The following is a 115,343-nucleotide window of genomic DNA, read 5'->3' on the forward strand; positions in this document are numbered from 1 at the left end:
CAAGTTCGGCGACCGGGTGCGCATCGAGATGTTCGACGGCGCCGGGGCGAGCATCTTCGGTGCCATCGACCAGGTGGTGGAGCGCTATGACACCCACTGACCCGTAGGAGCGGCTTTAGCCGCGAGCTGTCGGCGCCTCAAGCCCGATCGCGGCTGAAGCCGTTCCCACCAGGTCATATATAGGAGTCCGCCATGTTGAAACTCTATGGCTACTGGCGCTCCAGCGCCGCCTACCGGGTGCGCATCGCCCTCAACCTCAAGGGCCTGGCTTACCAGCAGGTGCCGGTGCACCTGGTGCGAGATGGCGGCGAGCAGCATGGCGAAGCCTATCAGGCCCTGAATCCCCAGGGCCTGGTACCGCTGCTGGTGGACGAGGAGAACGGCGATGCGCGTATCGCCCAGTCCCTGGCGATCATCGAGTACCTGGAGGAAATCTTCCCGGTGCCGGCCATCCTGCCGGCCGACCCCGTCGAGCGTGCCCAGGCTCGCGCCCTGGCGCTGCACCTTGCCTGCGATGTGCATCCGCTGAACAACCTGCGGGTGCTGCAGTACCTCAGCCATGAACTGGGCGTGGACGATGCCGCCAAGAACGCCTGGTACCGCCACTGGGTGGCCGCAGGCCTGGCGGCGGTGGAGCAGGGGCTGGCGGCGTATGACGATACTTTTTCCCTGGGCACGCGGCCCGGCTATCTGGAAGCCTGTTTGATCCCACAGGTGTACAATGCGCGCCGTTTCGACTGTGACCTCGATGCGTATCCACGCATCCTCGCGCTGACCGCCCGTTGTCAGGCCCTCGAAGCATTCCGGCACGCCGCGCCGGATGCCCAGCCCGACGCGCAGTGAGCGGCAAGCACTCAAGCCATTCCGCAAGGCCACGAGCCAGGCGGGTTCGATCCCGTCACGGTCGATCACCCACAGGTGACAGATGCCAAGCGAAATGCTCCAGACCGGCCCGCTCAAGCGCGGCCTGAAGAACCGCCACATTCAGTTGATCGCCCTGGGCGGTGCCATCGGTACCGGCCTGTTCCTGGGTTCTGCCGGGGTGATGGCCTCGGCCGGGCCGTCGATGATCCTGGGTTACGCAATCGGCGGTTTCATCGCCTTTCTGATCATGCGCCAGCTTGGCGAAATGATCGTCGAGGAGCCGGTGGCCGGCTCGTTCAGCCATTTCGCCCATAGCTACTGGGGGCCGTTCGCCGGCTTTCTGTCCGGCTGGAACTACTGGGTGCTCTACGTGCTGGTGGGCATGGCCGAGCTGACGGCGGTGGGCAAGTACGTGCAGTACTGGTGGCCGGAGATCCCCACCTGGGCGACCGCGGCGGCGTTCTTCGTGCTGATCAATGCCATCAACCTGACCAACGTGCGGGTATTCGGCGAGGCCGAGTTCTGGTTCTCGATCATCAAGGTGGTGGCGATCATGGGCATGATCCTGCTCGGCTGCTACCTGCTGTTCAGCGGCGCGGGCGGTGAGCAGGCGTCGGTCAGCAACCTGTGGAGCCACGGCGGCTTCTTCCCCAATGGGGTGTCCGGGCTGGTGATGATGATGGCCATCATCATGTTCTCCTTTGGCGGCCTGGAACTGGTGGGCATCACCGCCGCCGAAGCCGATCAGCCGAAAACCGTGATTCCCAAGGCCATCAATCAGGTGGTCTACCGCATCCTGATCTTCTATATCGGTGCGCTGACCGTGCTGCTCTCGCTGCACCCCTGGGACGACCTGGTGGCGACCCTGACCGCCGGCGGCGACTCCTACGGCAGCAGCCCCTTCGTGCAGATCTTCTCGCTGATCGGCAGCGACACCGCCGCGCACCTGCTCAACTTCGTGGTGCTCACCGCTGCATTGTCGGTCTACAACAGCGGCGTGTACTGCAACAGCCGTATGCTCTACGGCCTGGCCGAGCAGGGCAACGCACCCAAGGCGCTGCTCAAGGTCGACAAGCGCGGCGTGCCGGTGCTGGCGATCTTCTTCTCGGCGCTGTTCACCCTGATCTGCGTGGTGATCAATTACCTGGTGCCCAAGAGCGCACTGGAGCTGTTGATGTCCCTGGTGGTCGCCGCCCTGGTGATCAACTGGGCGATGATCAGCCTGTCCCACATCAAGTTCCGCAAGGCCATGCAGGCCAAGGGCGTCGAGCCTTCGTTCAAGGCCTTCTGGTTCCCCTTCGCCAACTACCTGTGCCTGGCCTTCGTGCTGTTCATCCTGGGCGTGATGCTGTTCATCCCCGGTATCCGCATCTCGGTGTTCGCCATTCCGTTCTGGCTGCTGTTCATCTGGGGTTGCTACCAGATCCGCCAGCGCCGCCTGGCTCGCTAACCGCCTGCTGAGCTTCATCCCCCCGCAGCGCAATGCTGCGGGTGGCATTTGTGCCTACTCGTCGACGCCCGTGTACCCGTTGTAACCTTTTGTCGCAGGCGCGGGCATATGCACGGCCATGTGCCGGTATAGTGGCGACTTGCTGGCGCCAGCGAATGGTGTTTTTTCGCTCAGGCTTTGCCCCACGCGGCCGATTAACTTCCTGAAGCCATGGTCGCGCGGTCACGAAGTACCCGCGCAGCGCAATCTATAAAAACAAATGGAGCCGCTTGGATGTTGCATTCTGCCACTCGACTGTTCGTTGACCTTTCCGTCGGCAAGAAACTTCTGGTCGGTTTTGGCCTGGTACTGCTGTTGACCGTTACCGTGACGGCCAGCGGCTTCGTCGCCGTGCAGGCGGTGATGAGAGGCCACGCCCAGTCCGTATCGCTGTCGACCATCGACGCGCAGATTCTCGGCGCTCGGCGCATGGAGCGCGACTACGCGATCAGCCACAGCGAAGCCGATGCCCAGCGCATGCGCGAGCAGCTGGCCAAGGTGCGCGCCGGGCTGGCCGAGCAGATCGCCGCGGCCACCTCTGCCGAGCGCGAGCGTCTGCAGGCCATGGACCTGGCCACCGCCGACTACCTGCAGCAGTTCGATGCCAGCGTGCAGCAACAGGCGCGTGCCAACGAGGCGCGCAAGCAGATGGACGATGCCGCCCAGGAGGCACGCAGCCAGTTCGAGATGATCGAACTGGGCATGTACGACGCCGTGCGGGAGCTGCGCCTGGCCGGCGACCAGTTGCGCGGCAGCGACCCGCTGACACTGGCGGAAACCGCTTCCAACCTCAGCAAGCGCATGCTCGAACTGCGCGGCCACGAAGGCCAGTTCATCATCGATGGTTCGCCCTCCGCGCTGGAAGACTGGAATTTCGTCGGCTACGACCTGCAGTCCTCGGCCAACGGCCTGATGGTGTGGCTCGACGACGACCAGAAGCGCGCCATCGAAGCCGCCCTGGTGGCGCTGACCAACTACCAGCAGGCGTTCACCAACTTCCAGCAGGTGCACGAGCAGAGCCTGGCCAGCGATGCCGCCATGCTCGAGCAGGCCGACCAGGTATTGGCGCTGTCCGAGCAGGCCAAGAACATCGAAGAGCAGGCCATGAGCGGAGACAGCCGCAACGCCATCCTGCTGCTCGGCAGCATGGGCCTCGCGGCGGTACTGATCGGTCTTTTCGCCGCTTACACCATCAGCCGCTCCATCGTCGCGCCGCTGCGCCAGACCGTGGAGTTCGCACGGCGTATCGCTGGCGGCGACCTGAGCCAGGATCTGCCGCCGAACCGCCGTGACGAACTGGGCCAGTTGCTTGAGGCCATGCAGGGCATGACCCGCAGTCTGCGCGATCTGGTCGGGCGCATTGGCAACGGTGTCGGGCAGATCGCCGCGGCCGCCGAGCAGCTGTCGGCGATCACCGCCCAGACCAGCGCCGGCGTGCAGACCCAGAAGGTTGAAACCGAACAGACCGCCACCGCCATGCACCAGATGGCCGCTACCGTGCAGGAAGTGGCGCAGAACGCCGAACAGGCCTCCCTGGCCGCCGCTGACGCCGACCGCGAAGCGCAGCAGGGCAACCAGGTGGTGCAGCAAGCCATCAGCCAGGTCGGCAAGCTGGCCCAGGAAGTCGAGCAATCGGCCGAGGCCATGCAGGCCCTGAATCAGGAAAGTGGGCGGATCGGCAGCGTACTGGAAGTGATTCGCGCGGTGGCCGAACAGACCAACCTGCTGGCGCTCAACGCCGCCATCGAGGCCGCCCGCGCCGGTGACCAGGGCCGCGGCTTCGCGGTGGTCGCCGACGAGGTGCGCGCCCTGGCCCGGCGCACCCATGACTCGACCCAGGAAATCGAGAACCTGATCGCCAACCTGCAGCGCCTCGCCAATGGTGCCGCCACGCAGATGGAGGGCAGCCGTGAGCTGACCCAGCGCACCGTGGCCCTGGCGGGGGAGGCCGGTGATGCCCTGGGCCGCATCACCCAGGCGGTAAGCACCATCGAGCAGATGAACCAGCAGATCGCCGCCGCCGCTGAAGAGCAGAGCGCCGTGGCCGAGACCATCAGCGAGAGCGTGACCCGGGTGCGCGATATCGGCGAGCAGAGCGCCAGCGCCAGCCAGCAGACCGCCACCTCGAGCGCCGAGCTGGCGCGCCTCGGGGTCGAGTTGCAGGGCCTGGTGCGGCAGTTCAGAACCTGATGTCGTAGGTGTCCGGGAAGAGGCTTCCCGGTTATCGCTTCGCTCCACCCGGGCTACGGTCTGGGCTCATGTTGCGGGCTGCATGGGTAGCCCGGCTTGAGCCAGCGATACCCGGACGCCTTCCCGCCTATCGCAACCCGGCGCCGTTACAGCGCCGGGTCGCCTTTGTCGCTCGCGGAGCTGGCGGCTTTGCGCCCCGGTGCCAGGTCGCTGGCGGACGAACCATCAGCGTGCGGATCATGGTTCAGCTCGCTGGCCCACAAGGCCAGGGGCACGGGCGTCGCCGGCTGCCAGAGGCGTTGCCAGAGCAGGGCCAGGCGCTGCATGTCGCCGCGCTCCGATGGCCAGCGTTCGATATAGGGCTGCACCTGCCAGGCACCGTTCTGCCAGTGGGCGAAGTCGAAGCGAAACGGATGGAAGCCGGTCATGCCCAGGCGAATGTCGGTCACCACCAGGTGATCGCCGATCCGGTCATAGCGCAGCACGTCATTGGTGAACCACTTCAGCCGCTGATGGGCAGGCGAGTCGTCCAGGGCCTGGCCCAGCGCAGCCCCGCGCGGCATGCGTTCCAGCACCGGCGGTGCGCTGTCGAACCAGCCGACCAGTGCTTCGTGATAATCCTCGCCCTCGATCGCCACCACGCGCCACAGCAGCGTGTTGAAGGGGGTCGGTGAGCTGAAGATGGCCTCGACCTCGATACCCTGGCGCGCCAGTTCCTGCTCCACGCGGTGTTCGGCCATGTACTTGCCGCCCAGCGTCGAGGCGAGATACAGGGTGGAAAATGCCAGGGCCCAGTTGACCACCGGGTTGGCCTTTTCCTTCAGGCCGGCGATCAGCCCGTAGATCACCGCGCCCAGCAGTGGCAGGCTGTAGATCGGGTCGATGATGAAGATGCTCGACCAGGCCGCCGGCGTCGGTGCGAAGGGCCAGAGCAATTGCGTGCCGTAACTGGTGAAGGCATCGAGAATGGGGTGGGTGGTCAACACCAGCCAGATCGCCAGGAACAGCCTTCGTGTCGAGTAACCCGGATTGGGTCGCCATTGCCTTGTCAGCCAGGTCAGCAGCAGGGCGAAGCCGGTCAGCACGAACAGCGAATGGCTGAAGCCACGGTGGTAGGTCATGGCCGCCACCGAGTCGCCGTAGTCGATGACCACGTCGAGATCCGGCAGGGTACCCAGCACGGCGCCATACAGCAGGGCCTTGCGCCCTTGCCAACGCCCCAGCAGTGCGCCCTGGATGCTGGCGCCAAGTACGGCCTGGGTAATCGAATCCATGGGTATTCTCGTGAGCTGTGGGAGGCGGTCGCTTAACTTACTTGAGCGCCTCACGGGGCGTAGAGGGAAATTTCAAGCAAAGGTTTCAGCCATGCTGGCGTCTACCCTGGGCTATCCTGCACGCCCACCGCAAACAAGGCGCCCCATGCTGGTCATCTCCCACAGTGTTCATCTGCCCGAGGATGAAGTCGAACTCACCGCCATTCGCGCCCAGGGCGCTGGCGGGCAGAACGTCAACAAGGTGTCCAGCGCCATGCACCTGCGCTTCGACAGTCAGGCGTCCTCATTGCCGCCGTTCTACAAGGAACGGCTGCTGGCCCTGCGCGACAGCCGCATCACCGCCGATGGCGTGGTGATCATCAAGGCCCAGCAATACCGCACCCAGGAACAGAACCGCGCCGATGCCCTGGAGCGCCTGGCCGAGCTGATTCGTTCGGCCGGCAAGACCGAGAAGGCCCGCCGCCCGACCAAGCCGACCCTGGGCTCGAAAAAGCGTCGGCTGGAGGGCAAGACCAAGCGCGGGGCGATCAAGGCGGGTCGGGGTAAGATCGACTTCTAATAGCCTGTTCATGATCGCTCAGCCCAGATTCGCCGATTTTGGCAGTTAAGTGGCGGAAGCAGCCGCAAGCTCCAAGCTCCAAGCTACAGGTTAAAAGCAGTCCGCAGTGCTCTCTCTTGTTCTTGCAGCTTGAGGCTTGCGGCTTGAAGCTCAATGTCCGCTTCTGCCTTGTAGTTGCTGCTTCAGGCGCATAACGATCGTGAACAGGCTCTGAGCCGGGCGCTCAATCCCACTGCGGCGCGAAGTCCGGATTGGCCAGGCGCTCGCCGCGCTCCAGCCCCGCGATTGCGGCCATGTCCTGTTCGCTGAGCGTGAGCTTCAAGGCGCCCAGGTTGCTTTCCAGGTTGGCGCGCTTGGTCGACGAGGGGATCACCGCGAAGCCCTGCTGCAGCGACCAGGCCAGCGCCACCTGGGCCGGATTGGCGGCATGCCGGCTGGCGATTTCCTGGATCACCGGATCGGTCATCACCTTGCCATAGGCCAGCGGCATATAGGCGGTCAGGTGAATGCCGTGCTCCTGGGCGAACGCGACTACTTTGCGGTTCTGCAGGAAGGGATGGATTTCCACCTGGTGGGTGGCGATCTGCTCTGGACCCGCCACTTCCATGGCCTGCTGCAGATGGGCGTTGGTGAAGTTCGACACGCCCAGTTGCGCGGTCAGGCCAGCAGCCTTGGCTTCCAGCAGGGCGGCCATGTATTCGGCCACCTGGATTTCATCCTTGGGCGAAGGCCAGTGGATCAGCGTCAGGTCGACCTGCTCCATGCGCAGCTTGTGCAAGCTCTCTTTCAGGCTGGGGATCAGCTTGTCGGCACCCAGGTTGTCGACCCAGATCTTGGTGGTGACGAACAGTTCGCTGCGCGGCACGCCGCCGTCGGCGATGGCCTGGCCGACCTCGGCCTCGTTGCCGTAGATCTGCGCGGTGTCGATATGCCGGTAGCCGAGCTGCAGACCGTTGCGTACCGAGTCGATGACCTGCTGGCCCTTGAGGCGGTAGGTGCCGAGGCCGAGGGCGGGAATCTGCTTCATGTGTCGCTCCTGTCTAGCGGGTGGCTGTCTGTAGCTGACCGCACTGCCCGTGGGTGGTTTCGGGTTTCTTGGGCCAGTGTGTGCCATGGACTTGTGCGGAAAAAGCGGGTTTCATGGCAAACATATTTGCTCCATGGTCACGAATGCCCCATGAAAACCTCCCTCGATGAACTTCTCGCCTTCAGCACCGTGGTCGCCGCCGGCTCGATCAGCGCGGCGGCGCAGCAGTTGGGCCAGACGGCCTCGGGCATCAGCCGCGCCCTCAGCCGGCTGGAAGAGAAGCTCGACGTCACGCTGCTGCAGCGCACCACCCGGCGTCTGGAACTTACCGAAGAAGGGCAGGCCTTTCTGCTGCAGGCGCGGCGCATCATCGCCAGCGTCGAGGAGGCCGAGGAGCAGATGCGCGTGCGCCGGCAGACGCCGGCCGGTCGCTTGCGGGTCAACGCCGCGGCGCCCTTCGTGCTGCATGCGGTGGTGCCATTGATAAAAGGCTTTCGCGAGCGCTACCCGAATATCGAGCTGGAGCTGCACAGCAGCGACCAGATCATCGACCTGATCGAGCAGCGCACCGACGTGGCCATCCGTATCGGCCAATTGCGCGACTCGACCCTGCATGCGCGGCCGCTGGGCAGCAGTCGTCTGCGGGTGCTGGCCAGCCCTGCTTACCTCGCTGCCCACGGCGCACCCGATAACCTCGAAGCGCTGCAAGGCCACAGCCTGCTTGGCTTCACCCAGCCCGATAGCCTCAACCGGTGGCCGCTGCGCCACGCCGGGGGCGAAAGCCTGGACATCGTGCCGACCCTGCAGGCCTCCAGCGGCGAAACCTTGCGCCAACTGGCCCTGGAAGGGGTGGGCATCGTCTGCCTGGCGGACTTCATGACCCACCTGGACCGCGGCCGTGGCGACCTGGTGCAGGTACTGGCCGAGCACACCGTGGAGGCTCGCCAGCCGATCCACGCCGTGTACTACCGCAACACCGCGCTCACCTCGCGCATCACCTGTTTTCTCGATTACCTGAGCAGCGAATTGGGCACCCTGTCCTGAGTCTTTTCGCGCTGGAGAGTGGCCTTGTCACGGGCTCGTCCCGGACGGCTTGAGGCCCCGTGTCCACTGGCCTGCAGGGTAGGGCCAACAACCTGCAGATAAAGGCGGAACTGGCTGTGTGCCACATGGGTCTAGGATGATGGTTGATAAGGAGATACCAAAATGACCAAATCCCCGTTCTTTCGTCGTCTGGCTGCCATGCTGGCAGTGTTCCATGTCCTGATGATCGCCCAGGTTCCGCTCGCCAATGCCGCGATGATCGGCACGGGTGAAGTGCTGACCGAACAGCAACAGCAGGTCGACCGTCAGCAACTGCTGTCGATGCTCGACGATCAGCAGGTCAAGGACAAGCTGCTCGCCATGGGTGTGGAGCGTGATCAGGTAGAGAACCGCATCAACAACCTGACCAGCGCCGAACTCGCGCAATTCAACCAGCAACTGTCCGAAGCCCCGGCAGGTGCCGGTGTGGTCGGCATCATCGTGTTGTTCTTGGTGATCTTCATCATCACCGATATGCTCTGCGCCACCGACATCTTCAGTTTCGTGAAATGCGTAAATCGTTAAGACTGCTCTGCGCTTCACTTCTGATCGTCCTGCTCAGCGCATGCGCCAGGTCTCCGGTGTTGTCACCGGAGACCCAGCGCCTGCCTGAGCGGGTCGAACTCAGTAGCGTTCCCTTCTATCCGCAGACCGCCTACCAGTGTGGGCCGGCCGCCCTGGCGACCATGCTCAACCAGCGCGGCGTGCTGACCACGCCGGGCTTTTTGCAGGACCAGGTCTACATTCCCGGTCGTGAAGGCAGCCTGCAGGTCGAGATGGTCGCTGCGGCGCGTGCCCACGACCTGCTCGTCTACCCGCTAAAGCCCAGGCTCGACTCGCTGCTCGCCGAAGTGGCTGCCGGCAACCCCGTGCTGGTGCTGCAGAACCTGGGTTTCGACTGGTACCCGCAGTGGCATTTCGCAGTGCTGGTGGGCTACGACCGTCGTGAAGAGAAACTCATCCTGCGTTCCGGTACCACGCGGCGCTGGGTGACCGAGTTCGCCGCTTTCGACAAGACCTGGGCCCGTGGCAATCGCTGGGCGGTGGTGACCCTGCCGCCGGATACCTTGCCGGCCACGGCAGAGCCGACCGTATGGCTCAAGGCCGCGGCGGATCTGGAAGAGGTCGGCCGCAAGGATGTCGCCCAGCACGCCTACCGCACCGCGACCCAGCGCTGGCCCGAACAGGCCGTGGCCTGGTTCGCCCTGGCCAACAGTCGTTATGCGGGCGGCGACTTGCGCGGCGCCGAAGCGGCATTTCGCGAGAGCGTCAGCCGCCAGGCGGATTTCGCGCCCGGCTGGTTCAACCTCTCCCAGGTGCTCGACGAACGCGGCTGCAAGACCGAAGCCACCAGCGCCCGCCAGTGCGCCCAGCGCCTGGCGCCGGACGATAAGCGCTTCAACGCTATCGGCAAGCAGGGCACTGCCAGCGAGCAGTGCGCAGCGCCCGTGGCCTGTCCGGTTCAGTAGCAGAGTGATGCGGGAAAGCAAACGGCGCCCATGGGCGCCGTTTTTGTTTGTGTCGCAAAAGAAGAGGGCGCAGGCCCCCACCTAATCTGGAAATCACCACATATCGTAGGAGCGCGCCATGCGCGCGAATTTCGCGGCATGAACTAGGCGTCCCCGCCCGCTCCCACAGGTTGGTCCGTAGGGCGGTGAAACGCCGGCCGCTCGTAGTCCGTAGGGCGGACCGGAACGCCGGCCGCTCGTAGCGTCAGCGAACAGTCCGCCGGTTCATGCCCGGTTCGACGCTCCAACCCGCGCCGGGCCCTTTGAAGGCGTACTGCTTCGCGAACGGAACGCCGCCCGGGACGCCCTACATAGCTGATCTGGAAAACACACCATCTCTGGGAGCGCGCCAACCTTACGAATTTCGCGGGCATGGCCCGCTCCCACGTATCGCAACGCTGACTCGTAGGATGGGCGGATACCTTAATCGAGATACAAATCGGCTCGAAGTGCTTTCCGCTCTCGACACAATACAACCCCTCGTAGCCTGGGTTGAGCGAAGCGATACTCAGGGAGCGCAGATCGGTCTGCGCCGGCGGGTAGCAAGGCAACTCCGCCCACCAAATCAAAAAAACTCAGTTTTTTTAGTCAGTTAGCGGAAAAAGGTGTTGACTCTTTTTCGCGGCTCCGTAGAATGCGCACCCACAGCAGGCACATAGCTCAGTTGGTTAGAGCACCACCTTGACATGGTGGGGGTCGTTGGTTCGAATCCAATTGTGCCTACCAAATTCTTTAAATGGTCGCTTCGGCGGCCATTTTTTTTGCGCGTTATTTTTGCGTTCTCGGTCGTGAGCCGCGCTCGCCGTTTCGGAAATTTTCGTAAATGGCCGGTTTGCCTTGTCAGGCCCGCTCGATTCTGAAAGCATCCACCGTTTCACACCTTCCAGTGACTGCGGTTCGTTCTCGGTTGGCCTCACGGCCCCTGCCTCTGTATGGCAGATACGCCACCGGATCGCTTACTGGCTCATCCCAACCCATGTGGCCTTTGGTAGAGGTCACCACTAGGAGAGGAGGCGCCATGCCCACCATTACTCTTCCCGATGGCAGTCAGCGTTCGTTCGATCACCCGGTTTCCGTACTCGAGGTGGCGCAATCCATTGGCGCCGGCCTGGCCAAGGCCACCGTTGCCGGCAAGGTCGACGGTCGTCTGGTCGACGCCTGCGACCTGATCGAGAACGACGCGACCCTGCAGATCATCACGCCGAAGGATGCGGAGGGTGTCGAGATCATCCGCCACTCCTGCGCCCACCTGGTCGGCCACGCGGTCAAGCAGCTGTACCCGACTGCGCGCATGGTCATCGGCCCGGTCATCGACGATGGCTTCTACTACGACATCGCCTACGAGCGCCCCTTCACGCCTGAAGACGTGACCGCCATCGAAGCGCGCATGAAGGAGCTGATCGACAAGGACTACGACGTCATCAAGAAGGTGACGCCGCGTGCCGACGTCATCGAGGTGTTCAAGTCCCGTGGCGAAGACTACAAGCTGCGCCTGGTCGACGACATGCCGGACGAGCAGGCCATGGGCCTGTACTACCACGAAGAGTACGTGGACATGTGCCGTGGCCCGCACGTGCCCAACACCCGCTTTCTCAAGGCATTCAAGCTGACCAAGCTGTCCGGCGCCTACTGGCGTGGCGATGCCAAGAACGAGCAGTTGCAGCGCGTCTACGGCACGGCCTGGGCGGACAAGAAGCAACTGGCGGCCTACATCCAGCGCATCGAGGAAGCCGAGAAGCGCGACCACCGCAAGATCGGCAAGCAGCTCGACCTCTTCCACCTGCAGGAAGAAGCCCCGGGTATGGTGTTCTGGCACGCCAACGGCTGGACCGTCTACCAGGTGCTCGAGCAGTACATGCGTCAGGTGCAGCGCGAGAACGGCTACCTGGAAATCAAGACCCCGCAGGTCGTCGACCGCATCCTCTGGGAGCGTTCCGGCCACTGGTCCAACTATGCCGAGAACATGTTCACCACCTCCTCGGAAAGCCGTGACTACGCGGTGAAGCCGATGAACTGCCCATGCCACGTGCAGGTGTTCAACCAGGGCCTGAAGTCCTACCGCGATCTGCCGCTGCGCCTCGCCGAGTTCGGCGCCTGCCACCGCAACGAGCCGTCCGGCGCGCTGCACGGCATCATGCGCGTGCGTGGCTTCGTGCAGGACGATGCGCATATCTTCTGCACCGAGGAACAGGTGAAGACGGAAGCGGCCGATTTCATCAAGCTGACCCTGGACGTCTACAAGGACTTCGGTTTCACCGACATCGCCATGAAGCTGTCGACCCGCCCGGCCAAGCGCGTGGGCTCCGAAGAGCTGTGGGATCGCGCCGAAGGCGCCCTGGCCGACGCCCTGAACGAATCCGGCCTGGAGTGGGAATACCAGCCGGGCGAGGGCGCGTTCTACGGCCCGAAGATCGAGTTCACCCTGCGCGACTGCCTCGGCCGTAACTGGCAGTGCGGCACCCTGCAGTACGACCCGAACCTGCCGGAGCGCCTGGACGCCAGCTATATCGCCGAAGACAACAGCCGCGTGCGCCCGGTCATGCTGCACCGCGCCATCCTCGGTTCCTTCGAACGCTTCATCGGCATGCTGATCGAGCACTACGCCGGTGTGTTCCCGGCGTGGCTGGCGCCGACCCAGGCGGTGATCATGAACATCACCGACAAACAGGCCGATTTCGCCCTCGAGGTGGAAAAAACGTTGAATCAAAACGGATTTCGTGCCAAGTCAGACTTGAGGAACGAGAAGATTGGCTTTAAAATCCGCGAGCATACTTTGCTCAAGGTTCCCTATCTGCTGGTAATCGGCGATCGGGAAGTCGAGACAAGAACTGTCGCTGTGCGCACTCGTGAGGGTGCCGATCTGGGCTCCATGCCCGTCGCTCAATTCACTGAATTGCTCGCGCAAGCGGTTTCCCGGCGTGGTCGCCAAGAATTGGAGTAATCATTATTAAGCGTGATATGAGACAAGATAAACGAGGCGCCCCGAAGGCTCCGATCAACGAGAATATCTCGGCACGCGAGGTTCGGTTAATTGGCGCTGACGGTGAGCAAATTGGCATCGTCTCTATTGATGAAGCGCTTAGGATCGCTGAAGAGGCCAAGCTGGACCTGGTAGAAATCTCTGCCGACGCCCAGCCGCCTGTGTGCAGGATCATGGACTACGGCAAGCACCTCTTCGAGAAGAAGAAGCAAGCTGCCATTGCCAAGAAGAACCAGCACCAGCAGCAGATCAAGGAAATCAAGTTTCGTCCAGGGACGGAAGAAGGGGATTACCAGGTAAAACTACGCAACCTGGTACGTTTCCTGATGGAAGGGGACAAGGCCAAGATCTCTCTGAGATTTCGTGGTCGTGAGATGGCCCACCAGGAGCTGGGTATGGAACTGTTGAAGCGGGTCGAAGCCGACCTCGCCGAACACGGTACCGTCGAACAGCATCCTAAGATGGAAGGACGCCAGCTAATGATGGTCATCGCTCCCAAACGCAAGAAATAACCTCCAGGGCACGGCAGGCCTTATGGTTATCTATATCAACTGAATGCGGAGTTACGAACATGCCAAAGATGAAAACCAAGAGCGGCGCTGCCAAGCGCTTTCTCAAAACGGCTGCGGGCTTCAAGCACAAGCATGCTTTCAAGAGCCACATCCTGACCAAGATGTCCACCAAGCGTAAGCGTCAACTTCGCGGTAGCGAACTGATGCATCCGTCGGACAAGGCAAAAGTCGAGCGCATGCTGCGCGTTCGTTAATCTCGGTCAAGATAGAGGAAATTACTCATGGCTCGTGTTAAGCGTGGCGTTATCGCTCGTGCTCGTCACAAAAAAATCCTGAAACTGGCTAAAGGCTACTACGGCGCACGTTCGCGTGTATTCCGTGTTGCCAAGCAGGCTGTCATCAAGGCGGGTCAATACGCCTACCGTGACCGTCGCCAGAAGAAGCGTCAGTTCCGCGCTCTGTGGATCGCTCGTATCAACGCTGGTGCGCGCATCAACGGTCTGTCCTACAGCCGTCTGATCGCTGGCCTGAAAAAAGCGTCGATCGAAATCGACCGCAAGGTTCTGGCTGATCTGGCAGTGAACGAAAAAGCGGCGTTTGCTGCGATTGTCGAGAAAGCGAAAGCCGTACTGGCTTAAGTCCCCGACAATCACCGGGTTTCCCGGTGCAGTAGAGGCGACAGGCGTAACCCGCAGGTCGACTCTAAACGTCATCGACAGGGGAAGAGCCTTCAAGCTCTTCCCCTGTTTCGTATCTGGAGTCTGTAAATGGAAAATCTGGATGTGCTGGTCTCGCAAGCGCTCGAGGCTGTCAGTCACACCGACGATGTGAACGCCCTGGAACAACTGCGGGTTCACTATCTGGGCAAGAAAGGCGAGCTGACCCAGGTCATGAAGACTCTGGGCAACCTGTCTGCCGAAGAACGCCCCAAGGCGGGCGCGCTGATCAACTCGGCCAAGGAGCGCGTCCAGGACGCCCTCAACAGCCGTAAAGAGATTCTCGAGTCGGCGGCGCTGAGTGCCAAGCTCGCCGCCGAACGTATCGATGTCACCCTGCCGGGCCGTGGCCAGGCATCGGGCGGCCTGCATCCGGTAACCCGTACCCTGGAGCGCGTAGAGCAGTTCTTTACCCGCATTGGTTACGGCATCGCCGAAGGCCCCGAAGTGGAGAACGACTACCACAACTTCGAGGCGCTCAACATTCCGGGCCACCACCCGGCGCGTGCCATGCACGACACCTTCTATTTCAACGCCAACATGCTGCTGCGCACCCATACCTCGCCGGTACAGGTTCGCACCATGGAGTCCCAGCAGCCGCCGATCCGGATCGTCTGCCCGGGGCGCGTGTACCGTTGCGATTCCGATATCACCCACTCGCCGATGTTCCACCAGGTCGAAGGCCTGCTGGTCGACGAGGGCGTAAGCTTCGCCGACCTCAAGGGCACCATCGAGGAATTCCTCCGGGTGTTCTTCGAGAAGCCCCTGGGCGTGCGTTTCCGCCCTTCGTTCTTCCCGTTCACCGAGCCGTCGGCCGAAGTCGACATGCAGTGCGTGATGTGCAGCGGCAAGGGCTGTCGCGTATGCAAGCAGACCGGCTGGCTGGAAGTCATGGGCTGCGGCATGGTGCACCCGAACGTGCTGCGCATGAGCGGCATCGACCCGGAAAGATACTCCGGCTTCGCCTTTGGCATGGGCGTCGAGCGCCTGGCCATGCTGCGCTACGGCGTCAACGATTTACGGCTGTTCTTCGATAACGACCTGCGGTTCCTGGCGCAATTTCGCTAGTAACGCGCACTTTGTAATCGAATTCGATCAGGAGAACAGACAACATGAAATTCAGTGAACAGTGGCTGCGCAGCTGGGTGAGCCCCCAGGCGACCCGTGACGAACTGGTCGCGCGCCTGTCCATGGCCGGCCTGGAAGTCGACAGCGTCAGCCCGGTGGCCGGTGCCTTCAGCGGCGTGGTCGTCGGTGAGGTGCTGAGCACCGAACAGCACCCCGATGCCGACAAGCTGCGCGTGTGCCAGGTCAGCAACGGCAGCGAAACCTTCCAGGTGGTGTGCGGCGCGCCGAACGTGCGGCCCGGCCTGAAGATCCCCTTCGCCATGATCAGCGCCGAACTGCCCGGCGACTTCAAGATCAAGAAGGCCAAGCTGCGCGGCGTCGAGTCCAACGGCATGCTCTGCTCGGCTTCCGAACTGCAGATCAGCGAAGACAACGACGGCCTGCTGGAGCTGCCGGCCGACGCGCCGGTGGGCCAGGACATCCGCGAGTACTTCGAACTCAACGACGTCAGCATCGAGGTCGACCTGACCCCCAACCGCGGCGACTGCCTGTCGCTGGCCGGTCTGGCCCGTGAAGTCGGTGCTCTGTACGACGCGCCGGTCACTCGCCCGCAGGTCGCTGCAGTCGCCCCGGCCCACGATGAAGTGCGCCCGGTCGAAGTGCTGGCCCCGCAGGCCTGTCCGCGTTACCTGGGCCGCGTGGTGCGCAATGTCGACCTGTCCAAGCCGACCCCGCGCTGGATGGTCGAGCGCCTGCGCCGCGCCGACGTGCGCAGCATCGATGCCGCCGTCGACGTCACCAACTACGTGATGCTCGAACTTGGCCAGCCGATGCACGCCTTCGACCTGGACGTGATCCAGGGCGGCATTCGCGTGCGCATGGCCGAAGAGGGCGAGAAGCTGGTGCTGCTCGACGGCCAGGAAGTCACCCTGCGTGCCGACACCCTGGTGATCGCCGACCACCAGCGCGCCCTGGCCATCGCCGGCGTGATGGGCGGCGAGCACAGCGGCGTCAGCGCCACCACTCGCGATCTGTTCCTGGAAAGCGCCTTTTTCGACACCATCGCCGTGGCTGGCAAGGCCCGTTCCTACGGCCTGCACACCGATTCCTCGCACCGCTTCGAGCGTGGCGTTGACTCGCAACTGGCCCGCGAAGCCATGGAGCGCGCCACCGCCCTGTTGCTGGAGATCGTCGGCGGCGAAGCTGGCCCGATCATCGAGGCGGTGGACGAGGCGCAACTGCCAGACATCGCACCGATCAGCCTGCGTGGCGAACGTGTCGAGCAGATGCTCGGCCTCAAGCTCGACGACGAGGTGATCGTCAAACTGCTGGGCGCCCTGGGCCTGGGTATCGAAGGCGGAGCAGGGCAGTGGCAGGTCAAGGTGCCGAGCCATCGCTTCGATATCAGCCTGGAAGTCGACCTGATCGAAGAGCTGGCCCGCCTGTATGGCTACAACCGCCTGCCGGTGCGTTACCCGCAAGCGCGCCTGGCGCCGCAGACCAAGGCCGAGGCCGTGGCCGACCTGCCGGTGCTGCGCCGCCTGCTGGTGGCCCGCGGTTACCAGGAAGCGATCACCTACAGCTTTATCGATCCCAAGCTGTTCGAGCTGTTCAGCCCGGGCGTCAAGCCGCTGACCCTGGCCAACCCGATCTCCGCCGACATGGCCGCCATGCGCGCCTCGCTGTGGCCGGGCCTGGTCAAGGCCGTGGAGCACAACCTCAACCGTCAGCAGTCCCGCGTGCGCCTGTTCGAAAGCGGCCTGCGCTTCGTCGGTCAGCTGGACGAGCTCAAGCAGGAGCCGATGCTCGCCGGCGTGGTCACCGGCAGCCGCCTGCCGGAAAGCTGGGCCCATGGCCGTGACAGCGTCGACTTCTTCGACGCCAAGGCCGACGTGGAAGCCCTGCTGGCCGCTGCAGGCGATGCCGCCAGCTTCGCTTTCGTGCCGGGCGAGCACAGCGCCCTGCACCCGGGCCAGACTGCACGCATCGAGCGTGACGGTCGTCTGGTCGGCTATCTGGGTGCCATTCACCCGGAACTGGCCAAGACCCTCGGCCTGGATCAGCCGCTGTTCCTGTTCGAGCTGCTGCTGAGCGAAATCACCGGGGGTCGCATGCCGGCGTTCAAGGAGCTGTCGCGCTTCCCGGAAGTGCGTCGTGACCTGGCGCTGCTGGTCGACCGAGACGTGCCTGCCCAGAACCTGTTGGCCGACATTCGCGAGCAGGCCGGCGAGTGGCTCACCGACCTCAGGTTGTTTGATGTTTATCAGGGTAAAGGTATTGATCCGCTTAGAAAAAGCCTGGCGGTCGGCTTGACCTGGCAGCATCCATCGCGCACTCTAAATGACGATGAGGTGAGCACCGCCACGCAAAACATCCTCACCTCCCTGGAACAAAGGTTCAACGCCACGTTAAGGAACTAGCGTATGGGGGCACTGACGAAAGCTGAGATGGCCGAACGTCTGTACGATGAGCTGGGCCTGAACAAACGAGAAGCCAAGGAACTGGTGGAGCTCTTCTTCGAAGAAATCCGCCAGGCACTGGAACTCAATGAGCAGGTGAAGCTCTCAGGCTTCGGTAACTTCGATCTGCGCGATAAGCGTCAGCGCCCCGGTCGTAATCCAAAAACAGGGGAGGAGATCCCGATCACGGCCCGCCGTGTCGTGACCTTCCGCCCCGGCCAGAAGCTCAAAGCCAGGGTTGAAGCCTATGCTGGAACCAAGTCATAACGACGAACTGCCTGTCATACCCGGCAAGCGGTACTTCACCATCGGCGAGGTCAGTGAACTCTGTGCGGTCAAACCGCACGTGCTTCGTTACTGGGAGCAGGAGTTTCCACAGCTCAACCCGGTCAAACGCCGCGGCAACCGTCGGTATTACCAGCGCCAGGACGTGCTGATGATCCGTCAGATCCGCGCCTTGCTGTACGACCAGGGTTTTACCATCGGTGGCGCACGCCTGCGCCTGACCGGCGAAGAAGCCAAGGACGACACCACCCAGTACAAGCAACTCATCAAGCAGATGATCGCCGAGCTGGAAGATGTACTCCACGTCCTGCGCAAATGAATTCGAAGAAAAACCTTCCACAATTCAGATGCTTAGTTTATAGTCTCTCCCGCTTTCGGCTAACGCCGAAGGCACCAGCAACACCCGTCGGGGCGTAGCGCAGCCCGGTAGCGCACTTGCATGGGGTGCAAGGGGTCGAGTGTTCGAATCACTCCGTCCCGACCAAAATACCCTAGAAAATCCAGCCACTTAACGGTGGCTGGATTTTTTTATGCCTGAAGGTTTTTGAGGGCTTTCGATTTTTCCCTCCCCACTGGTGATTGTGGCCCTACAGATGCTGTTCCGGTCGGGCTGCCGAGCTAACGGTCATGCGGCCCGGTCTCAGTAAGGTATGATTCCGAAGGAAGGGTTTGCAGGCTAATATGAGACCGTTCAGGCGACCCTGGAAACGGGTGAGGAGGAGTTATGGTGAAGGCAGTCAAGAAAGCCTTATCTGAGAAAGCTACCCAGGAGCTTGAGGCCCAAATTCCGGAAAAGGCGTCACTGGCAACCAAGCAGGCTTATGAGAAAGCCAAAGCTTCTGGCCTGACCGTCCTGCTGTCGAGAGACGGATTCATAATTGCCGAGTGTGCAGATGGCACTGAGCAGATAGTTCGTGCTTCCAAACCTCGCCGGAAGGTGAAAGCTGGCGTTGCCCTCGAGCTCGGCTCTGGAGTCCTGGTGAATGCCGGGGCCTAGACTCCGTGTCTTCGCGGGTCCCAATGGCTCTGGCAAGAGCACCATCAAACGTATCCTCGATCCTGAGCTGATCTACATTTACGTCAATGCCGATGATCTGGAGCGCGAAGCCAAGGATGGCGGAGCTATCGATATGGCTCCTTTTGCGATAAATCCCACTCAGCAAGTGTTCCGCGACTTCTTCGTTTCTCATCCTTTGATCGCTAGAGAGCAGTTGGCATCTCAAGCCGAGCATTTCACCATTGCCGGTCAGGCGTTAGTAACCAGTGGTATCGAGGTGCAGTCCTATCATGCCTCGGTCATCGCCGACTTCATCAGACACCAGTTGCTCGATCGTGGTGCGAGTTTCACCTTCGAGACAGTCATGTCAGACCGTTCCAAGGTTGAGTTCATCAAAAAGGCCAAGGGCCTCGGGTATCGCACCTACCTGTACTTCGTGGCGACTGAAGATCCAGAGATCAACATCAACAGGGTCGCTATCCGTGTAAGAGAGGGCGGCCATGATGTTACGCCAGATAAAGTGCGTTCCCGCTATGGCAGATGCCTGGAGCTGCTACCGGAAGCTATTCAGGTGACCAGTAGGGCTTATCTCTTCGACAACTCAGGGGCGGAAGCCGTGCTTGAGGTGGAAATTACTGCCGCTTCGACCGTCGAGTTCAAATTCGACGAAGTGCCGGAGTGGTGCAGTGCTGCGGTTGACGCGCTCGAGCAATTGGCTGGAAAAAAATAGACCATTTGTGGGAAAGATGAACTGTAGGTTGCTGCAGCAAGAGCCGGCGCTGGTCCCGGCGCCTCTTGCTCAACTAATCGACGGCCCGCGCTGGCGACCCAGGTTGTCATGACGCGCTGTTGTCCTGAATCACTGTCGATACGCTCTGCCCAAGCGTCTGCTCGATCACGGCTTCCACGGCACCAGGCTGGAGCCGGTGCCGTTGTCGAGCAGGGCATAACGGCAGCTGGCCAGTTGCATACTGCGCCCGTTTCTTCAGCTCTGGCCCTGGCTTACTTCCAGGCCGTCTTGTTGACTCGACGAACCGCAGCGGCTTCGCTTTGCTTGGCAGTGCCTGGTCAAAGCTCTGTGCGCAAACTCTCGAAAGCATCCTGCAGGAATTCGGCTGCCGGCTTGCGCTCGCCGGTCTGCTCTCTCCAGGACGCAAGCGCGACCCTCATCGCACCGACGGACACCATGGCCACTATTCGCAGCGCTGGACGGCGCTCCGGCTGCCGCCAAACCTCGCACAGTGCGTTGAAGAGCGACCGTTCCTGCTCCGCATAGTGCGCTTGCTTGCGCGCGAGCAGCGATTCGCTCGACAGCATGAGATTGTCGATGGCGATCATTTCCTCGCTCGTATAACGCGCGATGCGCTTCACCATTACATCTCGAACAGCATCCAACGGCGCTACGTCGGGTGAGGTCGTCAGCAGATCGGCAATCAGCTGGGCCGAATCGGCGTCCAGCCCGAACAGGATGATGTCGTCTTTCGACTTGAAATATGAAAAGAAGGTACGGCGCGAGATGCCAGCTCCTGCCGCGATAGCGTCCAGCGTCGTGCCGTCGTAACCGTCTTTAAGAAATAAATGCAATGCGACCTCGGCGATACGCTGACGTGTTTCGCGGCGCTTGCGTTCGCGCAAGCCTTCAGTGGGTTGCATGGCTGAGCGGGAATGGATTTCCGACATTTTAAATGGCCTATTGCATTTCTGCACTTGGTGCACTAAATTCTGCACTCAGTGCTTAAATATATGCACCCAGCTTATCTTCCTTCCCGCAGCAAGGCAAAGATCATGGCGAACTGGACAGCCCCCAATACCCCCACCTGGCGCTCGCGCACCGTGATCGCCACTGCGGTTGCAACCTCAGATTCCAAGGCACGGCTCATGCCTTCTCGGTGGCGAAACTATCTCGCCGCTCTCGGCCTACTGGTGATCTCTGCGAGTGCCGCAGGCGATTCGATGGCTCAGAACCTGCCGAAGCCGGATTGGAGTTTCACCGACATACCTTCTCAGAAGGGGCGAATCTTCCTCGTCACGGGCGGTACCAGTGGCATCGGGTACGAAAGTGCCAAGGCCCTGGCGGGCGCGGGTGCGCAGGTCGTGATCGCAGCACGCGATTCGAAGCAGGGTGAGGAGGCGATCAGGAACATCCGCCTGCAAACGCCCGACGCACTGGTGCGCTTCGAGGCGCTCGACCTGGCCGACCTAGGGTCGGTACGCGCACTTGGTAAGTACCTCAACACGACCCTGCCTCGTCTCGATGGCTTGATCAACAATGCGGGGCTTATGGAGCCGCCCGAGCGCATCACTTCGGCGGACGGCTTCGAGATGCAATTTGCCGTCAACTATCTGGGGCACTTTGCCCTGACTGCAGAGCTGCTGCCATTGCTGCAGAAGTCTGACTCCCCCCGCGTCGTCACCCTTTCCAGCATCGCTGCTGCCCGCGGTGGTGCCGTTCACTTCGAGGATATGCAGTTCGAGCGAGCCTACGATTCAATGGCTGCCTATAGCCAATCGAAGCTGGCCTGCCTGATGTTCGCTCGTGAACTGCAACGCCGCAGTGATGTACGAGGGTGGGGCATAAAGAGCATCGCATCGCATCCCGGCGTCTCGCGTACCAACCTGTTGGTAAATCGCGGCGGTGTATCGGGTTTCCTCCGCCGCAACCTGGCGTTTCTGTTCCAGCCGGCCTCGCAGGGCGCGTTGCCGACGCTCTATGCCGCCACCGCTGAGGATGCGCAAGGCGGAGCCTACTACGGCCCCACCGGCCTGATGGAAACGCGTGGCACACTTGGCTTCGCCACAGTGCCGCCCGCGGCCAAGGATGCCGGTACAGCCGCGCGCCTTTGGGCCATCAGCGAAGAGCTCAGCGGCACGCAGTTTCCGTAGCGGCTTCGCTTATCGGCTTGCTCCACAGGCAGCACGGCTGCTGCTGCGGCCTGCGAATGCCCTCTGAGTGCCAAGGCAAGAAAACCACCCCACGGCTATTGGAAGCACAGAATGAACCTGTCATTACGACCACTTGCCAGGCCCTCTCGTCCTGCCGGCGCGAAGATGAAATTACCAGCCCGCTTGCCAGCCTGGTTGGTATTGCCCGTGCTCTTGGGGGCGTGCGCTCAGGCGCCCAAAAGCACGGTAGCCGAGGCGCAGTTCGGGGGGCTGTCTTGTGCTGAGCTGGCCGTGCAAGCCGAGGATGGGCGTGTGTGGAAGGCAGCTGCCGATCAGGCCAAGAGTGATTCCTGGCACGCTGTTGTGCCCTTCATCGTGGCAGCCCGTTACGGTCGGGCTGCCTTTTCCTCCAATGCGGCGCAAAAGCATCTGGCTTCGCTTGGAGAACAATCAACCCGACTGGGTTGTGCTCATTAATGTTCGATGCCGCCCCAGCAGGTCGTATGCAGCTGGCGCAGCGCATCCACGAATCTTCGTTACGGCCAAGTTTCTCGTAGCTCAAGCCGCGCAGGCTTGAAACCAGGAGTCTTATGAGCGATATCCCGGAACGCAGCCCTGTCGATGATGGCAGCACGACTGAGGTGTACGGCATCGCGCCGAACACATTACCGCCAGAAACGCGCGTGAACAGGGGACGGCGGCGAGTGAACGCCATGCTGCTGATGGGGCTCCTGGCCTTGCATCCGTCGGTAAGGGCTCAGAGATCAGCGCCACCTTATCAGGTGACTGATTTCGATTGGGTCGATCATGCTCGATCACGGCCGGTGCCAGCGCGTCTTTACTGGCCAACCGGTAGCGCGCCTGACACCTCGGTGCCATTGGTGGTGTTTTCCCACGGCATCGGCGGTTCTCGGCAAGGCTACAGCTACCTCGGTAAGCACTGGTCTGCCCGTGGTATCGCCAGTCTGCATGTGCAGCATGTCGGCAGTGATGTGCAACTTTGGAAGGGCAACCCGTTCGGTGTGGTTGGTCGTTTGCAGGCGGCGGCTCGCGAGGAGGAGGCCATCGCCCGTGCCGGCGATGTGCGTTTCGCGCTCGACCGGATGCTCTCCGACGAGCCTGGCGGCCGTGGTGCTGCGATAGACCGTCGGTGCCTCGTCGCGGCGGGCCATTCGTACGGCGCCAATACCACGCTGCTTACGGTCGGTGCGCAGGTCATCAGAAACGGTCGGACCATCAGCTGCCTGGATCCGCGCTTCTGTGCGGCGGTGATTATCTCGGCACCCCCATTCTATGGTGAGACCGATCTGAAAGCGGTGCTCAGCAAGGTGTCGGTTCCGACCATTCACGTGACCTCGACCGACGACACGATCGAGATTCCGGGCTATCACTCGGGGGTGGAGGATCGACTGGCCATCTTCGATGCGATCGCCCATCCGCACAAGTTACTTGCCGTCTTTCAGGGTGGCTCCCACAGCATGTTCACCGACCGGTCACTCACCGGCGGCCCGTCGCTCAATCCCAAGGTTAAGGTTGCCACTGCAGATCTCGCTTTGGCGTTCCTCGACCTGATCTTCAAGCGTGACGGAGCGGCGCTCGCGCGCTGGCAAATCAACTGGCGAAGCATCCTGGTACGGGTACCAAGCCCCAGCTTCACGCCATGAAGTAGGCCGCCATGTGCCGGCATGAGGCAGGTCTGCTCTGCTTGGTGAAAACCAAGGCAACTTCTCGTCACGCTGATTCGACGTTGCGCACATCCAGCTGCAGCCTCCGCCCGGCAAGACCCGAAGTTTGCTGGCGTTCCAGCGTCGGCGAAGGTCTACCATCGCAAAAGTAATGCCTGCTCCATGCTGGCTAGCTTGATTTCGGTTTCCCGATATTCGCTGGCGGGCACGGAGCCCGCTACGATTCCGCAGCCTGCGAACAGATGACAATGCCGGGGGGCGAGCAGTGCTGATCTCAGTGCGACGAGGAAATCTCCATTGCCCTCCGAGTCCAGCCAGCCCACTGGAGCGGCATACCAACCGCGGTCGAAATCTTCGTGATGGCGGATAAAGCTCATGGCTGTTGCGCTCGGCAAGCCACCGACCGCTGGAGTAGGGTGGAGCGCCTGGACGCCCTCCAGGAGGCTGTACCCCTCCTTGAGCCGGGCTCTGATCGGAGTGCTCAGGTGCTGTACGGTGGCCAGTTTCAAGAGGCTTGGGCGGGCGGCAGCCTGGACTTCGCTGGCCATATCACCCAGCCTTTGGGCAATGGTTTCTACCACCAGGCGGTGTTCGTGCTGTTCCTTGCGATCTGCCAGCAAGCGATCGCCCAATGCCTGATCTTCATCGGGTGTGAGCCCACGCGGGGCGCTGCCTGCCAGGGCGTGGGTGGTGAGGTAACCGTCCTGACAACTGAGTAGCCGCTCCGGCGTGGCGCCCAGAAAGCAGTTATCGCCGCGATGCATGGCGAAAAGGTGCGACTGGCTGCGTTGGTCATGCAACCTGCACATCACTGCGCCGCTATCGAGGGAAGCTTGCAACTGATAGCGCACCTGGCGCGCCAGAACCACTTTGCTCAGGTCGCCGCGTCCAATGGCCTGCAGGGCGCGCTCGACGTTGGCTTGCCATTGCACTGCCGGCAAGGCGCTCCGCTCGATCACATGGGCCGCTGGAGCGGCCGCCGGAGGCGGGTTATCGAGCATCCGCTCATAGGCTGCGAGACTGTCACGGGCGAGTGCGGCAGGATCATCGCTGGCCTCGATCGTCCGCTGGCAGCTTAACCAGCGACCGCTGTGGTTTTCGCTGACCAGCCAATGGGCAAGATGGAAACTGGCGTCGGAAAACGCAGTCCAGTGCGCTGCCATGGTTCGCTGTTGATCGAAGCGAATACCGCCAAGCAGGATCGGCGGGTTCGGCCCATCGATCAAGGCATCGCTACAGAGTTCGCTCCATTGCCGATTGATTTCGGTCAACCGCTGATTGCCAGTGGCCTGGGCCTGCCACTGGGAGCCAAGGCCGAACAGCGTCAGGTCCGGATGTCGCGAACACCAGAAGAAACCCTGCCGGTTGGCGGCGTAGAGTTGCAGCGGGTTGAGGTCCGGCGCGGGGCTGGAACTCACCGTCACGATGGGTCGTCCATGCCTTGCGGCCTGACGTCGTGCCTCCTCGAACAGCGTCCGAAGTGCCGAAAACTCAGGGCCCTTCATTGTGCCAGGCCCTTCTTTTGCAGCCAGTAAGCCGTCTGCTCAGCGATGTACCAGTGGATGATCTGCTTGAACAAACCTTCGATGAATTCGCCGTCCAGCCCGACCTCCTGCGCCCATTGCCGGCGCTGGGGCAACATCGCCGCCACGCGATCCGGGGCGGCGATGCTGGACTGGTCGGGTTTGAATGCCGAGGCCGCCCTGACGTATTGCATACGCAGGCCCAAGGCATCGACGATCTGTTGGTCAAGGGTGTCGATGGCATGGCGAATGTCCGCCAGATCGCTGCAGTTTTCCGGGTTTTTCATACCTGAGCTCCATGATGGCGTGCGAAACGCCGTAACAGGTGATCGATGACCAGTCGAGGTTGTTGTTTGAGATAGAAGTGATTGCCCTCGAACAGGCTGATGTCGGGGGGATGTCGGGTCAGTTCGGCCCAGGCCTGGGCCTGGTCATGGCTGACTTCCTGGTCCTCACGGGCCAGTAACACGTCGATAGGTGCTGTCAGGGGCTGGAGCCGCTCGGGGCGCCAGGTCTCTATGGCTTTGTAATCACTGCGCAGGGTGGGCAGAAACAGCGCCCGTAGCTCGGGGTCGTCCCATAAACCGGCAGCCCCGGCATCCTGGCGCAGGATGTCGTCGATCAGAGCCGCGTCGCCCTGGCGATGCAGATCGCTGGGGGGCTGTCGCTGGGGCGGCGCGTGGGCCGAAACGAACACATGGGCTGCGCCCCGCCCCGCCATTTCCAGACGCAAGCCCACCTCATAGGCGAGGGCTGCGCCCATGCTGTGACCGAATAGCAGAAGCGTCTTGGCGGGCAGTGCCAGTAGTGCCTGGGCAATATGTGCGGCCAAGGTGGTCAGGCAAGCGATATGGGGCTCGTTGAAACGTTCTTCACGTCCCGGGTACTGCACGGCCAGCAGGTCGATGTCACCCGGCAGGTGGGCCAACCAGGAACGAAAGAAACTCGCACTGCCACCGGCATGCGGCAGACAGACCAGGCATGTGCCGGCCTGGCCGCCATCTCGAAGGACACGCAGCCAAGCGCTCGATGCGTCGCTCATGGTGCCGACACCAGCTCGGCCAGTGCCTTGCGATTGACTTTGCCCAGGCGGGTGAGGGGGAACTGGCTCAGCACCTGCAAACGATCCGGCAACTTGTAGGCGGCCAGTCCTCGCTCCCGCAGCCAGGCGTTGACCGAGGCGAGCTCGATGGTCTCGTCCTGTGCCAGCACGCAAGCGCAGCTGCGTTCGCCCAGCAAGTCGTCAGCCAGAGCCACCAGGGCCACATCGCGGATCTGAGGGTGGCCCAGTAGCAGATTCTCGATCTCCTCCACGGGAATCTTTTCACCGCCACGGTTGATCACATCCTTGGCCCGCCCCTCGACGATCAGGTGGCCTTCGGGCACGCGTCGCACCAAGTCGCCGCTGCGGTAGAAACCATCGGCGGTGAAGGCCCGGGCGTTATGCTCGGTGGCGTTGTAATAGCCACGAATGGTGTAGGGACCGCGCACCAGCAACTCGCCCACCTCGCCGGGAGCCACCGGCATGTCGCTTGCGTCGACAATGCGAATTTCATCGTCCTCGGCAAGCGGCAGGCCCTGGGTATCGAAGATCCGTTCTTGCTGATCGTCCAGTGGCGTGAAGCACAGCAACCCTTCGGCCATGCCGTATACCTGTTGCAAGCGGCAGCCCAGGGTGGGGCTGATACGTGCAGCGATCTCTGCCTTGAGCCGGGCTCCGCCGACCTGCAGCCATTGCAGGCTGCTCAGGTCGCTGTCGGTCCACTGCGCGACCTCCAGCCATAGCAGAACCAGCGGTGGAATCAGTGCGGTATGGCTGATGCGCTCGCGTTCGATCAATTCAAACGCGGTGTCCGGACTGGGCTCGGGGCACAGCACCAGGGTTCCGCCGGTGCTGAACACTCCCAGGGCGCCGGGAGAGGCAAGGGGGAAATTGTGTGCCACCGGCAGCGCTGCCAGATAACGGGTCTGGCTGTCGAAACCGCAGGCGCGGGCGGCCAGGCGGGCGTTGCAGGCATAGTCGTCATGAGTGCGTGGGATCAGCTTGGGCAGGCCGGTAGTGCCTCCGGATAACAGCAGCACCGCGACGTCGCGGGAGTCGGGTGGCGGCAATGGACGTGGAGCGGCAAGGCAATCATCGAGAGCGGCGAATTCCTCTGCTGCTCCGACTATCCAGACATGCAGCAGGCTGGGAACCTGTTGGCGAAGGATTCGCGCCAGGGGCCGGTAATCGAAGCCCAGGTGCCGATCGACCGTCACATAGGCCACCGCCTGGCTCAACTGCGCCAGGTGCAGCAACTCGTATTCGCGGTGCGCCGGCAAGGCGAACACCGGGATCGCACCCAAGCGCAGCAGGGCGAAAGTGAGGCTGAAGAATTCGGCGACGTTCGGCAGTTGCACCAGCACCCGCTGGCCAGCGCTGATGCCCTGATCGGCCAGGCCTGCCGCCAGTTGGTCGGCGCGCTGATCCAGCTCGGCGTAGGTCCAGCGCCTCTGGCCATCCACCAGCGCTTCTCGGGCCGGATTCAGTTGGGCCTGCTGGTGCAGCAATTGCCCCAGCGACAACCCCTGCCAGTAACCGCGTTGTTGATAGCGGCGGATGAAGTCTTCGGGCCAGTCAATGCATCCTTCAAGCATTGGATTCTCCTTGGGTGAGGTGTTGCAGCAGGCGTGCACCATGCAGATTCAGCGGCTGCGTGAGGCCATTGACCTCCACGGCCAGTACGCCGGTGCGTTCGGCGGGGCTCATGCACAGCAGCGGATCGCCGCCGGCCAGCAGGTCGACGGCCGTTTGGTCGTCGGGATGCACGCCCAGGTGGATCGAGGCCAATGCCGTGGCACCGTTGGGGTGGGTCATGTGGGCCGGATGCTGGCTTGGCTGATAGGGGGTAACCAGAAATGGCAAGCGGTCGTGACGCGGGTAGACGAACCGGAAGCATGTCTGCCTGCCGTCTTCGCAGGTACGCCGCCAACTCACCGTGCGCCCCATGGCCACGCCGTGCGCCGCAAGATTCTTGAGCCGCGAGGGCAGAGACTGGTCGTCGCACAGCAGCGCCAGGTCGCAGAAGCCTTCGCCCCGCGCCGCCCAGCGCAGCATGCGGCGGCCCGCGCCACGACCCGCCAGGCAGTCGATGAGCCACTTGAACAGCCAGGCGTGGCGCGGTGTCGTGAGCAGCTCGATGATCGGCCCCTGGCTGAACCAGATATGCGCGTGCTGAGCCCGAGCCCTGGGGGTGGCGTAGGTGACCTGGAAACCGGCGGCACGAAAGTTCTCCACGGCCTTATGCAGGTCACGAACCCACAGCAACACATGGCTGCAGGTCGATAAGGATTGAGCGCTGTTCAAAACGGCTGGGCTCCCAATAGTTGAGCGGTGTCATCAGCCCTGGGCGGCTGCACGGCGTCCGCGCAGGCCTGGAGCTCGGACAACGGCAGGGGGCTAGGCACGGGTGGCTCGATCAGTGCGGGCATGCCGATCTGGTTGTTCATTTCGCGCCAGGCCATGGATACCTCGGTGGCCCACAGGCCGCTGCGCAGGCGCCGGGCCGGCTCATCGATGTCGCGACACAGCTCTCCCAGGGCGACGATCACCGCATCGGGCCAGAGCTGGTTGAACACCTGGTGATAAGAACCGGGTATCTGCGCATCGAGGGTGACCATGGTCGGGCCTGCCAGTCGCTCGCTGCCGGGGCCTGCCATGACCAGGCGATCAGTGCTGTCCCTTGAGGCATGCAGGCGTGGATTCCACAGCACCGGACCGTGGGTGTCGCACAGGCTGAGCACCCCGGACTCACAGCCGACTTCGAGCCGATGCAGCAGGAAGGAATGGTTATCCGGGTCGTGTGGATGCACCTGGTTCTGAATGCGCAGGCCTATGGGGACGCCGTTGAAGCTGGCGTTGAGCCGGGTGAAGGGCTGCGTGGCCACGTTTGCCGCTGGTGCCGCGAACGTCCAGGGACGCACGCCGCCGGCCAGACGTCCGAGGACATCCAGCAAGGGGTAGGCCACCTGGCTGTTGCAGGCCGCATCGATGTAGGCCAGCCCCTGCTGCTCGCGCAGGTATTGGGCTATGGCGAGGAAACGACGGATTGCCAGAATGTTCGGGTACAGGGTGTTGATCGCATAGGCCGCCTGGCCCTGACGGGCGGCCTGCAGGCATGCGGCGATTTCCCGGTGGTGCACCGGGTGTTCCTGCAATACGTGGATGCCCCGGCGCAGCAGGCTCTGCGCCAGTTCGCTGCCGGTTCCGCCAGTGGCCCCGGAGCGCACCACCACACAGGCGATGTCGATATCCTCGGGCACCTGCTCGACGTCCTGGTACAGCGCTACCGAATAATGTTCGGCGCAGGCCCGCGAGTAGGCATTGCCCCGCGAAAGGATGCCCACCAGTTCATAGTCCTGATGAGCCCGGGCCAGGGCCTGCAGGTAGATCCGTCCGAAGGCGGTGCCCGCCACCACCACCCGCTTGCGTGCGCTGCCCCGGCTCATGACCAGGCCACCGGCAGGCTTTGGCTGCCACGGATGAAGGTGCGGTGTGCCTTCCCGCGACGTTGCAGATTGGGCAGCCGCACCGCCAGGTCCTGCAGGGGCTCCTGCAGCTCGGCGCGGACGAGGGATGAGCCGCTGCTGCGATAGGGTTCGGCCAAGCCCAGGTAGATGAAGGGATAGGCAGCGGAACAGGTGGTCTGGGTCATCTCAGGTCCTGGGCTGGGTTGAATTGCGCCCACTGCATCAGCGTGTCGCTGTCGGGCAGACGGTCGGGCAGTTCTATGTGCAGATCGGGGTATTCCAGGTGGGCCGCCAGGGTGGCGCGGCTCAAGCGCTGGCTCGGTACTTGCGCAACGAACACCCGGTGGCCCAGCGAAGCCAGTGGATGTTCAGTGCCCGGCAGGCTGCGATTGCCTTGAAAGCCGCTGCGAGCCAGAGCGGCTTGCCACTGAGCCAGGTCGAGGAAGGTGGCACTGCTGAGCTGGCGTTCATCGCTGGCCTGATCGAGCATGAAGGCCTGGGAGGCCATGACCCAGAATTCCTCGCGCGTCGGTTCGCTGAACACCAGCCAACCACCGGGTTTGAGCAGGGAATGCAAGGTACTCAGGGAGCGCGCGGTGTCGCGCGAGGCATTGAGCACGCCGCCGGCCACGATCAGGTCCCAGGCCTGAGTGCAGTAACCCTGCTCCAGGGCCGAGCGATCGATGTCGAACACCCCATGGCGTACCCAGGGCCATTGCTGCAAACGCGCAGCAGCCTGTTCGCTGAAGTAGCGCGAGACGTCGGTGCACAGAAAGTCCACCGAGGCGTGTTGCAGCGCCGGCAGCAGCGCCTGGGTGGTGGAGCCGGTGCCAGCACCGACTTCCAGGATGCGCAGCGGCGTATGTGTCGATTGGCGCGCGGCCCAGGCACCGATCCAGTGGGCCACCGCTCGGTGCTGGTACTGCGCGGCGAGACTTTCGCGGTACAGTGCCGCCGCGCGCTCGGTACGGCCTTCGGGAAACAGCAGGTGCACCGCCGCGCATTCGCCCCGCATCAGCGCTTGCAACTGGCGGGCATTGTCCCGGGCATAGGCGATGGTGCCGCTACCGCCGGTATTGGCTTGCCAGTCTCGGGCCAGTTGCGCCCAGATAGCCTCCAGGGCCTCGTGGCTCCATGCGCTGGCGTCGAGAGTGGGAGTCAAGTGCGTCGCTTCACGACGGAGCAGGCCTTGAGTTTGCAGTACATCGAGCCAGCGGCTGATCAACGCTCGATGGCTCGCCGCGATGCCGGCTTCGGTCAGGCGTTGGGTTATGTCGTCCAGTGGCACCGGGAGCAGGCCGCAGCTATCCAGGCCGTTAAGCATCGACAGCAGGGCGGCACGCCCCAGCCGTTCGGCGAGGCTCACGGCCTCGGTCAGTTGATGCGCTTCGAAATGCCGATCAAGGGCGGCACCGGTCGCCTCGAGATGATCCTCCACTGACAGTGTTTCGCTGGGGTGAGGCAGAGCGAACAGGGCTTGACCGTAGAGCGCTACAGCGCTGACTTGCGGGTGGTCGAGGGCCCGCTGGCGACATTGCTGCAACGCCTGCTCCACGCTAGGCAGATCCTGCCATCGACCTTGCTGCCAGATGTACCCTTGCACCACGCAGCCCAACTGCTCGGCGGCCTGGCGAGCGAGCCGCGGATGATCGGGCGCGAAGGTCGGTGCGATGAACAGGAGCTGTTGCAACAGGCTCAGGTCGCTCAGGGGCAGGGCAGGAGAGGCCAGCAACCGTTCGAGCTGTTCGGCGCTCATCAGCACGACCCTGGATCGTTGCCGCTCCAGCACGGCCAGCAGTCGCGCCGGGGCGAGCTGACCATTGCCCAGATCGGTCAAGGCCGGCAGCTTCCAACGCGGTTCAGCGCACGGCAGCTCGACCAACAAAGTGTCCACTTTCACCCTCATCGCGATACCCCTACAGCGTGGAACAGGCGCTGCCCGGCAGCGGCCAGATCCTGATCATCGGCGGGCCAGGTTTCTCGTAGCTCGAAGCCGCTGGCGTGCAAGACATGCCGCCATTGCTCGGGGCCCATGAACACCTCATCGGTTTCGCGCAGCGGCGCCCCCTCGGCTGGCGACAACAGCAGATGCATGAAGGTCAGCATCGCCGGGTTGTCGGCAATCGACTCGCTGAACAGCAAGGTTGCGCCGTCGCGCAGGCAGGTGCGGATGCATTCCAGGCTGCGAGGGAGATGCCGGGCGTTGTGCAGCGTGTTGCCGGCGATCACCAGGTCCAGGCTATGCGCCTCTATGCCTTGCTCGATGAAGTCCCGATCGAGGTCGAGCTGGGCGAATGTCATGCCTGGCTCCAGGCGGAACTGGCGTTGGGCGGCAACGGTGAACAGCGGGCTGACGTCGGTGAAGCGATAGTCCTTCGCTCGGTCGGCCAGGGCCGCCAGCACGGCAGCAGTCGTGCAGCCGGCACCGCCACCGAGCTCCAGCACGCGCAATACTCCGTCGGCCGCGCTGACCTCGCGCGCACGCGCACCCAAGGCCTGGTTGATCGCGTTGGTGAAGGCGTTGCGTTGGTAGGCCCCGAGTATCTTGACCGGCTCTCCCGCCTGAAACAGCAAAGGCGCCAGCGCAAGCCTGTCGCGCAGCAGGTCGGGCAGACGGCCTATGACCTGGGTATGCAGGTGCGCCATGGCGGGCGGAAACCCGAGTGCGCCGTACAGCAGCGGCAGTTGATCAATGGCTGCATCGGGCGGCGTTGTGCGCCAGGCCAGCAGCCCGCCGTCATCGTGCAGCATGTCGGCGCGGCCTAACGCAGCCAGCCAGCGGCGCACGATCCAAGCATGGCGGGGCGCCGTGCCCAGGGCCTGGTTGATCTGTTCAGGTGTGCGCCAGGCCTGTAACGGCAGGGCACGTGAGTCCAACAGAACCTGGGCCATGGCGCCCAGGCTCAGGTGCTCCAATTGCCTGAGGGCGGTATTCATAAGCAGCCTTCCTCGGTGCGATGCAATTGATCGATCGGAGCGTCCATCAGGTTCAGCACGCTGATGGCCGAGGTGGATTGCAGGCGCTCCATGCTGGCGAGGGCTGGCAGTGCACGATCAGCCTGATGGCAACCAGGGTGAATCTCGCCGCTCAGCACACTCATCACCGTGACGGCCGCCATGGCGCCGGTCAGTGCCGCGTTGCCCGAGCCACCGAGCAGCACGCTGCGGGTTACGGCTTGCTCGTCGCGCAGACCATCGAGTTGCAGCAACAGGGTGACGAAGGGAGCCTGGCCGCTGAGATCCAGCAGGCTGGCCTGACGCAGGCGCTGAGCAGCTTCGGCGCGCGGCAGAGCGTGGGCCAGGTCGAGCGCCTTGAGCACATAACCGTCCGCGATGACGTTGAACCACTGGCCGACTTCCAGTTGCAGATCCTGCGCCAGGCTTTCGCCCTCGCGATTCAGGTAGGGCAATAGCTGCACCGGCCCGGGGAAACACGGCATGGCAACATCCCGGCGGCGGGTCAGGGCGCGGCTGCACCGGCCGTTGCGCCAGGCCGCCAAGGGCTCGCTGGAGCCATCCACGGCGCCTTGCAGAAAGTCGTCGGCAGCCACCAGGGTGAACTGGTCGCGCAGGCCGAAATAGCTGGTCAATGCCTTCACCTGGGTGAAGTCCCGTGTGGCCAGCCAGCGCGGCAGCAGGCCGGTCAGGCCCGGTTGCAGCCCGGCACCGAGCACTGCGCAGCGACGCTGCCAGGGGGATGCGGCGAAGCTGATTTCGCCGGCCGCATCGACATAATGAGTGTCGGCTGCAAGGGCCGCTTGCGCGCAGCGGTCTCCCAGGCGCCAGGACGGTCCGGCGCAATTGAGCAGAAGTTCGCAACCGCGGGCGAACGCGGCCAGGGTGTTGCTATCGTTGACGTCCACTGTCGCCCAATGCAGGCGCGCCGAGGGCCACTGCCGCTGGAGCTGCGCGATGCAGTGGGCACCCTTGGTGGCGTCACGTCCGCCCAGGCGCAGCTCATCCAGGCCCTGGCCCAACAGGGCGCGGACACTGGCCAGACCGACATCGCCGCTGGCGCCGAGTATGCCGATCAGCATGGCTGCACCTGCGCTTTCAGACGCCAGCCACCGGCACGTTGGCGGTCGTGCCAGAACCCGGCATAACGGCCATTGCGGGCCAGCAACTGGGCGTGAGTGCCCGCTTCGATCAGGCGACCCTCCTCGAGTACCAGTATCTGGTCGGCGGTCATGATGGTCGGCAAGCGATGAGCGATCACCAGCACCGTCGAGCTCCGCATCAAGGTGCGGATGGCCGTCTGGACATAGGCCTCGTTGTGCGGATCGAGGGCGGCGGTGGCCTCGTCGAGCAATACGATGGGTGCGCGTTTGAGCAGGGCCCTGGCCAGGGATACCCGTTGACGTTCGCCGCCGGATAGCGCGGTGCCGCCTTCGCCTACCGGCGTGTTCCAGCCGTGCGGCAGGCGCGCGACGATTTCATCGACCCCGGCCAGCCGTGCCGCATCCGCCACCTGCTCCATGCTGGCGTGCGGGTTGCCGGCGCGGATATTGGCCTCCAGGCTATCGTCGAACAGGTAGACGTCCTGCATCACCAGGGATAGCTGTGCCATCAAGGCTTCGCTGGTCAGTTCGCGCACATCCACGCCGCCAACCTTGACACTGCCTTCGCTGGCATCGAAGAAGCGCATCAGCAACCGGGTAACGGTGGTCTTGCCCGAGCCCGAGGCGCCGACGATGGCCGTCATCGAATGGGCCGGAACCCGGAAGCTCAGGTCGCGTAGCACCATTGGGCCACCTGGATAAGCGAAACTGACATGCTCGAAGGACAGGCTACCGGGGGCGCTCAGCGGGCGGCTGGCAGCGGGCTGCGGCAGCGGCGGCTCGCGCAGGATGCCTGCCAGGTGTTCCAGGTCGTTGCCGGCCATGCGCAACAAGCCGCTGCGTGCAGCCGCTTCGGCCAGTGGACCGACGAAACGCGCCGACAAGGCCAGCAAGGCGATCAGTTCGATGGCATCGATCTGGTCATGGACGACCAAGGCAATCCCTACCGCCACCAGCAGGGCGAACGCCAGCTGCACGCTCAGGCCGCCAGCCAGCAGTTTGGGGAAGGTGTGCGCCAGCATGGAGCCGCCGGCCTGATGCTGCGCCTGATTGGCCTCCTGCAGTGGTCGATAGCCTTCCTGGGGCCTGCCAAAGGCACGCAGTACCTGCTGATAGCGGGCGAACTCCACCACCCGGTTGCCGGCCAGGGTGGCGGCGGCCTCGACGCGCGCATCGGTACTGCCAATGGCCGCGGCCGACCAGCGATGAGTCCAGTAGATCAGCGGAGCACAGAGCATCGCGGTCAGGCCCAGTCGCCAGTCGAAGACGAACAGGCCCATGGCCACCGTGGCGGGCACCACCACCCCGGACACTACCGGGCCCAGATAATGGGCGAACAGGCCGGTGACCATCAGCGTCCCGCTGGTGGCGCTGCGGGACAGGCGGCCGACCTTTTCCGAATCGAACCAGCCCAGCGGCAAGCTGACCAGGTGCTGGCCGAGGCGCTCATGCAAGGTGGTCAACACCACCAGGGCCAGGGCAAAACCTTTCATGGCCTGTTGGTAATGGGCGATGCACGTCAGTGTTACCAACGCCGCCAGGCCGGCCAGCCAGGTCATGGCGGTGCTCAGGTCATCGCTCAGCAGCGCGCGCAGGATCGGCACCAGCAAGGTCACGGCCACACCTTGCAGCACGGCGCTGGCCACCAGCCAGGCGAGATAGCGATAAAGGCAGGGGGTATGGGTCGGGCCCAGCAATGTGCGAAGACTACTGATCACAGGGGCATTTCCAGGCAGGGGGCGGTGCTTTCGGCGCTGGCGCGCCATAGCCGGGCATAGGCACCGTTCGCTTCGAGCAGTTGCTCGTGGCGGCCACGCTCGACCACCCGCCCCCGATCGAGAACGACGATCTGGTCCACGTCGCGGATGCTCGCCAGACGATGGGCGATCACCAGAACCGTGCGTCCCTGGGCGAGGATCGACAGGGCGTCCTGGATTTGTGCCTCGGATTCGGGGTCGGCATGGGAGGTGGCTTCATCGAGGATCAGCACCGGCGTATCGGCCAGCAGAGTGCGGGCTATGGTCAGCCGCTGCGCCTCCCCGCCGGAAAAGATGGCATCTTCACCGATCACCGATTGATAGCCACGGGGCAGGGCCTGGATGCGCTGATGAATCCGCGCCGATTCGGCGGCAGCCTGCATCTCCGGCTCGCTGGCCTGAGGGCGTCCCAGGCGCAGGTTGTCAGCGACGCTGCCGTGCACCAGTTGCGCGTCCTGCAACACGAATCCCACATGTCGATACAACTGGCGTGGGTGTATTTCCCGCACGTCGGCCCCGCCGATCAGAACACGCCCGGCGCTGACGTCATGAAAGCGCGGCACCAGCTTGGCCAGGGTCGACTTGCCGGCGCCGGAGGCTCCCACCAGCGCGGTTATGCTGCCCGCCGGGCAATGCAGGTCGACGCCGTCGAGAATCGGATGCCCGGGGTCATAGCCGAATCCCACGCGCTCGAAGGTGATGTCGTTGCCTTGCGGCTGCACGCAGGCCTCCGCTACGGGCAGTTCTTCGACCGAGAGCAATGCCTCGATCCGGCCGGCTGCGGCCAGGGCCGTGCGTTGGGCGGTCAGGCTCTGGTTGATCACCAGCAGCGATTGCGGGATGAGCACAGCCACCAGGGTTTCGGCGAACAACTGCAGTGGCGTGATCCAACCTTTGGCCAGTAGCAAGCTGCCCACTCCCAGGCTCGCCAGCAGGATCACCGGCACGCTCAGGGCCATGGAGGAAAACGCCTCCAGGCGCAGCAACGGTCGGACCCACCCGGCGTATTGCTCGCCGAACTGGTTGACCGCCTGCTGATAACTGCGGTGGGCCTGGCCGGTCTGGCCAAAGGCCTTGACCACGGCGATGCCATGGACGAACTCGACGATGGCGGCGCTGACCCGGGTCATGCTCTTGTCCAACTGCGTCATCTTGCTGCCAAAGCCTCGCATCATCAGGGCGTAGGCCACGGCATAGATGGGCAAGGTCAGTACCGCCAGCAGCGCCAGGGGCCAGTTCAGCCAGGCCAGCCACGCCAACCCGGCCAAAGGTGTGACGAGCGCAGCGGTGAACTCCACCGCGTGGTGGGCGACGAGGTGATGCAGGTCTTCGAGGTCGTCCTGCACCACCTTGCGCACGGCACCGGAGGTGGTGTCGCTGTACCAGCCCAGGGGCACTCGTCCCAGTTTGCTGACCATGGCCTCGCGCAGGCTGGCTTGCAGGCGGTGGTCGGCCAGGTGGGTCAGCCACAGGGCCAAACCATTGGCCATCCAGGCCAGACTCAGGCCGAGTACCGCCAGCGCCGCCCACCGCCACAGCGAATGGAGGGTGTTGTCGCCCGCCAGCAGCAAGCGGCCCAGTTCGGTCAGTGCGATGAAGGGCAACAGGTTAACCAGTGCTCCGACGGCGGCGAATGACACGCCGATTCGAATCAGACCATCGACCGGGCGTTTGAGGGTTTTCAAGGCGGTCATGGGTTTTTCCGCAGGGCCTCGAGCAGGTGGGCGGTCACGATGTCCACGTGGGGCGGTTCGATCACGCTGAAGTGGTTGCCGGGAACGTCGATCAGCTCGAAGCGTCCCAGGCAGGCGTCCTCCCAGAACGGCGCGGCGAGATGGCCGACGCCACCCGTAATGCCGAAGGACTGCTGCTCCAGGCAGCGCAGATAGGTCATGTTGCCGAGGAAGGGGGGAGGGTCGAAGCGCGCCGCGCGCATGCTGTGGCGGCATACGCGAAAGAGCGTGGGCACCAGTTCGGGCCCGATCGGTACCCCGGCCTGGCCTGCTGCCAGTCGTGCATATTCGGCCAGACGCTCGTCCTGGCTGCGAGCCGACTGCCTGCGCACTGCAGCCGCGAGGGCTTCCAGCCCCGGATCGCCGCCCAGCGAGGCCATGGCGCCTGCCGGAACCCGGCAATTGTCGCGTGCCATCAACATATCGATGGCGCGATACACGTCGTGATCCTCGACATCCTTGCCGAATACGGTTTTCACCGGGTCGAGGTTGAGGTTGGGCACGAAGATCGCCTCGTAGGCCAGTTCCTCGTCGGTGTCGATGAACATCGGAATGCTGTCGATCAGGCTCAGATCCACCACCTCCATGCCGCGCTCCAGCAGACGCCGTGCGACCTCGGTAGCGAGTAGCCCGCCCAGGCAGTAGCCGATCAGTTGAAAGCGTTGATGGCCGTCGGCGATCAGGCGCTCGGCGTAATCCTCGGCCACGCTTTCGATCAGGCGCTTGGGCTCCAGCTCCAGGTATTGCGCGGTGTCAGCCACCGCAAAACCGATCACCGGCCCGGCCTGTTGCGCAGCCAGGGCCCGGCCCAGGTGCTGGAAGTAATCCAGGGTGCCGAGGGCGGCATGGAACATCACCCGTACCGGGCCGACCTCGCCGCCGCCGAAGGGCACCACCAGCGCATTGCCGCGGCTGGCGCGCTGGGCTTCGCCGGGCATAGCGGCGGCACTGGGCGCCGTATCGCCATGCTCGAGCAAGCGTGCGAGGGCGGCGATGTTGGGCTCGTTGAGCATCTGCCGCAGCAGCGTGTCGTAACTCAGGCCCTGGGCCTGGGGCAGTTGCTCACGCAGTTGACCGGCCACGCGGGCAAGGATCAGCGAGTCGGCCCCTTTCTCGTAGAAGCTATCCTTGACACCGATCTGCGCCAGGCCGAGGGCTTCGGCCCACAGTCGACAGAGCTCGGCCGTCAGCGGATCCCTGGGGGCCTCGTCGGCGGCACTGCCCGAGTGGGCGTCGGCGGCCGGCCGCCAACCGGCCAGGGTCTTGCGATCGACCTTGCCATTGGCGGTCAGTGGCAGCCGGTCGAGCACTTGCAGGTGCGCCGGTAGCATGTACTCCGGCAACCGTTGCGCCAGGGTACGGCGCAGGCCGTCGACACTCAGACGCTGGATGCCGGCCTTGAAGCGCGCCGCGAACACCTGCATGTCGAGAGAGGCCAACGGATGATCGGCACGGGGCAGGGCGGGCAGGCACTCGCCGCCCAGCTTCTCGATCCGGGCCCGCCAGGCTGCGGCGTCGCGCAGACCGCTACGGCCCTGCTCGTGGTCGCCATCGACCGGCGTCATCATGAAGCCCTGGGTCAGAAGAATGGGCGGCCATTCGCAGGTCGGCTCGCTGAACACCAGCCAGCCGCCGGGGCTGAGCAGTTCGCTGATCTGCCCCAGGGCGGTATCGAGGTCCTTGACGCTGTTCAGCATGCCTGCACACAACACAATATCGAAGCTGTTGCTGGCCAAGCCTTGTGCACGGATGTCCCGGTCGATGTCCAGCACGCCGTAACGCACCCAGGGTTGTTCGGCAAAGCGCTGGCGCGCCGCCGGCAGGAAGAATGCGGTCATGTCGGTGAACAGGTAGTCCACCTCCAGGCCGTCGAGCAGGGCGATGACCGGTGCGCTGGTGGCCCCGGTGCCAGCACCGATTTCCAGGATGCGCAAAGGCCCTTCGCCGTCGTGGTGAGTGGCCAGGCGATTGATCAATGCAGCGATGCTGTGGTTGTTGTAACGCGAGACGGCGTCGCCGCCGTACAACCGCAGGGCCAGCTCCTGCTGCCCCTGCGGGAACAGCAGGTCGAAGGGGTTGACCTCGCCCCTGAGCAGTTGTGGCAGTTGTCGGACATGGTCGAGCTGATAATCCAGCAGCGCCTGGCTGCACAGGCCCGAGGCCACGGCCCGTTCCACCTGCCCCCAGGCGAGCGCCGGTTCCCTTGGCGTCTTCAACAGGCGGTAGCGCGATTGCTCTCGTTGTAACCAGCCCGCCTCGCACAGGGCATCCAACCAGCGGCGCAGCAGCCAGCGATGACGTGGTTCCACCTGCAGGGCCTGCAGAACCGTCGCCGTATCGGGTTCGGCCATCTCGCCGCTGAACAGCCTGGCGTCGAGCATCACCCCAAGCATCGCACCCAATGCCGCGGCGCCGAGGTCGTCGCGATAATCGCGTACCTGCTCGGCATCGAAGGGGCCGACCTGGCTGTCGGCGTAACGATGCACCGCCGTCAGCAAGGGGGCGCTGGGCAGGGGCTGCGGCTCTACCCGTGCGGCGGTGACGAATGCCAGCAGGCTGCGCTCCGTTTTCGAGTCGTCCACTACCAGACTCACGGCATTGTCCACGCCGGGGCAGGCGAGCAGTGCCGCGTCGATTTCGCCCAGCTCCACGCGGTGGCCACGGATCTTCACCTGGCCATCTTCCCTGCCCAGGAACTCCAGTTCGCCCCCAGGCAGGTAACGGCCCCGGTCACCGGTGCGGTACAGGCGTTGGCCATCGAGCGGGTGGGCGAAGAAGCGCTCCTCGCTCAGCGCTCGGTCTCCCAGATAGCCGAGGGCCAGGCCGGCGCCGGTGATGTACAGGTCACCGGGCACCCAGGTGGGAGCATCGCGCCATTGCCGGTCGAGCACGCGAAAGCCCTGGTTGGCCAGGGGCAGGCCATAGGGAATACTGCGCCAGGTCGGGTCAATGGCACCGATGGGATGGACGTTGGACCAGATCGACGCCTCTGTGGCGCCGCCGAGACTGACCAGGGCCAGGTCCGGGAGCAGTTGCTTGAGCTGCGGCGGCAGGTTCAGCGCGATCCAGTCGCCAGAAAGCAGAGCCAGACGCAGGCTGCCCAGCGGTCGCGGCTCGGCTTGCAGGTAGTGGGCGAGCATCTGCAGTTGTGCGGGCACCGAGTTCCATAGCGTTACCTGATGCCGCTGGATCAGTTCGGCCCAATGCGAGGGATCGGCGCCTCGCGCAGGGTCGGGCAGCACCAGGGTGCCGCCGACGGCCAACGGGCCGAACAGGTCGTACACCGACAGATCGAAGCTGAGCTGGGCGAGGCCCAGTGCGCGGTCGTTCGCGTTGACCCGAAAACGCCGGTTGATGTCCTGCACGGTGTTGAGCGCGGCGCGATGGCTGATCATCACGCCCTTGGGGTCACCGGTGGAGCCCGAGGTGTAGATCACATAGGCAAGTTCATCGGCGCTGCCGGCAGCCGCCTCGAAGGCCGCTGGCGCCGGTGGGAGTTGATCCACCGCGTGCCACTGCAGCGAATCGGCCAATGGAGCGTTGGGCAGGGCCTGGGACTGGCCCAGTACATGGCGCACCTTGGCATTGATCAGCACGCGATCACGGCGGGCGGCCGGGGCGTTGCTGTCCAGAGGCAGGTAGGCGGCGCCCGCCAGCAGCACGCCATAGGCGGCCACCGCCTGGTCAGCTCCCTTGGGCATCAGGATGGCCACCGGTTCACCTGCGGTGCAACCAGCGTCGCGCAGGGTGGCGGCGACGGCCAGTGCGCGCTGGGCGAGTTCGGCATAGGTCAGGCTGCCCCGTGCATCGATCAGTGCAAGGGCATCCGGGCGCTGCCGGGCCATGGCCAGCAAGCCGTCGTGCAATCGGCCGTTGGGCAGCGGTGCGGCGGTGGCATTGGCGGCCTGGTGTTCGCTGCGTTGCCAGTCGGGCAGCGGTACGTGCAGGGGGGCTTGCCAAGCGCACGGGTCGCTGGCCAGACGATGCAGCTGGGCGCGGAGGGCCTGCAGCATGTCTTCGACTAGGCCTTCGGGGAATACTCCCTGACGCACGTCCCAGTGGATGTGCAGGCCATGGCGATCATCCATGACCTGGCAGTCGAGGGTGACCTGTGGCGTCTGGGTGATGCCATAGCCGACCTGACGTTGACTGCCGGCCGGCGGTTCGATCGCCAGCCCGATGGCGCTGGTGAATACCACCGGCATGGCTGCCGCTTCACGGCCGCGTCGGCGGCCTATCTCGCGCATTACCTGGATGCCGGAGAACAGCCGATGCTCCAGGTCGGCGAACAGCTGGCTGCCCAGTTGCCGCGCCTGCTCGGCGAAAACCAGGCCTTGCGGGTCGTTGACCTGCAACAGGCTCACCGAGGTGAAGTCTCCCACCAGTCGTGCGACCTGCGGGTGCAGAGGCAGGCGATTGAGCAACGTCAGGTTGAGGCTCAATGCTGGCGCCTGGCTCCAGCGTTGCAGGACGCCGACATAGGCGGCGAGTACCACGATCGAGGGCGTCAGGCGCTGTTGGCTGGCAGCCTCTTTCAACGCCGCCCACTGGCGTTCGTCGAGCTGCGCGCGATGTCGGCGAAAGCGTGGCGTAGCGGTATCTTCACCGCCCAGTGGCTTGGGCAGTTGCGGCGCGGCGGGCAAATCGTCGACCCGTGCCAGCCAGTAGTCGCGGTCGCGCTGGTAACGACTGCCTTCGAGCAGGCCGCGCTCGCTCGACAGGTAGTCGCGAAAGGTGATGTCCAGCGGCGGCAAGGATACCTGCGGATCCAGCAGCAACTGCTCCAGTTCGTTGAACAGCAACTGGGCGCTGGCCCAGTCGGCGATCAGCGAATCCATGGAAAAATGCAGGGTATCGGCGTTGTCACCGCGGCTCAGGCGCAGCTCGAACAACGGCCATTGCTCGGTGGGGTAGAGTTTCTGCTCCATGGCCTGGCGAATCTGCTGCACGCCCTGGCGTTGCTGTTCTTCGCTGGCGCCGCGCAGGTCCGTGACGGCAACCGGATAGTGCGCGACCTCGGCCAGGACGCGCTGCGAGCCTTCACTGGCAATCACTGCACGAAGCATGTCATGGCGGGCGATCAGGCGATTCCAGGCCAGTTCCACCTGCTGCGGGTCGAGCCTGGGCCAGCTCAGCTCCAGGTAGCCGTGGCAGGCGACGTTGCCGTAACCGAACGACGCCTGGCGACCCAGCAGGTAAGCGTTCTGCACATCGGTGAGGGGGAACGGCGCATGGCGGTTCTGCGCATCGGCGTTGACCTGCGGCTGCTCCTGGGTCTGCAGCAGGTGCAGGATCTGCTGTTTGTGCTGGCGCAACTGCTCCAGGCGCCCGGCGTCGAGCAGACCCTGGGGGGCGCGGAATTTCAATTGCCCGTCCTGGGGCCATAGTTCGACGCCCATGGACTTGAGTTCGCTTAGCAGTTTGGCGGCAGGCATGGATGCAGCTCCTGGAAAATGGGCGGGACCGAAGGCATCAGATGGCACCTTCTTCGACGTTGTCGGCGATGGGCTGGCGGTCGAGGGCTTGTGCGACTTGCGAGAGGTTCGCGGCGCCGAACAACTGGCCCATGGGCAGCTCGAGGCCCAGGCGGCTGCGCAGCATCTCGAGAAAACGTGTGGCCAGCAGGCTGTCGCCCCCGAGGCGGAAGAAATTGTCGCCGCGGCCGACGCTCGGGATCCGCAGCAGCTGCTGCCAGAGCTCGGCGACCATCTGCTCGGCGGGGCTCAAGGGCTGTTCGTCGACAGCGGCTGGCGGTTGCGCGATAGCTTCCAGGGTGACCAGCAATGCCCGGCGATCGACCTTGCCGTTGGCGCTCAGGGGCAGGCGCTCCAGCACCACGGTCTGCTGCGGGTGCATATAGGCCGGCAGGCATCGCTGCAGGTGCATCGGCAGTTGCGCGGCCGTGGCCGTGCCGGTAACGGCAGCGAGCAACTGACCCTGATCGCTGACGACGGCCACCGCCATGTTTACCTCGGGGTGGCGGGCCAGGGCGGCTTCGATTTCTCCCAGCTCGATGCGATGGCCGCGGATCTTGACCTGGCTGTCGGCCCGGCCGAGGAACTCCAGCAGCCCATCGGGGTGGTAGCGGCCCAGGTCGCCGGTGCGGTACCAGCCATCGACGAAGCGCTCGGCACTGAGCGTGGGAGCCCGCCGGTAACCTCGCGCGACGCCCGTACCGCCGATCCACAATTCGCCTGTAACCCAATCGGGGCAATCCCGCCCCCAGGCGTCGACCACCCGGTAGGCCTGGTTGCGCAAGGGCAGGCCGTAGGGAATCGAACGCCAGCCGGGCAGGGGCTGTTGCACCTCGAAATGGTTGGACCAGATGGCGGCTTCGGTGGCGCCGCCGAGGGCGATGAAGCGACAGGCGGGAACTTGCTCGGCCAGGCGTTGCGGCAGGTCGAGGCCGATCCAGTCGCCGGACAGCAATGCCAGCCGCAGGGGCAGGGGCTGGCGCTCGCCAGCGTTGGCTTCGAGCAGCATGTCCAGCAGCGCCGGTACGCTGTTCCACAGGGTCACGCCATGCCGTTGCAGCAGCTTGAGCCAGGCCCGCGCATCACGGCGTTGCTGTTCGTCGATCAGCACCAGCGCGGCGCCGACCGACAGCAGGCCGAACAGGTCATAGACCGACAGGTCGAAGTCCAGCGCCGACAGGGCCAGGCCACGATCCTGCGAGTCGATGCCATAGCAGCGGTTGATCTCGGCCACGGTATTCATCGCGGCGCGATGGGTGATCTCCACTCCCTTGGGTTGCCCGGTGGAGCCGGAGGTATAGATCACGTAGGCCAGATCGCCGGCCAATATCGGTCGTGGCGCAGCCAGCGGCTCGGCGTTTTGCGCCAGTTCCGGCGGGAGATGCCTGACGCCAGACAGGTGTGGATCCTGCTCGGCGATGATCAAGGCTACCCCGGCCTGCTGCACGATGCGCTCGCAGCGTTGCGCCGGTTGGTCGACGCCGATCGGCAGGTAGGCCGCGCCTGCGGCCAGAATACCCAGCACGCTGGCGACCTGGAGCGGGCCCTTGGCCAGCGACACGGCTACCAGATCGCCGGGCGCGATGCCCGCCTGCACCAGGCTGCCAGCGATGCGCAGGGCGCGTTCGGCCAGTTCGCCATAACTCATCGAGCCCTGCTCATGCCACAACAGCGCCGTGCGTTGTGGGGCCTGGCGTGCCTGTTGGAAGAAGCCATGGTGCAGAGTCGGGTCGCCAGGCACCGGCAGGCCTGGAGCATTGATCCGGGCGCGGAGCTGCGCCTGGGGCAATGGCAGCAGATCGGGCGGGGCCTGGTCCCAGGGCTGTTCGGCTAGCCAGTTCAAGCTGTGCAGATAGGCCTGGAACATCGCTTCGACCATACCTTCGGGAAACAGGCCGATTACCCGGTCCCAGTTCAATGCAATGCCGCCGTCGGCTTCCACCACCTGGTGATCCAGCCACACCTGTGGCGTCTGCGTCAGGCCGAATACCTGGCGGGCGAAGGGGCCATCCTGCGGCGCTGCGGTGCCGTCGGGCACGCCTAGGGCACTGGTAAATACCACTGGCATGCGGGCGTGCTGCTCGCCTTTGCCTCGTGCCAGCTGCCGGAGCAGGCTCACCGAGCCCAGGCAACGGTGTTCGAGAACCTCGCCCAGGGTCTGCTGGGTGCGCCGAGCGCGCTCTAGCCAGCACTCGCCGGCCCGTGGCGCATAGGCGAGCAGCGTCAGGGAGGTGAAATCACCCATTACTGCATCGATCTGTGGATGTAGCGCACGGCGGTCGAACAGGGTCAGGTTCAGGCTCAGATCGGAGCGCGCGCTCCAGCGCCCCAGGGTTTCGGCAAAGGCGCAGAGCAGCACCGCCGAGGCTGTCAGACCATGCTGCTGGGCCTTGGCCAGGATCGCCTGCCAGGCCCCTGCGTCTATCTGCCCTTGCAGGCGCTCGAAGCGGGGCTGGCCGAGGTTGGCGGGATCGCAGGCCAGGGGCAGTTGCGGATGAGGCGGCAGCTCGGGCAGGCATTTTTGCCAGAAACGTTGCGCGGCTTCCAGCTCGGCTGGTTGCGCAGTCGCTTGCAGCCGGTAATCACGAAACGACAGCTGCAGCGCTGGCAAGGCCATCGTCGGATCGCGATACAGAGCGTCGAGTTCGGCGTAGAAGCGCAGGATGCTCAGGGCGTCGAGGATCAGGTTGTCCAGGCTGATGGCCAGCCGCGTGTGGCGACCCTGGACGAATGCCTGGACATCGAACAGCGGCCACCGCTGCGGATCGAACACCCGCTGGGCGCAGTGCTCGCGCAGTTCATCGAGGCTGGTGTACTTCTGGCCGATGACGAATGCCGGCACCTGTTGAAGAATGCGCGCTCGGCCCCGCTCGTCGAACACTGCGCGGAGCATTTCGTGACGCTCGATCAGGCGATCCAGGGCTCGCTGCAGGCGTGGCAGGTCGAGATCCTCGACATCGTATTCGCGATAGAAATGGCAGCTCACGCCGCCGAGCACCAGGCTTGGATCGCGGCCGAACCAGTAGGCTTGCTGCACCTCGGTCATGGGGAACGGCGCATGGCGTTGCGCCGGATCCGCCACGATGCCGCGCTGGGGCTCGGCCCAGGCATCGAGGCGCAAGTCGGTGCAGAATTGTGCCAGCACCGGCTTGGCGAACACCTGGGCCAGCCGGGCGCCGGCCAGCCCCTGGTCGGCCAGGCGCCTTATCAGGCGGGTAGCGCTGAGGGAATCGCCGCCCAGGGAAAAGAAGTTGTGCTCGCGGCACACCTTGCCGCAGCCCAGCAGGTCCTGCCAGGCGCGGGCCACCCGTTGCTCGATGGCGCCGCGGGGAGGCGACAGATCGGTGTGCGGGCTCGGCGTGCGTTCGGCCAGCAATCGATGCAGCGCCTTGCGATCAATCTTGCCGTTGCTGGTCAGGGGCAACTGCGCGCAGCCCGAGATATGCTCGGGAATCATGTAGGCCGGCAGGTGTTCGGCCAGGTGCTGCATCAACTCCGGCAGTTCCAGGCGCTCGGGCTGCGCCGGGCCGTTCTGCAGGCGTACCATCGCCGCCAGTTGCTGGCCGACGAGCAGCACCACTGCCTGTTCGATGCCCGGCCAGGCCACCAGGGCGTTCTCGATTTCCCCAGCTTCGATCCGGTAGCCTCGCAGCTTGAGCTGGAAGTCGGTGCGGCCGAGAAACTCGACGTTACCGTCGGGGTGATAGCGTGCGCTATCGCCGGTGCGGTACCAGCGTATGCCCTGGTATTCGACGAACCGCTCGGCGCTGCGCAGTGGGTCGCCACGATAGCCTTGGGCAACCCCGGCGCCGCCGAGCCACAGCTCGCCAGCGACCCAGTCCGGGCAGTCATGGCCGTGGTGATCGACGATGCGCAGGCTGACGTTGTCCAGCGGCTTGCCATAGGGCAGGCAATGCCAGTGCAGCGGTTGCCCCGGCAGCACCTCGAACAGCGTGGAGTGGATGGCCGTTTCGGTCGCGCCACCCAATGCCAGGAAACGACAGCCGGGGGCCTGTGCCCACAATCGGGCGGGCAGACCGGGTGCCACCTTGTCGCCGCCCAGCAGCACGGCTCGCAAGGGCAGGCTGTCGCCGGCGGGCGCGCAACCGAGCAGCATGTCCAGCAGTGCCGGTACGCAGTTGAGTACGCTTGCCCGGTGTTGCTGCGCCAGCTCCCGCCAGCGCTGCGCGTCGCGCTGGGCCCACGGCTCGATACAGATCAACGCTGCGCCCGTCGACAGGGCTGCGAACAGATCGAACACCGACAAGTCGAATTCCAGCGCCGACAGCGCGAGGATGCGGTCATGCTGGTCGAGCTGCAGACGACGCTGCAGATCTTCCAGGGTATTGGCCGCCGCCAGATGGCTGATCTCCACGCCCTTGGGTTCACCGGTGGAACCGGAGGTATAGAGGATATAGGCCAGGTCGCCGATCTCGCCGCTACGGGGTGCGTCCAATGCAGGGCTGCTGGCCGGCACTTCGCCGAGCAGCAGTTTGGCCCCGGCCGAGTCGCAGATCTTCTGACGTCTAGCCAGGGGCTGGTCGAAGCCGATGGGCAAATAGATGGCGCTGCAGGCCAGGATCCCCAGAACCGCGATGACCTGTTCCGGGCCCTTGGGCAATTGCAGTGCGACCACGTCGCCGCGTTCGACTCCCTGGGCTTCGAGGTAGGCCGCCAATTGCAGGGCACGCTCGGCCAGTTCGCCATAGGTCATGACCTGGCGCTCGCCATGCAACAGCGCCGGTAGCGTGGGTGCCGTGCGTGCCAGGGCAAAGAACGCTTCGTGCAGGCGCAGGCTCGGCAGTGGCGCGGGCTGGCCTTGAGCTGCTTGACGCACGGCCAGTTGGCCGGCCGGTAGCAGGGCCGGAGGGGCTTGATGCCAGGCGGATGGCTCGTCGCACAGCCGTTGCAGCAACCCGATGTGGGCCTCGAACAGGCCATCGAGCACGCCATCGGCGAACAGACCTTCCCGGGCATCGAGGTTGACCAGCAAACCACCGTTCAGCTCGGTGACCTGTGCGTCGAGCCACACTTGCGGGCCCTGGGAAATGATCCAGGCCGGCCGACCGAAGCTCTCCTGCACGCCCTCGGCGAACAGTTCCCCCAGGCCCAGGGCGCTGGTGTATACCACCGGCGCGAGGACTTGCTCGCCGCGCAATCGGGACAGCTCGCGCAACACTTCCAGGCCGGAAAAAGCATTGTGGGCAGCATCCTCCTGGAAGCGTCGTTGCAGAGCCGTGGCCCGTGCTGCGAAGGTGCCGGAGACGTTGCCGTCCCAAGCCAGCAGGATCGACGAAGTGAAATCGCCCACCAGCCGGTCGACATCGGCGTGCAAGGGCGCACGGTTGAACAGCGGCAGGTTGAGCAGCAGTTCGGGCGTTTCGCACCAGGCACCCAGGGCCTCGCAAAACACGGCTGCCAGGGCCATGGCCGGGGTCAGGCCGTTTTCTCGGGCATGGCGCTCAAAGGCCTGGCGCAGGGAGGGTGACAACCAATGGTGGCGGCGCCTCACCTGGCTGCCATCGCGGCATCGGGTCTCGCACGGCAGGCGCGGAGCGTCGGGGAGCCGCTCCAGGCGCTGCATCCAGTAGTCGCGATCGCGCTGGTGGCGCTCGCGGTATTCGGCGCTGGCGTGCTCATGGCGAAGCTGGGCCAGGTAGTGGGCGAAGCTGTAGTCGAGAGGTGGCAGAGGCCGCTGGCGATACAACAGCACCAGATCGCCGAGCGGGGTGCGCAGACTCAGGGCGTCGGCGGCGAGCATGTCGAGGTTCAGGTGCAGGCGGGTGCCGCCGGGATGCAGGGCATCGGGCAACAGCGACAGTTGAATGTCCAGCACCTGGCCTCGCTCCACGGCCAATCGACGATGGGACAACTTATCGCGCAGGGCCTCCAGCTGCTGCAGAGCCTGTTCGGCGCCGCTCTGGCGCAGGTCATGCACCTTCAGGCCCGGCCAGGGGCTGTGCTGGAGAATCTGCTGCCGGCCGTCTTCGAGAAACTGCGCACGCAACATCGGGTGGCGCGCAAGCAGCGAGCGCACGGCGGCCCCCAAGCGGATCGGGTCGACGCCCTGGCCATCGAATTCGTTGTAGAAATGCGCGGCAACACCGCCCAGTTGCTGGTCGGGAGCGCGACCGATCCAGTAAGCGTGCTGCATGGGCGCCAGCTCGAAGGGTTGGCCGTCATCGGCAACGAGCAGCGGTGTGGTCGTAGCGAGCCCCTCGGGCGTGGTGTCGAGCATGTGCAGCCAGGTCGACAGACGTGGATCGGCCACCAGGTCGGCGAAGCGCACGGCCAGCCCCTGGCGTCGCCATTGGCCGGCGAGACGAATCAGGGTCACCGAGTCCAGCCCCCACTCGATCAGGTTCGCATCGAGCGGGATCTTTTCGGCGTCTACGTCCAAGGCCTGGGATAGGGACTGACGCAACAATGCTGCGGTCGAGGTGCTAGGTATGACCATCGCTCAACGTCTTCTCATGCTGAGGTCCGGGCCGGGGTTGGCCCAGGCGTGGGTTCAGTGAATACGTGGTGAGGATGCTAGCCATTCGCATTGCTTCGACTACCCGAATCGAGTCGTTTTAGCCCTGTATCCGTTTTGCCGAATTTGCCGCTTCACTGGGCAGGGCTGGGGGGGCGCGGACGGAGGTAGCGCGATGCGGTTGGAAAATGACTCGAATCGGGTAGAGCTCCTTTCGGCCCTTGTCTACCGTCGCCCGCTGCCCTTTGCACAGGGCATGTGTCGCTTCCCACAAGCGCCGTCCAGCAGGCTCGGGTTGTCTCGAGATGTTCGGCATTGGCGTGTCGCTCATGGAGTTGCCGATGTCGATCGATGCGGGGTTACAAGTTCGGGGTCTGCGCAAGCGCTACGCCAACGGCGTCCAGGCGCTACGCAACGTGGACCTGAGTATCGAACCGGGCATGTATGGGCTGCTCGGGCCTAACGGTGCCGGCAAGAGCAGCCTGATGCGCACCTTGGCGACCTTGCAGCAGCCGGATGCCGGCAGCATTCACCTGGACGGCGTGGATGTGCTGGCCGATGCCGATCACCTGCGTCGGCGCCTGGGCTACCTGCCGCAGCAGCTCGGTGCCTATCCGGGCGTCAGCGCACGGGACCTGCTGGACCGTTTTGCCTGGCTCAAGGGCCGTACCGATGCGCACCTGCGGCGGCGGGAGGTCGAAGGGTTGCTGGAGAAGGTCAACCTGACAGAGGCGGCGCATCGCGCCCTGGCAACCTATTCAGGCGGCATGCTGCGCCGGTTCGGTATCGCCATGGCGCTGGTGGGTTCACCGCGACTGTTGATCGTCGACGAGCCTACGGCAGGTCTGGATCCAGCTGAGCGCAATCGCTTTCATCGAGTGCTGGCCGACGTCGCGGCCGAGGCCATCGTGCTGCTGTCCACCCATATCGTCGAGGATGTCGAGAATCTGTGCAGCCGCCTGGCGGTATTGGCCGGCGGACGAATCATCGTCGAGGGGCGCCCGGCGGATTTGCTCCGTGCCGAGCAGGGAAGGCTGTGGGAGGCCTCGTTCGCTCGAGGCGAAGCCCTCCCTGATGCGCTGCATGTAGCGGCCAGCCCCGAGGGCAGCCGCGTCATCGTGCATGGCGAGCGTCCCGCCGATCCGCGCTTTATGCCCCATGCGCCACGCCTGGAGGACATCTACTACCTGGCGCTGGCCCAGGCAGGCGGGGGGTCAGGCCCATGAACACCTTCGCTTTGCTGATGCGCGAGGCCGTGATCGAGGCGCGCGCGGGGCTGCGTAGCGGCATCCCAGCATTGGTGTTCCTAGGCCTCATCGGTTACCTGCTGATGGCGCTGACCAACGCCGAGTATGTGCAGAAAATGGGGGCCAGCGAGATCGCCCGTAACGCCCCCAGCCTGATCTACCTGATGTCCTGCGGCTGCATGTTCTTCCTGTTCTTCGCCTGGGCCTGGATCTTCGCCCAGCCGGCTCTGCGTGATCGCAAGGCGCAGTTGGAGGAAGTCGTGCTGGCATTGCCGTTGTCGCTTCCAGCGCTGTTGTGGGGGCGCTTCATCGGTGCGGCGACGGTTGGCGCGCTGCTCGCCAGTTCATTGCTCGTCGGCTTTATCTGTAGCCCGGTACTGGGTTGGCTGGGTTGGGTGCCGGCGACGAGCATCGGCGCACCGGCCTGGTCGGCCCTGGGCTTCGCCTGGGTCGCCCTGTTGTTGCCGGCCAGCACTGGAATCGGCGCGCTGTACTATTTGCTGGCCCTGCGCAGCCGTGGCCTGGCCGCGCCCTTCGCACTGGCGACGGCGCTGATGCTGTTATGGATGTTCGCAGTGGTGGTGCTCAAGGGGGGCGATATCAATCCGCTGCTGGCTGCCAGCCTCGACCCCTCGTTGTTCACCTTTGCCCTGGCCCAGGTGGAGACCTGGACGGCAGCGCAGAAATCGCAATCGTTGCTGGCATTGACTTCGGGGTTCTGGTTGAACCGGGCGCTGTGGGTCGTGCTGCCATTGCTTCTGCTCGCGGTGATGTTGGCGCGCACCAGCCGACAAGGTTTGATGGGGCGTCGTGCCGGCACCGTGCTGGCCGAGCCGCCGATGCGCTTGGCGGTCGACACCCGCTTACCCGGCCCATTGCTGGCCATCCGTTGGCCGCAGGCCTTGTGGTATGAGATCTGTTGGCAGATCCGGCAGCTATTCGCCCGCAAGATCTGGTGGGTGGCCCTCGGGCTATTGTTGGTGATGGGCCTGCTCAGCGGCTTCGTTCATGTGGTCTGGCATGTTCGCGGGCCCATGGTGCCGCGGGCGGATCTGACGCTGCCGCTGCTGTCCAGTGCGCTTTTCCTGGTGATCGCCTTTCTCGTCGCGGCGCTGGTCGGCCTGGTCTGTCGACGTGACGATGTCGAGGGGCTGGGCGAGATGTTGCAGGCCACGCCAGCGCCAGCATGGCTGCGTTTGCTGGGGCGGGTCGGCTGCGTATCGCTGGCGACGCTGCTGCTGGCTTTGCTGCCGGGCATGGCGAGCCTGCTGATCAGTACCATCGCCGCTCCGGACAGCCTCGCACCGGGGTTTGTACTGATCTACCAATTGCTGGTGTTCACCCCGCCGTTGATGGAGCTGGCGCTGCTGACGGTGCTGGTGCACGCCTTGATTCGCCGCAGCGGCCTGGCCTATGCCGCCTCCATGCTGCTGACGTTCTTCCTGGTGCTCAACCATGAACTGGGCCTGGTCAGTTACCCGGCCCATGCAATGGGAATTCCAGCCCATGTCGCCTTGTCTCGCATGACTGGCTGGGCGCCCTGGTGGCCGTACCTGACAACCCTGGCGGTCTGGAAACTGGCCGGGTGCATGGTGCTGGTGGCGGTGGCCGCCCTGGGCCTGCCACGTGGCCCGGAACGGCGGCGCGTTACCCAGCTACGCACAGCTGTGCTGGGGGTGCCTGGTGTGTTGCTGGCGTTGGGCAGCGTGGGCATGTTCGGTAGTGGTGTGTGGCTCCATCGGCATCTGGTGGAGCAGGGCGATTTCCAGTCGCCGAGTCAGGAACGTGCCGAACGCGCCGCTTGGGAACAGCGTTGGCTGGCGGGCGCTGGGGCTTGGCAAGCAGCTGGTGGCCGCCTGCAGTTGAACATCGATAGCCTGAATCTTCAGGTCGAGGGTCAGTGGCGCCTGGAGGCGGTCATTGCCGACAGTCGCCATCTGGACGCGGAGCTGCCACAAGGTTTGCGGGTGACGGCAGTGCGCGTCATGGGACAGGCGGTGGACATCGAGCAGGAGGCACGACACCTGCGCGTGCCCTTGGGGCAATGTGCCGCCACCGGCTGCGACGTGGAGCTGCACTGGACCCTGAGCGCGACAGGATGGCCGAACGAAGGCGATAACTTCTGGTTGGGCCCGCAGGGCATCTGGCTGGAGGCGCGTCGTGTGGTGCCGCGTCTGGGCTTCGATAGCGAGCGCTGGCTGCGCGTGCCTGCACACCGAGTCGACGCGGGCTTGGCCGCGCAACTGCCGGAACTGCCGGCAGGCTCGGCCGTTGCCGTGCAGGCTGTGGCGCCTGCAGGCGCCTGGCAATGGCGAATCGAGGTGAACGGTCATGCCGTCAGCGCCAGTAGCGAGGCGCCCCTGGACTTCGCTTACGCCTGGCCGGCAGAAGGCTCCCCGACGCAGCTGGATGACGTGAAGGTGCTGGCCGATGGCAGCCGCTTGCACACCCGCCTCGACGTGCGCGAAGACCTGGCAGCCATGGCTGCCTGTGTGGCACGGCGCCTGGGCAACAGCCCCAGGGTCGATGCGCTGAGCCAATGGCCGACCGGCATGGGAAGCAGCCGCTTGAGCAATGGGCATCTGCTGCTCGCTCAGTCGCCCGCCTGGGACGTCGCGGCGCAGGGCGTCGGTCGTTGGGCTCGACGTGCGCATATCGCCGAATTGCTGGCGCGCCGCGTACTGCTCGATGCCAGCGATCTGCGTCAGCGGCCCGGATACCAGTGGCTCAGCCAGGGAGTGGCCGGCGCTATCGGCTTGCTCTGCGTGGGCGATACGGATGGCCCACAAGCGCTGTCGGCACTGCTGAAGCTCAAGGCTGACGACCTGACCCTGGCCCTGGGGCGCGACGGTGAGCCTGTCGGCACCTTGGCCGAGGCCCGTGAGCTTGGCTGGGCAGAGTTCTATGCACCATTGGCCAGCCTGGACTGGGTTGCCAGGCAATCTCCCGAAAAACTGATGGCGCTGACCGCCGAGGCCCGCACTGGTCAGCCATGGCCGGCCACAGTCCAGGAGCTGCTGGGTGCGCCCTCAGAGCAAACCGTAGCCGAGGCGCTCAGGCGCTGGAGCGCGCCGTGATGAGTTCGATCCACTCTCTTTTCCCATCGGAGCCTTTGCCCATGTCCTCTCGACACTCTCTCGAACCCTCGCGTCGTCCTGCCTGGTGGCGGCTCAACGCGCTGACGCAAGCCTTGGCCCTTGGCCTCTCCAGTCAGATTTGCACGGCCCTTGCCGCGGATCAGCCGCTAGAGGGCAGCGCCGAGGATAGCGTCGAACTGGCGCCGCTGACCGTTAGCGCCCGGCTGAGCCAGGAGAGCGCCATGGACATTCCCTTCGGCCTTTCGGTGATCGATGGGCAAACCCTGGAAACGCGCCGCCTGCGTACGCTCGAAGACGCGCTGCGGGCTACACCAGGGGTGGATGTCAATTCCTGGGGGGCGCCAATGACGCCAACGTACGTATTCGCGGCGTTGGCTCGCTGAACCAGATGAGCATGGATGACGGCTCGGTAGTGCTCAACATCGACGGCGTGCCCATGTCGGTGCGCAATGCCGCGCTGGCTACCCTGGATGTGCAGCAAGTGGAAGTGCTGAAGGGGCCCCAAGGCACGCTGTTCGGGCGCAACAGCGAGGCCGGTGCGATCAACGTCACCACGCGCAAACCGACCCGCCACCTGGAAGGCTACGTCCGTGGCGAAGTGGGCAATCAGGGCCAGTTCATGACCGAGGGCGCGGTGGGTGGGCCATTGACGGACACCTTGGCCGGCAGGGTCGCGGTGCGTCGTGGTGGCTTCGACAACTGGGTCGACTCCCAGCAGGATGGCGACCCCATGACCAAACCCCGGGATCTGGCCTTGCGCGGCAGCCTGCTCTGGGACAACGACCAGGGCACCACGGGTCTGCTGACCGCCGAGTGGCAACGGGCGGATCGCTATGCCGGCCTGGAAATGCTAAGGCCCTTTGGCAACCGACCTTCTCTGGATTACACGCCAGGGGTGTTCGATGACAACCAGAAAACCAACGAACGCTACTCCTTCGAGCTGAATCATGACCTGGCGCAGGCACGGATCACCGCCGTCAGCGCCTACACCAGCACCGATCTCACTGCAGTCAAAGGCTATGATCGTGATATCACGCGTGAGCTCTACGGTTCACCGTTCGAGTATCTCATTGAAGACTCGGCGTTCGAGCAGGTATGGAGTCAGGATCTGCGGCTAAGTTCGCTGGCGGGCTCCGACGTGTTCTGGGTGACCGGGCTCAACCTGTCCCGCTCGGAGCGCAGTTTCGATTCCGACGACTTCACCAGTGGCGCACAACAGCGGCGCGATTTCAGCACCAACAGCTACGCCGCTTATGGCGAGGTCACCTATCCGATCGCGCCGGACTGGAAACTCACGGCCGGTTTGCGTCATACCTGGGATCGCAAGACATACGGAGCCGATTACCTCAGTCCCGGTAGCGCGGTCAGCGACAGTCGTCGCTTGCACGACAACTACAGCACCGGGCGCGCAGCGCTGTCCTACGCGCTGACGGAGCAGACCAGCCTGTACATGGTGCTTTCCCGCGGCTACAAGTCGGCGGGGTTCAATGATTACGCCACCTCGACCAGCGATAGCGAACCCTACAAGGCCGCCAAGGTCAACGCCGCCGAACTGGGCTTCAAGCATGAAACCGGCGGCGGCGCCTTGAGTGTTGAAGGCGCACTGTTCTTTACCCGCGTGCAGGACGACCATCTGCTGGGGTATGACTTCAATACCCTGGCAGTCAGTGCGGTGAACGCCGATACCCGCAGCAAGGGTGCCGAGCTTTCGAGCACCTGGCATGTCAACGACGAGTTCACGCTGAGCGGTGCCGTGAGCTACACCAACGCAGTGGTGGTGTCCGATGCACCGGGGGTATCGGGCGGCGATGTGGCAGCGGGCAATCGAGTGCCGGATGTGCCGTTGTGGAGTGGCAATTTCAGTGTCGCATGGCAGAGAGACCTACCGGAATTCTTCGGTTTGACAGCGCCCCGCCTGAATTCTCTGATCAATTACCGCGTGCAGAAGAACCGCCCGGCCGACCCGCAGAATCACTACGATCTCAAGGGTTACGCCAAGCTCGACCTGCATCTGGGGGTTGAGGTAGGCGGATCGGAAGTGTACCTGTGGGGGGACAACCTGCTGGATGCTCGGTACGACCTGTATGGCTCGTACTCCACGGATCAGGTGCTGACGGGAATGCCTGGGCGAGGGCGTTCGGCGGGGGTGGGTTACAGTTACTCGTTCTGATCGCCGAGCAACAGGGCCTGTTTACCAGCAAGCATGCGCCAGACTGCCACTTGACGTGGCAGTCTGGCCGTTGTTCGCTCGGTAGCGGCTTTGCAGGGCGACTTCGTCGCAGGCTGAGCTGTTGCTTGGCACCGTGAGTTGTTCATGGCTGAACGGTAAGCGGGGCTGTCTCGCATCGGCACCGTGCTGATCAAGGCGTCGATGTGGCGGCATCCGATACCGCGAAGATGGGATCGAATCAGGCCTGGCGCTGCTCCGCGATTGCTGCCTGACCGGGGAACGGCTCGGCTGGTTTGTTGCCCGTGGCGGCAAGACAACACGCCAGTATTCAATAACGGCGAATTGTTATGTTATAACAATTATCGCAAGGGGCTGCGTGGCGGGTGATACACCCGTACGCATCCTGGCAGCTGACTACCTGCGACGCGGGTCATCTCGTGCGTACAGCTGAATCTCTCATATGATATTGAGTATCAGTTGTATTTTCCCGTTGCGGCATGCTCTGATTTCAAGCTGTAACCAGTGGCTAAGGAGATTCAAATGGCAGCCGTCGAAAAGCGGGCAATGGATTCGATGCCGATCTCGCGCCTCATTACGGATGGTTATGGACTGGGCTCCAGTCCGGAGACCCTCTGCCGGGTAACCCGGGTGGCGTTGCAAGAAGGACTGGACATCGTTCGCTGGCAAAGCACTTTTGAAAACCCAGTGCAAATTCCGCTGCATGACGACAGTGAATGCATTCACTTCAGTTTTACCCATGTGCTCAAGGGCAAGGCAGCCTGCAGTTTCCATGACGGGCATCGGCAACGGCGCTTCGCTATCGACGAAGGCTCAGGAAACATCAGTTTCGGGCGTTGCCGGCATGGTTTCTATTACCAACATGGTGAGATCGATAACGTCACCATCATGATTCGCCCCGAACTGCTTGCCCAGTGGGAGCTGGAAATCGATCCGTCTCTGCACAAGGCGTTGGCTTGCGATCATTGTTTCCTGGGTGGTTACCGTAGCGGTGAAATGAGCGCGACGGCGCATATGCTCTGCAGCGCGATGAACCACGGGGGCAACGCCCGTAGCAGCTTATGGCTATATGGACAGAGCGTGACCTTGGTCAGCTTGTTCATGGAGGCGCGCCGGAACACGGATTGTATCTGCCGTGTCAGCCATACGGATCGTCAGCGATTGATGCGCGCCCGAGGGCGCCTGCTAGAGGACCTGGGTAAGGCCCCCAGCCTGCCCGAATTGGCTCGTGAGGTTGGAATGAGCCTGCCCAAGCTGACCCGTGGCTTTCGCCAGTTTTTTGGCAATAGTGTCTATGGGGTCTTTCAACAGGCGCGGATGGCACAGGCCCGCAGTCGGCTATTGGCTGGTGAGGGGTCAGTGATGCGTGTGGCGTCTGATCTGGGGTATGCCAATGCCAGCCATTTTGCTACGGCGTTCCGTAAGCAGTTTGGAATTAACCCCTCTGAGATCAGGTTCCGCGGTTAACGCCCCTTGGCCGTGATATGGCAGTGGTAGCCAGGCGGATGATGCAGATGACCGTCCACCAGATCATAAGCAATGGGCTATCACCTACAGATGAAGTTGAATCAGGCCGCTTCGCCTACTAGCCGGATCGACGAAGCGTGAGCTAGGCGATAGCTTGTAGCAACCGAGCTCGTATTGGCTGACAGTTATCCAAATGCGCGGCTATTGAGAGGGTTGGTTTCCTGAGCCCTGAGAATTCTGTAATATGTAAAGCCCGAAAGCGACCTTGATTATTCGCCCCTCGTGACTAGCTCCTCTCGACACCTCTGGCTGCCTACGCCGCCATAACGCCACGCCCCTCGCGTCACCTCGCCGCTCGCCCTGATCGCGGCACTTTCTGCTGCGGGCTTGATTCGGTTCTTCGCCCAGCCCCCAACCACTGAAAATTTGACCCGTATCGCCTCATGCTGCGTCTTCGCGCCGCCTGTGCGGTCTATCTGTGGGATTTCTATGCTCAAAAAACTGCAAAACACCTGGTTTTTTAACATCCGGGGCGACGTTCTCGCCGGTATCGTCGTCGCTTTGGCGCTGATTCCAGAGGCTATCGCTTTCTCGATCATCGCCGGCGTCGATCCAAAGGTCGGCCTCTACGCTTCGTTCTGCATTGCCGTCGTCATTGCCTTTGTAGGAGGAAGGCCAGGCATGATTTCGGCTGCTACCGGGGCGATGGCGCTTCTCATGGTTACCCTGGTCAAGGAGCATGGCCTGCAATACCTGCTTGCAGCGACCCTCCTTTGTGGCGTGCTGCAAATCTCGGCGGGATACCTCAGGCTGGGTAGCTTGATGCGCTTTGTACCGCGCTCGGTCGTAACCGGCTTCGTAAACGCACTGGCCATTCTGATTTTCATGGCACAACTGCCTGAGCTCACCAATGTCACCTGGCATGTTTACGCCATGACCGTGGCGGGTCTCGGCATCATCTATCTTCTGCCATACGTGCCCTTGGTTGGCCGTCTGCTACCTTCTCCGCTGGTCTGCATCCTGGTGCTCACAGCGGCCTCCACTGCGCTTGGGTTGGACATCCGAACTGTTGGCGACATGGGTGAATTGCCAGATACCCTGCCGATTTTCCTCTGGCCCCAAGTGCCTCTGAACATCGACACGCTGCTCATTATCTTGCCGTACTCGGCTGCGCTCGCCGTGGTGGGACTTCTTGAGTCAATGATGACAGCGACCATCGTGGACGACCTCACTGACACGTCGAGCGACAAGAACCGTGAGTGCAAAGGACAGGGCATTGCCAACATCGCCTCTGGCCTGGTCGGCGGTATGGCTGGCTGCGCGATGATCGGGCAGTCGATCATCAACGTTAAATCCGGCGGGCGCGGCCGGCTCTCATCATTGACTGCAGGCGTCGTGTTGTTGGCGATGGTGGTTTTTCTCAGTGACTGGGTTAGCCAGATTCCCATGGCTGCACTCGTTGCAGTAATGATCATGGTATCCATCGGGACATTCAGCTGGGCGTCACTGCGAGATCTGCAGAAGTATCCCCTCTCGACCAACTTCGTGATGATCGTGACGGTGGTAGTAGTGGTCTGGACGCACAATCTGGCCTATGGCGTACTCGCTGGAGTACTGCTGGCCGCTATGTTCTTTGCGAACAAAATCGGCCGTCTGCTGAACATCGACTCGGAGCTTATCAATGGCACCCGTCGCTACAAGGTTGTTGGCCAAGTGTTCTTCGCGTCTGCAGACCAATTCGTTGAGGCATTCGATACAAGAGAATCGCTGGAAAACGCGGTCATCGATCTGACCGATGCCCATTTCTGGGACATTACTGCAGTCGGCGCGCTGGACAAGGCAGTGCTGAAGTTTCGCGGTGCTGGCACCGAAGTCGATCTGGTCGGGCTCAATCAGGCCAGCTCCACGCTGGTTGATCGTTTCGCCATTCATGGCAAGCCCGATGCACTGGATCAGCTCCTGAAGCACTGAGTCAAAGCCACCCGGCTGGACAAGCTGTCCAGCCGGTGATGTCTCAGCTCTTGCTGCTGGACGCTGTTACCGCGGCAGTTTTTGGCTCAGAGTGTGTAAAAACGCTCCGTCAAAATTGGAGTGCGCGCGTCTCCGGGAATCTGAAATTTATCGGCTCGTCAGCAGATGCGGATTTCGCTCCAAAACCTGCGGCTCGGATGGCGCACACTCACTGGAATCGGTTGCCGCCATCACTGGAATACACAAGGGTCAGGCGGGCAAAATGTGGGAAGCGGCCGCGCAAGTGCGCAGGCAGCCATCAGGCACGATGGACCGTCGTCGGTACGGATTCAACATGCAAAAATTGAAATGGCAACACTGCACTGGCTGTTGAACGCATAGACTCGGGAGTCGCTGACCCTTTCGAGTTTTTGGGCTCAGACTTTTAGTGGCCGCTTGGCAGCGATTCTGCTGTCTTGTTATGTGGCTAATTTGTGGGCGCAAAATGTCAGTAGCGCTTAAGGGCTGCCTGGAAATTACGCTTGCCATCCTCACCCCACCATGGCGCGGATATCGTCCCGCCTAGGCTAACAAAGCATCGGCCGGGCCCGAAAATGCCGTCTCGCTCCGCGTTGCTCGCATCCAGAGGTGTCCGCCGTCAACGGTGACGTTTCTCGCTCCTCTTTCATATAGCAGCGCAAAAGCTTCAACTGCCGAGGCTGCTTCTCGATAGGCCACTTCTAGTTCTGGAAGAGCAGTCATCCGTTGACAAGTACTGTGTCAGATTCAAATCGATCTCCTGCTGCGAGGTGCGTCCATGCCTTGTGCACAAGTATGGGGCGAGTGACACAGTTATTTTCTTCCGCAATGTGTAGTGGACCACTACATTCGGTGTTCGCTGCATTGTTAGAGGTTGCTCAGTTCGTCCCCTCCAACCTCTGCTGAATCCGACTGATAAACGCTACCTCAAACGCCTTCCGATCCGTCTCATCCTGCAGGGCGTCTCGCTCAAAAATCAGCGCAGCCCATAGCCAGTGGCTGCGCTTGCCGTTGAGCCAGCGTTCTGCAGCGCGGATGCCTTTATGAAAGGCCGGGCGGCAGTCCTTTGCCCAGGCGATTGTCAGGCCGGGGTAGCCATCGTTGGCGGGTAGGGTAGTGGTCACGCCTTTATTCATGGCGATTGCCTCCCTGGTTTTCGCAGCTTGCTCGGCGGTATAGCACCGTCAGTTCGTTGAGCAGTTCCTGGGCAGCGAAGCAGGCCATTCGCACCCGTAGCGAATCGGGGCGGTCTCCTTCCTTGCGCAGGAGGTCTTCGAGTAGTTCATTCAACAGCACGGCGCGCAGGTCGGCATCGGCCAGTGCGCTTCGGGTCTGGAAGTTGGTGCCCGTAATCGGGCTTGGGCGTCTGGGGAAGTTGAGTACACGGCCGAATTTGTTAGCCATGGGGCACCTCCGGGGTGGAGGTCTGTGGGCCGTTGGGGCGAGCAGGGTGGTGCCCTGGCATAAAAGCTGGATGGCGCATTTTCCTTATGCTCCTCGAACTAGTTAAGGAGCCGCCACCGCCGTTGTCACGCGGTTATGGTGACGGACCGTACGAGGGTGACAAACCGGCGTCCGAGGGAACCGGCCAGGCCGAAACCTGCCCCGTACGGCCCGCCATAGAAATGCAGTAGCACGGTATGAAACCGGCTAGGCAATTTGGACGCACCGCGTCCTCGAACATTCAGGTTGTCACACCCGGTCGCGGGATTGACCACGACCCGCGCACTCTAGCCCGCAGGTTTTCAGATGGCAACCTTGCTGGTTGCCTCAGCTGTTACAGCTTCTTAGACCGGCGTCGACTAGCTCAAGGGGAGTAGGGTGGTGGTGTATTTGCCCATGCTGGTTATTTCCCAGAACCACTGCCCCCTACCTCCGCGCCACATCCGAAAAGTAAAACTTGTCGAGCGTATGCCGTGACTGGGTGTACTCGAACTGTCGGCCATCCTGCAGAAAGGTCTGGTTGCTGACGACGATCACGTGGCTCTGGTCGTCCAGGTCGAGGTGCTTGAGGTCGTCCGCGCCGCGGGGCACGGCTTCGATGGTGCGTTGCGAGTAGCTGATCTGCAGCTGCAGGGTCTTTTCGATGTATTGGTAAATCGAATGCTCGGCGATGCGGCGATCCAGGCCGGGGATCAGGTCGGCGACGAAGTGGTTGATATCCAGGATCACCCGCCGGCCATCGATACGCCTGACCCGCTTGATGCGGGTGATCAGGGTGCCTTGTTCCGCCTGGATATGCTCGCGCAGGCTGCCTTCCAGCGGTAGCTGGCTGAGCTCGACCACCTCGGTGCGCACGTTGCCGCCCAGCCGGGGGTAGGTCTCCTGGAAGCTGACGATGCCGCCGAGCTGGAATTCGATGGGTGCACGCGACAGCACGAAGGTGCCCTTGCCGTGGATCTTCTGCGCGAAGCCGCGTTCCTGCAGCTGCTCGATGGCCTTGCGCACGGTGCCGCGGCTGGTCTGGTAAGTCTCCATCAGCTCGGTTTCCGAGGGCAGGCGGGCGCCGCGTTCCAGGCGTTCGCTGGTGATGCTGGCAAGCAGATCGCTGTAGATCTGGCTGTATTTGCTCATGTGCAGGCTCGATGCCGGTTGTCGTCAAGCGAGGAACCTTAGGGAGCGCGTGGCGCTTTGTCTATGGTTTGAGGGAAGGCGGGGGCCGGAAATTTCCCGTTCAGCTGGCGCTTTGGCAAACAGGGCTAAACTGGTCTATACGAGTTGTTGCTTTAACTCGTATGTACGAGTAAGGTCTTGTCAGGTTGCTACCTGTGCCGCTCTCCAAAAACAAAATCCTCAAAGGATAACAAGCGCATGAGTCACGATTATTCAGCCATTGCCCGCGACGTGCTGCAGAGCCTCGGCGGCGTCGATAATGTCGAGCAGGCCGCCCATTGCGTGACGCGCCTGCGCCTGTCCCTCAAGGACCCCAAGAAGGTCGACGTGGGGACCTTGAACCAGATCGATCTGGTCAAGGGTTCGTTCTTCACCGGCGGCCTCTACCAGGTGGTAATCGGGCCCGGCGATGTGGAGAAGGTCTATGCCGCGCTGCGCGAGCAGACCGGCCTGGCGGCCATGACCATCGCCGATCTCAAGCAGCAGAGCGCTGCCAAGATCAACGGCATGCAGCGCCTGGTGCGCATCCTCTCCGACGTGTTCATGCCCATCCTGCCGGCGCTGATCATTGCCGGCCTGCTGATGGGGGTGAACAACCTGATCGGCGCCAAGGGCATGTTCATCGAAGGGGTCACCCTGCTGGAAGCCTACCCGTCGCTGGACGGCGTGTGGAGCCTGATCAACCTGATGGCCAACACCTCGTTCGTGTTCCTGCCGGCACTGGTCGGCTGGTCGGCGGCGAAGCGCTTCGGCGGCAGTGAGATCCTCGGCATCGTGCTGGGCCTGATGCTGGTGCACCCGGACCTGCTCAATGCCTGGAACTATGGCAAGGTGGTCGCCGGCCTGGGCGACCAAGGCATGCCGTACTTCGATATCTTCGGCTGGTTCAAGATCGAGAAGGTCGGGTATCAGGGGCAGATCCTGCCGATCCTGCTGGCCGCCTATGTGATGAGCGTGATCGAGAAATGGCTGCGTGCCCGGGTGCCCAATGCCATCCAGCTGCTGGTGGTGCCGATCACCACCATCGTCATCACCGGCGTTCTGGCCCTGGCCCTGATCGGCCCGGTAACCCGCCACCTGGGCATCCTGATCACCGAGGGCGTGGTGATGCTGTTCGATTTCGCGCCGCTGATCGGCGGGGCGATCTTCGGCATGCTGTTCGCGCCGCTGGTGATCACCGGGATGCACCACATGTTCCTGGGCGTGGACCTGCAATTGATCTCCACCCAGGGTGGCACCTTCATCTGGCCGATGATCGTGATGTCCAACCTGGCCCAGGGCAGCGCCGCGCTTGGGGTGTTCTACATGACCCGCAACCTGCGGGACAAGAGCATGGCGTCCACCTCGGCCATCTCCGCGTATTTCGGCATCACCGAGCCGGCGATGTTCGGTATCAACCTGCGCTACAAGTACCCGTTCTACGCCGCCCTGGTCGGCTCGGCCATGGGCTGCATCTTCCTGTCGCTGAACAAGGTGCAGTCTTCGGCCATCGGGGTCGGCGGCCTGCCCGGTTTCATTTCCATCATGCCGCAGTACATCCCGGTGTTCATCGTGGGCATGGTCATCGCCATCGCGGTGCCGTTCCTGCTCACCTGCGCCCTCAGCGTGAAGATCGTCCGCCCGGGCTACCGGGTCGCCTGAACCATCGCTTGGCGAGCGGCAGCGCTGTGGCGTGCCGCTCGTGGTTTTAAAACAGATGAAGGAATAGCGCCATGCAAGACTGGCAGCATTCGGTGATCTACCAGATCTACCCGAAGAGCTTTTACAGCCAAGCCGGCAACCCTACGGGCGACCTGCTCGGTGTGGTCGCCAAGCTCGATTACCTGCAATGGCTGGGTGTCGACTACCTGTGGCTCACGCCTTTTCTGCGCTCGCCGCAACGTGACAACGGTTACGACATCAGCGACTACTACGCCATCGACCCCAGCTACGGCACCATGGCCGACTGCGAGCTGCTGATCGCCGAGGCGGGCAAGCGCGGCATCAAGCTGATGCTCGATATCGTGGTCAACCATACCTCCATCGAGCACCTGTGGTTTCAGCAGGCGCGCAGCAGCCTCGACAGCCCGTACCGCGACTTCTATATCTGGCGCGACCAGCCGAACAACTGGGAGTCGAAATTCGGCGGCTCGGCCTGGGAGTACGAGGCGCAGACGGGCCAGTACTACCTGCACCTGTTCGACCACACCCAGGCCGACCTCAACTGGGACAACCCCAAGGTGCGCCAGGAAGTCTTCAGGATGATGCGCTTCTGGCGCGACAAGGGCGTGGGTGGCTTCCGCCTGGACGTGATCAACCTGATCTCCAAGCCGGCCGACTTTCCCGAGGATGCCAGCGACGGCCGCCGTTTCTATACCGACGGCCCCAACGTGCATGAATACCTGCAGGAAATGCACCGCGAGGTGTTCGAAGGCCATGAGCTGATCAACGTCGGCGAGATGTCGTCCACCTCCCTCGAACACTGCATCCGCTATTCGCGCCCCGACTCGAAAGAGTTGTCGATGACCTTCAATTTCCACCACCTGAAGGTGGACTACCCCAACCAGCAGAAGTGGGTGCAGGCCGATTTCGACTTCCTGGCGCTCAAACGCATCCTCTCCGACTGGCAGACCGGCATGCAGGCCGGCGGCGGCTGGAACGCCCTGTTCTGGTGTAACCATGATCAGCCGCGGGTGGTGTCGCGTTTCGGCGATGACGGTGAATACCGCGTGGTTTCAGCCAAGATGCTCGCCACCGCACTGCATTTTCTGCAGGGCACGCCCTTCATCTACCAGGGCGAGGAGCTGGGCATGACCAACCCGGGCTTCGACAGCATCGAGCAATACCGTGATGTCGAAAGCCTGAATATCTACCGCCTCAAACGCAACGCTGGCGAAAGCCCTGCAGCGATCATGGCCACCATCATGCAGAAGTCCCGCGACAACGGGCGCACGCCGATGCAGTGGAATGGCGAGGCGAACGCCGGGTTCAGCACCGCCGAACCCTGGATCGGCGTGCCTGGCAATGCCAAGCAGATAAACGTCGCCAACCAGTTCGACGATCCCACCTCGGTGCTGCACTACTACCGCCAACTGGTCGCCTTGCGCCGTCAGGAGCCGTTGATCCAGCAGGGCGTCTATCGCCAGCTGCTGGCGGAGCACGAGCAGGTGTGGATCTACCTGCGCGAACGTGAAAACGCCCATGAACGCCTGCTGGTGGTGAACAACTTCTATGGCACCTCCTGCGAGGTCGAGCTGCCTGAGCGGGTGATCGACAGCGCCAGCCGTCAGCGGGTGGTGATCAGCAATTACCCGGACTGCGAGCCGCGGGGGCGTCAACTGTACCTCAGGCCATACGAGTCCTTCGTGTTGCACCTCGAGGACAGCTGATCGCATCCACGCATGCCTTCGCTGTTCTAAGCCTCAACCCAACAAGAAAGACAATGGAGTGGCGCTTGAAAACAAGAATGAATGGCGGCCTTGCCGCCTCCTGTGTGTGCCTGGTGATGCCGTTTTCCGCGCAGGCGCTGGAGTTCGCCGGCTACCTGCGCAGCGGTGTCGGCAGCACCGATAACGGCCGCTCGCAATCATGCTTCATGCTGCCCGGTGCGCAGTCCAAGTATCGGCTGGGCAACGAGTGCGAGCAGTACGCGGAGCTGGAGTTGCGCCAGGACCTGCTGACCCTCGACGACGGCTCGGTGTTCAGCGTCGACGGCATGGTGTCGCTGTTCAACGAATACGACCGTGACCTGACCTTTCAGGGCGACAACGGTGCCGTACGTCTGCCGCAGCTCTATGCCCAGTGGTCAAACCTGCCCAGCCTCAACGGCGGCTCGCTGTGGGCCGGCCGGCGTTACTACAAACGTAACGACATCCACATTTCCGATTTCTACTACTGGAACCAGAGCGCCACCGGCGGCGGGGTCGAGGACGTGAAGATCGGCGACCTGAAATACAGCTACGCCTTTTCCCGCAAGGACAATCTGTACCAGAAGGACTACGTCACCCGGCACGACTTCAACGTCGCAGGCTTTAGCACCAACCCCGGCGGCGAGCTCGAGCTGGGCTTGAGCTACATCGACAAACCCAGCCGCCGCGACGCCCATGCGGGCTGGGCGGTCACTGCCCAGCACGTGCAGCAGCTGTTTCTGGGCGGCAAGAACACACTGGCGCTGCAATATGGCGAAGGCCCCGGCACGGGCCTGGGCTACACCGGCAACGTCGGCCTGGACGACAACAACAAGAGCTACCGGGTGGTGGAGTTCTTCGACTGGCAGGTAACGCCGCGTTTCGGTGGCCAGTTCCAGGCGCTCTACCAGAAGGACATTCGCCCCGATGGCAGTGACCAGAAGTGGATGTCTGTGGGCGTGCGCCCGGCCTATGGGATCACCGACCAATTCAAGCTGGTGGCCGAGCTCGGTCACGATCAGGTGCAGGCGCCAGGCGGTACCCGCAAGTTGAGCAAGTTTACCTTCGCGCCCACCTGGTCGCCAAAAGGCCCGGGGTTCTGGGAGCGGCCGGAGGTGCGCCTGTACTACACCTATGCAAGCTGGAACGCGGCGGCCCAGCGCGCGGCCAATGAACTGGCCCAGGGCTCGGCATTGTCCGACAGCGGCGAGTTCGGCTCGTCGCTGCACGGTTCCAATGCCGGGCTGCAAATCGAGTACTGGTGGAAATAGGCGATGTCGCCGCAGTGACCTTGCACCATTTCAAGAACAAAACCGCAGGTGAAGCCATGACCGTACCTCAACCCTTGCAATTGCTGGCACCGCTGTCCGGGGTGCTGGTGCCCCTTGATCATGTGCCTGACCCGGTGTTCGCCAATCGGGTGATCGGCGACGGCCTGTGCATCGACCCGACGTCGCAGACCCTCTGTGCGCCCCTGGCGGGGGAGGTCAGCGATCTGCAAGCCAGTGGTCACGCCATCACCATTACCCATGAGGGCGGTGCGCAGATCCTGCTGCATATCGGCCTGGATACCGTGAACCTGGCCGGCGAAGGGTTCACGGCCCTGGTGGAAAAAGGCCAGCGTGTGGAGGCTGGCCAGGCGTTGATCGAGTTCGATGCCGACCATATTGCCGTGCATGCGCGCAGCCTGATGACGCTGATGCTGGTGGTCAGCGCCGAGCCGTTCAGCATGCTGACCGGCGACAGCGCCAGGGTGGTCGGTGGCCAGCCGTTGCTGGAGCTTGGCCACGTCGGGCTGGCGGCCACTGCGCCAGTGAATGAAGGTGAGGCGCTGGTCTCGCAGCCGATCAGCCTGCCCAATGCCAACGGCCTGCACGCCCGGCCTGCAGCGGTGTTCGCCCAGGCCGCCAAGGGCTTCAAGGCCGATATCCGCCTGCACCGGCAGCAGGACAGCGCCAACGGCAAATCCCTGGTGGCGATCATGGCCATGCAACCGGCCCTTGGCGACATGCTGACCATCAGCGCCACCGGTGAGGATGCCGCCGCGGCCATCGAGACCCTTGCCGAGTTGCTGGCCGATGGCTGCGGGGAATCCGTGGCACCGGTGGCGGCCAGGGCATCGGCCATCGAGGCGGCGCCGGCAGCGAAGAGCTCGGCAATGTCGTTGCAGGGCGTCTGTGCTTCGGCAGGCTCTGCCCTTGGCCAGGTGGTTCAGGTGGTGGAGCGCAAGCTGGAGATTGTCGAGTCCGCCGGCGACCCTCGCGCCGAGCTGCAAACCTTGGATCGTGCGCTGGCAGGGGCGTTGTCTGCCTTGCAGAAGCTGCGCGACGGGGCGGCAAGCGAGGCCCAGGAGGAGATATTCAAGGCCCATCAGGAACTGCTGGAAGACCCGAGCCTGCTGGAGCAGGCCCGGCTGCTGATCAACCAGGGCAAGAGCGCCGCCTTCGCCTGGAACTCGGTGACCGAAGCGACCGCCGAGCTGTTCAAGGCCAGCGGCAACCGGTTTCTGGCCGAGCGTGCACTGGACCTTGCCGATGTCGGGCAGCGGGTGCTCAAGCTGATGCTGGATGTGCAAGACAGCGCCTGGGAGCTGCCCGACCAGGCCATTCTGGTGGCCGAGCAACTGACCCCGTCGCAGACCGCGGCACTGGATACCAGCAAGGTGGTGGGCTTTGCCACGGTTGGCGGCGGGGCCACCAGCCACGTGGCGATCCTGGCCCGGGCGCTGGGACTACCGGCGGTCTGCGGTCTGCCGCAGGAGGTACTTGCCCTGGCCGACGGCACCCGGGTGCTGCTCGATGCCGACAAGGGCGAACTGCACCTCGATCCCGATCCCGTTTCCATCGAGCAGTTGCAGGCCCAGCGCGAGCAGCGAACCCTGCGCCAGCAGCGCGACCTCGAGCAGGCCGCGCTGGCAGCCACCACCCGCGATGGCCATCGCTTCGAGGTGACGGCCAATATCGCCTCGCTGGCGGAGGCCGAGCAGGCGCTGGAGCTGGGCGGCGAAGGGGTAGGGCTGCTGCGTTCCGAGTTCCTTTACCTGGAGCGCAGCAGTGCGCCCAGCCAGGACGAACAGGCGGCCACCTATAGCGCCATCGCCCGCGCCCTGGGGCCGGAGCGCAACCTGGTGGTGCGTACCCTCGATGTCGGCGGGGACAAGCCCTTGGCCTACGTGCCGATGGAGGCCGAGGCCAACCCATTCCTGGGCATGCGCGGGGTACGTCTGTGCCTGGAGCGCCCGCAACTGCTCCACGAGCAATTTCGCGCCATCCTGGCGAGCTGCGCGCTGGCGCGGCTGCACATCATGTTGCCGATGGTCAGCCAGATGTCCGAATTGCGCCTGGCCCGGCAGATCCTCGAAGAAGAGGCGGCGAGCCTTGGCCTCACCGCGCTGCCCAAGCTCGGCATCATGATCGAGGTGCCGTCCGCGGCGTTGATGGCCGATGTGTTCGCGCCGGAAGTCGATTTCTTTTCCATCGGCACCAACGACCTGACCCAGTACACCCTGGCGATGGACCGCGACCACCCACGCCTCGCCAGCCAGGCCGACAGTTTCCACCCGGCGGTGCTGCGCCTGATCGCCACCACCGTGAAAGCCGCCCACGCCCATGGCAAGTGGGTCGGCGTCTGCGGCGCCATGGCTTCCGAACCACTGGCCGTGCCGCTGTTACTGGGCCTTGGGGTGGATGAGCTGTCGGCCAGCGTGCCGCTGATTCCCGCCATCAAGGCGGCGATTCGCGACGTGCAGCTCAGCGATTGCGAGGCCATCGCGCGCCAGGCGCTGACGCTGGAAAGCGCCGGGCAGGTTCGTGAAGCCCTGCTGTCATGGCGGCCATCGTCGTTACCCCTGTCACCTGTACTGGAGTGCTGAGCATGTTCAATAAATTGCAAAGTGCCTTCTGGAAGGCCCTGACGCCGGACCTGGTGCCGGACGAGCCCAAGGTGAACACGGCGCCTGAAACACTACTGCCGGCCAAGGTCGTCGAAGCCCTGGGCGGCGAGAAGAACCTGGCCGCGCAACAGCGCGTCGCGATAACCCGCATCCGCGTGCAGCTGCGTGACGCCGAGCAGCTCGACGAGCCGGCGTTGCAGGCGCCTGACATGCCCGCCGTAATGGTGCTGGGCAAGGGCGTGGTGCATGTGCTGACGCCGGTGGAAGTGCCGTTGGCTGAAACCGGCTGAAACGCTGCGTGCCGATCCACTGAGTCGTGCCTCCGGCGGTTGATAGAGCCGGGGGTAATGCTCCCCATCATCTCCCGATGAACCGCACTTATTAGTGCGTCGCAGAACACTTGCCACAAGTTGTTCAACACCTTCGTTAATTCCGACGATGCATTCGGTGGGTAACTGTTCTCTGAATTTGGTTCTTTAGTTCGTGGTGATCAATAAAACCCTGAAAGACTGAAGGAGTAGAACAATGCAACCGGGGGCTATTTTCATATCATTCGATGCCGTTGCGGTATCGGGTATTACCGTCGAGGCCCTGAAAGTGGCCAAGCGACTCCGACGTAATGGCATCGCCTGTTATCTGGATGTGGGTTACGACATAAAGGTCGACAAAGGCAACTTCAACAAACCATACGACGAAGAGAAAGCCATCTATCAGGGCGTGTTCACCCTTGTTCGTGTCGAGGGCATCGACGCCATTCCCCATTACACGGTGCCGTTCATCACGCACTTGCATGAAGTGCTGATTGGACAACGAGTGTCCGTTTCGGCTGAGCAAGAACAGCAACTTCTCGCGGCGGTGGATGAAGCATCACAGGCTTTGGCCCAGCGAATCATCGCGTTGTGGGAATCACTCGCTATCCGTTACGTGATAGTCGAAAACGGCACGCTGCCGGAAAACATCATCTATACCAGGGCGCTGTACCAGGCCATCGAAACCTACGGCAAGGAACATGGCCTGGGGAATTTCGTGATCTGGCGCGATCACGACCTGATGTGGAACAGTGAAAAGGCGATCATGAAGTACGGCCCCGAGCCGTACCCCCATGCCGTCAGGCCTGTGCGCTCGCCCTATATCCGCTACGTGACCCTCAATAACCATCTGAAGAACCAGCTCGAGCAATGGTGCGACCATCAGGTGCAGGTCGAGGTGCGCAAGAACACCTATGACTTTGACCGGCAAGGCACTTACCGCAACATCAGGGAAGGCCTGGATATCCGCGATAGCGACGTATTGATCGCCCGTACCACGCGCATCATTCCGCAAAAACGCCAGGACCGCGACATCTGGTTGATCCCCCGGCTGAATCAGCTTTTCGCCCAGAGCGGCAGTGGGCGCAAGGTATATCTGGTGGTCGCCGGCGACCCTCAGGAACACCCAACTTACTTCGCCGCGTTGAATAAGCAGATCAGGGAACTGAACATCGAGCCGTTCGTGAAGTTCGTCGGCTCGTTATCCCACGCTTGCATGCCGGCGAAGCAGAACGCGATCACCATCGAGGATCTCTATGGGTCCTGCGATCTGGTTTCCTTTCTGACGTCCTGGGGCTATGACAGTTACGGCAACCCCATAGGCGAGGCCATCAGCAGCCAGCGTTGTTACATCACCACCCGCTACGAGTATTACCAGGAAGTGTATGGCCGGCACGGCTTCGAGGCGCCGATCATGAATATTTCCCAAGCCAATGACGGGCTGCCGGATGAGGCATTCGTCGACGAAGTCTATCGGCTGTTGAACGACAGATTACTGATGAAAGACATCGCGCGGCGAAACTTCGTTATTGGCCAGCGGGTGCTCGCCAATAACGTCGCCGGCATGCTGGACCTGAATGAACCTGGAGGAACCATGCGTGACACCATTTTTGTATCGGTCGTGCTGCCGGTTTATAACGAGCGTGACCGCATCGACAGCGTGCTGGATTCCCTGTTTCAGCAGCAGACCCGGGACGGCCTGATCACCCATGACAGCTACGAGCTGATCATCGTCGACAACAACTCCAGCGATGACTCGGTGCAGAAAATCAACGCCTTCAGGGCGCGCAATCCGTCCCTCGATATTCATGTCATCGAGGAGCGCGTTCAGGGTGTTTCCTCGGCGCGCAAACGCGGTATGGACTATGCCAGCGTGCGCTCGCGCCAGCGCGACCTGCGTCTCGGTACCAGCAGCAGGCATTACATCGCCTCCGCCGATGCGGACTGCACCGTGGACCCATTCTGGCTGCACGCGCTGATCAGAAAGATGGTCGATGAACACGCCGACCTCGGTACCTGTAACTACTACTACAACCAGGCCGCCTTTCAGACCCGGCCGAACCTGTACGCCGAAATCGACAGGACGTTGCGCTGCCGGGAGATGTCCTTCTCGCTGTTCGGCGGCTTTCCCGACGGCAAGGGCTTTGCCGTCGAACGCACGCTCTACGACAAGGTAGGCGGCATCGAGATCTTCTACCAGCTGCAAGACGGCCGTTTCGTGGAACACCTCTCCGATGACTGGGACTTCGGCATCCGGGTCATCGCCTGGGGCGGCAAACCCGTGTATGCCCATGATTCGCGCATCGAAATCAACAGCCGCCGGGTGGACACCATTCTGGAGGAGGTGATCACCGGCAAGGCCTATGGCCAGGACGGCATCATCATCATGAAGGACGTGCGCCCGGACGTGGAGCGGCAGCTGCCCACCCTGGCCGACACCAGCGCCGAGCAGTCGCGGCAGGCCTGGGAGTATTCGATCAAGGACTACGTGCCCAAGAACATCGTGCTGCCGGCCTTGCTCAACCCCCACATCCTGCTGGAAAACAGGGCGGTGCGTGAGTTCTTCGGCGGGCCGGTGGCCGACCGTCTCTACCAGCGTATCCACGAGATCAAATACGAGTCACGGGTCATCGATTTCAAACCCATCCACGCCTACAAGACGCCGGCCTATCGCCTGTATTTCGAGTTTCGCGACGAGCTGTTCAGTGCGTTGCGCCGGGCGGTAGGCGACGACATCGGCTACCCGCCGGCCTTGCCCGAGTGCTTTGCGGCCGTGAGGCCCGAGGACTTCCAACGCTTCGTCTACTACTTCTGCGAGGACCGCGAGTCCGGCGAAGCCCACAACTACTTTGCCAATGGCGGGGTGTTCTGATGAACGTCGAAGCACTGAACTCACTGAACGATATCGACCCCAACTATCCGCTGCCCAGGGTCCATGAGTTTCTCTCCCGCCCGCAAAACGCCGCCATGCTGGACTACGTATTCAACGATCCCTTTGGCTGCCACGTGTTTCCTGGCGATATCGCCGACTATCCGCTGGAGGAATTCTTCGCGGACATGGACGGTGAAATCGGCCAGGCCCGGCAGATTCACCTGTGGGCCTATATCCCCACCTGTCGTTACCGCTGCCATTTCTGCCAGTACCCCACGGTCATCCTCAATCCCAAGGCGGCGTCGTCACAACAGGTGTTCGTCGACCTGGTGGACTACAACATCAAGGAAGCCAGGATGTGGCTGCAGAAGGTCCCGAGCCTGGCCAACGCCGAGGTGGGGGAATTCAATATCTTCGGCGGAACGCCGTCGTTGCTGCCGGAGCCGGAACTGCGCCGCCTGATGGACTTCTACCTGAGCCATTTCAATTTCTCGGCCGCCACCCTGCGCTTCGAAGGCGAGCCGGGCACCCTGACGCGCGACTATCTGCTGCTGTTGAAGGAGCTTGGCTTCACCAAGATCAGCTTTGGCGCGCAGTCTTTCGACGACCGCATCATCTCCGCCTGCGGGCGCATGCACTCGGCCGAAGAGTGCGTGCAGACCATCCACCATGCCCGGGAAATCGGCCTGGAGTGGGTCAGTGTCGACCTTATCTACGGCATGCTGGGGCAGGGCGTGGACGATGTTAAGTACGACCTGGAGAAGGTGCTCGAGCTCGAACTTTCCCATGTGGTCATCACCAAGCTGCACATGGAAGAGTTCATGAAAACCCGCACCGGGGTTTCCGGTGAACGGCAAAGCCACTGGCAACGCAAGGGCCTGATCGGCACCGACAGCATGACCTTTCCCGGCCTGGGCAAGCAGTACCAGATGCGCGAACTGGTCGAGCGCTACCTCGCCTCGGGCTATCGCGAACACCCGACCATGTACTTCCACCAGAACCACCTGCAGGCGGAGAAGTGGAAGGGGCTCATTACCGATCTGCCCACCCAGTACCCGGAGGTGGCGATCGGCCTGGGCGGCAGCTCGAAATGCACCCGCGCCGAAGCGATCAACATCACCGGCTACAAGAAATACAAGGAAGCGCTCGACCAAGACCGCCTGCCCATCGAGGGGAGCCGCGGCGTGTCGCCCCTGCAGCGGGAAGTCAACGCCTTCAAGATGGCGCTATCCACGCTAGTGCCCGTGGACGACAAGGTGTTCAGGCAGCGCTTCGAAGGCAGGAGCCTCTACGACAACCCGATCATCAGCCGCACGCTGGACACACTGGTGGAAAAGGCCCTGGTCACCGTGCAGGGCGAGGTGGTCAGCCTGACCCCCAACGGCGTGACCCTGGTGGAGGCCATCATCAATACCCAGTTCGTCGAGCCCCATGCCTGAGGAGGCCCAGCCAATGACACAGCCAGACGCTTCAGTCGCGCCGGTCTTCAGCTTCTACTACATCGCCATCGATACCGAGGCCGGTGTGACGCCCGAGCAGTTCGAGCGCTTCGTACGTGAGCGGGGCGTGCACATACCCTGCTATCCGGGCTGGAACTGGACCTTGCTGCGCGGCCTGCGCGGCGAGCGGGCCGGGCAATACCTGATGCTGTTCGAAATCGCCAGTGCCGCGCAGCGCGACCTGTACGTGAGCGCCGATGGCAACAAGACCCCGCTCGCTCGCCAGTTCTGGCGCGACCGCCCGCAGGCCCTGGATATGCTGGGCGGGTGGAAGCGCTACGCCACCTTCAGTGAACTGCCCACCCTCTACACCGACTATCGCTTGCTGGCCGAGAACCCCAGGAGCGACGTGCCCCAGGGCCCACGTTACCTGGAGCGCGCCGGGCAGGAGCCGGTGGCACGGGTCATCGGCATTCACAACCTGGCGCTGCGCGAGGACGTCGAGGCGCACAGCTTCGAGACCTTCATCGCCGAGAACCACCACCGTATCGAGGACTATCCCGGCTGGAAATTCCGTTTGCTCAAGGGCGAGCGGGGCAACCGGCTGGACCAGTACGTGGTGATGATGGAAATAGCCAGCCTGCAGGCGCTCGACGTGTTCTACCCGGAGCCGGATATCGCCACCGACCAGGCCGCGCTGTTTGCCCAGGCCCATCGCGACACCAAGCAGATGTACGAAGAGTGGAAGCAACTCGCTTCGTTTTCCGGCTCGCCCCAGATCTACACCGATTACCTCTCGGTGGCGCAGAGCCTGGGCTGAGCGCAGGCGTTTCCTTGCGCTGGCAAACCGCGGTGGGCTGCGCTGCCTTGCAAGCGCGCGGCCATCGCCGCCCATAACTAGAACCTAGAGTTTCGTGCCATGAATGCTGCCTGCCCGAGTATCGCTGCCAATCGCCTCCAGCAGCGCGCCACGCGCCATATCTTCCTTGTCGCCGGGCTCGGCATGGCGTCCTGGGCGCCGCTGATTCCTTTCGTAAAATCCCACCTGGCCATCGACGAAGGCACGCTGGGCCTGTTGCTGTTCTGTATCGCCGCGGGCTCCATGCTGGTGATGCCGCTGGCAGGGCGGGCGATTGCCAGGTTCGGTTGCAAACCCCTGATCCTGACCTGCGCGGCGATCTTCTGCCTGGTGCTGCCCTTGATGATGCTCGCCGGCTCCGTCTGGGAAATGGCGGCCGCGTTACTGGTGTTCGGCGCGGCCAATGGCCTGCTGGATGTTTCGATGAATGCCCAGGCGGTCATCGTCGAGCGTGAAAGCGGGCAGGCCAGAATGTCCGGTTTCCATGGGTTCTACAGCATCGGCAGCGTGGCCGGTGCCGGCGGGGTCACCCTGCTGCTGTGGGTCGGGCTGACGCCGCTGCAAGCCATCGGCCTGATCGTGCTGCTGATCGCGCTGTTCACCCTGTCCGCCCGCGGCCACCTGCTGGCCAGGCGGGTAACGGATCGCGGCGAGTCCGGCGGCACCTTGCAGGCGTTGGCCCAACCCGGGGTTCTGTTCATCGCCGTGCTGTGCTTCTTCGTGTTCATGATCGAGGGGGCCATGCTGGATTGGTCGGCGGTGCTCCTGCACACCGAACGCGGGCTGGACAAGAGCCATGCCGGGGCCGGTTTTACGCTGTATGCCATCGCCGTCGCCGTGTGCCGCTTGTATGGCGACCGCCTGGTCAACGCCCATGGTCGCCAGCGCATGCTGATGCTGGGCGGCGCCTGCGCCTCGCTGGGGCTGCTGCTGGTCGTGGCGATCGATCTGCCAGGCGTTGCGCTACTGGGCTTCGTGCTCACCGGCATCGGCCTGTCCAATATCGTGCCCATCCTGTTCACCGCCGCTGGTAATCAGCCAGAGGTTGCCTCGAGCTTCGCCCTGCCTGCCGTCACCGTGATCGGCTACACGGGTCTGCTGAGCGGCCCTGCACTGATTGGCGTGGTAGCCCGGCACTGGAGCCTGACCGCGGCGTTCTCCGCGGGAATCGTGATCATGTTGCTGATTTGTGCCAGTGCCCGACGCGTTGCCCGTCATGGCGCCGGCTGATCGCGGTTCCTTTCGCCGCGCATTGCTGCCCGCGAGGCCGAAAGCCTTTCATCGTGTCCTGTCACTAACTACCAGGGAGTCATCATGAACCACTTATCCGGGCCTGTTTTCAGCCTGCACTACATCGGCCTCAACCTGAAGAAAGGTGTCACCGCCGCGCATTTCGAAGCCTTCGCCCGTCAACGCGGCATCGAGATTCCGGCTTACCCCGGCTGGCAATGGACGCTGCTCAAAGGCCTGCGCGGTGAGCGGCAGCATCAATACCTGATGCTGCATGAGGCACCCAGCGCCGAGGACTACGCCCGCTATATCGACGCCAACGGCGATCACACCGCGCTGGCCCAGGCCTTCTGGCAGCAGCGCCCCCAGGCCCTGGAGCTGATCGCGCAATGGAAGACCTTCGCGACCTTCTCCGAACGGCCCACCATTTTCTCGCACTACGCGTTGGTCGCCGAGAATACCCGCAGCACGTTGCCGGAGGGGCCCAACTACCAGGCGCTTGCCGGGCAGAAACCCGCTGCTAGGGTCATCGGCATTCATAATCTGGCACTGCGCCCCGGTGTATCTGCGGCGACCTTCGAAGACTTCATCACCGGCAACATCCAGCGAATTGCCGACTATCCGGGGTGGAAGTTCCATATGCTGAAATGCCAGGGTGGCAGCCGTATCGATCAGTATGTGGTCATGCTGGAAATCGAAAGCCTGGAGTCCCTCAATGCTTTCCACCCGGAACTGGATGTCTCTACCGAGCAGGCACTGGAGTTCGTGCGCGAGCACGAGGACGCGGAGCGCATGAACGAAGAGTGGCGTGAGCTGGCGTCCTTTTCCGGCGCGCCCCAGCTCTATACGGATTACCTGACCATTGCTGGCAATTGTGGTTGATTGGGGCAGGGCGCCATCACCGTGCGCCACTGCTGCCCATGTGCCTGGCCCAGGCTTTCCTGCCAAATGCTGCAGCTGACGTCGGCAACGACCTGAAGCGGGCCGTCCGTCTCGGGGGCAAGGCGAGCGTCCAGCCGAGCTGATCATTGTCGGCCCGGGATCAGGGGCCTATCGTATGGAAAAACGCGAAGGGCAGATCGTTGATGGACAGAAAGCCAACATGGCCACTGACCCTCTATTTTGACGGTGAGTGCCCACTCTGCGCCCGGGAGATAAACACCTTGCGCGGGCGTGCCGCCCCGGAGCGCCTGCGCTTCGTCGATATCCGTGACCAAGGTTTCGAGCCAGAATCCCTGGCGCTCACCTTTGCCCAGATGGAATCATTGCTGCACGCCAGGTTTGCCGATGGCGCCTGGGTCACCGGTCTGGACGCAACGTTGTGGAGCTGGCGCGCGGCTGGCCTCGGCTTCTGGGCCGCCCCCCTGTCGTGGCGGTGGGCCAGGCCGATGCTGAACGTCGCCTACCGGCTTTTTTGCCGCTGGCGTCCGCATTTGGCTTGGCTGCCTCATCCGGATGGTGCCGCTCGCTGTAAAGGCGAGAGCTGTGCGATTCCCAAGGCGGGGAATGCACCGCATAAGCAGTCGACCCGTGAAAAGCGTTAGGTGTCACGCTCAATGGCTTGGGCGCCATGCGAGCGATCTCGCACCCCTGTGAAACGAAGGCGCCAGGCGGCGCCATCGGTCATAGCGAACGGCCAGAATCAAATCCCTTGCCTGGTATCCATCGCGGCCTTGTTGCCGTCGAAATCCTCGGGCTCCACGGGAGGCGCTTCGTCTGGCAGTGACGTCGGCTCGCTATCGGTACCGGTGCCGGGGTCCAGGCCCTCATCGTCTTCATCGGCGTGGTCTCTACCCGGCTGTTGGGCCAGGGGCCGTCTTATCGCACTCACCGAGCCCAGCCGAGTGGGGGTAGCAGCGGCTTGGGGCGCAACATAGCCTGGGTTGCCCTGGTAGTGGGGCGTCCCATCTTTCAGATTCATGACTTTCATGACGATGTACCTCGAGGTAGGCCAAAGAGTTGGCCTACTCCATCCGAGCGGGGGCGAGGATGGGAGGTTCATGCTCAAAGATGACCGCCGGGCGGACAGATCCAGACGCGCCACGCCAAGCGTGACGGCGTTTCGAGCGTTACAGGAGCGGCCGTGACCATCCGTCCACTTTAAGACACGTAATGCGCATCCCACGGCCTAATTTTCATTGTAGACACTGGCCAAACCAAATGACCTTCACCGTACTGCTCGTCGAAGACGAGCTGATCCTCCGGCAACTTCTGATGGAGTTGATCTCGCCCCTGGCTCTGGAGGTGATCGAGTGTGCATCGGCTGACGCAGCGCTCGAACATCTGGAGCGCGGGACGGTGGATCTGCTGCTGAGCGATATTCGCATGCCGGGCTCGCTGGATGGCTGGCAGCTGGCGCAGATCGTCTGGGCCCGCTGGCCCGAACTGCCGGTGTTGCTAACCTCGGGGCACCAGATGCCGCGCGACGACCAGATACCGGAACACTCGGCGTTCCTCTCCAAACCATGGGATCTGGACGCGATGTACGGCAGGGTGCAAACCTACCTCGAAAGCCAGGCCGGCCATCGGCCGCGTGCTCATTAGCCACGGCGGCCGCTGCGCCGCCGCCAGCCGAGGATTCGGCCACCACCCGTGCACTCTAGCGCAGGTTTTCAGGTGGCAACCTTACCGGTACCGTTGCGGCACCGCTACCCATAAGCTCTTTCGCTACGGCCCTAGACCTTGAACTGGTCCATCAACCCCTGCTGGTGGTTGGCCAGCGCATTCAGCGAGCGGCTGACCTGGGCGGACTCATCCGCCTGTTCGGCCAGCGATTCGGTGACGTCGCGGATGCCCGACACGTTGCGGTTGATCTCCTCGGCGACTGCGCTCTGTTGCTCGGCGGCGCTGGCGATTTGCAGGTTCATGCTGGTGATCACCGAGACCGCATCGCCGATACGCTTGAGGGCGCTGACGGCGAGGGCGACGTGGCTGACATTGTCCTGGGCCTGGAGGTGGCCGTCGCGCATGGATTCCACCACGTCGCGGGTGCCTTGCTGCAGGCGCTCGATGACCTGGCGGATCTCTTCGATCGAGACCTGGGTGCGGGTGGCCAGGCTTCTGACCTCATCGGCAACGACGGCGAAACCACGGCCGGCTTCACCGGCGCGTGCGGCTTCGATGGCGGCATTGAGGGCCAGGAGGTTGGTTTGCTCGGCGATGCTGCGAATGGCTTCGAGCACCGAGCCGATCTGCTCGCTGCTGGCCGCCAGGCCTTCGACGTCGCGCATGGCGGTACCGAGGTCGTGGGCCAGCCGCTCGATACGCTGGGTGGTCTGGTCGACCACCTGGAGACCTTCGCGGGTCGCTTCGTCGGCGCTGCGTGCCGCGGCGGCGGCCTCTGAGGCGTTTTGCGCCACGGCCTGGGCGGTGGCGCTCATTTCGTTGGAGGCGGTCGCCACCTGTTCGACTTCGCTGAGCTGCGCTTGCATGCCCTGGCTGGTGCGGGTGGCGATGCCGGCCGACTGGTCGGCGGTGTGGCGGGCGGACTGCACCGAGTCCTTCACCTTGGCCACGATCGGCTGCAGCTTGTCGAGAAAGTGATTGAAGCCATCGGCCAGCCGGCCCAGTTCGTCCTGCCGCGGGTACTGGAGGCGGCGGGTCAGGTCACCCTCGCCGCTGGCGATGTCGTCGAGCCTGTCGGCGACCGACAGGATCGGGCGGGTGACGCGCCGCGCCATGATGTTCATGAGCACCAGGCCCAGCACGATCGCGCCGATGCCCACCAGCCAGGAGATCATGCTGTCGCGGGTACGCTGCGCCTCGAGGGTGTCGGCCAGTGCCAGGGCGCGGGTGAGCACCACCGGTTTCGGCGCCTGGATCAGAATGCCCCAGGTCTTGGCGCCGGGAATGGGCTGCACGGGCTGCATGACGCCGATGGCCTGCTCGCTCGACACCACGGACGGCTGGCCGGCCTGCAGCGCCTGCCGCAGTGCGCTGGCCTGGGTCTGGGCGGCGTCGTCCAGGGGCTTGCCTAGCTGAGTCGCGTCACGGGTGTACGCCGCCAGCAGCCCGGCCGGGCTGATGATGCTGATGTCGCCCTGGCCGTCATACAGGCTGCGGTTCGCCGATTCGGCCAGCGCCTGCAGCGCGGCCAGGCTGATATCGATACCGATCACGCCGATCACCTTGCCGCCGTCCTGCAGGGGCAGAGCCACGCTGGTCATCAGCACGGGCTGGTCATTCACCTGGTCGACATAAGGGTCGAGCAGGCACGCCGCCGCGGTCTTGAGCGGGCAGCTGTACCAGGCGTTGTAGGCTGCGCCGCTTGGGCCGGGGGTGGTGTCGGCCAGTTCCTGTTCGGTCATCACTTCGGCTGCGAACCTGCCCGGCTCGCTCTGCGCCCAGTAGAGCGCAAAGCGGCCCGCCTCGTTGCTGCTCGCGCCTTCGTTATCGATGAAGGCGGCATCCTGCCCGTCCAGGCCGTTGGGCGCGAAGGCGATGTAGATACCCAGGGACTCGGGGCGCGCCTTCAGCGCATCGGCCAGCACGGCGGTCAGGTCGCTACGCAGCGCCTCGGCGCTGAGCACACCCTTGGCGTGCTGGTTACGCAGCAGGTCGACCTGTTTGGCGAGGCCGAGGCCGTACAGGTAAACCTCGAGGAATTCGCTGCGCATGCTTTGCGCCTGTGCCTCGCCGATGGCCTGTAGCCGCAACTGCGCGGAATCGCCGAGCATTTGATAGCTGGTGCCTTTGACGACATCGCTGCTGCGCGCTGCATAGAACTGGGAGACGAGTACGAGCAGGGACACGACCAGGAACAGGCAGAGGCCGGCGAGGGCGGTCAGCTTGAACTGGATGGAGAGCCGATTGAACATGAGAACAGCCATTTGAAAGGGGGACTGGCAGGTTATCGGCGGCCGCGGCAATTGCTTCAGCCGATCGACACGTCATCCGTCTCGCTGTCCGCTGGCGCTGCCGCCTGTCGAAAGCATTGCACTCCGGCGCCGGGCGACGTTTCAGAACGGTGTGCGCAGATGTCCTGCGTCGTTACGGGAGTGTGGTCATGGCAGTCGAACATAACGAATCAGAATCCGCCTTCGAGTCCTCCAGCGACAAGGAAGTGGATACCGGCGCAGGGCATGGCTCGGGGCTGGAGAAGGCCAGTTCGGAGCCCAGGCAGGGCCGCAACGAGGCCGAGGCGAAGAAGAACCGGGTGGAGTGGAACCCGCCAGCGGGCAATCCGGGTTCGGATCAGGATTCCCTGAACGAGCGTGAAAACGGTACCGCCAGAACGGATGAGCGCTAGGGTCTGTTGTCGATCTGCAGGCGCTGGTCCGTAGGTGAAACCCCGCGAAATCACCATGGGTTTCACCTACCCGGTCCGGCCCATGCGACGAGCTGTCACCCCTCTGAGAAAGGGTTTCGCCCTTGATTTCGCGCGCATGGCGCGCTCCCACAGAAGCGGGTCGATGGGTGAGCCAGCCTTGGCGCCGTCCATTCGAGTGCGAGATCGGGACGGGCTTCCCATGCAATCACCCAGCAACCCATCAGTTCCCGCCAGCCGTAGGGCTTACCGGCGAAGCGCTCGGCTCTTCCTTTTCGCTCCAACAGGCCCCCGGCCCGGGCCGCGGCATACCGGCCGGCCGGCTTGTTGAATCTTTGCCGATGGACGGCATCTTTCAAAATGTAACGGTCAGTCATGACCGGCCTGCAGGCGGCTGTCGCCGTACCTGCGTAACACCAACAGGACGTGAACGATGCCCACAGCCAATACGCAGCCAACTCCACCCCTGAAGCGCGCCATCACGGGCTCGATGCTGACCCTGTTCATCCTGGGGGACGTGCTCGGCGCCGGGGTGTATGCCCTGGCCGGGGTGATCGCCGGCGAGGTGGGCGGTGCGGTCTGGGTGGCCTTGCTGGTGGCCCTGGGTTTCGCCTTGCTCACCGCGGGTTCCTACGCCGAGCTGGTCACCAAGTACCCCCATGCCGGGGCGTCGGCGGTATTCGCGGCCAGGGCCTACAAGTCGCCGCTGGTGTCCTTTCTGGTCGGCTTCTGCATGCTGGCGGCAGCGGTGACCAGCGCGGCGGGGCTGTCCCTGGCCTTTGCCGGGGATTACCTGGCGGCCTTCATCGACATTCCCGCCCAGGTGGCGGCGCTGATTTTCCTGGTGGTGATCGGCCTGCTCAATGCCCGGGGCATCAAGGAGTCGCTGTCGGCCAACCTGGTGATGACCACCATCGAGCTGTCCGGCCTGCTGCTGGTGATAGTCGCCGCGGCGTGGTTCTTGCGCGGCGGCGAAGGGGATTTCAGCCGGGTGGTGGAGTTCAAGTCCGGGGTCAACCCGGCCTTTGCAGTGCTGGGTGGAGCGCTGCTGGCGTTCTATTCCTTCGTGGGATTCGAGACCTCGGCCAACCTCGCCGAAGAGATTCGTGACGTGCGCAAGACCTACCCACGGGCGCTGTTCGCTGCGCTGATCATCGCCGGGGCGATCTATATGGCGGTGTCCATCGGTGCGGCGCTGGTGATGCCTGTCGAACAGCTGGCCAGCTCCACGGCGCCGCTGCTGGAGGTCGTGAAGGCCTCCGGGCTGGGCATCCCGCCGCAGCTGTTCGCCTTTATCGCCTTGATCGCCGTGGCCAACGGCGCCTTGCTGACCATGATCATGGCCAGCCGCCTGGCCTACGGCATGGCCCACCAGCGGTTGCTGCCGAGCGTGCTGGGCGGCGTGCTGGCGGAGCGGCGCACACCGGCAGCGGCCATCGTGGCGACCACCCTGGTGGCCATCGTGCTGACGCTGACCGGCTCCCTGGCGACTCTGGCGCAAACCGTGGTGCTGCTGTTGCTGTTCGTGTTCATCAGCACCAACCTGGCGGTGCTGGTGCTGCGCCGCGACGAGGTGGCGCAGGAGCACTTCCGCGTACCGACCTGGGTGCCGGTGCTGGGCGTGGCCTCGTGCCTGCTGCTGATGACCCAGCAGGACGCGCAAACCTGGCTGCGCGCCGGCGCGCTGTTGCTGGCCGGCGTGGTGCTGTACGGCATCACCCGGGCCGGCGGGGTGCAGCCGCTCAAGGCCGAGGACTACAAGGTGGCGGACAGCTGAGCCGGGTAGCCGGTGGCGGCTCGAAGGGGCGAAGCGCAGCCAAGGGTGACGTCGAGTTTCATAGTGCCATTAGCACGCCTGTGCTAATGACCCGGCCGTGACGCGGGGTTATGGTTTGGTGGTATCCCCAACGTTTTTCAAGCCCTTGCGCCATTGCAGTGGGGCAACCGTTGGTTGTGGAGCACCACTACAATCCCAAGGAAGCACACCATGAAACTGCGTTCTCCGGTCACCTTCGCGCTGCTCGGCGCCCTGTCTGTCGGCCTCGCTGGTTGCAGCAACATCAAACCCTCCGAAGACAAGCTCAAGACGCTGGCCGAGACCAATCTCGGCGAGGCGGTGAGCGGCATCGGCAACGTGCGCAGCGATTCCATGCAGACCTACTACGTGGCGCGCACCGGCTCCGGCGACTACAACTGCACGGTGGCCAGTGGCGCCAGCGGCGGCGCCTTCACCGTGGCGAGCTTCGGCCTGATGCAGCCCGCTGCCTATTGCCAGCGCAAAGGCTCCGGCAGCGGTGTGCCCGCGCCGCTCGCACAGTAAACGGGCCACTGGTCCGAATACCGAGCCCGGTGTGAAAGCCCGACCAGGGATGGCCGGGCTTTTCGATTTCGATAACTAGCGTCAGCCCTGTCTCCAGGGCAATGGCGTTATTCGAGTTCGTGGAGCAGGGTGACGCCGGAGTACAGGCCGATCACGAACAGCGCCAGGAATACCACTGCCGAGCCGATCAGGAATGAAGTCATGGTGCGGGCCTTTTCTTCTTGGGCGCCTGGTTGCCGGCGCGATAGCAGGGTAGAGGCGCCGCAGTGCCGATCCGTTCAGGTGATTTTTCCCGGCGGCAGCGTTATCAGCGCAGCCGTTCGTGGCTCAGCGCCGGCGACCAGGTGCGCTGCGTGCAGCGCGGGCAACTGGCGTCTTGTCCGCTGGTCATCGATTGCGTGTGGCCGCAGCGCACGCAGGCATAGGTGCCGGCCTGTGGCACCTGCCGGTATTCGCTGCGGTGCTCGCCCGGCAGCACCGAGAGGCCGGGTTTCACGGCATTGGCGGGGTAGAAGTACAGGCTCATGTCACCATCGGTTTCCAGAATGCCCAGGCGCACCTGGCCGAGGTGCTCGACACCCTGCTGGCGCAGCTCCATGAAGAATTCGTCGGAGGAGATGTTCAGGTGATCCAGGCTGTTCAGCTCGTAGAGTCCGTCCTTGATGATGGTTACCGGTTTGCCCTCCATCCAGTCGGAAACGCGCTCGCTGCGGCGCATCATCGTCACCGTGGCGCGGTACAGCACCAGCAGGGTGAGGAACACCATGGCCACCGGCAGCAAGGGCACGTCGTCATAGAACGACACGTCACCGGCGGCCGAACCCAGGGTGAGAATCACCACCAGTTCGAACAGCGACAACTGGCGAATGCCGCGCCGGCCGCTGACCTTGAGGAACACGAACACCACCACGAAAGCGAATAGTGCGCGAAGCGCCACTTCGCCCAGAAACAGCAAAGGCAAATCATCCAGCAGCATGCGCTGCCAATCGAACGCGGTCATCTTTTTCACTCCGAAAGCCTGCCTCTATCGCTTCAGACCGCCAAGCCGGCGATTGGATCGAACTCGATCACGGCGGCCCTCGATACGGGCGGCAAGCCCGTTCTAGACAACTGCGCTGCAAATTGTGTGAACCGAGGTACGCAACCTGCGTCAATGTGATATCAATGTGCCACCTAGTGATTCTGTTGACGCGTGCGGTGTTAGGGCCCCATGCGACGACAGGCTGGCCGATCGTTCCCGCGTACCGGGAACGATCGGGCATCGGGCACTTACTGATCATCCATTCGAGTAGTCGGAGCGACCCATGAATACGTGGTTTGGCAATATCAGCGTTACCCTCAAACTGGCCTTGGGCTTTGGCCTGGTGCTGCTTCTGACCATGGCCCTGGCTCTGGTCGGCTGGAGCAGCCTGGGCAGCGTGGTGCAGCGCAGCGAGCGCATGACCGACGTTAACGAGCTCACCCATACCCTCACCGATCTGCGTGTGGCGCGCCTGCAGTACCTGCTCTCCAATGGTGGCGCAGCAGAAGCCGATACGGTACAGCAGGGGATACGTGCGCTCTCCCAGCGGCAGCAGGAAATGCTGCCGCGCTTTCGCAACGCCGAGAACCAGCGCCTGCTCCATCAGCAGATCGGGCTGATCGAGCAGTACCGGCAGGCCTTCGACAAGACCAACGCCACCTATGTCGTCGTCAACAACACCCGTGCCGAAATGGTCGACATGGCGGATCGCGCGGGCGAGCTGATCGACCGCATCAGGGATGAGGTGGCACGCAATGCCGCCGGCGATGAGGCGGGCTTCGCGCGTTACCAGGCCATCGCCCGCACCAAGGATGACGTGCAGACCCTGCGCTACCGCGTGCTCAGCTACACCGCGGATGTGAACGAGCGCACCGAGCAGGCGCTGAATCAGCAGATCGAAGGTGTCGATCAGGGCATCAGTGGCCTGACCAGCGTGTTCGTCGGCGAGTACCGGGAGCAGATCCAGCAGCTGCAAAGCACGGTCACCGCCTACCGTAGCCTGCTGGACGCCTACCGCACGGCAACCGCCGAACGCCTGCAACTGCGCGGCGCCATGACCGATCAGGTGCAGGAGATCGTCCGAATCGGTGATGAGCTGCTGGCCATGCAGGCCACCCTGCGTGACCGCGACACCACCTGGGCCAACCAGATGACGATCGGCGCCGCGCTGCTGGCGCTGCTGGTGGGCATTCTCTCGGCGTGGCTGATCACCCGGCAGATCACCCGACCGCTGCAGGAGACCCTCGAGGCCGTCGAGCGCATCGCCGGAGGTGACCTCAGCCAGACCCTGCAGGTCAGCCGTCGCGACGAGTTGGGCGTGCTGCAACAGGGCATTCAGCGTATGGGCAGCACCCTGCGCGAGTTGATCGGCGGCATTCGCGATGGTGTTACCCAGATCGCCAGCGCGGCCGAAGAGCTGTCGGCGGTTACCGAGCAGACCAGTGCCGGGGTGAACAGCCAGAAGGTGGAAACCGACCAGGTGGCCACGGCCGTGCAGGAAATGTCCGCCACCGTGCAGGAGGTCGCACGCAGCGCCGCCGAGGCGTCCCAGGCGGCCGTCGATGCGGATCGCGAGGCCAGCCAGGGTGATCGCGTGGTCGCCGAGACCATTGCGCAGATCGAGCGCCTGGCTAGCGAGGTGAGCCGCTCCAGCGAGGCCATGGGCGAGCTGCAGAGCGAAAGCAACAAGATCGGCGGGGTGATGGATGTGATCAAGGCGGTGGCCGAGCAGACCAACCTGCTGGCCCTCAATGCGGCCATCGAGGCAGCACGGGCCGGAGAGGCCGGGCGCGGTTTCGCCGTGGTGGCGGACGAGGTGCGTGGCCTGGCCCAGCGCACGCAGAAGTCCACCGAAGAGATCGAAGGGCTGATCGCCGGCCTGCAGCGCGGCACCCAGCAGGTGGCCGTGATCATGCAGAGCAGCCGCGAGCTGACCGACAGCAGCGTGGCCCTGACCCGCCGCGCCGGTGACGCACTGGGCGCGATCACCAGCCGGGTATCCAATATCCAGGCGATGAACCAGCAGATCGCTGCCGCTGCCGAGCAGCAGGGCGCGGTGGCCGAGGAGATCAGCCGCAGCGTGGTCAACGTGCGCGATATCTCCGAGCAGACCGCCGAGGCCAGCGAAGAAACCGCCGCCTCGAGCGTCGAGCTGGCGCGCCTGGGCAATCAGCTGCAGACGATGGTCAGCCACTTTCGGGTGTGATGCGGATAACGGATTTCCCGCTCGCGTAGGAGCTCGCCTCCCCTGGGGCGAATGGCCTGGCCGACAGGGTTATTGCGGTACGGCCGTAATCGATCGCGCCGAGGTCGATGCTCCTACGCGTGCGGTGAGCCCTTCGCCGCTTCGCTTATCACGACCTGGCTCTATCAGGTAATAAGCATTGCCTATCAAGACACTGCCTTTTTCCAATTTAGCGAAGCAGCGGCCCTCTCGTAGTTTGGTGCAAGCGCATGACGCGCGAGTACTCATAAAAACGACGAGGATTCACCGATGAAACCCACGACCGCATGGGCCCCCGCCCTTGGTTTGATGACTGCGGCCTTGTCCGCTTCGCTGTTCAGTCTGTCGGCCCAGGCTGCGCCCTTGACTCGCGACAACGGTGCCCCGGTGGGCGACAACCAGAATTCCCAGACCGCAGGCGAAACCGGCCCGACCCTGCTGCAGGACGTGCAACTGATCCAGAAGCTGCAGCGCTTCGACCGCGAGCGCATCCCCGAGCGCGTGGTGCATGCCCGCGGCACCGGCGCCCATGGCGAGTTCACCGTCACGGCGGACATCTCCAACCTGACCCGCGCCAAGGTATTCAGCAAGGGCACCACCACCCCGGTGTTCGTGCGTTTCTCCAGCGTGGTGCACGGCAACCATTCCCCGGAAACCCTGCGCGATCCGCGCGGTTTCGCCACCAAGTTCTACACCAGCGAAGGCAACTGGGACCTGGTCGGCAACAACTTCCCGACCTTCTTCATCCGCGATGCCATCAAGTTCCCGGACATGGTGCACGCCTTCAAACCCGACCCGAACACCAACTACGGCAGCAACCGCACCCAGTTCGACTTCTTCAGCCACGTACCGGAAGCCACCCGCACCCTGACCCTGCTGTATTCCAACGAGGGCACGCCGGCCAACTATCGGCAAATGAACGGCAACAGCGTGCACGCCTACAAGCTGGTCAACGACAAGAACGAGTACCGCTACGTCAAGTTCCAGTGGCGCAGCCTGCAGGGCATCAAGAACAACGACCCCAAGCAGACCGAGCAGATCCAGGGCAAGGACTTCAACCATATGAGCCGCGACCTGATCACCACGATCAACGCGGGCGACTACCCCAAATGGGATCTGTATATCCAGGTGCTCGAACCGGCCGACCTGGCCAAGTACGACTTCGATCCGCTGGACGCCACCAAGATCTGGCCGGACGTGCCCTACAGGAAAGTCGGCCAGATGATCCTGAACAAGAACCCGGACAACGTGTTCCAGGAAACCGAGCAGGTGGCCATGGCGCCGTCCAACCTGGTGCCGGGCATCGAGCCCTCCGAGGATCGCCTGCTGCAGGGTCGGCTGTTCTCCTATGCCGACACGCAGATGTACCGCCTGGGCGCCAACCACGCCTTCCTGCCGATCAACAGGGCCAGGGTGCCGGTCAACAACGGTAACCAGGATGGCGCGGCGAACAGCGGCCACGCCACCACCGAGGTGAACTACGAGCCCAGCCGCATCAATCCGCGCCCGGCCAGCGAGCACGCACGCTACAGCAACCTGCCACTGAGCGGCCGCACCGAGCAGAAGAAGATCCGGCGCGAGCAGAACTTCAAGCAGGCCGGTGAGCTGTACCGCTCCTACGACAAGAAGATGCAGGGCGACCTGATCGCCAGCCTGGGCGGCGCCCTGGCCGAGGCCGAAGACGAGAGCAAGCACATCATGCTGTCGTTCTTCTACAAGGCCGATGCGCAGTATGGCGAAGGCCTGACAGAGGTGGCCGGTGGCGACCTGGCGCGGGTCAAGGCGCTGGCTGCCAAGCTGCAGGACTGAGCCTGTCAGGGCGTGACGCGCGGCCCAGTGCCGGGCCGTGCGTCGCAACTTGCGAACCGGGAGCGGCCCCAGGCCGTGCGGGAGGACATCATGTTGCGACCCCTCTGTTTCACCCTGGCGCTGAGCGTTGCAGCACCGCTGCTGGCCGCCACGCCGGCGGCGGATGCCGAGCGCGTCCAGGCGCAATTGCGCGACTACTACTTCCAGGCCGCCCGGGAGGGCAACGTGGCGATGCTCGACGAGTTCATCGCCGCCGGCTACGATCTCGATACCGCGGACGAGAAGGGCTACACGGCACTGATCCTGGCGGCCTATCACGGCCATCGCCAGGCGGTGGAGCGCCTGCTGAGCGCAGGGGCGGACGCCTGCGCCCAGGATCGGCGCGGCAACACCGCGCTGATGGGCGCGATCTTCAAGGGCGAGCTGCGCATCGCCAAACGCCTGCTCGACGCCGATTGTAGCCCGGACCAGCGCAACGACAGGGGTCAGACGGCGGCCATGTACGCGGCATTGTTCCAGCGCAAGGCGATGCTCGATGACCTGGCGGAAAAGGGCGCCGACCTGGACGCCAGGGACGCCTTCGGCAATTCGGTACGGGGCCTGGATAACGGCGAAATACGCACGCGCTGGTCGGCCAGACAGCCCTGATCGACGCGCCCTGGCCATCTTCTGGCCAGTACCCGTTCGTCAGAAACCTGGACGCAATGCGGGTTTGACGGCATCCAGACGGTAACAAAATGCGAACCTGTTGCAACTGCAGGCGACTCAAAAAGAGAGACGCGCCGTATCAGCCTGCCTGATCGCCCTCATCAGCCAAGGAAGCGACCCGGATGCCCGACTTCGTCAAAGCCGACCCGCAGGAAGTACCCCGCCTGCTCCAGGATATGGAGCAACAGGGATATGCCGTTATCGAAGGATTTCTCACCGACGAGCAGCTGCAGGCCGCCCGTGCCCATGTGAACCACGAAGTGGAGCGCCATGAGCACGAGTATTTCGCCCTGCAGGGCCTGGCTGCCGTGAAGGGCAGCATCTTCGAGCAGATGAGCGTCTCGCCCCAGGTCAAGGACCTGTTCCGCCAGGTGTATCAGGGCGGCATTGGCCAGCCACCGCGCTCGCCCGACATCTTTCCCGCGTTGCGCTGTTTGCAGGGGCTGACGGGCAAGCGTGAGTCCTACTATTTCCACTATGACGCGGCGGCCCTGACGGCACTGATCCCACTGGTCACGCCTACCGAGGGGCGCTATTGCGGCGACTTCATCTTCTTCCCGAACCTGCGCAATATCCGCTCCAACCTGTATTTCAACATCCTGGAAAAGGCGCTGATGCAGAACACCCTGACCCAGAAACTGGTCACCTTCGCGGTCAAGCGCGGCTGGCTGAAACCGGTCACCATCAAGATCGTGCCCGGCAACGCCTACTTCTTCTGGGGCTACCGCTCGCTGCACGCCAACGAGCCCTGCGACCCCAAGGCGCTGCGCTCCACCGTGCTGCTGCACTACGGCGAGCCCCACAGCCGCGACAACCTGGCCTCGCGCCTGTTCCTGGGCTGGAATTTCCGCCGCGCACGGATCAGCAACGAGCGCACCACGCGCAAGGACGTCGGCTGAGCCCCAACAGCATTTCGCGGGCGCTAAAATCCAGCGGCAGGTCACACCTCGTCGCCATGCTCTGTCATCATTCGCCGTCTGATTCTGCACCCAGGAACCCTGCATGTCGGCGCTTAACCCCGGTCTGATCGTCATCCATGGCAACCGCCTCGAGGAGCTGCGCGCTCTGGCGGTGGAGTGGATGCGTCGGTACCCGCTGCGCCCGCTGGAGAACGAAGTGCTGCTGGTGCAGAGCAACGGCATCGCCCAGTGGCTCAAGCTGGCGCTGGCCGAGCAGGATGGCTGCGGCATTGCGGCGGCCACCGACGTCAGCCTGCCGGCGCGCTTTCTCTGGCAGGCCTACCGCACGGTGCTGGGCAGCGAGGCGATTCCCCAGCAGTCGCCGCTGGACAAGGCGCCGCTGACCTGGCGGCTGATGCGCCTGCTGCCCAGCCTGCTCGACGAACCCTGTTTCGCGCCGCTGCGGCGCTTTCTGGCGGATGACGCCGACCTGCGCAAGCGCCACCAGCTGGCCGAGCGCCTGGCCGACCTGTTCGACCAGTACCAGGTGTACCGCGCCGACTGGCTGGCGGACTGGGCCGCGGGCCAGGACCAGTTGCGCAACGCCCGTGGCGGCATGAAGCCGCTCGATGAAACCGCACTGTGGCAGCCGCTGCTGTGGCGCACGCTGCTGGCCGATGTCGGCCAGGAGCACTTGTCCCAGAGCCGTGCCGGGGTGCATCCGCGCTTCGTCGCCAGGCTGGCCGAGCTGGATACGCCGCCCCGTGGCCTGCCACGCCGGGTCACGGTGTTCGGCATCTCCTCGCTGCCGGCGCAGATGCTCGAGGCCCTGGCCGCCATGGCGCGCTTCACCCAGGTGATGCTCTACGTGCACAACCCGTCGCAGCACCACTGGGGCGATATCGTCGAGGACAAGGACCTGCTGCGCCATGAGTACCGCCGGCACAAGCGCAAGGCCGGTGGCCAGGCGGGGCAGGTCGGCCAGCTGGGGTTGTTCGACGTCGAGGCGCTGCACCAGCATGGCCAGCCGCTGTTGGCCTCCTGGGGCAAGCAGGGCCGCGATTACATCAACCTGCTCGACCAGTACGACGAGCCGCAGCGCTACCGCGAGCAGTTCGAGCGCATCGACCTGTTCAGTGCGATGGACGAGGGCACGCTGCTCGGCCAGCTGCACAACGACATCCTCGATCTGCGTCCGGTCGAGGAAAGCCGCACCCATTGGCCGGCAGTCGACCCGGCCAGGGACCATTCGTTGCGCTTTCATGTCGCCCACAGCGCCCAGCGCGAGGTCGAGGTGCTGCACGACCAGCTGCTCGCGGCGTTCAGCGCAGACCCGACCCTGCGCCCGCGGGACATCATCGTCATGGTGCCGGATGTGAACACCTACGCCGCGCATATCCGCGCGGTATTCGGCCAGTTCGCGGGTGACGACCCGCGCTTCGTTCCCTTCACCCTGGCCGACCAGGGGCTGCGCGGCAAGGAGCCCCTGGTGATCGCCCTGGAGCACCTGCTGCGCCTGCCCGACAGCCGCTTCAGCGTCAGCGAGGTTCTCGACCTGCTCGACGTGGCGGCGGTGCGTGCCCGCTTCGCCATCGCCGACGAGCAGCTGCCGCTGTTGCGCCGCTGGCTGGAAGGCGCCGGCGTGCGCTGGGGCCTGGATGCCCAGCAGCGCGAAGGCCTCGGCCTGGGCGTCGGGCTGGAACAGAACAGCTGGCGCTTCGGCCTGCGCCGCATGCTGCTCGGCTACGCCGTGGGCGGTGCCGGGGCGCGAGCGGGCATCGAGCCCTACGACGAGATCGGCGGCCTGGATGCCGCGTTGCTCGGCCCGCTGACCCGGCTGCTGGATGCGCTCGAGCTGCACGGCGAGCGCCTGGCCGAAACCCTGCTGCCGGTGACCTGGGGCGAGCGCCTGCGGGCGCTGCTGGAGGATTTCTTGCTGCCCCAGGACGAGCGCGACGAAGTGCTGCGCAACCAGGCCCAGGATGCCCTGGAAGGCTGGCTGGAACTCTGCGAGGCGGCCGGCCTGGAAGAACCCCTGCCGCTGGCCGTGGTGCGCGAAGCCTGGCTGGGCGGGCTGGATCAGGGGGGGCTCAGCCAGCGCTTCCTGGCGGGGGCGGTTAATGTCTGTACGCTGATGCCGATGCGCGCCATTCCGTTTCGGCACCTGTGCCTGCTGGGCATGAACGATGGCGATTACCCGCGCAGCCAGGCGCCGCTGGATTTCGACCTGATGGGCGGCGACTACCGCCCCGGCGACCGCTCGCGCCGCGAGGACGACCGCTACCTGCTGCTCGAAGCGTTGCTGGCGGTGCGCGAGCGCCTGACCATCAGCTGGGTCGGGCGCAGCATTCGTGACAACACCGAGCGCCCGCCGTCGGTGCTGGTCGGCCAGTTGCGCGACCACCTGGCCAGCGCCTGGCGCCTGGTGGGCGGCGGCGATCTGCTCCACGCCCTGACCACCGAGCACCCGTTGCAGCCTTTCAGCCGCCGCTATTTCTCCGCCGACGGGCCGCTGTTCAGCTACGTGCACGAATGGGCCGCCTCCCACCGCGCGCCGCTGGTGCCGGCCGGCGAGCAGCCCCTTGGCGCCTATGTGGTGGACGACGCGCTGAACCTGGAAACCCTGCAGCGTTTCCTGCGTGACCCGGTCAAGCAGTTCTTCACCGGGCGCCTCAAGGTGCACCTGGACGAAGCCGAGCAGGCCGAGCTGGATGCCGAGCCTTTCGCCCTGGGTGGCTTGCAGCGCCACCAGATCCAGCAGGAACTGCTGCAGGCCGCCGCCCTGGCGCTGCAGGAGAGCCAAGGCGTCGACGCAGCGCTGGCCAAGGCCGCGCGGCGCATCCAGCGCAGTGGCCGGCTGCCGGTGGCCGGGTTCGGTGAGCGCCTGGGCGCCCAGTTGCTCGAACCCTTGCCGGCGCAGCTGCAGGGCTATGCCGCGCTGCTGGCGCGCTGGCCCGAGCAGTTGCCGTCGCCGGTTCGCCTGAGCTTCGCCCATGCTGGCCTGGCACTGGAGGACTGGCTCGGCGATCTGCACGCTGCCGGCAACGCCCTGGCTCGGCTGGAACTGCAGCCCGGCGGGCTGAAGCGCAAGGACCGCTCCTACAAGTGGCACCGCCTGCTCAGGCCCTGGGTCAGCCATGTGGCGGCCGCCGCCTGCGGCCATCCGCTGACCACGCTGCTGGTCGCCGAGGACGTGCGCCTGGCCTTCGCGCCGTTGACCCAGGGCGAGGGTGAACAGCTGTTGCGCCAGTGGCTCGATGCCTACGCCGCCGGCATGCAGGCGCCGCTGCCGGTAGCGATCAGAACGGTTGCGGCCTGGTTTGCCCAGCTCGACAAGAGCGGGAATGAAGACCAGGCCGCGGACGCTGCCCGCAAGGTCTACGAAGGCGACGGCCACACCACCAGCGGTGAAGTGCAGCAGAGCGCCAGCCTGGCCCGCCAGTACCCGGATTTCGACGCCTTGCTGGGCGACGGCCGGTTCGCCCACTGGGGCGCCGTGCTTTACCAGTCGCTATTCGAGGCGGCGATCAGCGAACTTCAGGACGATCAGCCATGAGCCAACCAGCACGCCCCCTGGCGCTCAGCTTCCCGCTGCACGGCAGCCGCCTGATCGAGGCCAGCGCGGGCACCGGCAAGACCTACACCATCTCGGCGCTGTACCTGCGCCTGATCCTGCGTCATGGCGGCGAGGCGGCCTTTCGCGAGCCGCTGCTGCCGCCGCAGATTCTCGTCGTGACCTTTACCGATGCGGCCACCCGGGAGCTGCGTGACCGCATCCGCGCGCGCCTGGTGGAGGCGGCCACGGTATTTCGCGAGGATGCTGACGGCGATGCCTTGCTGGCGACCCTCAAGGCCGACTTCGCCTCGGCCGAATGGCCCGAGTGCGCCCGGCGCCTGGAGCTGGCGGCACAGTGGATGGACGAGGCGGCGGTGTCGACCATTCACGGCTGGTGCCAGCGCATGCTGCGCGAGCATGCCTTCGACAGCGGCAGCCTGTTCAGCCAGACCCTGGAAACCGACCACAGCGAACTGCTTGCCGAAGTGGTGCGTGACTACTGGCGCCAGCACTGCTACCCGCTGCAGGGCCTGGCCCTCGACTGGGTGGCGGAGAACTGGGGCGAGCCGGACGTGCTGGGCCAGCGCATCCGCCCGCTGCTCGGCGAACAGGACGACGGCGCCGTTTTGGCCCTGGGTGAACTGCTGGATGGCACCTTGCAGGCCCGCCAGCGCGCACTGATTGCCCTCAAGCAGCCCTGGGGAACCTGGGCCGACGCCCTGCAGGGCCTGCTCGACCAGGCCGCGACCGACAAACAGGTCGATGCCCGCAAGCTGCAGGCGCGCTACTACAAGCCCTGGCTCGACAAGCTGCGCGCCTGGGCCCATGGCGATGACGAGGTGCTGGATATCGGCAGCGGCTTCAGCCGCCTGACCCCGGATGGTCTGGCCGAGGCCTGGAAGGTCGGCGCGCCGCCTGCACATCCGGCACTCGATGCCATGGCCAGGCTCAAGGCCGAACTCGACGCCTTGCCTGCACCGAACGATGCCGCGCTGCGCCACGCCGCCGCCTGGATTCGCCAGCGCTTCGACCGCGAGAAACGCCAGCGCGCCGAGATGGGCTTCGACGACATGCTCAGCCGCCTGGACGATGCCCTGCAGGGCGACAGCGGCCCGCGCCTGGCGGAGGTGATTCGCCAGCAGTTCCCGGTGGCGCTGATCGACGAGTTCCAGGACACCGACCCGCTGCAGTACCGCATCTTCGACACGCTCTACCAAGTTGAAGCCAATAGATCGGATTCTGGCCTGTTTATGATCGGCGATCCCAAGCAGGCCATCTATTCGTTTCGCGGCGCGGACATCCACACCTACCTGCGCGCCCGCCGTGCCACCGCCGGGCGGCACTACAACCTGGACACCAACTTCCGCTCCAGCGAGGCCATGGTGGCGGCGGTCAACGGCTTGTTCGGGCTGGCCGAGGTTTGGGAAGGCGGGCAGGGCGCCTTTCTGCTGCGCGACGACCTGCCGTTCATCCCGGTCGGCGCCCAGGGCCGCAAGGAAGTCTGGACCGTCGAGGGCCAGGCGCAGCCAGCCCTCAATCTCTGGCACCTGCCCAGCGAAGAGGCGGTCGCCAAGGGCCGTTATCTGGACGCCCTGGCCGCCAGCGCGGCAAGCGAGATCGTCCGCCTGCTGGTGCTTGGCCAGCAGCAGCGCGCCGGCTTTAGCGAAAACGGCGAACTGACGGCCCTGCGGCCCAGCGATATCGCCGTGCTGGTGCGCGATTTCAAGGAAGCCCAGGCGATTCGAGGCGAGTTGGCAGCCCGTGGCGTGCGCAGCGTGTACCTGTCGGACAAGGATTCGGTGTACGCCACCGTGGAGGCCCGTGACCTGCTGCTGTGGCTGCGTGCCTGCGCCGAGCCCGACCAGGACCGCCCGCTGCGTGCGGCATTGGCCAGCCCGACCCTGGGCGTGAGCCTCTACGAGCTGGAGCAACTGAACCTCGACGAGCGCTTCTGGGAGGCGCGGGTCATGCAGTTTCGTGGTTACCGCCAGCGCTGGCAGCGCCAGGGCGTGCTGCCGATGCTGCGCCAGTTGCTGCAGGATTTCGGCCTGCCCCAACGGCTGATGAGCCGCCCTGATGGCGAGCGGGTGCTGACCAACCTGTTGCACCTGGCCGAGTTGCTGCAACTGGCCGCCGCCGAACTGGACGGCGAGCTGGCGCTGATCCGCCATCTGGGCGAGTGCCTGGCCGGGCGCGGCCAGGCGGCCGAGGAGCAGGTGCTGCGCCTGGAAAGCGACGATGCCCTGGTGCGCGTGGTGACCATCCACAAATCCAAGGGCCTGGAGTACCCACTGGTGTTCCTGCCCTTCATCTGTTCCTTCCGCCCACTGGACGACAAGAAGCCGGTGCAGGTGCACGATGGCGAACGCCGCCGGCTGCTGCTCAAGCCCGATGAAGAAAACCTGGAAAAGGCCGAGCGCGAGCGCCTCGGCGAAGACCTGCGCCTGCTCTATGTGGCGCTGACCCGCGCCCGGCATGCCTGCTGGCTGGGTGTGGCGGACCTGAAGATCGGCACCGCCAAGACCTCGCGCCTGCACCAGAGCGCCCTGGGCTACCTGCTCGGCGCGGGTCAGCCACTGGGGCAGAGCGCGCAACTGATCGACTGGCTGAGCCCGCTGGCCGATCCACCGCGCTGCGTGACGTTGCCGGCCCCCGAGGCCAGTGATCAGCAATACCGCGCGCAAGATGCCGAGGCGTTCGAGCCCCATTGGCGTACGCCACTGCGCCGCGCCGCCGAGCATTGGTGGATCGCCTCCTACAGCGCCTTGCGTATGGAGGAGGGCGAGACCCGCGTGACCGACCGCCACGAGGACGTTTCGCCGGACAGCTCGGCCGTGCAGATCGCCAGCGACGATGAGGATCCGGCCCTGGCGCTGGAGCAGATACCGGTTTCGGCCCAGGGCCTGCACCGTTTTCCACGCGGGCCGAACCCCGGCACCTTCCTCCACGGCCTGCTGGAAATCGCCGCTGCCGAAGGCTTCGCGGCCATGGCAGCGGCGCCGGAGGTGCTGCGTGAGCACCTGGCGCGGCGTTGCCAGCGGCGAGGCCTGCAGATCTGGATCGAGCCGCTATGGCTGTGGCTGCAGGACCTGCTGGTGCAGCCCCTGTTGCTCGACAGCGGGAAAGCGGTAAGCCTGGCGCAGCTGAGCGAATACCAGGCCGAGCTGGAGTTCTGGTTCGAGGCCCGCCGGGTCGACGTGCTGCGCCTGGATGCCCTGGTGCAGCATTTCGAGATGCCTGGCGTGGCGCGCCCGGTATTGAGCCCCGATACCCTCAACGGCATGTTCAAGGGTTTCATCGACCTGGTGTTCGAACATGAGGGGCGCTACTACGTGGTCGACTACAAGTCCAACTGGCTGGGCGCCGACGAGCAGGCCTACACGGCCGAAGCCATGAATGCCGCGGTGGCCAGCCACCGCTACGACCTGCAGTACGTGCTCTACGTGCTGGCCCTGCATCGCCACCTGCGCCTGCGCCTGGCCGATTACCACTACGACACCCATATGGGCGGCGCGCTGTACCTGTTCCTGCGCGCCCCCGGCGCCGGGCAATACCTGGCGCGCCCGCAGCGGGCGCTGATCGAGAGGCTCGATGCGCTGTTTCTCGGCGAGCCGGTGGAGGAGCTGGCATGACGCCGATGCTGGAAAATCGCGAGGCGCTGTTCGAGCTGCTGACGGCCTGGAGCGGACGTGGCTGGCTGCGTGAGCTGGACCGTACCCTGGCGCATTTCTTCGCCGACCTCGACCCCCAGGCATCGCCGTTGCTGCTGCTGGCCGCGGCGTTGGCCAGCCATCAGCTGGGTCAGGGCCATGTGTGCCTCGACCTGCAGACCACCCTGGCCGATCCGGATTCGGCGCTGTCGCTGCCGCCGGAAGGCGAGGACGCCGAGGGCGTCAGCCTGCTGCCCTCCGAGGTCCTGGCCGGTCTGAGCGTCGACGCCTGGCTGGCGGCCTGTGCCGGCAGCGCCTTGCTGCACGGCGCCGAGGATGAAGTCGCGCCGCTGGTGCTGCGCGGCAGCTGCCTGTACCTGCGCCGTTACTGGGATTACGAGCGCAGCGTCGCCGAGGATATCGGCGAGCGCCTGCAGGGGGACGATGCGCCGGCCGATCTCGCGCAGCGCCTGGCCGCGCTGTTTCCCGAGCCGCTGCAGCTCGAGAGCAGGCGCCTGACCGACTGGCAGAAGCTGGCCTGCGCCCTGGCGGCGCGGGGGCGCTTCACCCTGATCACTGGCGGCCCCGGCACCGGCAAGACCACTACGGTGGTGCGCCTGCTGGCGCTGCTGCAGGCCGCCGCTCTGGATCGGGGGGCACCCTTGCGCCTGAGCCTGGCCGCGCCCACCGGCAAGGCGGCGGCGCGGCTGACCGAATCCATCGGCGCCCAGGTGGCGAGCTTGCCGGTCAGCGAGACGGTACGCGGGCAGATTCCCAATACGGTCACCACGCTGCACCGTCTGCTCGGCAGTCGACCGGACAGCCGGCATTTCCGTCACCATGGGGCCAACCCGCTGCCGCTGGATGTGCTGGTGGTCGACGAAGCCTCGATGATCGACCTGGAAATGATGGCCAACCTGCTCGACGCGCTGCCGATACATGCGCGGCTGATCCTGCTCGGCGACAAGGACCAGTTGGCCTCGGTGGAGGCCGGCGCGGTACTGGGTGATCTGTGTCGCGATGCCGAAGCCGGCGGCTACAGCGAGGCCACCCGTGCCTGGCTGGCGCAACAGACCGGCGAGCGCATCGAGGGGCCTGGGTTGCAGCCGGGCGAGCAGGCGCTGTCGCAGCATATCGTCATGCTCCGCCATTCCCGGCGCTTCGCCGGCGGCTCCGGTATCGGCCGCCTGGCTCTGGCGGTAAACCGCGGTGCGGCCCTGGAGGCCCGCCAGGTGCTGGCGACAGGGGGAGCGGACCTGCATCAACTGCGCCTAAGCGGGGAACAGGACCGTGCCTTCGAGCGCCTCCTGCTCGATGGCTTGCCAGGGCACGAAGGGCGGGCCGTGGGCTACGCCGATTACCTGAGCGTTATGCGTGAGCAGCGCCCGGGGTTGCAGGATGGTGAGGCGCGCTGGAGCACCTGGGCCGCCGCGGTGCTGGCGGCCTTCGATCGCTTCCAGTTGTTGTGTGCGGTGCGCAAGGGCCCTTGGGGCGTCGAGGCGCTCAACGGGCGTATCGCCCATGCGTTGCTGCAACACGGGTTGATCGAGCAGGAGCACGGCTGGTACGAGGGCCGCCCGGTGCTGGTCACCCGCAACGACTATGGCCTGGGCCTGATGAACGGCGATATCGGCATTGCCCTGCGCCTGCCCGAGCCGGCGCTGGAGGTGGGCGGGCCACTGCGCTCGGCGCTGCGCGTGGTGTTTCCGCGCAACGACGGTTCGGGCGAGCTGCGCTCGATCCTGCCCAGCCGCCTGGGCGCGGTGGAAACCGTGTTCGCCATGACCGTGCACAAATCCCAGGGCTCGGAGTTCGCCCACTGCGCCCTGGTGCTGCCGGATACCCTCAACCCGGTGCTGACCAAGGAACTGGTGTACACCGGGATCACCCGCGCCCGGGATTGCTTCAGCCTGATCGAAAGTCGCGCCGGCATCTTCGAGGCCGCTATCCAGCGCCGTGTGGAGCGGCGCAGTGGGTTGTGGGAGCGGTTGGTCGGGGACAGGCCTTAACGGCATACCTGCCTATGTGCTTGACTCATCCCGCCCTGTGGGAGCGGGCCATGCCCGCGAATCGGGCGCATGGCGCCCTCCCACAGGAGGCCAGTTCGCCCTCAGGCCCTTAGATGGGCCGGCTGCGCCGGCGACAGCCCCATCAACAACACTTGGCTCAGGGCACCTTCACCCCTACGCCATCGAGCATCTCCACCAGGCGAATCAGCGGCAGGCCGATCAGGCTGTTGACGTCGCTGCCTTCGGTACCGCGGAACAGGCTGATGCCCAGGCCCTCGGCCTTGAAACTGCCGGCGCAGTCGTAGGGCTCTTCGGCATTCAGGTAGCGGGCGATCTGTTCGCTGCTCAAGGTGCGAAAATGCACCGTATAAGGAACGCAGTCGACCTGGCAGGCGCCGCTGCTGCTGTCGAGCAGCGCCAGGCCGGTCAGAAAGGTCACGCTCCTGCCGCTGGCGGCGCTGAGCTGGGCATGGGCGCGTTCGAAACCGTGGGGCTTGCCGAGCACCTGGCCGTCGAGCACCGCCACCTGGTCGGAACCGATGATCAGGTGGGCGGGGAATCGCTCGGCCAATGCTGCGGCCTTTTCCCGGGCCAGGCGGCGCACCAGTTGCTCGGCCGATTCGCCATCCTGGCGCGCCTCGTCGATACTCGGCGCGGCCCATTCGAAGGGCTGGCGCAGGCGGCTCAGCAGCTCGCGGCGGTAGGGGGAACTGGAGGCGAGAACCAGGGGCGGCATGGGCATTGACCTCGTGGGGAACGGAGCGCCGATTCTAGTCGTCGGCCAAGGTGCTGGACAGGCGGAATTTCCTTTGACAGCGCACGGTTGCATCCATAGAATGCGGCGCCTATGTCAAATGGCCCGATTCCACCTCACGTTGATCCACGCAAACTCGCTGACCGCGGCGCCACCCTCCAGGGTGAATTGCCGTTAGCCGATTTTTCGAGGCTCTGCGATCCTCTCGCCGACAATGGCGGCAACGTGCGTGCGAAGCTCAGCTTCGAACGTGACGAGCGCCATGCTGTGGTCATCCACAGCCAGCTTGAGGTCGAAGTCAAGATGGTTTGCCAGCGGTGTCTGGATCAGGTCACCTTACCGATCCTCAGCGAGTGTGATTACGCTGTGGTGAAGGAAGGCGCGAATACCCAGTCCGTGCCGCAAGGCTATGACGTACTGGAAATGGGTGAAGATCCTCTGGATCTGTTGGCCTTGATCGAGGATGAGCTGTTGCTCGCCTTGCCCATCGTGCCGATGCATGACCCGAAAGATTGCCAGCAGCCGGCGGGCCTCGATGAGCCCGAACCGAGCGAGGACGAGGTGACGCGGTCCAACCCGTTCAGTGTATTGGCACAGTTAAAGCGTGACCCAAACGTTTAGGAGTTAACTAGTATGGCTGTTCAGCAGAACAAAAAATCCCGTTCCGCCCGTGACATGCGTCGTTCGCATGACGCGCTCGAGGGTAACGCTCTGTCCGTTGAGAAGAGCACCGGTGAAGTTCACCTGCGTCACCACGTATCGCCGGAAGGCGTTTACCGTGGTCGCAAAGTGATCGACAAGGGCGCTGACGAGTAAATCTTGTCCGCTCCGATCATCGCGATTGATGCAATGGGTGGGGACTTCGGTCCCCACTGCATTGTTCCAGCCAGCGTCGCCTGTCTGGCCGAATTCCCCTCGCTGCATCTGGTCCTCGTCGGCCAAGCTCCCCTGATCGAAGAACTGCTCGCTGGTATCCCCGGCGTCGATCGCGCACGCCTGCGCGTCGAGCATGCGGGCGAAATCGTCGAGATGGGCGAGCGGCCCGGGCAGGCCCTGCGCGGCAAACCGGATTCCTCGATGCGCGTGGCGCTGGAGGCGGTGCGTGATGGGCGGGCCCATGCCTGCGTGAGCGCGGGCAATACCGGTGCGCTGATGGCGCTATCGCGGCACGTGCTGAAAACCCTGCCGGGCATCGATCGGCCGGCGATGATCGCCGCCATTCCCAGCCGCAACGGCGTGTGCCTGTTGCTGGACCTGGGCGCCAACGTCGATTGTACGGCCGAGCAGCTGTGCCAGTTCGCGATCATGGGCGCGGTGGCCGCCGAGGTGCAGGGTACCCAGGCGCCGCGTGTCGGTTTGCTCAACGTGGGCAGCGAAGAGACCAAGGGCAACCAGCAGGTCAAGCAGGCCGCGGCGCTGCTCGAAGGCGTCGACGGCCTCAACTACATCGGCTTCGTCGAAGGCGATGGCCTGTATGGCGGCGAGGCCGATGTGCTGGTGTGCGACGGTTTCGTCGGCAATGCCCTGCTCAAGTCCAGCGAAGGGCTGGTGACCATGATCGTGTCACGGCTCGAGGCGCTGTTTCGCAGCACTCTGCTGGGTCGTGTAGCCGGTCTTCTGGCCTTGCCGGTGCTGCGTCGCCTGCGTGGCGAGCTGGCGCCGGCGCGCCACAACGGCGCGAGTTTTCTCGGCCTGCAGGGCATCGTGGTGAAGAGCCACGGCAGTGCCGGGCCGGATGGCATCAAGAGCGCCATTGGCCGGGCGATGACCGATGTGCAGGAAAATTTACCCGCGCGACTGGGTGGTCGAATCGAGCACTTGATCCGTAATATGTGACCGCTCGGGATGGCCAGCCATCCAAGGTGTCAGATTTCCAGCGCTCGCCCGTGGCGGGCGTAACTTTTTCGACGAGAAGATCACTAAGGGAACCGTTCCATGTCTGCATCCCTCGCATTCGTCTTTCCCGGTCAGGGCTCCCAAGCGCTGACCATGTTGGCCGGGCACGGCGCCGAGCACGCGCTGATTCTCGATACCTTCGGCGAAGCTTCGAGCGCCCTGGGCTACGACCTGTGGGCACTGACCCAGCAGGGCCCGGAAGAGCAGCTCAACCAGACCGACAAGACCCAGCCCGCGATCCTCGCTGCTTCCATCGCCCTGTGGCGCCTGTGGCTGGCCGAAGGTGGTGCGCGCCCGGCATTCGTCGCCGGTCATAGCCTGGGTGAGTACAGCGCGCTGGTCGCTGCCGGCGCCGTCGGCTTCGCCGAAGCAGTGAAGCTGGTCGAGCTGCGTGGTCAGCTGATGCAGCAGGCGGTCCCGGCCGGGCAGGGCGGCATGGCGGCGATCATCGGCCTGGAAGATGCCGACGTGCAGGCGGCCTGCGCCGAGGCGGCCCAGGGTGATGTGGTCAGTGCGGTAAACTACAACGCGCCGGGGCAGGTAGTCATCGCCGGTTCCGCGGCTGCCGTGGCGCGCGCCGTCGAGGCCTGCAAGGCCCGTGGCGCCAAGCGTGCGCTGCCGTTGCCGGTCAGCGTGCCGTCGCACTGCGAGCTGATGCGCCCGGCTGCCGAACGTTTTGCCGAGGCGGTCAACGCCATCGCCTGGCAGGCGCCGCAGATTCCCCTGGTGCAGAACGTCAGTGCGGCCGTGGTGGCGGACCTCGATACCCTCAAGCGCGACCTGCTGGCTCAGCTGTACAGCCCGGTGCGTTGGGTCGAGTCCATCGTTCGCCTCGGCGAGCAGGGCGTTACCGATCTGGTCGAATGTGGCCCCGGCAAGGTGCTGTCGGGGCTGAACAAGCGGTGTGTCAAGGGCGTCAACACCCACAACCTCGACACCCCCGAAAGCTTTGCCGCCGCGCGCGCCGCACTGGCCGCCGTACAGTCCTGAACAAGGGAGAATGCTATGAGTCTGCAAGGTAAGGTTGCACTGGTCACCGGTGCCAGCCGTGGTATTGGTCAGGCCATCGCCCTGGAACTGGGCCGTCAGGGCGCCGTGGTGATCGGTACCGCCACGTCCGAGGCGGGTGCCGAGCGCATCGCCGCGACCCTCAAGGAAAACGGCATCGAAGGCACCGGCCTGATGCTCAACGTCAGCAACGACGAATCCGTTGCGGCGACCCTGGAGAAGATCCAGAAGGATTTCGGCCAGGTGCTGGTGTTGGTCAACAATGCCGGCATCACCCGCGACAACCTGATGCTGCGCATGAAGGACGACGAGTGGTACGACGTGATCGATACCAACCTCAACAGCCTGTATCGCCTGTCGAAGGCGGTGCTGCGCGGCATGACCAAGGCCCGTTTCGGGCGTATCATCAACATCGGTTCGGTGGTGGGTGCCATGGGCAACGCCGGGCAGGTGAACTATGCAGCCGCCAAGGCCGGCCTGGAAGGCTTTGGCCGTGCGCTGGCCCGTGAGGTGGGCTCGCGCTCGATCACGGTCAACGCCGTGGCACCGGGTTTCATCGATACCGACATGACCCGTGAATTGCCCGAAGCGCAACGTGAAGCGCTGCTGACACAGATTCCGCTGGGCCGTCTGGGGCAGGCGCAGGAAATCGCCAACGTGGTTTCTTTCCTTGCTTCCGATGGTGCAGCTTACGTCACAGGGGCTACTATCCCTGTGAACGGCGGGATGTACATGAGCTGAATAAAGGCGCGTCGTCGGCGATCGTCGACGATTCGATGCGGACCTGGTGGTAAAGCAGTCAGTTTGCAGATCGAATCGTTGGCGTATTTCCGTGGGCGCCACCGGCTTTCAGCTTGAAAAGCTGAAAACCCTTTCTATACACTTGCCGGCACAACCAGCTGGCTGGATTTGTCCAATAGGAGTGATAACACGTGAGCACCATCGAAGAACGCGTCAAGAAAATCGTTGCCGAGCAACTGGGCGTGAAGGAAGAAGAAGTAACCAACAGCGCTTCCTTCGTTGAAGACCTGGGTGCCGACTCGCTTGACACCGTTGAGCTGGTGATGGCTCTCGAGGAAGAATTCGAGACCGAGATCCCGGACGAACAAGCCGAGAAGATCACCACTGTTCAGGAAGCCATCGACTACGTTACTGCTCACGCTCAGTAAGCAGTTCGTCGCTTCCCGAATCGGAAAAGCCGCACGTCTGCAAAGGCGTGCGGCTTTTCTTTGACGGTTCGCTGTAAAAAGTTTGCAAGAGCGCCCACGGGCGTTTCCCGCTCGGGTAGCGACTACCCTGAGCCAATCGCCGGATGATCGACGACCTGGGCAGCGCTTTGCCAGGTGCATCGCGGCGTCGAAAAACCTGATAAGAGGAGATTGCTGTGTCGCGTAGACGCGTCGTGGTTACCGGTATGGGCATGTTGTCGCCGCTGGGTAACGATGTGCCGAGCAGCTGGCAGGGCATTCTGGCCGGCCGCAGTGGTATCGGCCTGATCGAACACATGGATCTTTCCGCTTTTTCGACCCGCATCGGCGGCTCGGTGAAGAATTTCGATGTCGAGCCCTATCTGGCGCCCAAAGAGGCGCGCAAGCTCGACCTGTTCATCCAGTACGGCCTGGCCGCCTGCTTCCAGGCCGCCCGTGACGCCGCCCTGGAAGTCACGGATGCCAACCGTGACCGTATCGGTGTGGCCATGGGCTCCGGCATCGGCGGCCTGACCAATATCGAGAACAACTGCAAATCGCTGCACGAGCAGGGACCACGGCGTATTTCACCGTTCTTCGTGCCAGGCTCGATCATCAACATGATTTCCGGTTTCCTGTCGATCCACCTGGGTCTGCAGGGTCCCAACTACGCCATTTCCACGGCGTGCACCACCGGCACCCACTGCATCGGCATGGCCGCGCGCAACATCGCCTACGGCGAAGCTGACGTGATGATCGCCGGTGGCGCCGAAATGGCCGCCTGTGGCCTGGGCCTGGGCGGCTTCGGCGCGGCGCGGGCGATGTCCACCCGCAACGACGAGCCAACCAAGGCGAGCCGCCCGTGGGACAAGGATCGTGACGGCTTCGTGCTGTCCGATGGCGCCGGTGCGCTGGTGCTCGAAGAACTCGAGCACGCCAAGGCCCGCGGCGCGACCATCTATGCCGAGCTGATCGGCTTCGGCATGAGCGGCGACGCCTTCCACATGACCTCGCCACCCGAAGATGGCGCCGGTGCCGCGCGTTGCATGGCCAACGCCCTGCGCGATGCCGGCATCGAGCCGTCCGCGGTGCAATACATCAACGCCCACGGCACCTCGACCTCGGCCGGCGACAAGGCGGAGGTGGCGGCGATCAAGACCGTGTTCGGCGAGCACGCGCACAAGCTGGCGGTCAGTTCGACCAAGTCCATGACCGGCCACCTGCTGGGAGCCGCCGGTGCGGTGGAGGCGATCTTCAGCGTGCTGGCGCTGCGTGACCAGATCGCGCCGCCGACCATCAACCTCGATCAGCCGGACGAAGGCTGCGACCTCGACTTCGTGCCCCTTGAGGCGCGCCAGATGCCGATGGACGTGGTGCTGTCCAACTCCTTCGGGTTCGGTGGCACCAACGGCTCCCTGGTATTTCGCCGGTACGCCGACTGATGCCGCACTGGGTCGACGGTCAGCCAGCGGCGTCGCTGCCGCTGGTGGACCGCGGCCTGGCCTACGGTGACGGCCTGTTCGAAACCATGGCGGTGCGGGGCGGCCGCCCGGTGCTGCTGGAACGGCATCTGACGCGGGTCACTGCCGGTTGTGAACGCTTGCATATCAGGCTGGACGCCGATCGGCTGCGCAGCGAGCTGTCGGCTTTCTGTGTCGAGCTGGAGGAGGGCGTCGCCAAGCTGATCGTCACCCGGGGTGATGGCCAGCGCGGCTATGCGCCGTCGACCGGTTCGCCGCGGCATGTCCTGCAGTCCGCCGCCATGCCGGCCTATCCCGAGCAGCACGCCGAGCAGGGCGTGAGCCTGTACCCCTGCACCACGCGCCTGGCCGAGCAGCCGCTGCTCGCCGGTCTCAAGCACCTCAATCGCCTGGAGCAGGTACTGGCGCGCGCCGAGTGGCAGGATGCCGGGTACGCCGAAGGATTGATGCGCGATGTGTCAGGGCGGGTGATCGAAGGGGTGTTCAGCAACCTGTTTCTGGTCGCGGGCGGCGTGCTGGTCACGCCTGACCTGCAGCGTTGCGGGGTGGCTGGGGTGATGCGTGCCGAGCTGCTGGAGCAGGCGCAGGCACTGGGCATCGCCTGCCAGGTCCGCGACATCGAGCTGGACGAACTGCTGGGCGCCGAGGAAGTCTTTCTCTGCAACAGCCTGTACGGGGTATGGCCGGTGCGTCAGCTACAGGGCCGTCACTGGCCGGTGGGCCCGCTCACCCGTAAACTGCAGGCCCTTGCCCGTCATCTACTGGACCGCTGATTCGTGATTCGCAAACTACTGTTGATGCTCGAAATCGTCGTGGTGCTGGCCGGCCTAACCCTCGGTCTGGTCGCCTGGCAGCAGCATCGCGCGCTGGAGCAGCCGCTCACCCTCGACGAGGAGCGCCTGATCGAAGTGCCGGCCGGGGCTACGCCCGGTGGCGTGCTCAATCGCCTGGAGGCCGACGGCGTGATCGACGGCGCCTTCTGGCTGCGCCTGTACTGGCGCTTCAACCTGCAGGGCCAGCCCCTGCACAGCGGCGAGTACCGCCTGACCCCCGACCTGCGGGTGCGCGACATGCTCGACCTGTGGCGCCGTGGCGAGGTGGTGCAATACAGCCTGACGCTGGTGGAGGGCTGGACCTTCCGCCAGGTACGCGCTGCCCTGGCGCGCCAGGACAAGCTGGAGCTGACCCTGAGCGAGCTCAGCGATGCCGAGATCATGGCCAAGCTCGGCCAGCCCGGCGAGAACCCCGAAGGGCGTTTCTTTCCCGATACCTACCGCTACGTGCGCGGCATGAGCGACCTGGACCTGCTCAAGCAGGCTCACAAGCGCCTGCAGGTGGTGCTCGACGAGGAGTGGGAGCAGCGTGCCGACGGATTGCCGTACAAGGACGCCTACGAGGCGCTGATCATGGCCTCGATGATCGAGAAGGAAACCGGCGTACCCGAGGAGCGTGGCGAGATCGCCGGGGTGTTCGTGCGGCGCCTGGCCATCGGCATGCGCCTGCAGACCGACCCCACGGTGATCTTCGGCCTCGGCGAGCGCTACCAGGGGCGCATCACCCGTGCTCACCTGCGCGAACCCACGCCCTACAACACCTATACCATCGACGGCATGCCGCCGACGCCGATCGCTCTGGTCGGCCGCGAGGCGATCCATGCGGCCCTGCACCCGGCCGATGGCAAGACCCTGTATTTCGTGGCCCGCGGCGACGGCAGCCACGTGTTTTCGGAAACCCTCGATGCCCACAATCGTGCGGTACGCGAATACCAGTTGAAGCGCCGCGCGGACTACCGATCCAGCCCTGCGCCCATTCCCCAGACCAGCGAAAAGGACACCCCGTGAGCGGCTTGTTTATCACCCTGGAAGGCCCCGAGGGCGCCGGCAAGAGCACCAATCGGGAGTACCTGGCGGCGCGTTTGCGCGAGCAGGGGATCGACGTGCTGCTGACCCGCGAGCCAGGCGGCACGCCGTTGGCCGAGCGGGTGCGCGAGCTGTTGCTGGCGCCCAGTGATGAAACCATGGCCAGCGATACCGAGCTGCTGCTGGTGTTCGCCGCCCGTGCCCAGCACCTGGCCCAGGTCATAGTTCCGGCCCTTGAGCGTGGAGTGGTGGTGCTCTGTGATCGCTTCACCAACAATCTGTTTCGGACGGGGAGAAAAGGTAAACAAATGGAAATCTACGTCTAGTCCTACCCATCCCGCCCTCATGCCCCGGAAAGCCCGGGTTTACAGAGGGAAACGCTTCGGAAATGACTTCATTGTAGGCCGAAACGGTCGAGTAATGTAAACGAACGCTCGTCGGCTGTGATTTCGGGGCAAATGTAAACCTAAAATTCCGAATAGCCGGTCTATCCGCCTCCGGTGGAGGTCAAGCTCTGCCCTGAAAATTAAAAAACCCCTTAAGTTCAATGGCTTGAAGGTTTACATTTTTGATTTACAGCCCCTCTGAAGACACGAAAGGGGCGGGCGCGACGGCATGGAAAGGGATAGCTCTACACCATTCGAGTCCTTGATGCGACAGGCGAGAGCTCAAGCACAGAGAGCTCAGACACAAGCAAGCCCAAGCAAAAGAGCCCAAGCGCAGAGGCGCTTGGGCAGACGCAGAGCGATAAAGCAGAGCGAGGAGCCCTGCGAGAGAAGCAGGGCAACGGACTACCAGGTAGCGCGAGGGACATACCAAAACGCACGCATCACCCAGCGCTATGCCTTCTTCTCCTTAGCCCTCCAATCCTTGATGTAGAGCAGATGGTCACGATCCAGCTGCAATACTTTTTTAGACTGAAGGATCTGCTGAGTCTGTTTGCTGAATTTCTTCGCTTCGTCAAAAGCCAGGAAGACCTGCTTTTGTGTGAATGATCCTAAAATTTCAAGAATATGCTCGGTGGCAGCAATCTCGATGTTTTTATAGATCATGGAGTCGTGGATGATGAATGGCAGGCGCGTGAGTTTAAGCAGCGCAAGATCAAACCCGACTAGGCCTGCGTACGATTTCCCTGTTCCGGTATCCAGCGGAGAGGTAAAGCTGTAGGAGTTCGCATTTTTTATACGAAGCTGTGAGGGGTTACGCTCAGGCCCGTATACGACCCTGTTAAAGCCCTCCAGCTCCTGATTCATAGCAGCTTCAATCTCTAGGAAGATTTTGTCGTAGATCGCGTCCAGACGTGTCTTAGAGGCCACTTCACTGTCATCAATCGACACCTTTTGCTCGAAGAACTTGTTCTCCTCACGAGCCTTGTCGGTGACTTCTTTTATCTCGAAGACTTTTGCGAACAGGTCTGTCGGGGTGCCTTTCGCATTGAGCGTTAGCTTTATCTCTTCATCAAAGGCAGCGATGCTTGTGCTGATTTCCGATTCCTTTGCGATCAGGAGCTCAAGCTCACTCTTGAGTTCCTTGCTGACAAGTTTTCCAATTTTGGCGTGGAACTGCTCTACTTGCTCAAGGCGTTCAAGGTTGGCGTCTGGGAAAAATTCGGCCACAAGTGCAATGTTGGCGGTGAGGCGAGGTGATACTCCGGAGATGTCTCTTTGAAGTTTCTCTCGCCTTGCAGAGATCGAATTCCGTTGAGCGATCAAATCATTTTTTCTCTGCTGGATGCCTCTCAGTTTCTCGTCGAATAACGCCTCGTATGCGGACATGGCTCCGGCAAAGTTATCTTTAAGGTCGCTAATGAGTTGCGCATTGCTTTTGATTAGCGTGCTATTTGTCCTGTACTGAGTCATGCTGATCCGTGGAATGATTTCCGCAGTCATCGATTTTCTCATCAGTTCTTTTTTTTCTTTCAGTACCTGAAGAATTGCTCGCTCCCCGGAAACTTCGCTTGTGCGTTCAAAGAGATCAAGTAGCCTAGATACACCTGCACTTAGTTTCTCTTTGGAAGCTGCAGCCAGTGGGTGTGCTGGATCGGACTCTCCTTTGTTCCATATCCGAGAGAATGGCCCGACGAGGGATCGAAACGAGCTTTCTAACTCAGATAATCTATAAAGATGCTTGAGCTTTTCCCTGAACTCTTCAAGTGATACCTCATTAAATTCCCGTTCATTGAAGTCCTGAACATGGACTGTGCTCGGTTGCGCTGTCGATCTACTAACGAACAAAGGCTTGCCATCGAACTCAAACGCGATATCGTATGAATGATGCCCCAGTGCCTTGATAACTCCAGCATCATCTTCTAACAGGCTGCTTCCGCCCATTGCGAAGTCGATTGCCATTAGGGCTGAAGATTTGCCAATCGAGTTCTTGGCCTCATCATCGCCGAGAATAACGTTCAGGCCGTAGTCAAAGTTAATTACCTTCTGACTGAATAGTTCGCATCTAATTGCCTTAAGCATATTCAATCACTCCAGTATCGTCCTGTATGTCCAAGTAACCCAAAAGAAAAAGCACGTCCATTGCGACCAGAAACTCTGAAGCATCCAGGAATTTATCTCTGGTCTTTATAAGGGCCTGGGCTACTGTTTCGCCAGGCTGTCTATCTGCGAGTATTGTGTGCATTTTGAAAATTGTAGATTCTTCAAGTTTTGTGAATTTACTCGGCACTAACATCGAACACCTCGCAATTCTGTACAAAAAATGAAGTCATGATTTTCGAGACGTCCAATGACTTTCCACTTTTTTGGCTTATCCATTGCGCGATGTAATTGAAGATGACGTCTTTGTTGCCTGGATGCTCTTTGTGCATGGCCCAGAAATAGGTATTGATTTGATTGAGTAGCATTTTGACTGCTGCTTGGTCGCGCTGTTCTAAAATTCTTAGCTCTTCACGAATGGTCACAAAGTATCCGACTACATCGTTTCGAATGTTGCGTTTTAGGATGTTGCTCGCACCTTTTTTTAATTTTTCACTTAAGGTGTGGGCGTTCAGTTCTACGTCGAAGGCGACAAGGCTCTCATCGTCTAGGTCGCAGAAAGCCTCAATGAGTTCTCTTATTTCAACTCGAAGGGAGTGTTCTGATATTGATTTTCTGGCGTTGGCATTACTGATGAATGCGTCCTTGATAGCTCTCAGTCGATCATATTCTTCAATTTTGAAGTCTTTATCAAATTTTTTATGGCAGGAAGGGCAGAGACAAATTACGTTGGAAAGACCGTTAATGTCGGTGGGCGCTATATGGTTAGCAAGTGCCAGACTTTGAGCGGGTGTTGGGTTTAAAGGATAAATATGGGCTACGTCATAAAACTTACTAGGATTTTTCGAGCCTGGTTTTTTGTCGATGATTACACAGGAGCAAAGTGGGCAAATTCCACCCGTCTCTGCATAAAGCATACTGTGCTCTTCAGGATGGTAAGGAACCCTTGCATTAGCCATATCGAACCTAAAGTGTCCGCGTGCCATCCAGAGCTGAGCAGTGTCTCAACTGGCTGGCAAATGAGTGGGGTACAGGCACAGGGAACCGTTCCATACAGGCGTATGGAAAGGCCGAGCCTATGGAGGTTGGAGAGAGAGGCGAAAGGCAAACTGCTGATGGCGTGCCTGTGCCTGCTGCTAGAGCCTTAAGGCTTTTGCAGCCAATACGATCAATATTCCACATTCCTTGTGCTCGATTTCCTTTTCAGGTGGCAGAAAATACCATTTTGCCATCATTGCGGGTATAACTGTGTCGCGAGCTTAGTCCGAGCGTCTCACGAGCTTTGGTTGTTTGTTCCAGTCGTACTGCTACAGGTGACAGCGGATGGGTGGAGCAAATTCCAGAGTCGCTCTACCCGACGAATGGCGTCAGGGGAGGGGGATGGTTTGCCGTGCCCTGTCGGGCCGGCGGTCGTGAACCAAGCCTGGCCATGAATGGCCTGTCTTGGCCCTGCGGGCTTCCATCCTTCACGGCGGCGCGCTCCGCTTGCTGGGCATCCTTAGTTCGTTCCTTGCACGATTTGCCGTGGTGTTGAAGGAACCACTAAGTTTTTGGGGTGTTTAAGGTGTTGAGGGTGCGATCAGTGTGATCTGAAGCTGCGTAATTCGAGCATCGGCTATGGTATGAATTGGCAACTGGGGAGTTGGGCTCTCATCGATTCATTGCATGGCTGTAGGCCGTTGGCCGAGAGATATCTGCTCATGGTGTCTTCAGATTTGAGCTTTCTGGTCGTTATACTGATTGCAGAGAGCAATTTCAGTTGCTCGGCTTGGGGTTCTCTTGAATGTCCGTCCCCCGGTTTGACGCAAATCGACTCTTACTGATATGCTTCAAAAGCGAGCTTCACTACTTTTTCTACGGTACCCATCAGCCATGGCAAAGCCTAAGTCACACGCTGCACTCGTTGCACCTGTGCTTTCGTCCCTGTCTCAAGAAGAACTTGAGAGCCTCTCTCGTTGGCTCGCGACCGACGAGGGGCGGGCAGCGTTAGCCGAAGCGATTGAGCAGGCGGGTGATGAGATTAGCGAGCTCAATCGATCGCGTGCCGTGCATCGTGACGATCTGTATCGTCCCATCTCAATGCATCGGCGCTTCGGCTAGGTGCGACTCCCTCAGCTTTTCGTGATTCAAATCTGATCGGCGATTTTCGACCTGATCTGAAATCACCGTGCCTTCAATGGCGCATTGCTATTTCGTACTGGTATAATGCCTGCTCAATCATCTGCGTGGCGTAGGTGCGGCTTGGCGTTCTCGGTAGTTCCTTACAGCATCGACAACCTGATTCAGTGCTTGGTGCGAGGCTCAGCCAAGGCGCCCGTTGATCGAATTTCGCGCAAGCTCCATCGCACATATTTCGAGGAGTACTTCCAGGCCCTGTCTGCCAAGACGATTGTCGTCGAGACGGGCTACATTGATCGCGATTACTTGGAAGACTACGCGGCGTATTACGATCGGTGTTTCGAGAATTACGATCGGAAAACCCTCCGGCTCCATTTCTTCGATATTGAAGTTGATGAAGATTTCTTCGGTGCAGCGGTTACTCGTGGCCGAGACTGCAGCGAAGAGGTGCAGCTTCGTGCTGGGTATCTGGGGTTTGTCGTGATCAAGCCCCTGCCGTTGGCCGTCATAGGGCGCACCTGCTTGCGTACGTATCCGGATGACGGCGGCAGGAGGAATTTCCCTTGCCTTCGCACCTATCCGGTCAATCTGTTTGGTATGGAGTTGTCGGTCGAGAGCTTGGCGTATCAGGAGCAGGACACGGTCGTGGCGGCCTGTGCCACCAGTGCCCTGTGGTCATGTCTCCAGGGTACCGGGAAGCTGTTCCAGCATCCGATTCCGCCTCCGGTAGAAATCACTAACTGGGCAGGCGAACACATGCCCGAGAACTTTGCCGCTGCTAGCTCGCGAGCCTTCCCCAATGATGGATTGACGGCGGGTCAGATGGCCTACGCCGTTCGGCGGGTAGGGCTTGAGCCGTTGGTGATCGGTGCCGGCACGCGTTATGAGCTCAATGGCTTGGCCTATGCGTTCTTGAAGTGCCGCATTCCTTCTGTGTTGGTTTACGCGCTGCACGAAGTGAGCAACAAAGGAAAGCTGGTCGAGGTCGGGCAGCACGCTGTAGCGATTACTGGGTTTTCTCTAAGTGAGGATGCCCCGGTATTGCCGCGACGAGGCACGGGCTTCCAGTTGCGTGCTGCAAAGATCGACAAATTGTATGGCCATGACGACCAGGTGGGGCCCTTCGCCCGCATGGCTTGGCCGACCTCCGACGAAGCGGATTCGCTTGCTGGGCTATTGTCTACCAGTGATGAGCCTGCGCCTAGCACTGGCAAGCATCTTAGCGACGAAGTCTTCCTCAAGACTTCGCGGGCAGGGGAGGTTTATGCGCAAATCAATTTTGTGCTGCTGCCCCTGTATCACAAAATCAGGATTCCTTACTCGCTAATACACGACGTCGCGCTACGGCTAGATAGCCTCGTTGAGAAGGTCAGATCAAACGTGCCGACTGTTTCGCGAGGGGAGTGGGACATCTACCTTACGACGTCGAACGACTTCAAGGCGTCCATTCGTAACGACTACCCGAAGTGGGGGATCGATCCTGCTGATACGCTGTACACGCCGCTGCCTCGTTTTATGTGGCGGATGCTGCTCAGGGTGGGCGGCCAGGTAGAGTTGGATTTCCTTTTTGACGCTACGGGCATCGCCCAGCATGATCTGGTTGTGCACCACATTTCACGCGGTGGATATCAGGATATCTTAAAGCTGATTGCGGGCGTAAGCCGTGCTCATGGCTCGGATCCCTCCTGTCAGGTCGCGGCAGTCTTGGAAGCTATCAGTGCTGATGAACCTCAGCCCATGGATGGGTCATTGAGTGAGAGGCTGGTCTGGGAGCAAGCATTTCGTGAAATGAAGCGTGCAACCGAACAGCCCGCTGCAAATGACGAAAACGGGTCGCAGACCGGCTGATTGGCTTGTCAGTATGCGGAGTTGTATGATGGTGTTGTGCGATTCATGCTATGGTAAGGCACGGTATTTCATATCTCAGTAATGGAAAGGTTATGTTCCGTAGCAGCATTGGTCACCGAAGCGACGCCCAGAAGAAGGATGACGAGGCCTTCATGGCGGCGTTGAACGACATTCGCACTCTGGACGCGAAGAATGGTCAATTGTCCATGGATGCATCTGACCTGAAGGAGCAGCTTGAGGCGCTTCATGAGGCTGGAAAGCGACTCGTAAAGGAATAATCTCCACGCTATGGCGCTCCTGTTGCTGCTGCCGCTGCTGGTCAGTGGCTACCTCGCTTGTCTGAAAGATCCTTTTTCCTACTACACCCTGCATCGGTATGAAGGTCAGCTCCTTTACCTGCGGGTTGGGTATTATGGGATCATGTGCTTCATCGCCGCGCTGGCGATAGTGTCTGCCTTCAGCTTTGTGTTTTCACATGACTGGTTCACGTATACCTTGGGCCCTGCATGTTTGTGGGGTAGTTGGGCTGGAGCGCACACCTTCAGTACTGATTTCCTGGCGTTTTTCGGCAAGCTGATCAGCGAAGCAGGGTTAGTCGATCCCAAGTCGAGCCAAGCAGCCGTATTTGCACTCTTGGCCGGCTTGACCACCTTGGTAATGCCGGACGTATGGGCTGCGCGCACACGTCGTGGACTGCGCGCCTACTTAAAGTCAAAGGATCCGGAAAGAATTGAAAGCTTTCTGACGAAAGAGACGTTGCGTCACAGTCCAATGGGCAGCACGTTGGTGAATGCTTTCGCTCACAAGAGGTCGGTCATGATTTCGATGGATGATCGCAAAGTCTATGTTGGGCTTATCCAGTCGCTAGGAACGCCGACCGAGGTCACGGGTGTGGATCTCGAAATCAAGCTACTACCCGGGCTCAGCGGCTACAGAGACAAAGATTCTTTGAAGGTGACGTACACCAACACCTATCCCGCTGACACATCAATTCTGGAACCTATCTACTTCAAACAAGAAAACATCATCTCGATCAGCCTCTTCAGTGAGAAGATCCGTGAAGTTTTCGATGAAGAAGAGAAGGCCAAAAAAACGATTGCGACGGAACTGCTACCTTAGTGTCGGTATGCTTGCAAGCGCTTACTCAAAACCAGGCTACAGCTTTGTGTAAGTGTCTATCTCCATAGCCGAACTGCTACCGCATACTTGGAATCCGAACGACAAAGTAGGCTAGATTTTTTAACGGCGGCAAGATTTTCTTAAAAATCGCGCGAAGGTCAGGTCAGTTCTGCGCTGGTGAGAAACCGATTTGATGGCATGATCACCCAGTAAAGGCCGCTGACGCGGCCTTTGCTATTTTCTGGCTTTCATTTCAGATTTCTGACATTAGGCAGCCAGGCTCTTCTGCATGCCAGCCATTGCTTGCTGAATGCTCTTGAGCAAGTCACGCTTTGGTTTGCTGTCTTCGTAATATTTCATCAGTAGAGTTTGCAATCGCTCAATTGCTGCGACTTGATCAGCTGTAGAGCGGAAAACAGAGCACTCAGC

The 115,343-nt window shown here is 63.2% G+C and carries 89 protein-coding genes, 2 tRNA genes and 4 pseudogenes (2 of these 95 running past the window's edge); 65 read left to right on the forward strand and 30 right to left on the reverse strand.

The window, feature by feature from the left end; all coding sequences use genetic code 11:
• The 5 genes and pseudogenes from SA190iCDA_RS11135 to SA190iCDA_RS23405 form a co-directional block, all read left to right on the forward strand.
• Positions 1–100, forward strand: partial view of a fumarylacetoacetate hydrolase family protein gene (locus SA190iCDA_RS11135; protein WP_070887008.1) — the 3' end only. 887 nt of this gene lie to the left of the window's left edge; the window shows 100 of its 987 coding nt (coding positions 888–987); the start codon falls outside the window, past its left edge; its stop codon occupies positions 98–100.
• Between the two features lie 92 nt (positions 101–192).
• Positions 193–843 carry a maleylacetoacetate isomerase gene (gene maiA / locus SA190iCDA_RS11140; RefSeq protein WP_070887007.1) on the forward strand — a complete coding sequence of 217 codons (651 nt, stop codon included), beginning with the start codon at positions 193–195 and terminating at the stop codon, positions 841–843.
• Between the two features lie 82 nt (positions 844–925).
• Positions 926–2,314 (forward strand): amino acid permease, encoded by a 1,389-nt coding sequence (locus SA190iCDA_RS11145; protein ID WP_070887006.1) that lies wholly within the window; start codon positions 926–928, stop codon positions 2,312–2,314.
• A 1,185-nt stretch (positions 2,315–3,499) separates the two neighbouring features.
• Positions 3,500–3,640: pseudogene (locus SA190iCDA_RS23400) on the forward strand (HAMP domain-containing protein); the annotation flags it as partial.
• Positions 3,641–3,838: 198 nt separating this feature from the next.
• Positions 3,839–4,543: a methyl-accepting chemotaxis protein gene (locus tag SA190iCDA_RS23405; RefSeq protein ID WP_419203918.1), complete on the forward strand. Its 705-nt coding sequence runs from the start codon at positions 3,839–3,841 to the stop codon at positions 4,541–4,543.
• A gap of 146 nt (positions 4,544–4,689) precedes the next feature.
• Here SA190iCDA_RS23405 and SA190iCDA_RS11155 read toward each other — a convergent pair whose 3' ends face one another.
• Positions 4,690–5,817: a metal-dependent hydrolase gene (locus tag SA190iCDA_RS11155; RefSeq protein ID WP_070887004.1), complete on the reverse strand. Its 1,128-nt coding sequence runs from the start codon at positions 5,815–5,817 to the stop codon at positions 4,690–4,692.
• A gap of 145 nt (positions 5,818–5,962) precedes the next feature.
• Between SA190iCDA_RS11155 and arfB the strand changes: the two genes are divergently transcribed.
• Entirely contained in the window at positions 5,963–6,376 is a 414-nt protein-coding gene (arfB, locus tag SA190iCDA_RS11160; protein ID WP_070887003.1) for an alternative ribosome rescue aminoacyl-tRNA hydrolase ArfB, read from the forward strand.
• 223 nt (positions 6,377–6,599) lie between these two features.
• Here the strand turns inward: arfB and dkgB are convergent, their stop codons facing one another.
• Positions 6,600–7,403, reverse strand: a complete 804-nt coding sequence (gene dkgB, locus SA190iCDA_RS11165) for a 2,5-didehydrogluconate reductase DkgB (RefSeq protein ID WP_070887002.1) — start codon at positions 7,401–7,403, stop codon at positions 6,600–6,602.
• 150 nt (positions 7,404–7,553) lie between these two features.
• On the opposite strand from dkgB, the gene SA190iCDA_RS11170 reads away from it, so the two are divergent.
• The 15 genes from SA190iCDA_RS11170 to SA190iCDA_RS11240 all read left to right on the forward strand — a co-directional run bounded on the left by SA190iCDA_RS11170 (position 7,554) and on the right by SA190iCDA_RS11240 (position 19,741).
• Positions 7,554–8,447: a LysR family transcriptional regulator gene (locus tag SA190iCDA_RS11170; protein ID WP_070887001.1), complete on the forward strand. Its 894-nt coding sequence runs from the start codon at positions 7,554–7,556 to the stop codon at positions 8,445–8,447.
• A 162-nt stretch (positions 8,448–8,609) separates the two neighbouring features.
• The gene (locus SA190iCDA_RS11175) at positions 8,610–9,011 is read left to right on the forward strand and encodes a PA2779 family protein (RefSeq protein WP_070887000.1); all 402 of its coding nucleotides are present in this window, start codon (positions 8,610–8,612) and stop codon (positions 9,009–9,011) included.
• The gene (locus tag SA190iCDA_RS11180) at positions 8,996–9,955 is read left to right on the forward strand and encodes a PA2778 family cysteine peptidase (protein WP_070886999.1); all 960 of its coding nucleotides are present in this window, start codon (positions 8,996–8,998) and stop codon (positions 9,953–9,955) included. The genes SA190iCDA_RS11175 and SA190iCDA_RS11180 overlap by 16 nt, the downstream gene beginning before the upstream one ends.
• 688 nt (positions 9,956–10,643) lie before the next feature.
• A tRNA-Val gene (locus tag SA190iCDA_RS11185) sits at positions 10,644–10,720 on the forward strand.
• A gap of 292 nt (positions 10,721–11,012) precedes the next feature.
• Positions 11,013–12,935, forward strand: coding sequence for a threonine--tRNA ligase (gene thrS / locus SA190iCDA_RS11190; RefSeq protein ID WP_070886998.1), 1,923 nt, complete (start codon positions 11,013–11,015; stop codon positions 12,933–12,935).
• On the forward strand, positions 12,935–13,486 hold the full coding sequence (infC, locus tag SA190iCDA_RS11195; RefSeq protein WP_170833973.1) for a translation initiation factor IF-3: 552 nt from the start codon (positions 12,935–12,937) through the stop codon (positions 13,484–13,486). Before thrS ends, infC begins: the two co-directional genes overlap by 1 nt.
• 59 nt (positions 13,487–13,545) lie before the next feature.
• Complete coding sequence (gene rpmI, locus SA190iCDA_RS11200; protein WP_013791845.1) at positions 13,546–13,740, forward strand: 50S ribosomal protein L35; 195 nt, start codon at positions 13,546–13,548, stop codon at positions 13,738–13,740.
• Between the two features lie 27 nt (positions 13,741–13,767).
• Positions 13,768–14,124, forward strand: coding sequence for a 50S ribosomal protein L20 (gene rplT / locus SA190iCDA_RS11205; protein WP_013791844.1), 357 nt, complete (start codon positions 13,768–13,770; stop codon positions 14,122–14,124).
• Between the two features lie 129 nt (positions 14,125–14,253).
• Positions 14,254–15,270 carry a phenylalanine--tRNA ligase subunit alpha gene (gene pheS, locus SA190iCDA_RS11210; RefSeq protein ID WP_070886996.1) on the forward strand — a complete coding sequence of 339 codons (1,017 nt, stop codon included), beginning with the start codon at positions 14,254–14,256 and terminating at the stop codon, positions 15,268–15,270.
• A gap of 44 nt (positions 15,271–15,314) precedes the next feature.
• Positions 15,315–17,690: a phenylalanine--tRNA ligase subunit beta gene (pheT, locus tag SA190iCDA_RS11215; protein ID WP_070886995.1), complete on the forward strand. Its 2,376-nt coding sequence runs from the start codon at positions 15,315–15,317 to the stop codon at positions 17,688–17,690.
• A 3-nt stretch (positions 17,691–17,693) separates the two neighbouring features.
• Entirely contained in the window at positions 17,694–17,996 is a 303-nt protein-coding gene (ihfA, locus tag SA190iCDA_RS11220; RefSeq protein ID WP_013791841.1) for an integration host factor subunit alpha, read from the forward strand.
• Complete coding sequence (locus SA190iCDA_RS11225; RefSeq protein WP_013791840.1) at positions 17,977–18,333, forward strand: MerR family transcriptional regulator; 357 nt, start codon at positions 17,977–17,979, stop codon at positions 18,331–18,333. Before ihfA ends, SA190iCDA_RS11225 begins: the two co-directional genes overlap by 20 nt.
• A gap of 88 nt (positions 18,334–18,421) precedes the next feature.
• Positions 18,422–18,498, forward strand: a tRNA-Pro gene (locus tag SA190iCDA_RS11230).
• Positions 18,499–18,738: 240 nt separating this feature from the next.
• A complete protein-coding gene (locus SA190iCDA_RS11235) occupies positions 18,739–19,011 on the forward strand; it encodes a hypothetical protein (RefSeq protein ID WP_070886994.1) in 273 nt (90 codons plus the stop codon).
• On the forward strand, positions 18,998–19,741 hold the full coding sequence (locus SA190iCDA_RS11240; RefSeq protein ID WP_070886993.1) for a zeta toxin family protein: 744 nt from the start codon (positions 18,998–19,000) through the stop codon (positions 19,739–19,741). The genes SA190iCDA_RS11235 and SA190iCDA_RS11240 overlap by 14 nt, the downstream gene beginning before the upstream one ends.
• 338 nt (positions 19,742–20,079) lie before the next feature.
• Here the strand turns inward: SA190iCDA_RS11240 and SA190iCDA_RS11245 are convergent, their stop codons facing one another.
• Entirely contained in the window at positions 20,080–20,691 is a 612-nt protein-coding gene (locus SA190iCDA_RS11245) for a TetR/AcrR family transcriptional regulator (protein ID WP_070886992.1), read from the reverse strand.
• 74 nt (positions 20,692–20,765) lie between these two features.
• Entirely contained in the window at positions 20,766–20,891 is a 126-nt protein-coding gene (locus tag SA190iCDA_RS23155) for a hypothetical protein (RefSeq protein WP_268963894.1), read from the reverse strand.
• Positions 20,892–20,964: 73 nt separating this feature from the next.
• Here SA190iCDA_RS23155 and SA190iCDA_RS11250 point away from each other — a divergent pair, with 73 nt between their 5' ends.
• Entirely contained in the window at positions 20,965–21,894 is a 930-nt protein-coding gene (locus SA190iCDA_RS11250; RefSeq protein WP_236101175.1) for an oxidoreductase, read from the forward strand.
• Positions 21,895–22,484: 590 nt separating this feature from the next.
• The gene (locus SA190iCDA_RS11255; protein ID WP_236101178.1) at positions 22,485–23,558 is read left to right on the forward strand and encodes an alpha/beta hydrolase family protein; all 1,074 of its coding nucleotides are present in this window, start codon (positions 22,485–22,487) and stop codon (positions 23,556–23,558) included.
• Between the two features lie 155 nt (positions 23,559–23,713).
• Here SA190iCDA_RS11255 and SA190iCDA_RS11260 read toward each other — a convergent pair whose 3' ends face one another.
• From SA190iCDA_RS11260 to SA190iCDA_RS11325, 14 genes are read right to left on the reverse strand one after another with little or no spacing between them, the layout of a single operon-like run.
• A complete protein-coding gene (locus tag SA190iCDA_RS11260; protein WP_070886990.1) occupies positions 23,714–25,084 on the reverse strand; it encodes an isochorismate synthase in 1,371 nt (456 codons plus the stop codon).
• Positions 25,081–25,389 carry an isochorismate lyase gene (locus SA190iCDA_RS11265; RefSeq protein ID WP_070886989.1) on the reverse strand — a complete coding sequence of 103 codons (309 nt, stop codon included), beginning with the start codon at positions 25,387–25,389 and terminating at the stop codon, positions 25,081–25,083. Before SA190iCDA_RS11265 ends, SA190iCDA_RS11260 begins: the two co-directional genes overlap by 4 nt.
• Positions 25,386–26,144: a thioesterase II family protein gene (locus SA190iCDA_RS11270; protein WP_070886988.1), complete on the reverse strand. Its 759-nt coding sequence runs from the start codon at positions 26,142–26,144 to the stop codon at positions 25,386–25,388. The genes SA190iCDA_RS11265 and SA190iCDA_RS11270 overlap by 4 nt, the downstream gene beginning before the upstream one ends.
• Positions 26,141–27,739 carry a (2,3-dihydroxybenzoyl)adenylate synthase gene (locus SA190iCDA_RS11275; RefSeq protein WP_070886987.1) on the reverse strand — a complete coding sequence of 533 codons (1,599 nt, stop codon included), beginning with the start codon at positions 27,737–27,739 and terminating at the stop codon, positions 26,141–26,143. Before SA190iCDA_RS11275 ends, SA190iCDA_RS11270 begins: the two co-directional genes overlap by 4 nt.
• Complete coding sequence (locus SA190iCDA_RS11280; RefSeq protein WP_236101277.1) at positions 27,732–28,412, reverse strand: VOC family protein; 681 nt, start codon at positions 28,410–28,412, stop codon at positions 27,732–27,734. The genes SA190iCDA_RS11275 and SA190iCDA_RS11280 overlap by 8 nt, the downstream gene beginning before the upstream one ends.
• Before the next feature lie 32 nt (positions 28,413–28,444).
• Positions 28,445–29,590 carry a Gfo/Idh/MocA family oxidoreductase gene (locus SA190iCDA_RS11285; protein ID WP_070886985.1) on the reverse strand — a complete coding sequence of 382 codons (1,146 nt, stop codon included), beginning with the start codon at positions 29,588–29,590 and terminating at the stop codon, positions 28,445–28,447.
• On the reverse strand, positions 29,587–29,796 hold the full coding sequence (locus SA190iCDA_RS11290; RefSeq protein ID WP_070886984.1) for a hypothetical protein: 210 nt from the start codon (positions 29,794–29,796) through the stop codon (positions 29,587–29,589). Before SA190iCDA_RS11290 ends, SA190iCDA_RS11285 begins: the two co-directional genes overlap by 4 nt.
• Positions 29,793–31,505, reverse strand: coding sequence for a class I SAM-dependent methyltransferase (locus tag SA190iCDA_RS11295; RefSeq protein WP_236101180.1), 1,713 nt, complete (start codon positions 31,503–31,505; stop codon positions 29,793–29,795). Before SA190iCDA_RS11295 ends, SA190iCDA_RS11290 begins: the two co-directional genes overlap by 4 nt.
• An 8-nt stretch (positions 31,506–31,513) precedes the next feature.
• Positions 31,514–32,548: a class I SAM-dependent methyltransferase gene (locus SA190iCDA_RS11300; protein WP_070886982.1), complete on the reverse strand. Its 1,035-nt coding sequence runs from the start codon at positions 32,546–32,548 to the stop codon at positions 31,514–31,516.
• Positions 32,545–33,648 (reverse strand): saccharopine dehydrogenase NADP-binding domain-containing protein, encoded by a 1,104-nt coding sequence (locus SA190iCDA_RS11305; protein ID WP_070886981.1) that lies wholly within the window; start codon positions 33,646–33,648, stop codon positions 32,545–32,547. Before SA190iCDA_RS11305 ends, SA190iCDA_RS11300 begins: the two co-directional genes overlap by 4 nt.
• Entirely contained in the window at positions 33,642–35,387 is a 1,746-nt protein-coding gene (locus SA190iCDA_RS11310; protein ID WP_070886980.1) for an ABC transporter ATP-binding protein, read from the reverse strand. The genes SA190iCDA_RS11305 and SA190iCDA_RS11310 overlap by 7 nt, the downstream gene beginning before the upstream one ends.
• Positions 35,384–37,120: an ABC transporter ATP-binding protein gene (locus SA190iCDA_RS11315; protein WP_070886979.1), complete on the reverse strand. Its 1,737-nt coding sequence runs from the start codon at positions 37,118–37,120 to the stop codon at positions 35,384–35,386. Before SA190iCDA_RS11315 ends, SA190iCDA_RS11310 begins: the two co-directional genes overlap by 4 nt.
• A complete protein-coding gene (locus SA190iCDA_RS11320) occupies positions 37,117–42,594 on the reverse strand; it encodes a non-ribosomal peptide synthetase (RefSeq protein ID WP_070886978.1) in 5,478 nt (1,825 codons plus the stop codon). The genes SA190iCDA_RS11315 and SA190iCDA_RS11320 overlap by 4 nt, the downstream gene beginning before the upstream one ends.
• A 37-nt stretch (positions 42,595–42,631) precedes the next feature.
• Complete coding sequence (locus tag SA190iCDA_RS11325) at positions 42,632–49,090, reverse strand: non-ribosomal peptide synthetase (protein ID WP_070886977.1); 6,459 nt, start codon at positions 49,088–49,090, stop codon at positions 42,632–42,634.
• Positions 49,091–49,449: 359 nt separating this feature from the next.
• On the opposite strand from SA190iCDA_RS11325, the gene SA190iCDA_RS11330 reads away from it, so the two are divergent.
• The 6 genes from SA190iCDA_RS11330 (at position 49,450) to SA190iCDA_RS11355 (ending at position 59,079) form a co-directional block, all read left to right on the forward strand.
• Positions 49,450–50,334, forward strand: coding sequence for an ABC transporter ATP-binding protein (locus SA190iCDA_RS11330; RefSeq protein WP_070887107.1), 885 nt, complete (start codon positions 49,450–49,452; stop codon positions 50,332–50,334).
• Positions 50,331–53,432 (forward strand): hypothetical protein, encoded by a 3,102-nt coding sequence (locus tag SA190iCDA_RS11335; protein WP_070886976.1) that lies wholly within the window; start codon positions 50,331–50,333, stop codon positions 53,430–53,432. The genes SA190iCDA_RS11330 and SA190iCDA_RS11335 overlap by 4 nt, the downstream gene beginning before the upstream one ends.
• A gap of 41 nt (positions 53,433–53,473) precedes the next feature.
• Positions 53,474–53,836 carry a hypothetical protein gene (locus SA190iCDA_RS11340; protein ID WP_236101182.1) on the forward strand — a complete coding sequence of 121 codons (363 nt, stop codon included), beginning with the start codon at positions 53,474–53,476 and terminating at the stop codon, positions 53,834–53,836.
• Entirely contained in the window at positions 53,833–55,623 is a 1,791-nt protein-coding gene (locus SA190iCDA_RS11345) for a TonB-dependent receptor (RefSeq protein ID WP_419203920.1), read from the forward strand. The genes SA190iCDA_RS11340 and SA190iCDA_RS11345 overlap by 4 nt, the downstream gene beginning before the upstream one ends.
• Positions 55,624–56,163: 540 nt before the next feature.
• The gene (locus SA190iCDA_RS11350) at positions 56,164–57,108 is read left to right on the forward strand and encodes an AraC family transcriptional regulator (protein ID WP_070886974.1); all 945 of its coding nucleotides are present in this window, start codon (positions 56,164–56,166) and stop codon (positions 57,106–57,108) included.
• 489 nt (positions 57,109–57,597) lie between these two features.
• Positions 57,598–59,079: a SulP family inorganic anion transporter gene (locus SA190iCDA_RS11355; RefSeq protein WP_070886973.1), complete on the forward strand. Its 1,482-nt coding sequence runs from the start codon at positions 57,598–57,600 to the stop codon at positions 59,077–59,079.
• A gap of 896 nt (positions 59,080–59,975) precedes the next feature.
• On the opposite strand, the gene SA190iCDA_RS11360 is transcribed toward SA190iCDA_RS11355, so the two are convergent.
• The 3 genes from SA190iCDA_RS11360 to treR form a co-directional block, all read right to left on the reverse strand.
• A complete protein-coding gene (locus tag SA190iCDA_RS11360; RefSeq protein WP_070886972.1) occupies positions 59,976–60,233 on the reverse strand; it encodes a LasR-specific antiactivator QslA in 258 nt (85 codons plus the stop codon).
• Complete coding sequence (locus SA190iCDA_RS11365; protein ID WP_070886971.1) at positions 60,226–60,501, reverse strand: hypothetical protein; 276 nt, start codon at positions 60,499–60,501, stop codon at positions 60,226–60,228. The genes SA190iCDA_RS11360 and SA190iCDA_RS11365 overlap by 8 nt, the downstream gene beginning before the upstream one ends.
• 465 nt (positions 60,502–60,966) lie before the next feature.
• Positions 60,967–61,671 (reverse strand): trehalose operon repressor, encoded by a 705-nt coding sequence (gene treR / locus SA190iCDA_RS11370; RefSeq protein WP_070886970.1) that lies wholly within the window; start codon positions 61,669–61,671, stop codon positions 60,967–60,969.
• Positions 61,672–61,908: 237 nt separating this feature from the next.
• Between treR and treP the strand changes: the two genes are divergently transcribed.
• The 11 genes from treP (at position 61,909) to SA190iCDA_RS11425 (ending at position 77,240) form a co-directional block, all read left to right on the forward strand.
• Positions 61,909–63,351: a PTS system trehalose-specific EIIBC component gene (treP, locus tag SA190iCDA_RS11375; RefSeq protein WP_070886969.1), complete on the forward strand. Its 1,443-nt coding sequence runs from the start codon at positions 61,909–61,911 to the stop codon at positions 63,349–63,351.
• A 71-nt stretch (positions 63,352–63,422) separates the two neighbouring features.
• Positions 63,423–65,078, forward strand: coding sequence for an alpha,alpha-phosphotrehalase (gene treC, locus SA190iCDA_RS11380; RefSeq protein ID WP_070886968.1), 1,656 nt, complete (start codon positions 63,423–63,425; stop codon positions 65,076–65,078).
• 65 nt (positions 65,079–65,143) lie between these two features.
• Complete coding sequence (locus SA190iCDA_RS11385; RefSeq protein WP_070887106.1) at positions 65,144–66,367, forward strand: maltoporin; 1,224 nt, start codon at positions 65,144–65,146, stop codon at positions 66,365–66,367.
• Between the two features lie 56 nt (positions 66,368–66,423).
• Positions 66,424–68,967 (forward strand): phosphoenolpyruvate--protein phosphotransferase, encoded by a 2,544-nt coding sequence (ptsP, locus tag SA190iCDA_RS11390; protein WP_070887105.1) that lies wholly within the window; start codon positions 66,424–66,426, stop codon positions 68,965–68,967.
• A 2-nt stretch (positions 68,968–68,969) separates the two neighbouring features.
• Positions 68,970–69,278 carry a PTS transporter subunit EIIB gene (locus SA190iCDA_RS11395; RefSeq protein WP_070886967.1) on the forward strand — a complete coding sequence of 103 codons (309 nt, stop codon included), beginning with the start codon at positions 68,970–68,972 and terminating at the stop codon, positions 69,276–69,278.
• A gap of 307 nt (positions 69,279–69,585) precedes the next feature.
• Positions 69,586–72,168, forward strand: coding sequence for a glycosyltransferase (locus SA190iCDA_RS11400; RefSeq protein ID WP_236100839.1), 2,583 nt, complete (start codon positions 69,586–69,588; stop codon positions 72,166–72,168).
• Positions 72,168–73,607, forward strand: a complete 1,440-nt coding sequence (locus SA190iCDA_RS11405) for a radical SAM protein (protein WP_070886965.1) — start codon at positions 72,168–72,170, stop codon at positions 73,605–73,607. The genes SA190iCDA_RS11400 and SA190iCDA_RS11405 overlap by 1 nt, the downstream gene beginning before the upstream one ends.
• A gap of 13 nt (positions 73,608–73,620) precedes the next feature.
• On the forward strand, positions 73,621–74,427 hold the full coding sequence (locus SA190iCDA_RS11410; protein ID WP_070886964.1) for a hypothetical protein: 807 nt from the start codon (positions 73,621–73,623) through the stop codon (positions 74,425–74,427).
• A 99-nt stretch (positions 74,428–74,526) separates the two neighbouring features.
• Positions 74,527–75,696: an MFS transporter gene (locus SA190iCDA_RS11415; RefSeq protein ID WP_070886963.1), complete on the forward strand. Its 1,170-nt coding sequence runs from the start codon at positions 74,527–74,529 to the stop codon at positions 75,694–75,696.
• An 84-nt stretch (positions 75,697–75,780) separates the two neighbouring features.
• Positions 75,781–76,578, forward strand: a complete 798-nt coding sequence (locus SA190iCDA_RS11420; RefSeq protein ID WP_070886962.1) for a hypothetical protein — start codon at positions 75,781–75,783, stop codon at positions 76,576–76,578.
• Positions 76,579–76,781: 203 nt separating this feature from the next.
• On the forward strand, positions 76,782–77,240 hold the full coding sequence (locus tag SA190iCDA_RS11425; protein ID WP_070886961.1) for a thiol-disulfide oxidoreductase DCC family protein: 459 nt from the start codon (positions 76,782–76,784) through the stop codon (positions 77,238–77,240).
• A gap of 98 nt (positions 77,241–77,338) precedes the next feature.
• Here SA190iCDA_RS11425 and SA190iCDA_RS11430 read toward each other — a convergent pair whose 3' ends face one another.
• On the reverse strand, positions 77,339–77,626 hold the full coding sequence (locus SA190iCDA_RS11430) for a hypothetical protein (protein ID WP_070886960.1): 288 nt from the start codon (positions 77,624–77,626) through the stop codon (positions 77,339–77,341).
• 230 nt (positions 77,627–77,856) lie between these two features.
• Between SA190iCDA_RS11430 and SA190iCDA_RS11435 the strand changes: the two genes are divergently transcribed.
• The gene (locus tag SA190iCDA_RS11435) at positions 77,857–78,240 is read left to right on the forward strand and encodes a response regulator (protein WP_070886959.1); all 384 of its coding nucleotides are present in this window, start codon (positions 77,857–77,859) and stop codon (positions 78,238–78,240) included.
• Between the two features lie 131 nt (positions 78,241–78,371).
• Here SA190iCDA_RS11435 and SA190iCDA_RS23410 read toward each other — a convergent pair whose 3' ends face one another.
• Positions 78,372–79,127 carry a methyl-accepting chemotaxis protein gene (locus tag SA190iCDA_RS23410; protein WP_419203922.1) on the reverse strand — a complete coding sequence of 252 codons (756 nt, stop codon included), beginning with the start codon at positions 79,125–79,127 and terminating at the stop codon, positions 78,372–78,374.
• A gap of 150 nt (positions 79,128–79,277) precedes the next feature.
• A pseudogene (locus SA190iCDA_RS23415) lies at positions 79,278–80,525 on the reverse strand (chemotaxis protein); the annotation flags it as partial.
• A gap of 176 nt (positions 80,526–80,701) precedes the next feature.
• On the opposite strand from SA190iCDA_RS23415, the gene SA190iCDA_RS11445 reads away from it, so the two are divergent.
• The 3 genes from SA190iCDA_RS11445 (at position 80,702) to SA190iCDA_RS11455 (ending at position 83,282) form a co-directional block, all read left to right on the forward strand.
• Positions 80,702–80,944: a hypothetical protein gene (locus tag SA190iCDA_RS11445; protein WP_070886957.1), complete on the forward strand. Its 243-nt coding sequence runs from the start codon at positions 80,702–80,704 to the stop codon at positions 80,942–80,944.
• Positions 80,945–81,395: 451 nt separating this feature from the next.
• Positions 81,396–82,739, forward strand: coding sequence for an APC family permease (locus tag SA190iCDA_RS11450; protein ID WP_070886956.1), 1,344 nt, complete (start codon positions 81,396–81,398; stop codon positions 82,737–82,739).
• Between the two features lie 210 nt (positions 82,740–82,949).
• Entirely contained in the window at positions 82,950–83,282 is a 333-nt protein-coding gene (locus tag SA190iCDA_RS11455) for a hypothetical protein (protein WP_070886955.1), read from the forward strand.
• Positions 83,283–83,589: 307 nt separating this feature from the next.
• Here the strand turns inward: SA190iCDA_RS11455 and SA190iCDA_RS11460 are convergent, their stop codons facing one another.
• Complete coding sequence (locus tag SA190iCDA_RS11460; RefSeq protein ID WP_070886954.1) at positions 83,590–84,282, reverse strand: YetF domain-containing protein; 693 nt, start codon at positions 84,280–84,282, stop codon at positions 83,590–83,592.
• 439 nt (positions 84,283–84,721) lie between these two features.
• Between SA190iCDA_RS11460 and SA190iCDA_RS23420 the strand changes: the two are divergent.
• The 8 genes and pseudogenes from SA190iCDA_RS23420 to recD form a co-directional block, all read left to right on the forward strand.
• Positions 84,722–85,606: pseudogene (locus SA190iCDA_RS23420) on the forward strand (methyl-accepting chemotaxis protein); the annotation flags it as partial.
• 198 nt (positions 85,607–85,804) lie between these two features.
• The gene (locus SA190iCDA_RS23425) at positions 85,805–86,509 is read left to right on the forward strand and encodes a methyl-accepting chemotaxis protein (RefSeq protein ID WP_419203924.1); all 705 of its coding nucleotides are present in this window, start codon (positions 85,805–85,807) and stop codon (positions 86,507–86,509) included.
• Positions 86,510–86,836: 327 nt separating this feature from the next.
• The gene (locus SA190iCDA_RS11470) at positions 86,837–88,336 is read left to right on the forward strand and encodes a catalase (protein ID WP_419203926.1); all 1,500 of its coding nucleotides are present in this window, start codon (positions 86,837–86,839) and stop codon (positions 88,334–88,336) included.
• 90 nt (positions 88,337–88,426) lie between these two features.
• A complete protein-coding gene (locus SA190iCDA_RS11475) occupies positions 88,427–88,984 on the forward strand; it encodes an ankyrin repeat domain-containing protein (RefSeq protein ID WP_070886951.1) in 558 nt (185 codons plus the stop codon).
• Positions 88,985–89,166: 182 nt separating this feature from the next.
• Entirely contained in the window at positions 89,167–89,943 is a 777-nt protein-coding gene (locus tag SA190iCDA_RS11480) for a hypothetical protein (protein ID WP_070886950.1), read from the forward strand.
• Between the two features lie 103 nt (positions 89,944–90,046).
• Entirely contained in the window at positions 90,047–93,499 is a 3,453-nt protein-coding gene (recC, locus tag SA190iCDA_RS11485; protein WP_070886949.1) for an exodeoxyribonuclease V subunit gamma, read from the forward strand.
• Positions 93,496–97,131: an exodeoxyribonuclease V subunit beta gene (gene recB, locus SA190iCDA_RS11490; RefSeq protein WP_070886948.1), complete on the forward strand. Its 3,636-nt coding sequence runs from the start codon at positions 93,496–93,498 to the stop codon at positions 97,129–97,131. The genes recC and recB overlap by 4 nt, the downstream gene beginning before the upstream one ends.
• Complete coding sequence (recD, locus tag SA190iCDA_RS11495; protein ID WP_070886947.1) at positions 97,128–99,158, forward strand: exodeoxyribonuclease V subunit alpha; 2,031 nt, start codon at positions 97,128–97,130, stop codon at positions 99,156–99,158. The genes recB and recD overlap by 4 nt, the downstream gene beginning before the upstream one ends.
• Before the next feature lie 157 nt (positions 99,159–99,315).
• Here the strand turns inward: recD and SA190iCDA_RS11500 are convergent, their stop codons facing one another.
• On the reverse strand, positions 99,316–99,894 hold the full coding sequence (locus SA190iCDA_RS11500) for a Maf family protein (protein ID WP_070886946.1): 579 nt from the start codon (positions 99,892–99,894) through the stop codon (positions 99,316–99,318).
• 111 nt (positions 99,895–100,005) lie between these two features.
• On the opposite strand from SA190iCDA_RS11500, the gene SA190iCDA_RS11505 reads away from it, so the two are divergent.
• The 10 genes and pseudogenes from SA190iCDA_RS11505 to tmk form a co-directional block, all read left to right on the forward strand.
• Positions 100,006–100,533 carry a YceD family protein gene (locus tag SA190iCDA_RS11505; protein ID WP_070886945.1) on the forward strand — a complete coding sequence of 176 codons (528 nt, stop codon included), beginning with the start codon at positions 100,006–100,008 and terminating at the stop codon, positions 100,531–100,533.
• Positions 100,534–100,545: 12 nt separating this feature from the next.
• The gene (rpmF, locus tag SA190iCDA_RS11510; protein WP_025167420.1) at positions 100,546–100,728 is read left to right on the forward strand and encodes a 50S ribosomal protein L32; all 183 of its coding nucleotides are present in this window, start codon (positions 100,546–100,548) and stop codon (positions 100,726–100,728) included.
• Positions 100,729–100,731: 3 nt separating this feature from the next.
• Positions 100,732–101,748, forward strand: a complete 1,017-nt coding sequence (gene plsX / locus SA190iCDA_RS11515) for a phosphate acyltransferase PlsX (RefSeq protein WP_139159535.1) — start codon at positions 100,732–100,734, stop codon at positions 101,746–101,748.
• Positions 101,749–101,847: 99 nt separating this feature from the next.
• A complete protein-coding gene (fabD, locus tag SA190iCDA_RS11520) occupies positions 101,848–102,798 on the forward strand; it encodes an ACP S-malonyltransferase (protein WP_070886943.1) in 951 nt (316 codons plus the stop codon).
• Between the two features lie 15 nt (positions 102,799–102,813).
• Positions 102,814–103,557 carry a 3-oxoacyl-ACP reductase FabG gene (gene fabG, locus SA190iCDA_RS11525; RefSeq protein ID WP_042556697.1) on the forward strand — a complete coding sequence of 248 codons (744 nt, stop codon included), beginning with the start codon at positions 102,814–102,816 and terminating at the stop codon, positions 103,555–103,557.
• 191 nt (positions 103,558–103,748) lie between these two features.
• A complete protein-coding gene (acpP, locus tag SA190iCDA_RS11530; protein WP_003245177.1) occupies positions 103,749–103,985 on the forward strand; it encodes an acyl carrier protein in 237 nt (78 codons plus the stop codon).
• Positions 103,986–104,200: 215 nt separating this feature from the next.
• Entirely contained in the window at positions 104,201–105,445 is a 1,245-nt protein-coding gene (gene fabF / locus SA190iCDA_RS11535) for a beta-ketoacyl-ACP synthase II (RefSeq protein ID WP_070886942.1), read from the forward strand.
• Positions 105,445–106,257, forward strand: a complete 813-nt coding sequence (gene pabC / locus SA190iCDA_RS11540) for an aminodeoxychorismate lyase (RefSeq protein WP_070886941.1) — start codon at positions 105,445–105,447, stop codon at positions 106,255–106,257. The genes fabF and pabC overlap by 1 nt, the downstream gene beginning before the upstream one ends.
• Positions 106,258–106,260: 3 nt before the next feature.
• Positions 106,261–107,325, forward strand: a complete 1,065-nt coding sequence (mltG, locus tag SA190iCDA_RS11545) for an endolytic transglycosylase MltG (RefSeq protein ID WP_070886940.1) — start codon at positions 106,261–106,263, stop codon at positions 107,323–107,325.
• A pseudogene (tmk, locus tag SA190iCDA_RS11550) lies at positions 107,322–107,618 on the forward strand (dTMP kinase); the annotation flags it as partial. The gene mltG and the pseudogene tmk, both read left to right, overlap by 4 nt.
• A gap of 564 nt (positions 107,619–108,182) precedes the next feature.
• Here tmk and SA190iCDA_RS11555 read toward each other — a convergent pair.
• The 3 genes from SA190iCDA_RS11555 to SA190iCDA_RS11560 are packed head-to-tail and all read right to left on the reverse strand — an operon-like array spanning position 108,183 to position 110,746.
• Entirely contained in the window at positions 108,183–109,811 is a 1,629-nt protein-coding gene (locus SA190iCDA_RS11555; protein WP_070886939.1) for a DUF2326 domain-containing protein, read from the reverse strand.
• Entirely contained in the window at positions 109,804–110,025 is a 222-nt protein-coding gene (locus SA190iCDA_RS23430; RefSeq protein WP_070886938.1) for an ABC-three component system middle component 7, read from the reverse strand. The genes SA190iCDA_RS11555 and SA190iCDA_RS23430 overlap by 8 nt, the downstream gene beginning before the upstream one ends.
• The gene (locus tag SA190iCDA_RS11560; RefSeq protein WP_083329866.1) at positions 110,009–110,746 is read right to left on the reverse strand and encodes an ABC-three component system protein; all 738 of its coding nucleotides are present in this window, start codon (positions 110,744–110,746) and stop codon (positions 110,009–110,011) included. Before SA190iCDA_RS11560 ends, SA190iCDA_RS23430 begins: the two co-directional genes overlap by 17 nt.
• Before the next feature lie 1,324 nt (positions 110,747–112,070).
• On the opposite strand from SA190iCDA_RS11560, the gene SA190iCDA_RS11565 reads away from it, so the two are divergent.
• From SA190iCDA_RS11565 to SA190iCDA_RS11575, 3 genes are all read left to right on the forward strand, one after another.
• Complete coding sequence (locus SA190iCDA_RS11565; RefSeq protein WP_070886937.1) at positions 112,071–113,795, forward strand: hypothetical protein; 1,725 nt, start codon at positions 112,071–112,073, stop codon at positions 113,793–113,795.
• A gap of 92 nt (positions 113,796–113,887) precedes the next feature.
• On the forward strand, positions 113,888–114,073 hold the full coding sequence (locus tag SA190iCDA_RS11570; protein ID WP_070886936.1) for a hypothetical protein: 186 nt from the start codon (positions 113,888–113,890) through the stop codon (positions 114,071–114,073).
• A 10-nt stretch (positions 114,074–114,083) separates the two neighbouring features.
• Entirely contained in the window at positions 114,084–114,914 is an 831-nt protein-coding gene (locus SA190iCDA_RS11575) for a hypothetical protein (protein WP_070886935.1), read from the forward strand.
• A 267-nt stretch (positions 114,915–115,181) separates the two neighbouring features.
• On the opposite strand, the gene SA190iCDA_RS11580 is transcribed toward SA190iCDA_RS11575, so the two are convergent.
• Positions 115,182–115,343, reverse strand: the end of a protein-coding gene (locus tag SA190iCDA_RS11580) for a DUF5623 domain-containing protein (protein ID WP_070886934.1). Its footprint extends 1,146 nt past the window's final position; only the last 162 of its 1,308 coding nucleotides appear in the window; its start codon lies off the right edge, out of view; it ends in the stop codon at positions 115,182–115,184.

Source organism: Pseudomonas argentinensis (assembly GCF_001839655.2).
Classification (GTDB): domain Bacteria; phylum Pseudomonadota; class Gammaproteobacteria; order Pseudomonadales; family Pseudomonadaceae; genus Aquipseudomonas; species Aquipseudomonas argentinensis_B.

What these genes read in the sequence shown, in the direction of transcription:
- SA190iCDA_RS11315 (WP_070886979.1), bottom strand. Translation starts at nt 37,120, where the DNA reads ATGACCGCCTTGAAAACCCTCAAACGCCCGGTCGATGGTCTGATTCGA.
- SA190iCDA_RS11250 (WP_236101175.1), top strand. Translation starts at nt 20,965, where the DNA reads ATGGCTCAGAACCTGCCGAAGCCGGATTGGAGTTTCACCGACATACCT.
- SA190iCDA_RS11365 (WP_070886971.1), bottom strand. Translation starts at nt 60,501, where the DNA reads ATGGCTAACAAATTCGGCCGTGTACTCAACTTCCCCAGACGCCCAAGC.
- ihfA (WP_013791841.1), top strand. Translation starts at nt 17,694, where the DNA reads ATGGGGGCACTGACGAAAGCTGAGATGGCCGAACGTCTGTACGATGAG.
- SA190iCDA_RS11285 (WP_070886985.1), bottom strand. Translation starts at nt 29,590, where the DNA reads ATGAGCCGGGGCAGCGCACGCAAGCGGGTGGTGGTGGCGGGCACCGCC.
- SA190iCDA_RS11405 (WP_070886965.1), top strand. Translation starts at nt 72,168, where the DNA reads ATGAACGTCGAAGCACTGAACTCACTGAACGATATCGACCCCAACTAT.
- maiA (WP_070887007.1), top strand. Translation starts at nt 193, where the DNA reads ATGTTGAAACTCTATGGCTACTGGCGCTCCAGCGCCGCCTACCGGGTG.
- SA190iCDA_RS11435 (WP_070886959.1), top strand. Translation starts at nt 77,857, where the DNA reads ATGACCTTCACCGTACTGCTCGTCGAAGACGAGCTGATCCTCCGGCAA.
- SA190iCDA_RS11330 (WP_070887107.1), top strand. Translation starts at nt 49,450, where the DNA reads ATGTCGATCGATGCGGGGTTACAAGTTCGGGGTCTGCGCAAGCGCTAC.
- fabG (WP_042556697.1), top strand. Translation starts at nt 102,814, where the DNA reads ATGAGTCTGCAAGGTAAGGTTGCACTGGTCACCGGTGCCAGCCGTGGT.
- SA190iCDA_RS11305 (WP_070886981.1), bottom strand. Translation starts at nt 33,648, where the DNA reads ATGCTGATCGGCATACTCGGCGCCAGCGGCGATGTCGGTCTGGCCAGT.
- SA190iCDA_RS11415 (WP_070886963.1), top strand. Translation starts at nt 74,527, where the DNA reads ATGAATGCTGCCTGCCCGAGTATCGCTGCCAATCGCCTCCAGCAGCGC.
- SA190iCDA_RS23425 (WP_419203924.1), top strand. Translation starts at nt 85,805, where the DNA reads ATGTCCGCCACCGTGCAGGAGGTCGCACGCAGCGCCGCCGAGGCGTCC.
- SA190iCDA_RS11555 (WP_070886939.1), bottom strand. Translation starts at nt 109,811, where the DNA reads ATGCTTAAGGCAATTAGATGCGAACTATTCAGTCAGAAGGTAATTAAC.
- SA190iCDA_RS11360 (WP_070886972.1), bottom strand. Translation starts at nt 60,233, where the DNA reads ATGAATAAAGGCGTGACCACTACCCTACCCGCCAACGATGGCTACCCC.
- SA190iCDA_RS23155 (WP_268963894.1), bottom strand. Translation starts at nt 20,891, where the DNA reads ATGAGCCGTGCCTTGGAATCTGAGGTTGCAACCGCAGTGGCGATCACG.
- recB (WP_070886948.1), top strand. Translation starts at nt 93,496, where the DNA reads ATGAGCCAACCAGCACGCCCCCTGGCGCTCAGCTTCCCGCTGCACGGC.
- SA190iCDA_RS11450 (WP_070886956.1), top strand. Translation starts at nt 81,396, where the DNA reads ATGCCCACAGCCAATACGCAGCCAACTCCACCCCTGAAGCGCGCCATC.
- SA190iCDA_RS11300 (WP_070886982.1), bottom strand. Translation starts at nt 32,548, where the DNA reads ATGAATACCGCCCTCAGGCAATTGGAGCACCTGAGCCTGGGCGCCATG.
- SA190iCDA_RS11335 (WP_070886976.1), top strand. Translation starts at nt 50,331, where the DNA reads ATGAACACCTTCGCTTTGCTGATGCGCGAGGCCGTGATCGAGGCGCGC.
- SA190iCDA_RS11505 (WP_070886945.1), top strand. Translation starts at nt 100,006, where the DNA reads ATGTCAAATGGCCCGATTCCACCTCACGTTGATCCACGCAAACTCGCT.
- SA190iCDA_RS11475 (WP_070886951.1), top strand. Translation starts at nt 88,427, where the DNA reads ATGTTGCGACCCCTCTGTTTCACCCTGGCGCTGAGCGTTGCAGCACCG.
- recC (WP_070886949.1), top strand. Translation starts at nt 90,047, where the DNA reads ATGTCGGCGCTTAACCCCGGTCTGATCGTCATCCATGGCAACCGCCTC.
- SA190iCDA_RS11290 (WP_070886984.1), bottom strand. Translation starts at nt 29,796, where the DNA reads ATGACCCAGACCACCTGTTCCGCTGCCTATCCCTTCATCTACCTGGGC.
- SA190iCDA_RS11245 (WP_070886992.1), bottom strand. Translation starts at nt 20,691, where the DNA reads ATGTCGGAAATCCATTCCCGCTCAGCCATGCAACCCACTGAAGGCTTG.
- treR (WP_070886970.1), bottom strand. Translation starts at nt 61,671, where the DNA reads ATGAGCAAATACAGCCAGATCTACAGCGATCTGCTTGCCAGCATCACC.
- SA190iCDA_RS11410 (WP_070886964.1), top strand. Translation starts at nt 73,621, where the DNA reads ATGACACAGCCAGACGCTTCAGTCGCGCCGGTCTTCAGCTTCTACTAC.
- SA190iCDA_RS11265 (WP_070886989.1), bottom strand. Translation starts at nt 25,389, where the DNA reads ATGAAAAACCCGGAAAACTGCAGCGATCTGGCGGACATTCGCCATGCC.
- SA190iCDA_RS11470 (WP_419203926.1), top strand. Translation starts at nt 86,837, where the DNA reads ATGACTGCGGCCTTGTCCGCTTCGCTGTTCAGTCTGTCGGCCCAGGCT.
- SA190iCDA_RS11570 (WP_070886936.1), top strand. Translation starts at nt 113,888, where the DNA reads ATGTTCCGTAGCAGCATTGGTCACCGAAGCGACGCCCAGAAGAAGGAT.
- treP (WP_070886969.1), top strand. Translation starts at nt 61,909, where the DNA reads ATGAGTCACGATTATTCAGCCATTGCCCGCGACGTGCTGCAGAGCCTC.
- treC (WP_070886968.1), top strand. Translation starts at nt 63,423, where the DNA reads ATGCAAGACTGGCAGCATTCGGTGATCTACCAGATCTACCCGAAGAGC.
- thrS (WP_070886998.1), top strand. Translation starts at nt 11,013, where the DNA reads ATGCCCACCATTACTCTTCCCGATGGCAGTCAGCGTTCGTTCGATCAC.
- pheS (WP_070886996.1), top strand. Translation starts at nt 14,254, where the DNA reads ATGGAAAATCTGGATGTGCTGGTCTCGCAAGCGCTCGAGGCTGTCAGT.
- SA190iCDA_RS11235 (WP_070886994.1), top strand. Translation starts at nt 18,739, where the DNA reads ATGGTGAAGGCAGTCAAGAAAGCCTTATCTGAGAAAGCTACCCAGGAG.
- SA190iCDA_RS11425 (WP_070886961.1), top strand. Translation starts at nt 76,782, where the DNA reads ATGGACAGAAAGCCAACATGGCCACTGACCCTCTATTTTGACGGTGAG.
- SA190iCDA_RS11155 (WP_070887004.1), bottom strand. Translation starts at nt 5,817, where the DNA reads ATGGATTCGATTACCCAGGCCGTACTTGGCGCCAGCATCCAGGGCGCA.
- SA190iCDA_RS11320 (WP_070886978.1), bottom strand. Translation starts at nt 42,594, where the DNA reads ATGCCTGCCGCCAAACTGCTAAGCGAACTCAAGTCCATGGGCGTCGAA.
- fabD (WP_070886943.1), top strand. Translation starts at nt 101,848, where the DNA reads ATGTCTGCATCCCTCGCATTCGTCTTTCCCGGTCAGGGCTCCCAAGCG.
- SA190iCDA_RS11175 (WP_070887000.1), top strand. Translation starts at nt 8,610, where the DNA reads ATGACCAAATCCCCGTTCTTTCGTCGTCTGGCTGCCATGCTGGCAGTG.
- SA190iCDA_RS11255 (WP_236101178.1), top strand. Translation starts at nt 22,485, where the DNA reads ATGAGCGATATCCCGGAACGCAGCCCTGTCGATGATGGCAGCACGACT.
- SA190iCDA_RS11145 (WP_070887006.1), top strand. Translation starts at nt 926, where the DNA reads ATGCCAAGCGAAATGCTCCAGACCGGCCCGCTCAAGCGCGGCCTGAAG.
- SA190iCDA_RS11325 (WP_070886977.1), bottom strand. Translation starts at nt 49,090, where the DNA reads ATGGTCATACCTAGCACCTCGACCGCAGCATTGTTGCGTCAGTCCCTA.
- SA190iCDA_RS23430 (WP_070886938.1), bottom strand. Translation starts at nt 110,025, where the DNA reads ATGTTAGTGCCGAGTAAATTCACAAAACTTGAAGAATCTACAATTTTC.
- SA190iCDA_RS11225 (WP_013791840.1), top strand. Translation starts at nt 17,977, where the DNA reads ATGCTGGAACCAAGTCATAACGACGAACTGCCTGTCATACCCGGCAAG.
- SA190iCDA_RS11395 (WP_070886967.1), top strand. Translation starts at nt 68,970, where the DNA reads ATGTTCAATAAATTGCAAAGTGCCTTCTGGAAGGCCCTGACGCCGGAC.
- SA190iCDA_RS23405 (WP_419203918.1), top strand. Translation starts at nt 3,839, where the DNA reads ATGGCCGCTACCGTGCAGGAAGTGGCGCAGAACGCCGAACAGGCCTCC.
- ptsP (WP_070887105.1), top strand. Translation starts at nt 66,424, where the DNA reads ATGACCGTACCTCAACCCTTGCAATTGCTGGCACCGCTGTCCGGGGTG.
- SA190iCDA_RS11340 (WP_236101182.1), top strand. Translation starts at nt 53,474, where the DNA reads ATGTCCTCTCGACACTCTCTCGAACCCTCGCGTCGTCCTGCCTGGTGG.
- SA190iCDA_RS11240 (WP_070886993.1), top strand. Translation starts at nt 18,998, where the DNA reads ATGCCGGGGCCTAGACTCCGTGTCTTCGCGGGTCCCAATGGCTCTGGC.
- SA190iCDA_RS23410 (WP_419203922.1), bottom strand. Translation starts at nt 79,127, where the DNA reads ATGCAAGCGCAGCTCAGCGAAGTCGAACAGGTGGCGACCGCCTCCAAC.
- dkgB (WP_070887002.1), bottom strand. Translation starts at nt 7,403, where the DNA reads ATGAAGCAGATTCCCGCCCTCGGCCTCGGCACCTACCGCCTCAAGGGC.
- SA190iCDA_RS11480 (WP_070886950.1), top strand. Translation starts at nt 89,167, where the DNA reads ATGCCCGACTTCGTCAAAGCCGACCCGCAGGAAGTACCCCGCCTGCTC.
- SA190iCDA_RS11430 (WP_070886960.1), bottom strand. Translation starts at nt 77,626, where the DNA reads ATGAAAGTCATGAATCTGAAAGATGGGACGCCCCACTACCAGGGCAAC.
- SA190iCDA_RS11270 (WP_070886988.1), bottom strand. Translation starts at nt 26,144, where the DNA reads ATGAGCGACGCATCGAGCGCTTGGCTGCGTGTCCTTCGAGATGGCGGC.
- recD (WP_070886947.1), top strand. Translation starts at nt 97,128, where the DNA reads ATGACGCCGATGCTGGAAAATCGCGAGGCGCTGTTCGAGCTGCTGACG.
- SA190iCDA_RS11560 (WP_083329866.1), bottom strand. Translation starts at nt 110,746, where the DNA reads ATGCTTTATGCAGAGACGGGTGGAATTTGCCCACTTTGCTCCTGTGTA.
- SA190iCDA_RS11445 (WP_070886957.1), top strand. Translation starts at nt 80,702, where the DNA reads ATGGCAGTCGAACATAACGAATCAGAATCCGCCTTCGAGTCCTCCAGC.
- rplT (WP_013791844.1), top strand. Translation starts at nt 13,768, where the DNA reads ATGGCTCGTGTTAAGCGTGGCGTTATCGCTCGTGCTCGTCACAAAAAA.
- SA190iCDA_RS11355 (WP_070886973.1), top strand. Translation starts at nt 57,598, where the DNA reads ATGCTCAAAAAACTGCAAAACACCTGGTTTTTTAACATCCGGGGCGAC.
- SA190iCDA_RS11180 (WP_070886999.1), top strand. Translation starts at nt 8,996, where the DNA reads ATGCGTAAATCGTTAAGACTGCTCTGCGCTTCACTTCTGATCGTCCTG.
- SA190iCDA_RS11460 (WP_070886954.1), bottom strand. Translation starts at nt 84,282, where the DNA reads ATGACCGCGTTCGATTGGCAGCGCATGCTGCTGGATGATTTGCCTTTG.
- pheT (WP_070886995.1), top strand. Translation starts at nt 15,315, where the DNA reads ATGAAATTCAGTGAACAGTGGCTGCGCAGCTGGGTGAGCCCCCAGGCG.
- pabC (WP_070886941.1), top strand. Translation starts at nt 105,445, where the DNA reads ATGCCGCACTGGGTCGACGGTCAGCCAGCGGCGTCGCTGCCGCTGGTG.
- rpmF (WP_025167420.1), top strand. Translation starts at nt 100,546, where the DNA reads ATGGCTGTTCAGCAGAACAAAAAATCCCGTTCCGCCCGTGACATGCGT.
- SA190iCDA_RS11455 (WP_070886955.1), top strand. Translation starts at nt 82,950, where the DNA reads ATGAAACTGCGTTCTCCGGTCACCTTCGCGCTGCTCGGCGCCCTGTCT.
- SA190iCDA_RS11260 (WP_070886990.1), bottom strand. Translation starts at nt 25,084, where the DNA reads ATGAAGGGCCCTGAGTTTTCGGCACTTCGGACGCTGTTCGAGGAGGCA.
- SA190iCDA_RS11575 (WP_070886935.1), top strand. Translation starts at nt 114,084, where the DNA reads ATGGCGCTCCTGTTGCTGCTGCCGCTGCTGGTCAGTGGCTACCTCGCT.
- SA190iCDA_RS11350 (WP_070886974.1), top strand. Translation starts at nt 56,164, where the DNA reads ATGGCAGCCGTCGAAAAGCGGGCAATGGATTCGATGCCGATCTCGCGC.
- SA190iCDA_RS11275 (WP_070886987.1), bottom strand. Translation starts at nt 27,739, where the DNA reads ATGCTTGAAGGATGCATTGACTGGCCCGAAGACTTCATCCGCCGCTAT.
- rpmI (WP_013791845.1), top strand. Translation starts at nt 13,546, where the DNA reads ATGCCAAAGATGAAAACCAAGAGCGGCGCTGCCAAGCGCTTTCTCAAA.
- SA190iCDA_RS11500 (WP_070886946.1), bottom strand. Translation starts at nt 99,894, where the DNA reads ATGCCGCCCCTGGTTCTCGCCTCCAGTTCCCCCTACCGCCGCGAGCTG.
- SA190iCDA_RS11420 (WP_070886962.1), top strand. Translation starts at nt 75,781, where the DNA reads ATGAACCACTTATCCGGGCCTGTTTTCAGCCTGCACTACATCGGCCTC.
- arfB (WP_070887003.1), top strand. Translation starts at nt 5,963, where the DNA reads ATGCTGGTCATCTCCCACAGTGTTCATCTGCCCGAGGATGAAGTCGAA.
- SA190iCDA_RS11170 (WP_070887001.1), top strand. Translation starts at nt 7,554, where the DNA reads ATGAAAACCTCCCTCGATGAACTTCTCGCCTTCAGCACCGTGGTCGCC.